This window comes from Vreelandella sp. F11, assembly GCF_042466685.1.
In the GTDB taxonomy this organism is placed as follows: domain Bacteria; phylum Pseudomonadota; class Gammaproteobacteria; order Pseudomonadales; family Halomonadaceae; genus Vreelandella.
The window spans coordinates 511356-625623 of sequence record NZ_CP170448.1; the positions used below are offsets into that span (position 1 = coordinate 511356).

Sequence of the window (114268 nt, forward strand, 5' to 3'; positions counted from 1 at the left end):
ACGGTCGCCGATTGTGTCTCCCTGGGCGGTAGCCCCGCTAACCGCGCGGTGGTCAATCAAGGTTTAAAACTGATCAATCGTATGGATGCGGCGTGCTGGCGGGCGATGGCTACCCGCCTGGGGGCTGACAGCGTGCCGTTTAATGCTGAAACGCTAGCATTTCAGATGGGGCCGCGTATTAACGCGCGTTCGCGGCTGGACGACCCCTACGCGGCGCTCCACTTTATGCTCGCGGAGAACGATGGCGTCGCCAATCGCCAGCTCGACGTGCTGGATCAGGATAACCAGTCCCGCAAAGCCATTGAGGCCGATATGGCCGCCGAGGCGCGCACTCTTGCCACAGCGGCGCTGGACGCCGATGAGCCCGCCGTGGTGGTGCTGCTTGAAGATGGCCACCCTGGCGTACAGGGCATTGTCGCCTCGCGGTTGGTACAGGCTTATGGACGCCCAGCGTTGGTGCTTACCCAGGCGTCGGCGCCAGGGATGCTCACCGGTTCTGGCCGCTCCATTGACGGGCTGCACCTGCGTGATGCCTTACAGCGTACTTTCGAGCTCGCTCCCCAGGCGTTGCCACGCTTTGGCGGCCATAGTGGCGCGGCCGGGGTCGGCGTTCCAAAGGATCAGCTTGAGGCCTTTAAAGCGGCCTTCCTGCAGGCAGTAGGCGAGCAGTTGGCGGGGCGAGCGCTCTATCCGCGACTCTGGACGGATGGTGAACTCTCTACGGCGCAGCTTTCGCTGACCACCTTGCAGGAGATCGAAACCCTTGGCCCCTACGGACGTGAATTCGACCCACCGCTGTTTGAGGGGCGTTTTATCGTTGAAGCGCTGCGCCCGGTGGGCGCCGAAGGTTCCCACCTGATGTTGGAGCTCTCCACCGGCCCGGTAACCTGCAAAGCGATCTGGTTTCGCGCCCTAACGCCGGGGGAGCTGCCTGGGTTTAACGTCGGCGATACGTTGCACTGTGCTTACAAGCTTAACCGCAACCGCTGGCGTGGCCGGGAGACGCTGCAGTTAATGGTCGAGCACGCCAGCGCCATTTAAGCCTAATAACTATCAAGTAAGGACGCCCCATGCGCGTGGAAGATTTTCCCCAGGATCCGCATCGCCCCTATGAAGATTTGATGGCGATGCTGCTGGGCACCTTCTTTGTTGCCCTGGGGGTGACCTTTTATACCCATGCGGTACTATTGACGGGCAGCACGGCGGGCTTAGCGCTGCTGTTGAGCTATATGACCAGCAGCATTACCGGCTGGGGCTTTGGGGTGTACTTTTTTGCCATTAACCTACCGTTTTACTATTTGGCTGTGAAGCGCATGGGCTGGAGTTTTACCCTGCGTACCTTCGCCGCCATCGGCTTGGTGTCACTGTTTTCCGAGCTCACCCAAGGCTGGGTGCAATTTGCTAACGTGCCTTCGCTCTACGCCGCCTTGATGGGCGGCGCGCTGATGGGCATCGGCATGCTGATGCTGTTTCGCCACCGCACCAGCCTGGGCGGTATCAATATCCTCGCGCTCTATCTGCAGGATAAACACGGCCTGCGTGCAGGCTACGTTCAACTGGCTATCGACGGCGTCATCCTGCTGATTGCACTTACGCAACTGCCGCTGGATCGCGTGGGCTACTCAGTGCTGGGAGCCCTGACCCTCAACCTGATTATCGCCCTGAACCATAAGCCAGGGCGTTATATTGGGGTGAGCTAAAAACGTTTAGCTAAGCCAGAACCACCACACAATCAGCCCGATAAGCCCAAGCCCCGCCAAGTTGATCAGTAAACTCATGAGGATTCCTCCTGGCTGGCTTTCCATAGCCGCAAGCGGTTGGCGTTACTCACCACGGTGATGGAGGAGAGCGACATGGCGGCTCCGGCAATCATTGGTGAAAGCAGCGTGCCGGTTATTGGGTAGAGCACACCTGCGGCAATGGGAATACACAGCACGTTATAACCAAAGGCGCCCACCAGGTTCTGTTTGATGTTGCGCAGGGTGGCGCGGCTGATCTCAATGGCGGACGCTACTCCGTGCAACGAGCCGCGCATTAGCGTGATGCCCGCGCTCTCAATGGCCACATCGGTGCCCTGGCCAATGGCAAAGCCCACATTCGCGCGAGCGAGCGCGGGGGCATCATTGATGCCATCGCCTACCATACCAACGATCTCCCCCGCCTGCTGACGGCGCTCAATCTCGGCGTGCTTATCCTCGGGTAACAGTCCCGCTCGGAACTCATCAATGCCCACTTCCTGGGCAATGGCCCTGGCGGTGTGCTCGTTATCACCGGTTAACATAACGATGGTTAAACCATCTTTTTGCAGGCGCTTGATCGCGGCCACGGTGTCGTGACGCAGCGGGTCGCTGATGCCAAATAGCGCGGCCAGCTTGCCCTCCACCGCCAGGTACACCAGCGTGCGCGCCTGCGCCTCAAGCGCTTGGGCCTGGGCGTCACCTGCCGTGAGATCCACGCCTGCCTCTTTAAGCAGGCGCGCATTGCCCAGCAGCAGCGCTTTACCGTCGGCGGTTTTGGCTTTCACCCCGCCGCCGGTCACGCTATCGAAATCATGAATCTCGGCAGGGTGGGCGTTGTGTTCCTCCGCGTAGGTCATTAACGCCGCCGCCAGTGGGTGCTCGGAGCCGCGCTCCAGCGCGTTGACTAGCGCCAGTGCGGTGGATTGCTCCATGCCAAACAGCTGTGCATCGGTGACGCTGGGTTTGCCCTGGGTGAGGGTGCCGGTCTTATCGACCACCAGCGTGGTCAGCTTGCTGGCGGTCTGCAGCGCTTCGCCGCTGCGAACTAACACCCCATGCTCTGCCGCTTTACCGACGCCGATCATGGTCGAGATTGGGGTTGCCAGACCCAACGCGCAGGGGCAGGCAATAATCAGCACGGTGGTCGCCGTGACCAGCATATAAATCACTTCCGGCGCAGGCCCAAAGTTGAACCACACCAGGGCAGTCAATATGGCAATAACCATGACGGAAGGAACAAAAACACTGGAGACCTGGTCGGCCAGCTCGCCAATCGGTGGGCGCGAGTTCTGGGCACTCGCTACCTGTTCGGTAATCTGCCCCAAACGCGTGTCGCTGCCCACCCGGGTGGCGTGATAGATCAGCCCGCCACGGCCATTCACGGTGCCCGCACTGACCTCATCCCCCGCGCTCTTGGCAACGGGTAACGGCTCGCCGGTAAGCATTGACTCATCAATATGGCTCTGGCCCTCAATAACGTCGCCATCTACCGGCAAGCGCTCGCCGGGGCGTACTCGAATCTGGTCTCCAGTGCGTACGGCATCAATCTCGATCTCCTGCTCATGGCCGTCGCGGATGACCCGCGCCGTGCGGCTTTGCAGATCAAGGAGTCGCTTTAATGCATCGCTGGTGCGCCCTCGGGCGCGAAGCTCCATGGCATTGCCGAGCAGAATCAGCCCAATCACCATGGCCGAAGCTTCAAAATAGATGCCCTGGGCGACCTCGGGAAGCCAGGGTGCAAACAGCACCACCGCCATTGAGTACAACCAAGCGGTGCCTGTACCCAGTGCCACTAGCGTATCCATATTGGCTTGGTGGTGCTTGAACTGCTTCCAGGCATTGACGAAAAAGTGTCGACCCGGAAAGGCCATAATGCCTAGCGTGAGCAGGCCAATCCCCAGCCAGTAGAGACGCCCCAGCCCCATCGGATGGGGGTGGAAAAAGAGCATGCTGAGCATCAGCGGAATGGCCAGTGCCAGTGAAATGGTGCTGCCACGCAGCCGTTTCTGGTAAGTCTTGGCATCCTGCTCGGCACGAGTGCGTTCCGCTTCCCGCATATCCACAATGGGTTCGGCACCGTAGCCGGCTGACTCAACCGCGGCGATTAACGCTTGGGCCGTTGCACTGCCAAACACCTGGGCGGAGTGGGTGCCAAAATTGACGCTGGCGGTGTCGACTCCCTCAGTTCTCTCTAGCGCTTTCTGCACGCTCTTAACGCAGCTGGCGCAGGTCATCCCGCTAATTGCCAGGCGCTGCTTTGTGCCTTGCCCTGTTTGGTAATGGGCTTGAGCACTTGCGGTTTTTTCAGCTTCAGCGGATGACACTGTTTCTGGCTGCTTATCGGCCGCGTCCGGAGCTGCCTCATCCAGAGCTGCTTGGGCTGGCGGATAGCCCGCCTCGGTCAAGCGTTGATCAAGCTCGGCGTCGGTTAGCGATGAAACAATCTCAAGGCGTTTTTCGCTAGGCGTGCCGGTGACGTCTGCTTCAGGGTCACCACTTTGAATCGCTTCGCGCATGCGCTTGACGCAGCCCTGGCAATTCATGCCAGGAATGATCCGGGTGGTGACTCCATTGGCAGGGCTTTCACTTGAGGCTGCTTCGGTAAAGGCGTCGCTCATGGGGTCTCCTTGATAGGCGTGGCGTCAGGAAAGCTCTCAATCAGGCGGCACACGCTGTGGCCGTCGGGGGATCCGTCGGGCATTTTCTGCCAGCTCTCCATTGCCTGCTCCATGCGCTCGGCCAGTGCTTCCAGTTCGGCAATGCGTGCGCGGATTTGCGGCAGGCGGGTGGCGAGTAAGTCGCGTACCAAAGGGCAGGGGGAGTCGCCTTGGTCAGCGTGAGTTAGGATGTCGCGAATCTCTGCCACGCTAAAACCGAGTTTTCGCGCCCGCTGAATAAAACGCAGCCGCTCTAAGTCGGTATCTGAAAATAGCTGATAGCCATTATCTGGGTGGCGCTGTGGGGCAAGTAACCGCTCACGAGCGTAGTGACGCACGGTCTCAGCGGTAACGCCGCCCCGTTTGGCAAGCTCATTAACTTTCATGGCCTGTTCTCCTGACCGGTTAAATAGTGTCTCTTGAGTGTAGAACCTATGGGTTACCCATAGGTCAAGGCCACCTTTGCTCCATACGCTGAAATGACTAAAACACTGATTTAAAACGGTCGTGCGACTAATGTATAAGGCAAAAATAAAATAAAACGAGCGTTTGCCCTTGAACCTTTGGCTCAGTTGCGAGAAAACAGTCATGTAAAAATAACGAGAGTGGATTGTCGGTATCCACTGGATCATCGGGAAGAGAGGCCTACTATGAAAAATAACTTTAATAAGCTCACCCTGGCCGCTGCTATCACAGCCGCTGCCTTCGCCAGTCAAGCACACGCGGGTGGGTATCAGATTAACGAACAAAGCGTGAGTGGGCAGGGGTATGGTCACGCTGGGCGCAGCTCTAATGTCCATGATGCCACGATCGTGTATGGTAACCCGGCGGGCATGTCGTTTCTTGACCGTGCTCAGGTCACGGTGGGTGCTACGTATCTAAATGTGAATACTGACATCTCTAATGTCGAAGCCTCTCGCTTTATCGACTCTGGGGTTGCGCTAGGTGGCGCGCCAAATGGCAACCAGATTCCCGTCGGAAGCATCCCGGGCGGTAACAATGGCGATATGGTGCCGGGTACCCCAATTCCCTTTGCGTTCTATGCGCAGCCCGTGACTGATCAACTTGCGTTCGGGTTTGGGGTGTATGCTCCTTTTGGCTCCAAAACCGACTACGAAGATGATTTCCAGGGTCGCTATTTTGGCGACTACACTGAAGTCAAAGTGGTGAGTGCGCAGCCGACGGTGTCTTATCGCTTTAACGATCAGTGGTCGGTTGGTGCGGGTATCACCTACAACCAAGTGGAAGGGGAACTGCGTCGCCAGCTTCCCTCTGAGGCTACGTTCAACCCCGCTAATGACATCGACTCACGCGTAGATGGCGACGATGAAGCATGGGGGTATAACCTTGGCGTTATCTATCGCCCAATGCCTGAAACCACGCTGGGCCTGACTTATCGCTCTAAGGTAGATTACACCCTGGAAGGGAATTTTAGTGCTACCGACCCGCTTGGTAATGTCGTTCGCTCGGATAGTGCGAACCTGGACTTAACCACCCCCGAGACGGTTAACTTCTCGGTGACGCAACAAATGAGTGACCGACTGAAGCTGATGTTTGGGGCGTCCTGGGTGCGTTGGAGCCAATTCGATCAAATTCTGGTTACCGGTAGCCAAGGCGATACGATTACCCAGGAAGTTCAGAACTACTCAAATGCCTGGGCGTTTGCCACCGGCGGCGAGTATCAGTTAACGAAGACACTAGCACTGCGTGCTGGGGTTACGTTGGACTTTACACCCACCAATGATGAAGATCGTAGCGTACGTATCCCTTCCGATGATCGGCGCATTTTCTCACTCGGGGCTGGATGGAGCCCAACGCCTGACTTAACTGTCGACGTGGCGTACTCCTATCTCTCAGAGCGTGGCACCTTTGTTGAACAGGATCGTAACGACCTGCTCCAAGGTGTAGGCGGTGCCTCCTACTCAGCCGACTACAAAAACGAAGCCCACGGTTTTGGCGCGCAGTTAACCTATCGCTTTTAAGCCTTAGCGAGCCAAACCCCAATGAAACCCGGCCCACGCCGGGTTTTTTATTGAGCGGCATAACGCTCTCAAGCGTTAAAATGAAAGCTTAAGAACTTAGGCTGCAGGGTTTTCCAGGAAAGCGGCGCGCATCAATTCACTGGTGTAGGTTTGGCGTGGGGTGTTAAACAGCGATTGGGTATCGTTTTGCTCAATGATTTCGCCTTCGCGCATGACGATCACCTCGTCTGCCAACGCACGTACCACGGCAAGGTCATGGCTAATAAACAGGTAGGTCAGTTGGTGACGCTGTTGTAAGTCGCGTAATAGATCGATGATGGTCATTTGAACTGAGCGGTCTAGCGCAGATGTAGGCTCGTCAAGCAACAGAAACTCGGGCTTGACGACGAGTGCTCGGGCAATCGCAATTCTTTGCCGCTGCCCGCCTGAAAATTCATGCGGGTAACGATGCCGATGGGCAGGATCCAGCGCGACTTCTTCGAGAGATTGAATGACCTGTGTATCGCGTTCAGCTCTGGTCAGCAAGGGGTGATGGACGCGCAGCCCCTCACCAATGATTTCTCCCACCGTCATGCGTGGGGAAAGTGAACCAAAGGGATCTTGGAAGACAACTTGCATACGCGCCCGTATCGGTTGCATCCCCGCACGGTCAAGTTGGGCAACGTCGATATCATCGAAACGTATCTTACCGTGACTTTTCACCAGACGAAGCAGTGCACGGCCCAGGGTGGTTTTGCCAGAACCTGATTCGCCTACAATGCCTAAGGTTTGGCCTTTGCGTAGCGTCAGGTTGATGTTTTTCACTGCTTCAAAATAGCGGTTAGGGCCAAAGAGCTGCTTTTTAATCGCAAAACGCACGCTGAGGTTGCTGGCTGTAAGCAAAACGGGGGCCGTGTCGGGAACGGGCGCCTTTTGGCCGCTTGGATTGGCGGCGATTAGCATCTGCGTATAAGGGTGCTGTGGTGACTGGAACAGGGTGTTGGTTGCCCCCGATTCTACGATTTCTCCGTGCTGCATAACGCATACGCGATCGGCTAAGTGACGAACAACCCCCAGGTCGTGGGTGATAAACAAAATAGCCATGCCGTAGCGGGCCTGGAGATCTTTCAGAAGCGCGAGTATCTGAGCTTGCACGGTCACATCAAGGGCCGTGGTTGGTTCATCGGCAATCAGCAGTTTAGGCTCGCAAGCCAGCGCCATAGCAATCATCACTCGTTGACGCTGGCCGCCGGAAAGTTCATGCGGGTAACTGTCGACTCGGCGTTCAGGCTCAGGAATACCCACTTGCTCAAGCAGTTCTAGCACGCGTAGATGTGAGTCGCGACCACGTAGTTTTGTGTGTTTATGCAATACTTCACGGATCTGCTTACCAATGCGGTGCAGTGGGTTGAGCGAGGTCATTGGCTCTTGAAAGATCATGGATATTTCATTGCCACGGATGGCCCGCAGACGCTGACGGCTAACCGTTAGCAAGTCTTCATCACCTGCGCCGTCATGCCAGTGAATGCTGCCCGTGGCGTTAGCTAGCTCGGGCAGAAGCCCCATCGCGGCAGTCGAGGTAATCGACTTGCCAGAGCCCGACTCTCCCACAAGCGCCATTGTCTCGCCTTGATTAAGCGTAAAGCTAACGTTTTTAACTGCAGTAACGGTGCCATTGGGGAGTTCGAAGTCTACGCGCAGGTGATCAAATTCCAGCAGTGGTTGTGGCATATCGCCTCCTTGCCTTTATTAACGCGTCTTTTATTAACGTGTTTTGGGATCAAGGGCGTCGCGCAGACCGTCCCCCAGAAAGTTTAAGCACAGCAGGGTGGTGGCGAGAAATGCTGAGGGAACCATCAGCATCCAAGGCGCCGTTTCCATCATGTCTTTGCCTTCACTGATCAGAACGCCCCAACTGGTTAAGGGTTCTTGAACGCCAAGCCCCAGAAAAGACAAAAAACTTTCCAGTAAAATCACTTTAGGTACGGTGAGAGTGACGTAAATGATCACCGGGCCAAGTGCATTGGGAATCAGGTGGCGGGTGACGATCTTAAAGCTGCTCACGCCAAGCGCATGGGCGGCTTCTACGAATTCACGGCGCTTTAATGCCAGTACTTGGCCGCGCACGATACGCGACATATCAAGCCATTCGACGGCACCGATGGCGGCGTAGATGAGCAGGATATTGCGTCCGAAAACCACCATCAGCAAGATGACCATAAACATAAACGGTAGTGAGTACATGATGTCGACAAAGCGCATCATCAGGTTGTCGATCCGCCCACCGAAATAGCCAGCGATGGCGCCATACAATACACCTATCACCAGGGAAACAAGGGTGGCGACGATGGCAACAGAGAGCGAGATTTGCCCGCCGTGGAAGACTCGCGTCAAGAGGTCACGCCCATTGGCATCGGTGCCGGCCAAGTGACCACTTTCCATGTTGGGCGGTGCTAAAAAGGCATTCCAATCCACTTCATCGAGTGCCCAGGGTGTTAGCCAGGGGCCGACGAGGCAAACGAGGGTAATCAGCGCGATGAGTACGAGGCTGGCCAAAGCCGCTTTGTTTTGGCGTAGCCGTCGCCAAGCTTCGCCGCCCAGGCTATGGCCAGCGATCGGCGGGGACGATACGGTATTAGTCATTGTCATAACGAATCTGCGGATCCAGTGCCGAGTAGAGTAAATCGACCAAAAGGTTGAGTAGCACGATCAGGGCGCTATAAAACACCACCGTGCCCATTACCAGGGTGTAGTCACGATTAAGCGCAGCTTGGACAAAATAGCGGCCAATCCCGGGGATGCCGAAAATTTGTTCAATCACGACTGACCCAGTGATAATGCCGGCAATGGCAGGGCCCAAGTAGGAAATAACCGGTAGCATTGAAGGGCGCAGGGCGTGGCGCAGAATCACTTCACTCTCGTTGAGTCCTTTGGCCCGCGCGGTGCGGATGAAGTGGCTGCCTAACACTTCAATCATGCTGGCTCGCGTCATGCGGGCAATATAGGCAATCTGTTGAAGGGAGAGGGCGACAATAGGAAGCACCATATTTCGCCAATGCCCATCGTTCCAGCCGCCGACCGGTAGCCAGGCCAAAAAAACACCGAACACCAGCGCCAATAGCGGGGCAACCACAAAGTTGGGAATGGCCACCCCAGCAAGCGCTGTGCCCATCACCATATAGTCAATCGTGGAGTTGCGTTTAAGTGCCGCAATAACCCCCATGGGAATACCGACCAGAAGCGCGAGGCTGATTGCCCATAGGCCGAGTTCCAGGCTGACAGGGAAGCCTTGAGCGACAAGCTCGGTAACCGAAAAATCCTTGTATTTGAATGAGGGGCCAAGGTCGCCTTGAAGCAGGTTTCCCATGTAGGTGATATATTGCTCCCAGACGGGTTTGTCCAGGCCGTACGAAGCCATGAGATTGGCCTCTATCTCAGGCGGTAGTTGTCGTTCACCGTCGAAGGGGCCGCCGGGGGCCAAGTGCATTAAAAAGAACGACAGGGTAATCACAATCCATAGCGTCGGGATCGCCTGAAGTAAGCGTCTTAAGGTGTAGTTGAGCATTATCGGGCCTCGCTCCTCAGGCCAAAGGCCTGAGGGGGGTAGCGGTAGTCAGTTGTGATAAAAAACGAACTACAGGGAATCAATCGTCGAAGTGAACCCAGCGTGAGCGATGGATATCTTCAATATTGGTTTCCCAGCCGGAAATGTCGGGGCTAACAAGATTGCGCGAGACGTAGTAGTAGATCGGTAGCGTAGCGCTGTTTTCCAGGGCGAGGGTCTCTGCTTCGGCCATGATGTCGGCTCGCTTATCCAGATCCTGAGTATTCGCGGCTCCGCTCATCAGAGCATCAAACTCCGGCGAGCTGTAGGCACCGTAATTATTAGATACGTTACTCTCCAACAGGCTCAGAAAGTTTTGGGCGTCGTTGTAGTCACCGATCCAGCCGGCCCTGGCAACATCGAAGTCGCCCTGACGAATATCCGCGTAGTGAACGGCTACCTCCGAGTTATACAGCTCTACCTCAACGCCCAGGGGTTTCCACATGGCTGCAATGGCGATGGCGACTTTGCGATGATCCTCGCTGGTGTTATAGCGCAGCATGAGTTCCAGCGGATTATCAGGGCCATAGCCTGCTTCCTGGAGCAACTCTCGGGCGCGCTCCAAGCGCTCATCCTGGGATAGTTCGGCGAAGCTGGCGGTGGGCGCTTCATAGTGACTGACATTGGGCGGAACGAAACTGTACGCAGGCACTTCGCCAGTGCCAAGTATTTGATCGGTAATGACTTCGCGACGAACGGCCAAACTAAGCGCTTCACGGACACGCGGGTCAGTGGTCGCATGGCCATCACGAGCATTGAAAACGTAGTAATAAATGCCGAGGTAGGGGGCTACCTGAACGGCTTCAGGCAGGTTATCCATCAGCCAGTCATACTGCTGGGTGGGAAACTCCCGAGCGATATCAATCTCTCCTGCCCGGAAACGGTTGAGCGCTGTGTTGCGCTCTTCAATAGGGAAGTAAACGATTTCGTCCAGTGCTACCTGATCAGCATCGTGAAAATTGGGGTTGCGGGTGGCTGTGATACGCGTTTGCGACTGCCAATCCTCTAGCTGAAAAGCACCATTGGAGACCATATTGCCGGGTCTGGACCACTCATTGCCATGTGCTTCCACCGTGTGACGTGGCAGCGGATAGGCGGTGTAGTGGGAGAGCTGATCTAAAAAATAAGGTGTTGAACGCTCTAGGGTGATTTGCAGTGTCGACGCGTCGATGGCTTGCACGCCGAGGGTGCTTGTATCGGCCTCACCTGCATAGACAGCTTCAGCATTTTTAATTGGATATAGCAGATAGGCGTAATTTGCGGCGGTGGCTGGTGATAAAATGCGCTGAAAGGCGAACACAAAATCATCAGCAGTGACAGGTTCACCGTCCGACCATTTTGCATCGTCTCTCAGTGTGAAAGTGTATACCGTACCGTCATCGGAGATTTCCCAGGATTCTGCAACGCCGGGAATACGCGACCCATCGGCTGCTTCAGTGACAAGGCCTTCAAAAAGGTCGCCCACCACATCGTTTTCCCAGACGCCGCTAATTTTGTGCGGATCTAGAGAGGCGGGCTCACCCAGAATGGCTAAACGCAGTGTATCCGCCTGGAGAGGTGTGGCGCAGCTTAGGGCCAACGCCATTGAGCCCATGAGAGTGCGAGTTTTTAGCATTCTGATCCCTCCAATATTATTTTAATACGATTGTTTGACTGTTTGAGTACTAGTTAAGTACTAGCATCGGGGAAAAGTAGGCGTCTATAAGAAATTAAACATGTGGCTATGCGCAATTTCGATACTACGGGCGTTATGTGCGACAAGCCTGCATGGTTGTTGGCAGCCAATTTCGCTACACTATGCGCTTTTCTGATCGATACACCTCTGTACGATCCGAGTAGACCAAGCTAGGGCGATCCCATGTTGGAAACCAATCCGATCCACAACCAGCTTAAGGACCTGTCTGAGCGGACAGACGTTCTTAGGGGGTATCTTTGACTATGCCGAGAAGAAAGATCGGCTAGAAGAGGTCACCCGCGAACTGGAAGATCCCAATGTCTGGAACGATCCAGACTACGCGCAGAAGTTAGGCAAAGAGCGCGCCTCCCTCGAAGCCATAGTGGCCACCATTGATGAACTTGAGCAGGGCCTTGGCGATAGCCGGGATCTGCTGGAGCTTGCCGAAATGGAAGAGGATGAAGGCACCGTCGAAGAAGTGTGCAAAGAGCTGAAGAGCATGCAGGCGGCGTTAGAAAAGCTGGAATTTCGGCGCATGTTCTCTGGTGAAATGGATCAGAACAACGCCTACCTGGAAATTCAGTCCGGCTCTGGTGGCACCGAAGCCCAGGATTGGGCCAATATTTTACTGCGCATGTACCTACGCTGGGCGGAGAGCCACGGCTTCAAAGCCGATATCACCGAAATCTCTGCTGGCGAAGTGGCGGGCATTAAGTCGGCCACGGTGCATATCCAGGGCGATTACGCTTTCGGCTGGCTGCGTACTGAAACCGGCGTGCACCGCTTAGTGCGTAAAAGCCCGTTTGATTCCGGTGGCCGTCGGCATACCTCCTTTGCTTCTGTATTCCTTTCCCCGGAAATTGACGACAGCTTCGAGGTAGAGATTAATCCCTCGGACTTGCGCGTCGATACCTACCGCTCCAGCGGCGCGGGCGGTCAGCACGTAAACACCACCGATTCGGCCGTGCGGATTACCCACGAGCCGACCGGTATCGTCGTGGCCTGTCAGGGGCAACGCAGCCAGCACGCCAACCGCGATTTTGCCATGAAGCAGTTGAAAGCGCGGCTGTGGGAACACGAGATGCAGAAGCGCAACGCCGCCAAGCAGGAGGCCGAGGACTCCAAGGCTGACATCGGTTGGGGCAGCCAGATTCGCTCTTACGTGCTGGATGATCAGCGCATCAAGGATTTGCGCACCAGCGTGCAGTCCAGTAACTGCGATAAAGTGCTCGACGGGGATATTGATCAATTTATCGTCGCCAGCTTGAAGCAAGGTTTGTAATCTTTTTAGCGTTTGAACATGAACAGGGTGCCCCATGGCTAACCAAGACGCGTCTCCTGCAGACAACGAAAACCACCTGATCGCCGAGCGCCGTGCCAAGCTGACTGCTCGCCGTGAGCGCGCCGCTGAGCAGGGAAAGAGTGCGTTTCCCAATGACTTTCGCCGCGACAGCTTAACCGTCGAGCTGCAAAATGCCTTCGGCGATAAAGACAAGGCCGAGCTTGAAGCGCTGGATCACCACGCCGCTGTGGCTGGTCGTGTGATGCGTCAACGTGGCCCCTTCATCGTCATTCAGGACGTGGCCGGGCAGATCCAGCTCTACGTCGATAAAAAGGGCCTGCCTGCCGAGGTACTGGAAGACGTTAAAAGCTGGGACATCGGTGACATCGTCGCTGCCCACGGGCCGGTGCATAAATCCGGCAAGGGCGACCTGTACGTGATGATGAAAGAGGCGCAACTGCTCACCAAGAGCCTGCGCCCGCTGCCGGATAAGTTTCACGGCCTCACCGATATGGAAGCCCGCTATCGCCAGCGCTATGTGGATCTGATCATGAACCCGCAGTCGCGCAAGGTGTTTGAAACCCGCGCCGCGGTGATCAGCTCCATGCGCCGCTTCTTTGAAGCGCGCGGTTTTATGGAAGTAGAGACGCCGATGCTCCAGCCGATCCCCGGCGGCGCGGCGGCACGGCCGTTCATTACCCACCACAATGCGCTGGATATCGACATGTATCTGCGTATTGCGCCAGAGCTTTACCTCAAGCGTCTGGTGGTGGGCGGTTTTGAAAAAGTGTTCGAGATTAACCGCAACTTCCGCAACGAAGGGTTATCAACGCGCCACAACCCAGAATTCACCATGGTGGAGTTCTACTGGGCCTATGCGGATTACCGCGACCTGCTCGATATGACCGAAGCGATGCTGCGCACAGCCGCTGAAGAAGTGCTCGGTAACGCAGTGATTGAGTATCAGGGGGCAAGCTACGATTTCGGCAAACCTTTTGCCCGCTTAACGCTGCGTCAGGCGATTCTTGATCACGGTGACGGCATTGCCGACAGCGACTTGGATTCGTTGGAGGCGGCGCGGGCAACCGCTGAAAAGCTCGGCATCAAGGTCAAAGAGAGCTGGGGTCTGGGTAAGGTGCAAACGGAGATATTTGAAGAGGTTGCCGAGCACAAGCTCGACCAGCCGACCTTTATCACCGAATACCCGGCGGAAGTGAGTCCGCTGGCGCGGCGTAATGACGCTAATCCCTTCGTCACCGACCGCTTTGAGTTCTTTGTAGGGGGGCGCGAAATCGCCAACGGCTTCTCGGAGCTTAACGACGCCGAAGATCAGGCGGATCGCTTCCGTGCCCAGTCCGCGGAAAAAGATGCCGGTGACCTGGAAGCGATGTACTACGATGCAGATTACGTGCGTGCGTTGGAGTACGGCATGCCGCCCACCGCGGGCGAAGGCATCGGTATCGACCGCTTGGTGATGCTGTTCACCGACAGCGCCTCGATTCGCGATGTACTGCTGTTCCCGGCGATGCGCCCTGAAGTGGACTAACACGCTACGATAACGGATGAAAAGTTGGTAAGGGCGCGTTATAGCGCCCATAATGGTCAACGTTTCGACGGCGAGGAGAATCCCATGAAACTGCTTAACCGCTCCGCACTGAGCGTCAGGCCGACCCAGCCCTTTGTGGACTGGATCAACGCGCTGGAACCCACCATGGGAGACGACGACCTGACCCTGGACGACGTCGAACGTGAAAGTACCATTTACCTGATTCCAGAGATGGATACCCCGGAAGCGCTGGAAACCTTTGTGCGCGACCGCTACGTGGAAATTCTCGAGACTGAGCTGCGCGCTTGGGAAGAGGATGAACGTCAGTGGCCGGATAAGCTCGACTGGGCGCTGTTCCAGGCGTTTGTGCGCGTCGAGCACAGCTACCTGGCGATCGACCTGGATGACGAAACGGCGTTAGAGATTTCTGAAGTGGATGATGCGCTGCTGCTCGACAGTGAGCAGGACTAGCTATTAGCGTGCTAAGATTGGGCTCTGCCTTGAGCTTGCTAGCTGACTTTTCAAGTAACACCTAGAACCGGCTTAGGCCGGTTTTCTGCTTTTAGCTGTTTCGTTTAGGAACGCCACCCATGCGACTGTTTGAAACCCGTCCGGGAGATGATGGTTTACCCGGCCCTGAGCGCGCCCTTGCAGTGCTGGCGCTGGTGACCGGCACTTTAATGGCCGTGGTCGATACCACCATGATCAACCTGGCGCTGCCCACTATTGCCGCTGATTTGAGTGTGTCGGCATCTCGGGCAGTATGGATCACCAACCTGTTTCAGGTCGTGTGTGCGGCTTTTTTGCTGGTGTTTGCGGGCGTTAGTGAATTGATCACACGCCGCAGGCTCTATCTGTTTGGGCTGGCCACCTTTGTCGCTGCTGCGCTGGGGGCGGCGCTGTCGCGTAACCTGGAAACGCTGCTGGTGTTTCGTGCCTTTCAGGGGTTGGGTGCCGCCGCCACGCTGTCGATTGGCCCGTCGCTCTATCGGGCTATTTTTCCCTCGCGGCTCTTGGGCAGCGCCCTTGGCTTGAGTGCCTTGGTGGTGGCCGGTGGCTACGCGGCAGGGCCCACGCTAAGCGGGGTAATCCTCTCCTTTGCCGACTGGCCCTGGCTGTTTGCGCTAAATGTGCCGCTGGGTCTTTGCTCGCTATGGCTCGCCAAGCGTGCATTACCCCATGAAGAGCCACGCAAAGGCAGTTTTGATGTGGCTGGGGCGCTGCTCTCCATCGTTATGCTGGCCAGCTTCTTTATCGCCATGGACGCCGTAAGCCACGCCGCCCCGCTGTGGCAGAGCGGGGGTTGGGCACTGCTGGCGGTGCTGGCCTGCGTCGGGTTTATTGCTCGTCAGCGCCGCGCGCCTTATCCGCTACTGCCGCTTAGCGTCTTTGCTGAGCCGCGTTTTACACTGGCCGTCTCTGCCTCTGGGCTTGCTTTTATCGGCCAGGGGCTTACATTTGTGGCGCTGTCGTTTTTCTATCAGGAGCAGATGGGTTTTTCACCGCTGGAAACCGCCTGGCTATTCACCCCCTGGCCGCTGGCCATTATGCTTGTTGGCCCCATCGCAGGCCGCTTGGCCGACCATATTAACCCGAGCATCCTCTCCAGCGCCGGGCTTGGGCTACTCATTATTGGCCTGATAGCGCTGGCGCTAGTGGATGAAACGACCGGTGTCGCGGGAAGTTTATGGCGCACTGCGCTATGCGGTATTGGTTTTGGCCTGTTCCAGCCTCCCAACAACCGCGAAATGATGGGCAGCCTGCCGCCGGAGCGCAGTTCCAACGTCTCTGGCGTGATGAGCACCACACGAACCGTGGGGCAGTCATTTGGCGTGGCTCTGGTGGGGGCTGCTCTAGCGCTAGGCTGGCCGGTGCAAGTAACGCTCTGGCTGGGGGCGGCGACCACGCTACTGGCGCTCTTGGCCAGCGTGGCGCGTATGCCGCTGGCAAGGCGTGCGTTACATGCTCGGCGGGCATCGTCTGCGGGTCAGTAAGCGCGTACAATAAAACGGTTTATGATCTCTCAAGGAGAACCTTATGGCGCTGCAGACACAGATTGAGCAGAAGTTAGCGGCACTCGCGCCGGACGTGCTGCAGGTTGAAAACGAAAGCCACATGCACAATGTGCCCGCGAACTCGGAAACCCACTTCAAAGTGACGCTGGTAAGCGATAGCTTTGACGGTCTGATGCCGGTCAAACGCCATCAGAAAATTTATGCATTGTTGGCTGATGAGCTATCAGGCCCGGTGCATGCCTTGGCGCTGCATCTGTATACCCCCAGCGAGTGGCAGGCGCGGGGCGGTGAGCGTCCGGATTCACCTAACTGTCGCGGCGGCGGGCAGTGAACCAGGAAGTTACTCGGCGCCACTATCTGGACGCCATGGGCATTACTGCCTGGGCCGCTAAATACCAGTTGCCTAATGCGCTGCCCACAGAGGCCTGCGAATGGGAGGAGTCGACGCCTACCCCGGCACCCCCCCGTGAAAGGCTGCAGGCATTGCTGGATGACGCCCCTGCGCCCAGGCGACAAGCGCCCACCCACCAAGCGCCCGAGCCCCAAGCTCCAGGCGAGGCCATTTCCTCACCTTCCGCGGTGAAGGCACTGTTAGGCCAAGACAAGCAGCAGGGCAAGCCGGATCAAAGTAAGTCGGCGGTGGCCACACCGGAGGTAGCGACTTCGAGCGGGCCAGCCGCGCCTGCTCAACCCCTTAAGTTCGAGCTCTCCTGTGTGTGCCTTGAGGGGCGCTGGCTCGTGCTGAAGGCAGGGGGTATGCCTTCGCTTGAGCAGCAGCTACTGGCTAACCTGCTCCAGGCAGCGGGCATTCAGCGTGGGGTGTTGCCGGCAATCAGTCACTTCACCTGGCCGCAAATGGCCAACGCCTTTGCGGTGGAGGATCCTCTGGATGAAGCCCGCGAGGGCTTGGCGGCGTTTATTGACGGCAGCGCGAGCCGACAGGGGTGGCGGTTAGAGCGGCTGCTCTGGTGGGGTGAGTTAGACGCCGAGCCTGATGCCGAATCAGGGGCTGAGCAAGCGCCGCTGAAGCGTATATTGAATGTGATTGATGGCCAAAGCCAAACGCTTTCGTTGCCCCTCTGGCAGGGGCCTTCACTTGGGGCGCTCCTCGATGGTAGCCATAGTAAGCGCGACCTCTGGCCAGCGCTGCAAGCGCTAGGCCAGCTATGGGGGGCTGGCGCTAAGCAGATGGCTGATGATCACTGAACTCAACGTTGAACATCTGGCCCCGCTGATTGCGCTTGAACAGCGGGCGAAGAGCGGCACCTCCGAGACGCAAATGCTCGAGGCCCTGGGCAGTCAGGACACCTATGTATTGGGCTGGTGGCAGGATGAGCAGCTGTTAGGGTACGCCATTGTGGCGCGACTGCCGTTTGAAGCGGAGCTGCAGGCCATCGGGGTTTCACCTGAGTATCGCCGAAGCGGCGCTGGTCTGGCGTTGATGGATGCCGTGCTGGCCGTAGCAAAAGGCTGGCTCAGTGAGCGACTGCTGCTCGAAGTGCGGATGGGTAATCTTAGCGCTATACGGCTCTATCAACGCTGCGGATTTAGCGAAGATGGCTGCCGACGGGGCTACTACCCAGCGGCAACAGGGGCCGCCGGGCGTGAGGATGCGCTGCTGATGTCGCTGGTACTTTAGGCAGCAGCGTATCTATCAGGCGCTTAGGAGGTGCTGGAGGTGTCGAGACTGTCGAATTTGCTGAGCAGACTGTTGAGGCGGCGCTCCCACTCTTCACGCTCCTCTTTCAGTTTGGCGTTTTCGCCGCGCAGCTCTTCATTTTCCAGCTTCATCATCTCCAGTGCGTCAACGGTATCGGTGACTTTCTGTTCAAGCTGATTAAATAGCTCCAGACTCATTTATCTCTCCCTAGCGTAAAAACGAAAACCCAAAACAGGTCATAAAAAGCCACCCAAAAAAACAAGCGCAGCGCTTGTCAGTAGGGACGAATGAGGCGAGCGTAACGCCACCGTCGCTTGGCGGCAAGCGCTGTTTACGGTGCTTGACGTTGATAAAGCCTTGCCGTGCTTTCACCCGCCTGGGTTTCCCGGTGCAACAACCAGTTGGCGGGCACATTGGGTACCAGCACTGTCTCGGTTTCCAGGTAAATCATTGCCTCGTTATCCAGCCAGCCGTTATTTTCCAATGATGAGCAGCAGGGCGCGGCCAACTGCTGATGGAAAGGTGGGTCGAGAAAGACCAGCGTATAGGGCTTGGCGGGGCGAGCCAGATAAGCCTGAACATCGTTAACATGCACTGTGCTTGCGGTAATATTGAGCGATGCCAGATTGGTCGACAGCTGTGCCGCTACCCGCGGGTCGCGCTCGACAAAATCGACCCACGCCGCGCCGCGAGACACCGCCTCAATGCCTAGCGCACCGGTGCCTGCGAATAGGTCGAGTACCTGCTGGCCGTAAAGCTGCTGCCCGAGCCAGTTGAACAGCGTTTCACGCACGCGGTCTGGGGTTGGGCGCAGGCCTGGGCTATCCAGTACCGGCAACTGGCGACGTCGGAATTCGCCGCCGATAATACGTAGTTTTCCATGTGGCTTACCAAGCGGGTTGCCACGTTGTTTACCACCCCGCTGAGCAGGCGTTTGGCGGGGCTTGGAGGATCGAGGGGGGCGTTGTCGTGTCATGCAGCGGATTGTAGCGGGCTGTTTATCCAAAGTCTTGGGTTACGGTGTTAGCATAACCCTAATGTTCACACTTTATGTCGGGTAACACTCATGTTTGGTTTTTTTAAACGTAAGAATAAGCAAGATCCGCAAGAGGCGCCTCGAGACAAGCAGGCGCAGGAGGAGCAGTTAAAGGATCAGCCTCAAGAGCACGCCGATGAGCTGGACATTGCGACGCCCGAGACTTCCGCTGAGGCTGTTGAAGAGACCTCAAAGGCGCCGGAAACTGTGCCAGAGCCAGAGCCAGAGCCAGAGCCAGAGCCAGAGCCAGAGCCAGAGCCAGAGCCAGAGCCAGAGCCAGAGCCAGAGCCAGAGCCAGAGCCAGAGCCAGAGCCAGAGCCAACGCCCGCGCCCGCCCGTGAGGCAACGCCGCCACCCGCCTTGCAAGAGAAACCGGTGGCTGCCAAAAGCGACCAGAAAGGTTGGTTTGCGCGTATCAAGTCAGGCCTGGGGAAAACCCGTGTCAATTTAACCGACGGCATCGCCGACCTGTTTTTAGGTAAAAAGCAGATCGATGACGAGCTGCTGGAAGATCTGGAAACGCAGCTGTTAATGGCCGACGTGGGCATTGAAGCAACGACCGAGATTATTGGCCGCCTGGAAGCGCGCGTCTCGCGCAAAGAGTTGAATAACCCCGAAGCGCTTTACCGTGGCCTGCAAGAAGAGCTCTCCTCCATGTTGGCGCCGGTCGCCAAGCCGCTTGTGCTTGAGAAGGCGGGCAAGGGGCCTTTTGTTATTTTAGTGGTCGGCGTTAACGGCGTGGGCAAAACCACCACTATCGGCAAGCTCACCCAGCGCTTTCAGCAGGAAGGCAAAAGCGTCATGCTGGCAGCGGGCGATACCTTCCGTGCCGCCGCTGTTGAGCAGCTCAAAGTCTGGGGCGAGCGCAACAAGGTGCCGGTCATCGCCCAGCACACCGGCGCGGACAGCGCCTCGGTTATTTATGACGCGGTCGCGGCCGCCACGGCGCGGGGGGTCGATGTATTGATCGCCGATACCGCCGGTCGACTGCATAACAAAGGCCACCTGATGGAAGAGCTGAAAAAAGTCCACCGGGTGATGCAGAAGCTCGATGACACCGCTCCCCACGAAGTGATGTTGGTGCTTGACGCGGGCACCGGGCAAAACGCGATCTCCCAGGCCAGCACCTTTAACGACGCCGTGCCGGTCAGTGGGATCACGCTCACCAAGCTGGACGGCACCGCTAAAGGTGGGATTATTTTTGCGCTGGCGAAGCAACTGGAAACGCCGATTCGCTTTATTGGCGTGGGGGAGGGCATCGACGATCTGCGCCCCTTCGAGGCCAATGACTTTGTCCAAGCGCTGTTTGACCGCCAAGGGGATGATACCAGCGCATGATCGCTTTTGAGCATGTGGGCAAACGCTATGGCGGTCGCTTTGAAGCGCTGGCGCACCTGAACTTTCGGGTTGCCCGGGGCGAGATGGTGTTTCTAACCGGCCACTCCGGGGCGGGGAAAAGCTCGCTACTACGCTTGGTGATGCGTCTTGAGAAACCTAGTCGTGGGCGCGTCGTGGTGGCAGGGCACGACATTGCCCAGATGCATGCCAGCCAAGTACCGTTTTATCGGCGCCAAATCGGCGTGGTTTTCCAGGATCACCAACTACTCTTTGACCGCAGCATTTTCCACAATGTCTCTCTACCGTTGGAAATTCAGGGTGTTGAGCCCCGTGAGGCTGCCCGTCGCGTACGCGCTGCGTTAGATAAAGTGGGGCTGTTACATCGTGAAAAAGCGCTGCCTATCGAGCTGTCGGGCGGCGAGCAGCAGCGTGTGGGCATTGCCCGGGCGGTGGTCAATAAGCCCGCGCTGCTACTGGCCGATGAGCCCACGGGCAATCTGGATCCTCAGCTCTCGGCGGATATTATGGCGCTGTTTGAGGACTTTAATCGAATTGGCACCACGGTGATGATCGCCAGCCACGACCTGGCCCTGATTGCCCGACTGCGTCACCGCATCCTGCGCTTAAGCGACGGCAGGCTGGTAGCCGATGAGGGGGCGGTATGAAGTTATCCGCGACACCCAAGCGTCGTCAGGGAGCAGCACTGAAAACGCCGCGCAAATCCGCTGTTAAACCCGCGGTCGATAAAGCGCCCCAGCGAGGCGCCAGGTCGCAGCAAACGCGCTTTTCCAGCCGCCTGCGGGCATGGGGTCGCCACCACCGCAGCATGGCGTGGGATAGCTTTCAACGTCTAGTACGCTATCCGCTGGGTAATCTCCTGACCATGCTGGCGATTGCTATCGCGCTGGTGCTACCTGCGGCGCTTTGGCTAACTCTGGACAGTGCCCGGTTGCTGGATGCAGAGCTTGATGAGAGTGCCACCCTAACGGTCTACCTGGAGTTGAGTGCCGATGATGCCCAGTCGCTGCGTATAGAAGAGGCGGTCAACGCGGAACCGGACGTGCTCGAAACCCAACTGATCAGCGCCGAGCAGGGGATGGCGGAGTTCCAACAGTCGCTGGGGCTCGATGATGCCTTGGCAGGACTGGAGAGTAACCCGCTGCCTATCAGCATGGTGGTGCGCCCTGAAAGCGTTGATCCGGTTGCCATGCAGCAATTGGCCGCCCGCCTGGAAGCGCTCTCTGGTGTTGATGAGGTGCGCCTTGACCTGGCCTGGGTGGAGCGGCTGAGAAACCTTGCCGAGCTAGGCCGACGAGTGGCGCTGGCGCTAGGGGCGCTGTTTGGTTTAGGCGTGCTGCTGGTGGTGGGGAATACCATTCGCCTCTCGGTAGAGAGCCGCCGCCGGGAAATTGAAGTCGTGATGCTGATTGGCGCCACGCATGCTTTTGTCAGGCGGCCTTTCCTGTATAGCGGCGCCTGGTACGGCTTGGGCGGTGGGCTGTTAGCGCTGGGGTTGTTAGGTCTGGGCAATCACTGGCTTTCCCTACCGGTATCGGCTCTGGCGGCCAGTTACGGGGCGAGCTTCTCTTTACCCCAACTCGACGTGACAGGCTCTACAATTCTGCTATCTTGCAGTACACTACTAGGCTGGTTGGGGGCTTGGTTAGCGGTGACTCGTCACCTTTCAAGCATTCGGCCAAGATAATGGATGGATTTTAGGCAGTTAATGCGATACTGCTGATAATGCTTAACCTGCGAACTTTATGCTTGGGTTAAGGTCTCAGTTTCGCAGACATTCGTATGAATGAGTGTGTATGATTGAATTGGTATCACGGTTTTGTCATAGGTTATCGATAACGTGCTACGTCAACCACGATGGGTTACAGGGGAGACCACCTGCACATGAGCACTAGTCTTCTACCGGTGGGGCAGCTTTCGCCCGGCGGCGATCTGGGCGGCTACATCCGCGCGGTCAATGGAATTTCGGTATTAACAGCCGATGAAGAGCGCGAACTCGCTTATCGCCTCTATGATGAAGGCGATCTGGAAGCCGCTCGTCGTTTGGTGTTGTCGCATTTGCGCTTTGTGGTGCATATCGCGCGTAGCTATTCGGGCTATGGGTTGCCTCAGGCGGATCTGATTCAAGAGGGTAACGTTGGCTTGATGAAAGCCGTCAAGCGCTTCGATCCGAACCAGGGCGTTCGTCTGGTCTCTTTTGCCGTGCACTGGATTAAAGCGGAAATTCACGAATTTGTGCTGCGTAACTGGCGAATCGTCAAAATCGCCACGACCAAAGCCCAGCGTAAGCTGTTTTTCAACCTTCGCGGTGCGAAGAAGCGCTTGGCATGGTTGAATAACGACGAAGTTGATGCCATCGCCAAAGATCTCGACGTTAAGCCTGAGGTCGTGCGCGATATGGAAGGGCGCTTGTCGTCTTATGATGCAGGCTATGACGCCCCGGCAGGCGATGATGAAGAGAGCACCTATCAAGCGCCGGTGCACTTCTTGGACGATGCTGCTTCAGACCCTGCTACGCAGCTCGAAGACAGCAATTTCGAGGAAGACTCGACGCGCCGTTTACAGCTTGCCCTGGAAGGCCTTGATGAGCGTTCGCGGGATATCCTCCAGCGCCGCTGGCTGGCCGATAGCAAAGAGACGCTGCATGACTTGGCCGATGTTTACGGGGTCAGTGCAGAGCGTATCCGTCAGCTTGAAAAAAACGCCATGAAAAAGCTGCGTCAGAAAATGGGCGAGGCGATGGTCGCCTAATAGCGTGCTTGCTTTGCGGTTCGAAGCTTTTCAGCAGCAAAAAACCGGCACCTGTATAGGGAGCCGGTTTTTTTGTGCCGCTATCACGCCAGCCTAAGCGGGTTGAGTGGTGGCGCGCAGTAAATGGGCGGACAGGAGCGACCACTGATCTTCCCAGTGCTCAGTGGGCAGGCGTTTAAAGTCGCTACGTACATACTGTGAAATGCGCCCCTCCGCCTGGGCCGCCAACAAATTGGCAGCGGCAGAGGCGGGGATCGTAGGGCGTAGCCCTTCACGCAGTTCGGCTTCGCGCAGAATCTGCTTAAGCTGCATCTCCAGGCGCTCGAACAGCTGATTAACTCGCTGGCGTAGCCGGGCTGTTTCGCCAGTCAGTACGTCGCCTCCCATTACCCGCGCCAAACCAGGATTTTTTTCAGCGAAGCCCAGCAGTAGCGCCAGTATGGTGCCGCAGCGGGAGGTGGCGTCAGGAACGTCTTCTAAAATACGCGTAATGCGGGCAAAGATGCTCTCTTCAATAAAGTCGATCAGCCCCTCAAACATTCGCGCTTTGCTGGGGAAGTGGCGGTAGAGCGCCGCTTCTGAAACGCCTACCTGGCGAGCGAGGGCGGCTGTGGTAATGCGCTTGCCGCTATCTTCCTCAAGCATCAGTGCCAGGGCTTGGAGAATCTGCTCGCGGCGGCGAGGTTTTTGATCTTCGCTCATAATGTGGCCTCCGTCGCGGTTAGCTCGCGTCCTTGATTTGAGTACCGACCCCAGCGTTGGTGAAAATTTCCAACAACACCGCGTGGGGGACTCGGCCATCAATAATGTGCGAGCTGTTCACACCGCCCTTCACCGCATCCAGTGCACAGCGGATTTTAGGCAACATACCACCATAAATCGTGCCATCGGCGATGAGGTCATCCACCTGAGCGGTGCTTAAGCCGGTGAGGACTTCGCCTTCAGTGTTCATTAAACCGGCCACATTGGTGAGCAGCATCAGCTTCTCTGCATTGAGCGCTTCGGCAATCTTACCGGCCACCAGATCTGCATTGATATTGTAGCTGTGGCCTGCGGCGTCGACACCAATGGGGGCAATCACCGGGATAAAATCACGCGCCGCCAGCATCTCGATAAGCTCGGTTGAGATCGACTCCACTTCGCCCACGTGGCCAATATCGATAATCTCGGGAGCCGTCATTTCGGGGCTCTGGTGCTCGACCTTGAGCTGCCGGGCACGAATCTGTGAGCCATCTTTGCCGGTCAGCCCAATCGCTTTGCCGCCGCTTTGATTGATCAGGTTGACGATGCTTTTGTTGACCAGGCCACCTAGCACCATCTCGACGACGTCCATGGTTTGCGAGTCAGTGACCCGCATGCCGTTGACGAAGCGTGACTCGATGTTGAGCTTTTTGAGTAGATCACCGATCTGTGGTCCGCCGCCATGCACAACCACTGGATTGATACCGACTTCCTTCATGAGCACGATATCGCGGGCAAAGGAGTCGATCAGGGTGCTTTCGGTCATGGCGTTACCGCCGTATTTGACCACCACGGTTTTGCCGGAGAACTGCTGGATATACGGGAGGGCTTCGGAAAGCACCTCCACAACGACCTTGGGGTCGCGACTGGCTGAACTCATGAGGTTGTCCCTTGCGAACGTTTATTGTGCTGCTAACGTTTATGTTGATTAAGTGATGAGGGTCACGCTTTCTAGGTGGTCGCGATCCCTTCAGCGCCGAACTGTTTGGCGAGCTACCTACTGGGTTCCCGCGTCAGCTGGGTAGCTCGATGTCTGGCGCGACGTGCCGAAGCGCGTCGTTAAAAACGGTCTTAATGCGTGCTAGCGCGGCATCGTCTTTACCTTCAAAACGCATCACCAGTGTAGGCGTGGTGTTGGAGGCGCGACACAGCCCCCAGCCATCCTGGTAGTCAACGCGGATACCGTCCAAAGTCGTTTTTATACCTTCGCCGAAGTCGCCCTCGCGAGCAAGCTTATCCATCAGAGAAAATTTGTTATCGTCGCTAACCGCAATATTAATTTCCGGGGTCGCAACGTCCTGGGGGAAGTGGGCAAAAAACGTATCGGCGTCGGCGGCTTGGTTGGCGAGAATCTCTACCAGCCGAGCAGCGGCATAAAGGCCATCGTCAAAACCGTACCAGCGCTCTTTGAAGAACACGTGCCCGCTCATCTCTCCCCCAAGTTGAGCGCCGGTTTCCTGCATACGCGCCTTGATCATCGAGTGCCCGGTACGCCACATTTCGGGTTCGCCACCGGCCTCGCTGATCACTTTGACCAGATTGCCGGTGCACTTGATGTCAAAAATGACCTTGGCTCCGGGCTGGCGCGCGAGCATATCGGTGGCAAACACCATTAGCAGGTGGTCGGGATAGATCAACTTGCCTGAGGGCGTCACCACGCCCAGGCGGTCGCCATCTCCATCGAAGGCAAGGCCAATATCGGCCCCAGTTTCATGAACGGTGCGGATCAGATCCTGCATATTTTCCGGCTTGCCAGGATCGGGGTGGTGATGGGGGAAATGGCCGTCTATTTCCGCAAACAGCGGGATGGTCTCGATACCTAATCGTGCCAGCAACTGGGGGCCCAGCTCTCCGGCAACGCCATTACCACAGTCGACCACGGCTTTAATTGGTCGAGTGATCTTAACGTCGTCCAGAATGCGCGTTAGATACGTTTCACGGATATCTTGCTGAGTAATTCGGCCTTGGCCATTGGTCAGGTGGCCCGATTGAATACGCTCGAAAAGCGCCGTAATCGCATCACCGGAGAGCGTTTCGCCGCCCAGCACGATTTTAAAGCCGTTATAGTCGGGCGGGTTATGGCTACCGGTGACCATCACGCCCGATTGGGTGCCATCCAGTATATGAGTGGCGAAATAGAGCACCGGGGTGGGCACCATGCCGATGTCGATTACGTCGCGCCCAGCGGCAGTCAGGCCCCGCATCAGTGCCGCTTGCAGCCGGGCGCCGGAAAGGCGGCCATCGCGGGCGACCACCACGCTGGATTCGCCCCGCTCTGCGGCTTCAGAGCCCACCGCGCGCCCGATCATTTCTACCGCCTGTTCAGTAAGCGTGTCGTCAACGATACCGCGAATATCGTAGGCGCGAAAAATCGACGCGGGTACAGAGTGTGCGTTCATAGGGCTTCCCAGCTAAACAGACGTTGCCTTAACAAGGCTTCCTAAATAGGCGTGCTCATTGGTTACTGACTGCCAGTGCTGCCAAACCCGCCGCTACCCCGGGAGGAGTCTTCAAAAGCGTCCACCAGGGAGAGTTCGGCTTGTACCACTGGCATGAGCACGTACTGTGCCAGTCGATCGAAAGGGGCTAGCGTAAACGTACTTTGACCACGGTTCCAGACCGAAATCATCAGCTCACCCTGGTAATCAGAGTCGATTAATCCGACTAAATTGCCCAGCACGATGCCATGTTTATGCCCTAAGCCGGAGCGCGGCAGGATCATTCCCGCCAAACCCGGATCTTCAATATAGATGGCAATGCCGGTGCGTACGAGCTGACAATCACCGGGGGCCAAGAGTAATGGCTCATCCAGCAGGGCGCGCAGATCCATTCCCGCCGAGCCGTCGGTGGCATAGTGCGGCATGTAATCGTGCAAACGCTCATCTAATACTTTGCACTGCAGGCGGGGACGGGCACTCATGAGGACTCTCCAGGTGTTTGCATAGGGGCTTTGGTGGATAGCAGCGCTAGGGCTTGACGGATAATGGTGGTGGCCAGTTGGGGCTTTGGCTGCGCTGCTTCTACACGGCTCTCGACGCCTTGAGGGGTGCGCCAGAGTAGCCAGGCAGCATTCTGGTCGCTGCCAAAGCCCAGGCCGGCCTGAGACACGTCGTTGGCGACAATCATGTCCAGCCCTTTGCGCTGTAATTTATCCCGCGCGTAGCGCTCAATTTCCTGGGTTTCGGCGGCGAAGCCGACCACCAGCGGACGCTGTTTTGCGGGTAGTGCGGAAACGCTGGCGATGATATCGGGATTTTTAATCAGGGTCAGCGTGAGCGTATCGCTATCATCCTGCTTTTTGAGCTTATGCTCGGCAGGGGCTGCCGCGCGATAGTCGGCCACGGCTGCGCAGCCGATAAACAGCGCTGACTGGGGCGCTAGTCGCTGCGCTTGTGTGTACATCTGCTCGGCTGACTCAACGTCAATCCGCGTAACGCCTTGAGGAGTGGGTAGGTTAACCGGCCCGCTGATCAGCGTTACTTTGGCTCCTTCAGCCACTGCCGCGGCGGCCAGGGCAAAGCCCATTTTTCCAGAGCTGTGGTTGGAAATGTAGCGCACGGGATCCAGCGGTTCCCGGGTGGGGCCAGCGGTAATCACTACATGGGGGGCATGGCTGTGCGGCGCCACAAACAGCGCCGATACCGCGCTAAAGATCTCTTCAGGTTCGCTCATGCGGCCTGGCCCCACGTCGCCGCAGGCCTGGTCGCCAGCGGCGGGGCCAATCAACTGCCAATCGTCGTCGGCAAGCTGCTGCACGTTGCGCTGGGTAGCCGGGTGACGCCACATCGCTTGGTTCATCGCCGGGGCAATCAGCTTGGGCGCTTCTGAGGCCAAGCAGAGCGTGGTGAGCAGGTCGTTGGCCATGCCGTGCACCAGACGGGCGATAAGGTCGGCAGTGGCCGGAGCGATCAGCACCAGATCCGCCCAGCGGGCCAATTCAATATGCCCCATACCCGCTTCAGCTTCGGGGTCGAGCAAAGAGGTGCGCACGGGCTCACCAGAGAGTGCCTGAAGCGTGAGCGGGGTAATAAAGGCCTGAGCTCCATCGGTCATCACAACACGCACCTCGCAGCCCGCCTGCTTGAGCAGACGCACAACCAACGCGCTTTTATAGGCAGCGATACCCGCACTGACGCCGAGCAGTATGCGTTTGCCTGCCAGCGTCGAAGCGCTTGTCGAGTTAACAGCAGCAGCCATGGTCAGCAATCCCTATCCACGTTCGTAAGGAGGCTTACCATACCACTGGCACTAACAATTTGGCATATTGGGCGCAAACAAGGTTAAGCTAGGTTTAATGAGCCACGTGGCTGTGAGCTAAGCGTAGTGAGGCTGGGCTGGATCAACACAGATGGGCAGCGAAGGTAAGGTGCGATGGGAATCAATCACTGGCCGGAAGGTGAGCGGCCCCGGGAAAAGTTGCTTAACGTTGGCGCCCAGGCGCTCTCTGACGCTGAGTTACTGGCGATTTTTTTGCGCGTTGGCGTGCAGGGGCGTTCGGCAGTCGATTTAGCGCGTGATCTACTCAGCAGTTTCGGTGGTTTGCGCCAACTGCTGGAGGCCGATCAGGAAAGCTTTTGTGCTGCCCGTGGGTTAGGTAGCGCTAAGTATGCCCAGCTTCAGGCGACACTGGAGTTATCGCGACGCCATTTAGCCAGCCAATTGGCGCGAGGCAATGCGTTGACATCGCCTGCCTTGGTACGCCACTACCTGAGTTCGCAGCTGCGCCATTTAGGGCATGAGGAGTTCGCGGTACTTTTTTTGGATACCCAGCACCGAATTATTCGCTATGAATCGCTGTTTCGCGGTACCCTAGACAGCGCATCTGTATACCCCCGCGAAGTTGCCAAGCGTGCGTTAGAACTTAGCGCAGGCGCCGTTATTCTGGCTCACAACCACCCTTCAGGTGTGGCAGAGCCAAGCGATGCTGATCAACGTATTACTGCACGCTTAAAAGATGCGTTGGCCCTTTTTGACGTGCGCGTGCTGGATCATTTCGTGGTGGGGGATGGAGAGGTGGTTTCTTTTGCCGAGCGCGGCTGGCTATAAGCAGCATCAATAGATTCTGCTCTACGCCGTATTGACTAAGTCGAATGAGCGAAAAAGTGCTTTTTCAGCCTTTTTTGGGGGTTTTGCTTGCTGCAAGTCGGGCGCTCTGGTATAAAGTGCCACCTTTAAACTTGGGTTGAATAACGGATTTGGATAAAGCTTGGCGGTTAACGGCGCCGATACCTTCCCTGCTCCGGTTTGCCCGACAGTTTTGAACACTCAGGTAATTATATCCTGGCCAAGCAGTTGGAGGCTCTAATGTCCAAAGTATGTCAGGTTACCGGCAAGCGTCCGGTAACTGGAAATAACGTTTCACACTCCCAGCGTAAGACACGTCGTCGTTTCTTGCCAAACCTGCACACTCACCGTTTTTGGGTTGAGTCTGAAAACCGCTTCGTCAAGCTGCGCGTTTCCACTAAAGGAATGCGCATCATCGACAAGAAAGGTATCGACACAGTTTTGGTTGAAATTCGTAAGCGCGGCGACGCTATCTAAGCCAGCTTTTTATACTAAGCCCTTTGGGCCAGGTATTTTGGGCCAAGCATTTCGGCCAAGCATTTTGGGAGAGTTTAACCATGCGCGATAAAATCAAGTTGGTGTCTAGCGCCGGTACGGGCCACTTCTACACCACTGATAAAAACAAGCGGAACACGCCTGATAAGTTCGAATTCAAGAAATTCGATCCGGTCATCCGCAAGCACGTGATCTACAAGGAAGCCAAGATCAAGTAATCGCTTCCGCGATAATGATCGGCTTCCACTGCAGGTTAGCGCCTGTTCAAAAACCCGGCCCCAAGCCGGGTTTTTGCATGCATGCATTTCCCATGTCGCAGCTTTGCTAGACCCCTTCACAAGGCTGTCATTACAAGCCGGTACGATGCCTCAATATGCCCGAACTGCCTGAAGTTGAAACTACCCGCCGCGGAATTGCTCCCTATATTGAAGGCCAGGAAGTTACCGAAGTGCTGGTTCGTCAGCCGCGGCTGCGTGTACCTGTGCCTGATGATCTGGCCGAGCGGTTGGTGGGCGCGCGCATAGGGGTATTGAAGCGGCGGGCAAAATACCTGCAGATTCCTGTCCAGCCTGCTAACGGGGGCAAAGGTGACGTTGACGCGACACTGCTATGGCACTTGGGTATGTCAGGTAGCCTGCGGATTGCCCGGGTGGGGGATTTGCCGAAAAAGCATGACCACGTGGATGTAGTCACTGCCAACGGCTACGTGCTGCGCTATCACGACCCACGCCGGTTTGGCTTTGTGGATTGGCAGGCCGAAGACGAAACACAGGATAAGCGGCTTGCGCACTTGGGGCCCGAGCCGTTGTCTGATGCGTTTAACGGCAAATGGCTCTACACGCTCTCACGCAATAAGCGTGTGGCAGTAAAACCGTTTCTGATGGATAACCAAGTGGTGGTCGGCGCCGGGAATATCTACGCGGCGGAAGCGCTGTTTATGGCCGGTATTGACCCGCGCCGCGCGGCGGGTAGGGTTTCCCGTGCGCGTTACGACGCCTTGGCCCTAGCTGTGAAAGAGGTGCTGGCGGCGGCGATTATCCAAGGGGGTACCACGCTGAGGGACTTTGTCAGTGGCCAGGGTGAGCCCGGCTACTTTGCCCAGCGTTTGAATGTTTACGGCCGCCACGGCCAGCCCTGTTTGCGCTGTGGCGTTGAGCTTCGCCGCATTACGCTTGGCCAGCGCGCCAGCGTGTTTTGCCCTGGCTGCCAGCGCTGATGGCGACCTATAAGTGCTATTGTTTTATTTAAGTATTGCTTTGCTTACGTTTTTTTGGAGATTGCTGTGACCCAACGCCTGCGCCTGAATAAAAATGCTGACCGCCGCCTGAAAGCGGGCCATCTCTGGATCTACTCCAATGAAGTGGATATCAAAGAGACGCCGCTGAAAAACTTTGCGGCAGGCGAACCCGCACTGGTCGAAGCCTCCAATGGCAAAGTGATGGCTGTTGCATATGTGAACCCCCATTCGTTAATTGCTGCCCGGGTCATGTCCCGCGACCCTGAAATGCGCTTGGATCGCTCGCTGTTTGTGCACCGTTTTAATCAAGCGCTGGCACTGCGCCAGCGCCTCTATGCCCAGCCGTTCTATCGCTTGATCCACGGCGAAGGCGATCTGCTGCCAGGCTTGGTGATTGATCGCTTTGGCGATGTCCTCGTCGTGCAGCTCAACACTGCGGGTATGCAGGCGCTGGCGGATGAGATTGTCGACGCGCTGGAAAAAGTCATTAAGCCGGAAGTGATTGTTTTCCGAAACGATACGGGTGGTCGTCGTCAGGAAGGTCTTGAGGCCCACGTGGAGGTCGTCAAAGGCACACTGCCTGACGAGGTGGTGCTCGAAGAGAACGGCACCCGCTTTGTGGTGCCGGTGCTTAATGGGCAGAAGACCGGCTGGTTCTTTGATCACCGGGTTAATCGCGAATGGATCAATCGCAATGTGGAAGGTAAGCGCGTGCTGGACGTCTTCAGCTACGTAGGCGGTTGGGGCGTACAGGCGGCTGTTCATGGCGCGAAAGAGGTGATGTGCCTTGACTCTTCAGGCCCGGCGCTGGAGCAAGTCGCCCGCAACGCTGCGCTCAATGGCGTGCAGGAGAAGGTAGCGGTGAGCGAGGGAGATGCGTTTGAAGCGTTAGCGGCGCTGAAGGCGGAGGGTGAGGAGTTCGATGTGGTTATTCTTGATCCTCCCGCATTCATCAAAAAGCGCAAGGATATCCCCAACGGCGAGCGTGCCTATGCCCGCTTGAACCGTGAAGCCATGCGTCTGCTGGGTCGCGATGGCCTGCTCATGTCTGCCTCCTGCTCCATGCACTTGGCGCCCGAGCGTTTAATGGACGTAGTGCGTGGTGCGGTTCGCCACCAGGATCGTCACGGGCAGGTGATTTTCCAAGGTCACCAAGGGCCAGATCACCCGGTGCACCCGGCTATCCCGGAAACGTCTTACCTGAAGGCGCTGGGTGTGCGGGTGTTCCGTGACTAACCACGTTTTTAGCCATCAGTGGAGGAGTCAACGCAATGGAGTGGGCGCTACCTGAGCCTTTTGTGATGGATATTCGCGTAGCTGATGAGGCGATTGATGCCTATCAGCACGTCAATAACAGCGAATACCTGCGCTGGGTTGAGCAGATTAGCTGGGCGCACTCCGAGGCGCTTGGCCTTTCTCTCGAGCGTTACCGAGAGCTTGATCGCGCCATGGTGGTTCACCGCCATGAGTTGGATTACCTGGCGCCTGCCTTTGCCGGCGATGCGTTACAGCTTGCGACCTGGATTGTCGATTGTGACGAGCGCTTCAGTCTGACCCGTCGTTTTCAGTTGGTGCGCGCCGAAGACGCTAAAACGCTGCTGAATGCCCGCACCCGCTTCGCCTGCGTGGCACTCTCAACGGGGCGGCCCAAGCGTTTACCAGAGGAGTATCGGCGTATTTACGGCGGCGCAGTTATTGTGGAGTGACGAAGAATAAAGTGGATTTTTTCGTGTAGAACTGGCAATCGCTAGATTTTTCTCCTAAAAAACGCCTTAACCGGCGTTTTTTTTGTTTTGTATTTCTGGGGTGGTGGTCAACGTTAGCTGTGCTGTAATTTGCTTATCAACACGAATGATCTTTACAAGCACAGGAAAAATCCAATGAAAATCGCCGTCCCTAAAGAGATCAAAAATCACGAATATCGCGTGGCCTTAACGCCGACTGGCGCCCGGGAGTTAACCAGACGCGGCCATCAGGTGAGCATTCAAAGCAGTGCCGGCGAAGGCGCAGGCTTTACGGATACCGATTACCAGGCTGCCGGCGCACAAATAGAAGCAGATGTGGATGCTTTATGGCGCAACGCTGAGCTGATCCTCAAGGTGAAAGAGCCGCAACCGGATGAGGTGGCGAGACTCACCCCACAACATACGCTGTTCACCTACCTGCACCTGGCCGCCGAAGAGCCCCTTACCCGTGGGCTGATGGAGAGCGGTGCTACCTGTATCGCCTATGAAACCATTACCGATGCCCGTGGAGGTTTGCCGCTTCTGGCCCCTATGAGCACTGTGGCCGGGCGAATGGCGGTGCAAGCAGGGGCTCATAGCCTGGAGAAGGCGCAGGGCGGTGCAGGCGTGCTGCTGCCGGGTGTGCCGGGTGTGGCGCCGGGTAAGGTTACCGTGATCGGTGGTGGTGTGGTGGGCGAAAACGCTGCCCGTATGGCGCTGGGGTTAGGCGCAGAGGTCACTATTCTGGATAAGTCGTTAGCGCGATTGGAAGTGCTGGATGACCGCTATCAGGGCCGCATTAAAACGGTTTACTCCACCGCAGACGCCCTGGAAACGGCCACCCGTGAGTCTGACATGATCATTGGTGCGGTGCTGGTGCCCGGCGCCGCAGCGCCAAAATTGATTACGCGCAGTATGCTGGCCGATATGAAACCCGGCAGCGTACTGGTCGATGTGGCCATCGACCAGGGCGGCTGTTTTGAAACCAGCAAGCCCACCACCCATGCCGAGCCGACCTATATCGTCGATGGGGTGGTGCACTACTGCGTCGCCAATATGCCCGGCGCGGTAGCGCGTACGTCCACCCAGGGGCTGACCAACGCCACGCTGCCCTTTGTGCTCGCTCTAGCGGATAAGGGCTGGCAGCAGGCGCTAAGAGACGACCCGCACTTCCTGCCGGGCCTGAACGTGCATGCGGGTCAAGTCACTTACCAGGCCGTGGCAGACGCCTTCGGACTGGAGAGCAGCGATCCTGCGAGCGTTGTTGGACGCTAACTAAGCTATCGGAAGCTAGTGGCTGGCGGCTAATCAATTAGTCGCATCGTGGGCTATCGATCAAGGCTTCTGTTAGTTCAGTAGTGGGGCGGCACATCATCCTCGGGGCGCTGACCGCCCTGGGGTTCGCTTGCCTGGAGTGCCTGGTGCTGCTCACGTAGGCGTTCGCGCATCAGGCCGCTGAGCTGCTCCAGTTTTTCCAGGCGTCGCTCCTGCTGAACCACGGCTTGATCCAGGGTGTCCAGCCAGTGCTCTTGGTGGGCGAGTCGGCTCTCTAAAGATTCAAGGCGTTGAGCCAGGTCAGCAGGCGATAATTCGTGGGTCATGATATCATTGCAACCTTATGTAGTAGTATGCCAGTGCTATTGGGAATGGGCCTGATAGTGCCGGTATTGTCCTTCGTCTGTTACCCATACAACAAGAGAGCTTTTTTTTTCTATGAACCCAAAAGTTGTGTTTCGCTGTTTCTTAATCAGTGTATTACTTGCCGCCCCCACGCCACTTTTGCTGGCGGGGATTGTTCATTTAACCGATAGTGCCCTCGCCGAGCTGTGGATGGCCGAGCTGGCAATCAGTGGAGTTAGCGGTGTCTATATTGCCGTTGCTATAGGTAGTTTTATTGTTCTGTGGATTGGCACATTAGCGTCTGCCGCTTTTGCGCCCTCGATTGTGGTGGCGCCGGTGGCTCATGCTAAGCCAACATCACGCCAGCCCCAGGCAGCCGCTCCGTTGGACGATGATGAGGAAGAAGATATCATCGATCCTAACGATGGCCGTGAAGAGGGTGAAGTGAAGTGGTTCAATACCAACAAAGGCTACGGTTTTATTACCCGCGATAATGGCGAGGACGTGTTTGTGCACTTCCGGGCCATTCGGGGCCGTGGGCCGCGTATGCTGGCAGAAGGCCAAATCGTGCGTTATCACGTGATTAAAAATGAGCGTGGTTTGCAGGCCGACGATGTCAGTATTATTGAGTGAGCCTTACGGCTAGCTAAATGGTTAGTTGGATAGCAAACGACCCCGCCTTGGCGGGGTCGTTGTCGTTAAAGCGCCCGATTAACGCCCTGAGTCGGGCCACTCTATTGCACCCTCTTTACCGCCGGGCAGCACTTGCCAGAAACGGTCAGGGTCATCGCCGGGGTGCCAGCCGCCTAGAGAGCAGCGCACCTCTGTTTGCAACGCTTCCGCGGCCTGTTGGGCACACTCCTGGTCGGTCATCCAGGGGGTGTGGTTGCTATCAAACCAGAGACTGGCAAACCCATCAGCGGCTTTATCGACCAACAATACCGGCACGCAGTCGCCCTGGTATTGGCCGCGGGTTTGCCATTTGCCTTTACCCGCTGGGCTAAGCGGTGGTGCGATCAGTGTACTTTTCAGCCACTCATTGAGCGCATCGAGCGACACGCTGGCCAGGTAAATCTCTATATCGGGGTAGCGCTCCATCATAGGTTTGCCTCGCCGGAGCAGAGCAGCGCTTGCAGCGTTGCTTCGTAAATCCGGCTTAAATCGTCCAGGTCACTGGCGCGAACGCGCTCATTGACCTTGTGGATAGTGTCGTTGAGCGGGCCCAATTCAACCACTTGGGCGCCCAGGGTGGCAATAAAGCGGCCATCCGAGGTGCCGCCGCTGGTGGAGAGCGCCGGGCGCTTGCCGGTCACCGCTTCGACGCCTTTGATGGCGGCATCAACCAGGGCGCCTTCTGCGGTTAAAAATGGCTCGCCGTTGAGTGTCCAGTCTACCTGATACTCTAGGCCATGCCGGTCTAGAATGGCCTCTGCGCGTGCTTTGAGCTCATCAGAGGTCACCTCCGTAGAGAAGCGAAAGTTAAATACCACTTCTACATCGCCAGGAATGACGTTGGTGGCGCCGGTGCCTGCGCGCAGATTGGAGATCTGAAAGCTGGTGGCAGGGAAAAAGTCGTTGCCCGCATCCCAGTGTTCGTTGACCAATGCATCCAGCGCAGGCATCGCCTGATGAATAGGGTTGCGCGCTAAATGTGGGTAGGCAACGTGACCTTGAATACCTTTGATGTGTAAGACACCGCCCAGCGAGCCCCGTCGACCGTTTTTAATCGCATCGCCAAGGTAGGTGGTCGAGGAGGGTTCGCCGACAATGCAGTAGTCGAGGCGTTCATTACGTTCGCGTAGATGCTCGACGACCGCGCGGGTGCCGTCCACTGCCGGGCCTTCCTCATCGGAGGTGATCAAAAAGGCAATACGGCCATCGTGATCCGGGTGGTTGGCCACAAAGCGCTCAACGGCGGTCAGCATTGAGGCCAGGCTGCCCTTCATGTCCGCCGCGCCGCGTCCGCACAGCATGCCCTCATCATCGATACAGGGCTCAAACGGTGGGTACTGCCAGTTGGTATAGGGGCCGGTAGGCACTACGTCGGTGTGACCGGCAAAGGCCACCACCGGGCCGTGATGGCCGCGAACCGCCCAGAAATTTTTCACGTCGCCAAACGGCAGCCGCTCAATATGAAAATCGAGCGCCGCTAAGCGCTCGATCATGAGTTCCTGGCAGCCTTCGTCGTCCGGCGTTACCGAGGCCCGGCTGAGCAGCTCAAAGGCGAGCGTGAGCGTCGGCGACACTCCTTCAGGCTCAGTTGTGGGCATGCAGTGCCTCGTTCAGGGCGATGGCACTTTTATTGGTCAGGCACTCAATGCGGCCACTCTGGGAGTTGCGGCGCCACAGCTGGTCGTCTTGGCCGGCCAGTTCGCGTGCAGCGACGGTCTTCACTACTTGGCCTTGATCATCCAGCAGCGCGACCTTGGAGCCTGCGGTGATGTAGAGCCCTGCTTCCACCGTGCAGCGATCACCCAGGGGAATGCCGATGCCGGCATTGGCGCCGATCAGGCAGCCTTCGCCCACTTTGATCACGATATTGCCACCACCTGAGAGGGTGCCCATGGTGGAGCAGCCGCCGCCCAAGTCTGAACCTTTGCCGACCACTACGCCGGCCGAGATGCGGCCTTCGATCATGCCGGGGCCTTCGGCGCCCGCATTGAAGTTGACGAAGCCTTCGTGCATCACGGTCGTGCCCTCACCCAGGTAAGCACCCAGGCGTACGCGGGCGGTGTCGGCAATGCGGATGCCGGTGGGTACCACGTAGTCAGTCATTTTGGGGAATTTATCGACACAGTCGACAGACAGCGCGCGGCCCGCCATGCGGGCTTTCAGGCGGCGTGTAGGCAGCTCTTCGATGTCGATGGCGCCTTCGTTGGTCCAGGCAATATTGCGCAGCAGGCCAAACATACCGGTGAGATCAAGGCCGTGAGGTTTGACCAGTCGGTGGGAAAGCAGGTGCAGTTTTAGATACACCTCAGGCGCGGTTTGTGGCGCTTCATCGCTCTCCAGGAACATGGCGACCAGCGGGCGCTGGCTGGCCGAAAGCGCTTCGGCGAGCTCTGCCTGGGCGAAGTGCCCGGCAGCTTCTAACGCTTTAGCCAGGCGTGTGCAGTCTTCGGGTAAAAAGCTGATGGCGGCGTTGCCTTGGGGGGCATCCAGGGCCTGTTTAGCGGCTTCCACTAGGCTTGCGGGTGGGTTGAGCAGCGGCGCCGGGTAGTAGATCTCCAGCCAGTCGCCCTGGGTGTTTTGGGTGCCGATTCCAAGCGCAAAGCTCAGCATAAGAAGTTGTCCTGTCGTGTTGGGAAGTGAAGGTTAGAAAAAAGAGCCTGATTGCCTAGGGCCTTGTAACGTTAGCCGCTTAGCTTGTCGTAATCGCCGTCGCGGTAGCCGACTAAGATGGTGCCATCGTCTTTTTCCAGCAGCGGTCGCTTAAGCAGCGTAGGGTATTTCATCAGTAGCTGGCGGGCGGAATTGGCGTCGTAATCTTTCTCTTCATCAGAGAGTTCGCGCCAGGTTTTGCTGCGCTTGTTAATGACTTCCACAAGCGGTACGCGATGTAAAATATGCTCCAGCAGTGCAGCGGAGAGACCATCTTTACGCAGATCGTGGGTTTTATACAGCAGCGCTTTTTCATCCAAGGCTTTACGCGCTTTGCGGCAGGTATCGCAGTTATCGATGATATACAGCGTCAGCATATGGCCTCCCTAGCATGTTGAAATAGCATGTTGAAACAGAGTGTTGGATCAGTTAACCGCGCTCTACGAGATGTCGAATGCGTTGGGCGGCTTCCAGCGTGGGGGCCAGCTCAGCCACCAGCGCAAGGCGTAAACGGCCCGCACCGGGGTTGACGCCGTTTGTACCCGTGCGGCCCATTAGGCTGCCGGGCAGTACGCTAACGTGCTGCTCGGCAAACAGTCGCTGGGTGAAGGCGATATCGTCGCCACCCGGTACGGCGGGCCATAGGTAAAAGCTAGCTTGCGGCGCGGGAAAATCCATTACCGGGGCAAGTACATCGGCCACCGCGCTAAATTTTTCCCGGTAGGCGTTGCGGTTGGCGTGCACGTGCTGCTCATCCTGCCAGGCGGCGATAGAGGCGTGCTGCAGCGGTAGTGACATGGCGCAGCCGTGGTAGGTGCGGTAGCGCTTAAACGGCGTGAGCAGCGCCGCATCCCCCGCGACAAAGCCTGAGCGCAGCCCCGGTAGATTGGAGCGTTTGGAGAGCGAGTGAAACACCACGCAGCGCCGGTAGTCATCACGCCCCAGCTCGGCACAGGCTTGCAGTAGCCCTGGTGGTGGGGCAGCTTCGTCGAGGTAGAGCTCCGAGTAACACTCGTCCGAAGCGATAATAAAGTCGTGTTCATCGGCCAGTGCAATGAGCTGCTTAAACTCCTCGGCCGGGGTAACGGCACCGGTCGGGTTGCCCGGCGAGCAGATAAACACGATCTGTACGTCGCGCCAGGTTGCGGCGGGCACGGCGCTAACATCAGGGCGAAAATTATTCTCAGCGGTACACTCTAAATAGAGCGGCTCGCCGCCTGCCAGCAGCGTGGCACCTTCGTAGATTTGATAAAACGGATTGGGCACCGCCACTTTCGCCGGGCGGCTGCGATCCAGCGCGGCCTGCACAAAGGCAAAAATGGCTTCACGCGTACCGTTCACTGGAACGACATGCTGCTCGCTGTCGAGTTCGCGCAGTTGAAAGCGCTTAGCTGCCCAATTAGTAATGGCTTGGCGCAGCGCAGGCAAGCCATTGGTTGCCGGATAACGGGCCATTTCCAGCTGGTGCGTCACCATCGCTTCAAGCGCCGCTGGGTAGGGCGCGTGCTGCGGTTCGCCAATGGTCAGCGGGATATGCGTCAAGTCAGCCGGGGGTGTTAGTTCGGCTTTCAGCGCGGCCAGCTTTTCAAACGGGTAGGGATGCAGGGCGTCGAGGTCGGCGTTCATGATGTGTCCGTTGATGGCTGGCGGCATAAACCGTCGATTATAGGCAAGCACCGGTGCAGGCTCAAACCTAACCGGGCGATCATCGTTCGTGAGCAGGCTTGTCGGTGCCGAGGGCAGGTTTCCGCGAGGGCGCTGTGAACCCGTCCGTGGGCGCTACTTTCGACATCTGACCGCCATGGATGGCGGAAATGCCGGAATTGTCGGGAACAATTTCCGGCCATGTCGAAATGCCCTCGCTCCAACCTGCCCTCGGCGCCTAGTTACCTGCACGCTTAACAACAGTTGTTTCTTAAACCCCTAGCACCTCAATCAGGCGTTCGCGCAGCTGCTGCTGGCGCTCGGGGTCGGTCAGTGGTTCGCCTGCCTTGGTGGTGATGAAAAAGACGTCTTCTACCCGCTCGCCGAGGGTGGCGATTTTGGCCGCGGACAGCGAGATGTCCTGCTCCATAAAGATGCGTCCTACCCGGGCCAGCAGGCCGGGGCGGTCGGGTGCCGTTAGTTCCAGCAACGTGCGCTCGTTGGCCGGATCCTGCTCAATCAGCACCTCCGTGGGCACCTTGAAGTGCTTGAGCTGGCGCGGCGTATGGCGGGTGACGATATCCGGGTAGTCGTCCGGGTCATCGAGCTCTTCCACCAGGTGCTGGCGCATCTCTTCGATATGGCCCGGGTCACGTATGGGCTGGCCGTGATTGTCGAGCACAATAAAGGTGTTTAGCGTCCAGTCGTTGTGGGAGGTCGCAATGCGCGCATCGTGAATCGAGAGGCCCAACTGCTCCATGGCTGCGGCGGTGGCGGCGAAGAGATCATCCACCGAGCGGGTGTGAATAAATACCTTGGTGCCGCCTTCGGACATGTCCGCAGTCGGCGCGCTGATCAGTACCAACGGCAGCGGCGACTGGTTGTGATTGAGAATGCCCTGGGTCTGCCAAACGATTTCGCTGGGCGCGTACTGTAGAAAGTAGTCCTCTCCAAGCGATTCCCAAAGATGATCGATTTGCTCACGATTAACGCCGATGGTTTGTAGCAAAGAGCGTGCTTCGGTGCGCGTTTCCCGCACCCAGTCGTCGCGGTCGGGCGGATTGTTCAGGCCGCGGCGCAGGGCGCGTTTGGTTTCGGCGTGCAGTTGACGCAGTAGCGACGCTCGCCAGCCGTTCCACAGCGTGGGGTTGGTGGCATTGATATCGGCCACGGTGAGCACGTACAGGTAATCCAGCCGGGTTTCGTTACGCACGATCAGGGCAAAATCACGAATCACATCGGGGTCGCTGATATCGCGCTTTTGCGCGGTCATCGACATCAGTAGATGGTGCTCCACCAGCCAACTGACCAAGTTGGTATCGTGAGCAGAGATATTATGGCGCTGGCAGAACTGCTCAACGTCCCTGGCGCCAATCTCCGAGTGATCGCCGCCGCGTCCCTTGCCGATATCGTGAAACAGGCCAGCAATCCAGAGCAGATCTAGCTTGGGCAGTTGCTGCATTAGCGCTGCCGCCACCGGGAAGTCATCTTTGGCCTCCGGTTTGCGGAAATTGTGCAAAAATTTGAGCAGTAGCAGGGTATGGGCGTCGACCGTATAAATGTGAAACAGATCGTGCTGCATCAGGCCTACCGCGCGGCCAAACTCAGGCAGGTACTTGCCCAGAATGCCGTAGCGGTTCATGCGCCGAAGCTGGCGGGGAACATTGCCAGGGGCGCGCATAATTGCCATAAAGAGTCGCTGGTGGCGCGGGTCTTCCCGGTAGTGGTCATCGATCTGGTGGCGGTGGTCGCGAATCAGTCGGATAGTGTCGGCGCGCACCCCTTCGATTTCGGGGTGTTTGGCCATCAGCAGAAACAGCTCTAGCATCGCCGCAGGGCGCTCGCGAAATAAATTTCGCGAACGTACCTGAATGTAGCCGCCCTTGGTTTCAAAGCGTTCATTCAGTTTAACAGTGGTCAGTGTTTCCTTGCCGCGCAGGATCACTTCATCGAAATGTTGCAGCAGCATATCGTTAAGGCCGGCGAGCGCGGTGACATGGCGGTAGTAGCGCTTCATAAACTGCTCGACCGCTAGGCGCTCCGGCGTATCGCGAAAGCCAAACATCTCGGCGATGGTGCGCTGATGGTCAAACAGCAGGCGATCTTCGGCGCGGTCGGTGAGCATATGCAGGGCGTAGCGCACCTGCCACAGAAACGCCTGACCCTGGCTTAGAATGCGCAGTTCGGCATCGTTCATAAAGCCGTTGGCGACGATGTCGGTGTACTGCTCGGTGCCAAAGTGGCGCTTGGCCACCCAGCCGATCATCTGGATATCACGCAGCCCGCCAGGGGAGCTTTTAAGGTTCGGCTCCAAGTGGTACTCAGAGTTGTTGTAGCGGTAGTGGCGCGAAATCTGCTCCTGCCACTTAGCTTCGAAGAAGCGGTCGGCGGGCCAAATGTGCTCGGCGCTGAGGCGTTCGCGCATCGCTTCTCGCAGGCTTTCTGGCCCCGCAATCAGGCGAGATTCGAGCAGGTTGGTAATCACTGTGACGTCCGCTTCGGCTTCCCGCTCGCAGTCGCTAAGCGAGCGCACGCTATGGCCAATCTCCAGGCCAATATCCCATAAAAAGGTGATAAAAGCGGTGAGTGGTTCCCGGTAGGCGGTGTCATCGTCCTGCTCCAGCAGTAGTAGCAGATCGATATCCGAGTGGGGGTGTAGCTCACCACGGCCATAGCCGCCGACCGCCACCAGCGCAATACCCTCATCGGGCCACTCATGCTGCGCCCAGGCAATCGCCAGCAGTTGATCCAGGTACCAGGCGCGGCCGCGCACAAGGTCGCGGATGTCCGCACCGGCGCGGAACTGGTCGTCCAGGCGCGCCTGTAGCTCGCGCAGCGCGGCCTTAAAGGGCGCTACCGGCGAACGTGAACCGGCAAGCTCGGTGCGGAACAGATCCAGGTCGTAAAGCGTGGTGTCCGGTTCAAACCGGTGGTGGTGAAGGAGCATCAGTTGGTCAGAAAACTAAAGTCTTCATCGCCACGCGCGGTCAGCACTTCAACGCCGTCTTCAGTCACCAGCAGCGTGTGCTCCCATTGGGCCGAGAGGCTACGATCCTTGGTGACGGCGGTCCAGCCATCGCGCAGCACCTTAGTTTTATACCCGCCGACGTTAATCATCGGCTCGATGGTAAAGCACATGCCTGCGGCGAGCTTAATGTCGGCATCCGGTGCGTAGCCATCATAGTGAAGAAACTGCGGCTCCTCGTGGAATTCGGCGCCGATGCCGTGGCCGCAGAAGTCGCGAACGACGGAGTAGCCGTTGCTTTCGGCATGTTTTTGGATCACACGGGCGAGTTCAGAGAGGCGGACGCCAGGCTTCACCAGCTCGATACTTTTATACAGGCACTCCTGAGTAATGCGGCACAGTCGTTCACCCTGGATCGTCTCACCCACCACGAACATCACGCTGGAGTCGCCGTGGTAGCCGTCGCTGGTTTTGACGGTGATATCCAGGTTCATGATATCGCCATTTTTAAGCTTCTTGGCGTCGTCGGGGATGCCGTGGCACACCACATGGTTGATCGACGTACAGGTCGCTTTGGGAAAACCGTGGTAGTTCAGCGGTGCCGGGGCTGAACCCAGCTCGTTAACAATATACTCATGACAGAGACGGTCGATTTCACCCGTGCTGATACCCGCTTGGATATGGGGGGTGATCATTTCTATCACGCTAGCCGCTTGGCGCCCGGCTTCGCGCATGTGTTCGATTTCAGAAGGCGTCTTGATAGGAACGTTCATGAATGCTCGATATGAATGCAGAGTGGAAAATTGAATGGCGCAATTTAAGACCGTCAAACGGGGTGCGACTTCATCTTGGCAATGATCTATGGTATAAAGCCGCGCGCTTTCCTGCAATCGTGATTCCGAGCTTCTTAGCTGGGAAGGACGCAGTAGGGCAGGGCGATGAATCCGCATTATGCCTCTCAAGAGACACAATGCTCACTATCAAGCCTTAAAAACACACATGCACCGGCACATGGTCCCGGGTGCCGCTGGCAACGTCTAACGTGGTCAACGGTCGGATCCATGGGGTGCGTGGAGGCCTAACCCGAGTTTTAGGAGTTCTACCATGTCTCACGTTAATATGCGTGACCTGCTTAAAGCAGGTGCTCACTTCGGCCACCAGACCAAGTACTGGAACCCGAAGATGAGCAAATTTATCTTCGGCGCGCGCAACAAGATTCACATCATCAACCTTGAGCACACCCTTCCGGCGCTGAACGAAGCGATCGATGTGGTCGAGAAGATGGCGGCATCCAACAACAAGATTTTGTTTGTTGGCACCAAGCGCAGCGCTAGCAAGGTGATTAAAGAAGAAGCTAACCGTGCTGGTCAGCCCTTCGTCAACCATCGCTGGTTGGGCGGCATGTTGACTAACTTCAAGACCATCCGTCAGTCCATTAAGCGTCTGCGTGATCTTGAAACCATGCGCGAAGACGGCACGTTCGAGAAGCTGACCAAGAAAGAAGTCTTGATGGCGACTCGCGAGCAGGACAAGCTTGAGCGTTCTATCGGTGGTATCAAGAACATGGGCGGCCTACCGGACGCACTGTTCGTGATCGACGTTGACCACGAGCGCATCGCGATCAACGAAGCCAACAAGCTGGGCATCCCGGTTATCGGCGTGGTGGATACTAACTCCAACCCCGATGGCGTTGACTACGTAATCCCCGGCAACGATGACTCTATCCGCGCTATCCAGATCTACGTAAAAGCGATTGCGGATGCGTGTGGTCGTGCTAAAGAAGCCAACGCTGAAGAGTTCGTTGAAGTGACCGAAGAGGCCGCTGCAGCTGAAGACAACACTGCCGCTGAGTAAGTGCAGCAGTGGGTGCGGCGAGAAAGTGTGCCGCATCGTGATGAAGGGGGCTATGCCCCCTTTATTCCCGCTAGAGGTTTCATACTGTCTATTTCTGCTGCAGTTGAAACGTCTAGGCGGAACGAATTTGCCGGCGCCTGAATGCCGGCCCCGCAATACAGAGAGACATAGGGCAGCGTGATACATGATGGTCATTTATCATGCCTATACTCTGTGTTGCGTCTAACTCTCATAGAACCATTTCAGAGGTGAATTCTCATGGCAGCTATCAGCGCCTCTCAGGTCAAGGAACTTCGCGAACGTACCGGTCTCGGCATGATGGAGTGTAAAAAAGCACTCACCGAAGCCGACGGTGATATCGAAGTTGCGATTGAAAACCTGCGCAAAAGCTCCGGCCTAAAAGCGGCGAAGAAAGCCGATCGTATCGCCGCAGAAGGTGTAGTGGTTACGCGTGTAGCGGAAGATGGCAGCTACGGCGTAATGGTTGAAATCAACTCCGAGACTGACTTTGTTGCTCGTGATGACAACTTCATCGCCTTTGCCGACAAAATCGCCGCGGCTTTCTTTGCTGCCAAAAGTGAAGATGTTGCTGCCGTGATGGCTGGCGAACTGGAAACTGCCCGCGAGCAGCTAGTTCAGAAAATCGGCGAGAACATCGGTGTGCGTCGTGCCATCGTTGTGAACGCAGCTGACGGTGGCCTGGTTGGCGAATACGTCCACGGCGGCCGCATTGGCGTTTTGACCGTGCTGACCGGTGGCACGTCGGAAGTGGCGAAAGATGTGGCCATGCACGTGGCCGCGATTAACCCCTCCGTTGCCCATCCGGAAAACATGCCCCAGGAAGAGCTGGACGCTGAAAAAGCGATTATCCTGGCGCAGCCGGATATGGCCGGTAAGCCGGAGCAGATCGCTGAGAAAATGGTTCAGGGCCGCTTGAAAAAGTACCTGGCAGAAAACAGCCTGACCGAGCAGCCGTTTGTAAAAGATCCCAACCAGACAGTTGCTGAGTTCGTCAAAGCGGCGGGCGGCGAAGTGGTTGGCTTTACGCGCTTTGAAGTTGGCGAAGGCATCGAGAAAGAAGAAGTCGACTTTGCTAAAGAAGTAATGGAACAGGCTGGCCGTCGCTGAGGTCAGAGGTTTCAGAAAGAAGATGGCGTGCGCGTGAGCGCACGCCTTCGCGTATCCGGCCCCTGTATAATGAATGCTAGTATAATCAGCCCAGATATAGCTGGTTTTATACACTGGTTCTATACCAAGGGGCTGCCCCGCCTGCCTGTTTACAGGTCTGCCTCAGGAGAGATGCCATGTCGAGTGATGTTCAAGAGCCTACCGCCCATGTAGCACCCAGCAAAGTCGCGGGCACCAAGTCAAAATACAAACGTATTTTGCTCAAACTGTCTGGCGAAGCGTTAATGGGGGAGCACGATTTTGGTATTGACCCTAAGGTGCTTGACCGCATGGCGCTGGAGATTGGCCAGCTCGTCGGCATTGGGGTACAGGTGGGCATCGTGATTGGCGGTGGTAACTTGTTCCGTGGCGCGGCGCTCAATGAAGCAGGTATGGATCGCGTCACCGGTGACCATATGGGTATGCTGGCTACCGTAATGAATGCGTTGGCAATGCGCGATGCCTTAGAGCGCTCCAACATCCGCTCGCGAGTGATGTCGGCTATCCCCATGAGCGGCGTAGTCGAGCACTATGACCGGCGTACCGCCATTCGCTATTTAACCTCAGGGGACGTAGTGCTGTTCTCTGCAGGCACAGGTAACCCCTTCTTTACCACCGACTCTGCTGCCTGTTTACGCGGTATTGAGGTAGACGCCGATGTCGTGATCAAAGCGACCAAAGTCGATGGCGTCTACAATAAAGACCCGGTAAAACATTCGGATGCAGTGAAGTACGACCAGCTCTCTTATGATGACGCTCTGGATCAAAAGTTGGGCGTTATGGATTTGACCGCAATCTGCCTGGTACGTGACCATAATATGCCGGTGCGGGTATTTGATATGAATAAGCCTGGTGCCCTACTGAACATGGTGGTAGGGGGCAAGGAAGGCACGCTGATATACAGAGGGTAATGACGTGATCAACGATATTAAGAAAGATGCCGAATCGCGCATGAAGAAAAGCGTTGAGGCACTGCATAGCAACTTCAATAAAATTCGCACCGGTCGTGCTCACCCGAGCATTTTAGACGCGGTGACTGTGGACTATTACGGCAGCCAGGTACCGCTTAGCCAAGTGGCATCAGTCAACGTTGAAGACGCTCGTACGCTGACGATTGCACCATGGGAGCAGGGTATGGTGCAGAAAATCGAAAAGGCCATCATGACCTCTGATCTGGGTTTGAACCCGGCCAGTGCAGGCAACGTTATTCGTGTACCGATGCCCATGCTTACCGAAGAGACCCGCAAAGGCTACATCAAGCAGGCCCGCAGCGAAGCTGAAAACGCTCGCGTTGCCGTGCGTAACGTACGCCGCGACGCAAACGGTGATTTCAAGTCGTTGCTAAAAGATAAAGAGATCACCGAAGACGATCAGCGTGAAGGCGAAGACGCGATTCAAAAGCTGACCGACAAGTATATTGCTGAAATTGATAAGGCGCTGACTGCAAAAGAGCAGGATCTCATGCAGGTATAAACCTGTGCTTTATTCAGCCGCGGGCAGCTTAGGCTGCCCGTTTTGCCACACTCTGGCTGGTTTTTTTATGACTGATCTTTGGTGCGAGAATCCATGACGTCACCGCAGCTTCCTGAAAAACAGCCGGACGATGCCAGTGCGTCTTCGCTGGCCGGGGAGGCCCCGCCGTCTCATGTTGCCATCATTATGGATGGTAATAATCGCTGGGCGCGCGCGCGCGGGCTTTCGGGGGTGCGCGGGCACCGGGCCGGAGTAGAAACCGTGCGTGCGGTGATTCAGCGGGCCGCCGAGCGCGAAGTGCAAACGCTCAGCCTGTTTGCGTTTTCCAGTGAAAATTGGAAGCGCCCAGCCGCAGAGGTTAACGCCTTGATGGAGCTTTTTTTGATGGCGCTAAAGCGTGAAGTCAAAAAGCTCAACGAGCGTAATGTGCGCCTCTCGATCATTGGTGAACAGCGGGGCTTTTCCCACGCCATCCAGAAGCATATACAGCGCGCTGAAGCGTTAACCGCGGGCAACACGGGTATGCATTTGGTGATTGCCGCCAACTATGGGGGGCAGTGGGATATAGCGCGTGCGGCGCGCGCACTTGCAGAACAGGTGGCGGCTGGCGAGTTGTCGCCTGAGGAGATTGACGAGGCATGTTTTGACACCGTGATGGGCGTTGCAGACGTACCGCCAGTGGATCTGTGTATACGTACCAGCGGTGAGCAGCGACTATCCAACTTTATGCTTTGGCAGTTGGCCTATGCCGAGCTGCACTTTTCCCCGCTGCTATGGCCCGACTTCGGCGCGGAAGCGTTTGACGCGGCATTAAACGACTTCTGTCAGCGCCGTCGTCGCTTTGGCATGACGGACGAACAAATAGAGGCGCAGGGTGCTTAAACAGCGGATTATCACCGCAGCCTGGCTAGCACCCCTGGTGCTGGCTGGCCTGTTTGGTTTAGACGGCGGCGCATTCGCGCTATTTACGGCGTTGATGGTGCTACTCGCCACCTGGGAGTGGGCTAATCTGGCGGGCGTTACCCGCACGGTGCAGCGTGCCCAACTAGTGGCCGTGATGGCCGTACTGATGCTGGCGATGTGGCTGACCGGCGCTGCCACGGCGATATGGCCGCTTTGGCTGGCCGCCGCTGGTTGGCTGGTGAATCTCTATTGGGTCACCCGCTACCCTGCTGCAGGAACGCAATGGCAGGCTCCCCTTCGGCGCCTGGCGATGGGGCTGTGGGTACTATTGCCCTGCTGGGTAGGGTTTAACGTTCTGCGCGACATTGGTATGGCTTGGCTGCTGTTCGTGCTGCTGCTGGTGTGGTGCGCGGATATTGGCGCCTACTTTGTAGGACGACTCTGGGGTAAGCGCAAATTGGCGCCCCACGTGAGTCCTGGCAAATCGTGGGAGGGGGTATTCGGTGGTTTGGCGGCGACTGCTATCCTGGCCATCCTTTTCGCGCTGTGGCTGCAGTTGGGCCTGGCTGGCAGCATTACCCTGATACTCATCACCGCCGTGGTCACCTTGGCCTCAGTGCTAGGGGATCTACTGGAAAGTATGCTCAAGCGCCACCGCAACATCAAAGATTCAAGCCAGTTGCTCCCCGGCCACGGTGGGGTGATGGATCGCATTGATAGTCTCACCGCAGCGATTCCGCTATTTGCGCTGTTCTATGTGGAAGTCCTTGTTGAGGTGTTTGCTCAGGTACCACCACTATGAGTCAGTGCGCTAATCAACCAACGGCTATGCAGCGCGTAACGGTACTTGGATCGACTGGCTCTGTGGGCACCAGCACGCTGGATGTGATTGGTCGCCACCCTGACCGTTATAGCGTCCATGCCCTGACCGCACACACTTCCAAAGAGGCCCTGCTAGCGCAGTGTCTAGCGCACCGCCCCGCGGTGGCTGTATTAGATGATGAAGCCGATGCCGCTTGGCTGCGCGAGGAGCTTAAGCGAGCGGGCCAACCCACCGAAGTGAGTGCAGGCCCGCAGGCGCTGTGTGATGTTGCCCGCGATGTGAGCGTCGACTGCGTAATGGCCGCTATTGTGGGCGCCGCGGGTTTGCTGCCGGCACTCGCCGCCGCGGAAGCAGGCAAACGCGTGCTACTGGCCAATAAAGAGGCGCTGGTGATGAGCGGCGCACTGTTTATGGAGGCTGTTTCCCGTTCGGGGGCGACACTGCTGCCGATTGATTCCGAACATAATGCCATTTATCAGTGTCTACCTGCGGAGCATCGCGGTGGGCTTGCCAAACACGGCGTTCGCCAACTGCTGCTAACGGCCTCTGGGGGGCCGTTTCGTACCTGGAGCCAGGCTGATATTAACAATGTCACTCCTGAGCAGGCCTGTGCTCACCCGAACTGGTCGATGGGGCGTAAGATATCGGTGGATAGTGCCACGTTGATGAACAAAGGGTTGGAACTGATCGAAGCGTGCTGGTTATTTGACGCCACTCCTGAGCAGATCCAAGTGGTAGTCCACCCCCAAAGCGTGATTCACTCCATGGCGGCGTATCACGATGGCTCGGTGATTGCCCAGCTGGGTAATCCAGATATGCGTACACCCATTGCCTATGGGCTGGCTTGGCCGGAGCGCATTGACGCTGGCGTTGAAACCCTCGATCTTTTTCAGGTGGCACGGCTCGATTTTGAAGCCCCCGATGAAGTCCGTTTCCCCTGTCTGGGGCTTGCTCGCGACGCGATGCGACAGGGCGGTATGGCACCTGTTGTGCTCAACGCCGTTAATGAAATCGCTGTAGATGCCTTTCTGCAGCGCCGGATCGGCTTTACGGCGATTGGGCAATTGGTGGCCGACGTACTTTCACGCCCCTATCAGGGCCGTGTTGATAGCCTTGAAAGCGTATTGGCAACTGATCAATGGGCGCGCCAGCAGGCGCTGGAACTGGTAACAAGGTGGTCCGCTTAAGCATTCGATGAGTTGGTCGTTAGTGCAGGGCGTTAAGGAGTGAATGTGGGCCTAATACAGAATATTTTAGCGGTCATCGTGGTGTTGGGCCTGTTAGTGACCTTTCACGAGTTTGGCCACTTTTGGGTGGCAAGGCGCTGTGGTGTCAAAGTGCTGCGTTTTTCGGTGGGCTTTGGCAAGCCACTATGGTCGCGGATTGATCGCCAGGGTACCGAATTTGCCATAGCCGCCATTCCATTGGGTGGCTATGTCAAAATGCTCGATGAGCGTGAGGCACCGGTGCCGGAAGAGCAGCTCGACCAGGCGTTTAACCGCAAGACCGTTTGGCAGCGCATTGCGATTGTGGCGGCAGGGCCTATTGCTAACTTTTTACTGGCGATCGTGGCTTATTGGGTGCTGTTCGTGGCGGGAACCACGGTGGTATCGCCAATGGTGGGCAGCGTTGCGCCTGACTCCCCGGCTGCCGAGGCCGGGCTCTCCAATGGCGATGAAATTGTCGCCATTCAGGGCGATGAGATGCGCTCTTGGGAGGATGTTAACCTCAAGCTGGTGTCGATTATTGGCTTCAGCGGAGAGTTGGATATCGACGCTCGCCCCGACGGCGCGAGCGACCCACAGCGCTTTGGGTTGTCGGTGACTGATTATTTAGTGCGCCAGGATCCGCCTCAGCCGTTGCAAACACTGGGTATTACCCCATGGCAGCCGGAGTTCCCGGCTGTTTTAGGCCAGGTAGTCAGTGGGGAAGCCGCAGACCAAGCAGGGCTGGAAGCTGGTGATCGGATGGTGGCGGTTAATGGCGAAACAGTCGATGATTGGATGCACTTCGTTAATATGGTTCGAAGTAGTCCCGGCGAAACGCTGCAACTCACCTATGAGCGAAATGGGGAGCAGTCGAGTGTTGACTTAACCCCCGGGCGTAACCGTTTGGACACCGGGGTTGAGATTGGTTATATCGGCGCAGGCGCTGAACAGGTCGAGTGGCCAGCAGAGTTCCAGCGTGAAATCCGTTACGGCCCTATCGAAGCGGTAGGCCAGGCTGTTTCGCGCACTGGAGCGATGACGCTTCTGACCTTAGATGCCATACGCAAAATGTTTGTGGGGCTGATCTCGCCTTCCAATTTGTCCGGACCAATCACCATTGCCCAGGTCTCAGGTGATTCAGCCCGTGCGGGTATGGAAGCGTTTATTGGTTTTCTAGCGTATCTTTCTATCAGCCTTGGGGTGCTTAACTTACTACCCATCCCGGTGCTCGATGGTGGCCACTTGCTTTATTATTTTATGGAGGTCGTGCGTGGACGGCCAGTATCGGAAAAAACCCAAGCTGTAGGATTGCGCATTGGGCTTGCCATGGTAGGCACCCTAATGTTGATGGCTCTCTATTTTGATCTGATGCGCCTGTGGTAATGACGCGTGTAGCGCGCAGGATGCCTTGTCATCTGCCTGCACAAATGTATATGGTGCCTTTCTGGAATGAACGGCAGACCAACGCGAGCGAATTGACTGCATGAAAATCAAGACCCTTGGAATGGCGGCACTCTTGCTGGCAGGCGCCAGCGGCGCCCAAGCACAATCCTTTGATGTTTCAGACATTCGAGTGGAAGGACTGCAGCGGGTATCCGCCGCCTCGGTCTTCAATGCATTTCCGGTCAGTGCCAATGACCGCGTCAGTGAGCAGCAACTGGCTGCCGCTGCTCGTGATCTATTTGCAACGGGACTGTTTGACGATGTTTCGTTAGCACGCGAGGGCGATGTGCTGGTTATTCAGGTCGTCGAGCGGCCGACCATTGCGCGGCTTCAGATCAGCGGCAACGACCAGATCTCCGAAGAGGACTTGCGCAATGGTTTGCGTGAATCAGGGCTCTCGGAAGGCCAGGTGCTGGAGCTCTCTACGCTTGAAGAGATACAGCGCGAGCTGGAAGGTGTCTATCAGTCTCAAGGCCGCTACAGTGCCAGCATCGATACCGAAGTGGAAGAGGTTGATGAGGGCCGGGTGCAGGTCAATATCAATATCAACGAAGGTGAAGTGGCCAAGATTCGCCAAATCAATATCGTTGGTAACGAAGCGTTTGATGATGAAACGCTGCGTGGTGTGTTTGAGTTAAATGATCGCCCAGGACGCTTTTTCGGCTGGTTCTCTAGCGACGAGTACTCCCGTGAAGCGCTTTCGGGTGATATCGAGCGGCTGCGATCATTTTATCTGGATCGCGGCTACGTCAACTTCGATGTTACCTCGACTCAGGTATCGATTGGCCCTGAAAAATCAGAAATCTTTATTACTCTCAACGTTGATGAGGGTGCCCAGTACCGGGTTGGCAACATCCGTTTCGCAGGTGATCTACAGATCAGCGAAAATGAAGCCCGCCAACTACTCACCGTCAAAGAGGGAGAGATTTTTTCCCGTGGTGATGTAAATGCCTCTACGGAAGCCCTTCGCCAACGTTTAGGCGCCGAGGGCTTCGCCTTTGCTGATATTCAGGGCGTGCCTGAAATGGCTGAGGACGGTGAAACGGTCGACCTGGTGATTGCCGTCAATCCCGGTGAGCGCGCCTACGTACGCCGTATCGAGTTTTATGGAAATACCACCACTCAGGATGAAGTACTGCGGCGTGAGATGATTCAGTTGGAGGGCGCGCCCGCTTCCACCGAAGCCATTACCCAATCGCGTCAGCGTCTTGAACGACTGGGCTTCTTTAGCCAAGTAGAAGTGGATACTGAGTCAGTGCCTGGCGAACCGGATTTGCTCGATGTGACTTATAACGTCGAAGAGCAGCCCTCGGGCTCAGTCTCGGCAAGCGTTGGCTTCTCCCAGAGCGCCGGGGTTATTTACGGTGTTGGACTATCCCAGAACAACTTCCTGGGTACCGGTAATCGCGTCAACGTAGGCGCTCAGCGCAGTGATACGTTTACCAGCGTTAACTTTGGGTTCACCGACCCCTACTGGACGCTGGATGGCATTTCTCGCGGCTACAATGTGTTCTATCGTGAAACCGATTACGCCGATTCGGATATTTCAACCTTCTCGACGGATGCCTACGGTGCTGGCATCAACTTTGGTTACCCCATTAGCGAACTGTCGCGTCTTAACTTCGGTGCCAGCGTTGAAGACCTAACGGTGAAAACCTACTTCGACACGGCCTCTGAAATACGCCGCTATGTAGAAGATCAGGGCGAAGACGCACAAAGCCTGAAGCTGACTGCCAGTTGGACACGCAACAACCTCAACCGCGGTATCATGCCCACCGATGGCAGCTATCAGCGCTTATCATTGGAAACCGGCGCACCAGGCAGCGATTCTGAGTACTACAAGCTGCGTGCACGGGCGCAACAGCTCTTCCCGATTAACGATGATGAGACCTGGGCATTCAAGTTTACCGGCAATGTTGGCTATGCCGATACGCTGGGAGGCAATGACCCGTTCCCCTTCTATGAAAACTTCTACGCGGGCGGTCTTGGTTCGGTGCGTGGCTTCACGTCGAATACGCTGGGCCAGCGCACCACGCCAGCAACCGAAGGTGGCCGTGACCGTACTCTGGGCGGTAACGTTTCAATAGAAGGTAGCGCCGAGATCATTTTCCCGCTGCCCTTTGTTGAAAATCAGCGCGCGCTGCAAACATCGTTGTTCCTGGATGGTGGTAATACCTTCCTGACCTCTTGCTACGATGTGCTTGCAGAAGACGCAGGGCGCCAGCAGTGTAACTCCGGCGTTGATATGGGCGATTTGCGCTACAGTGCCGGTATCGGCCTTTCGTGGCTAACGCCGGTGGGCCCGCTAACCTTCAGCGTTGCCGAGCCATTGAACGATAAGAGTGGCGATGATACCCAGTTCTTCCAGTTCTCACTTGGCCAATCGTTCTAATTTTGCTAGACCGCGTGCCATGGTGGCGAGCGGCTGGCGTGACATTAAGGAGATAATAGGATGCGTAGACTAACAGCGGTGGTATGTCTGTTGGGCGCGATGATTTTGCCCGCTCACGCCGCAGAAGTCGCGGTGTTGGACTGGCGAGCAGCATTGATGAATACCCAGTCCGCACAGGCCTCAATGAGCAGCCTGGAAGGCCAGATCGGTAACCAGCAGCGTGAAGCGCAGAACCTGGGTAATGAGCTACAGCAATTACAGCAGCGTTTGCAGAACGAAGGCGAAACCATGGCCCAGTCTCAACGTGAGTCGCTAATTAGCGAGCTACAAGAGAAGGGTGGCCGTTTTGAGCAGCTTCGCCGTGAAGTCATGCAGGCTCAGCAGCGCTCCGAACAGCAGTTTTTGGAAAGCGCTGAACCAAAGTTGGAGCAAGCCGTCGCGCAGGTACTGGAACGTCACGGTATTGATGTACTGGTTGAGCCTCAGGGCGTCCTGCACTCAGGTGTGGATCTGCCCAATGTAACTGACGAAGTCACGCAGATTTTTGATACCTTGAACTAAATTTAAACGATGACTGGTGTGGCCAAGCCACACCAAAGCTTCCCTGGGCTCCCATGACGCACGCTTCTCATCACCTAACCCTCGCAGACATTGCGCGCCAACTGGGCGTTACCGTTAGCGGCAACGCCCAGCAGCCGATACGTGGCTTGGCGACGCTAAAAGAAGCGCAGCCGGATCAGGTCGCTTTTCTGGCCAACCGTGCCTATCTGAAAGATTTGGCGACGACCAAGGCGGCAGCGGTATTACTGCACCCGGAGCATGGCAAACACTGCCCGGTAGCGCGTCTGGAAATCGATAACCCGTACTTGGGCTATGCCAAGCTATCGCAGCTGTTTGATCCGCTGCCCGCCCGCGATATCGTCGGTATTCACCCCACGGCGGTCGTAGCGGAAGATGCCCAGATAGGCAGCGGTGTCTGCATTCAAGCGAACGCTGTGATTGAAGCGGGTGCAGTGTTGGGCGACCGGGTAGTGATTGGTGCAGGGAGCGTGGTTGGGGCCGATAGCATTATCGGTGAAGCAACGCGACTGCACGCCAATGTCACTGTTTGCCATGGTGTAGTGGTAGGTAAGCGAGTCATCCTGCAAAGCGGTTGTGTCATCGGCGGTGACGGATTTGGTTTCGCCCATGACGGCGCTGGGTGGCATAAAATTACCCAGTTGGGGGGCGTGGTGCTAGGCGATGATGTTGAGGTGGGGAGCTGCTCCAGCATTGATCGAGGCGCGTTGGGCGATACAGTGATTGGTGATGACGTCAAAATCGACAGTCAGGTGCAAATCGCCCATAACGTTATCATTGGTGACCACAGCGCCTTAGCGGGCTGTGTCGGTATCGCTGGCTCAACCAAGGTCGGTAAGCACTGTATGCTGGGCGGTGGCGTTGGTTTGTCCGGCCATCTAACGATTTGTGACGGCGTACAGGTGACGGGAATGAGCTTGGTGACAAACTCAATCCATGAGCCGGGAGTCTACTCCTCTGGGACTGGCGCCATGGCCAATACTCAGTGGCGTAAAAACGCAGTGCGTTTTAAACAGCTCGATGATATCGCTAAGCGCCTAGCAAGATTGGAAAAAAAGCAGCGTGAATAGTAATGACTGATTGAATTTTACCTGCTGCTGTTTTGAGGCTAGATGGCCGCGGGGTATAATCGCAGTCTTTTAATCAGCGGATGTGCTGGTATTTGCCTGAGGCTCTTCAGGAGTACATCAGGCGTTTTGTTATTTTAGAGGTCGCTACGATGGTTATGGATATCAATGAAATTCGCGAGTACTTGCCCCACCGCTACCCTTTTTTGCTGGTGGATCGAGTAACGGAACTAGCTATCGGTGAATCCATCGTTGCGTACAAGAATGTCAGCATCAATGAGCCGTTCTTCAACGGCCATTTTCCCCATCACCCGATTATGCCCGGCGTGCTGGTGATTGAAGCCTTGGCCCAAGTCTGCGGCATTCTCGGCTTTAAAACGGTCAATAAACTGCCCGCCGATGGCTATGTATACTACCTAGTAGGCAGTGACAAAGTGCGCTTTAAGCGCCCGGTAATGCCGGGCGACAAGCTCACCTTAGAGGCCGACGTGATTAAAGGTAAACGCGGTATTTGGAAATTTGCATGTCGTGCCACGGTTGACGGTGAGCTGGCCTGCGAAGCGGAAATTATTTGTGCCGAGAGGAAGGTGGCTTGATACATCCTACTGCACTGGTCGACCCGACGGCGCGCCTTGCCGACGACGTTGAGGTAGGCCCTTTTAGCATTATCGGCCCCGGCGTCACTATCGGCGCGGGCTCGGTGATTGGCCCCCATGTGGTGGTTAAAGGCCCCACCACGCTGGGTGAGCGCACGCGTATTTTTCAGTTTGCCTCAGTAGGCGAAGATTGCCAGGATAAAAAGTACGCAGGTGAGCCTACACGGTTAGTGATGGGGGACGATAATGTGATCCGCGAAGGTGCTACGCTTCACCGTGGCACTGTACAGGATCGCGGTGAAACCACCATTGGTTCGCGCAATCTGTTTATGGCCTACGTGCATGTCGGCCATGACTGTGTGATTGGTAACGACTGTATTTTGGCCAATCAGGTTACCCTGGCGGGCCATGTCACCGTCGGTGATCATGCTATTTTGGGTGGTCTGGCGGCAGTTCATCAATTCTGCCACTTTGGCGATCACGCCATGGCCGGTGGTGGCTCGATCATTACCAAAGACACGCCTGCCTATATCATGATTAATGGCAACCCGGCGGAAGCGCGGGGCCTTAATCTGGTGGGGTTAAAGCGCCGAGGCTTTAGCCGCGATGCGATTAGTGCTTTAACCGCCGCTTATAAAATGGTCTACCGACAAGGACTAACCACTGAGCAGGCACTAGCCGAAATGCGTAGCCGTTTTGATCTGCCTGAAATTGAGCATTTTGCCGCCTCTATTGAGCGTTCGACCCGCGGTATTACCCGCTAATCCATGCTGACTCTCCTATGACCCTGCAACGCGTCTATCTCGTGGCCGGAGAGCTCTCCGGCGATATTCTTGGCGCTGGTCTGATGCGCGAGCTTAAAGCACGCCACCCTGGCGTCGAGTTCCGCGGCATTGGCGGCCCGCGCATGCAGGCAGAGGGCATGGAGAGCCGTTTTCCTTTAGAGACCCTCGCGGTGATGGGGCTGGTTGAAGTACTTAAGCACCTCCCCGAACTGATCCGTGTACGGCGCACCCTAAAAGCTGAAGCGTTAGCTTGGCAGCCCGATATCATGCTCGGCATCGATGCGCCTGACTTCAATCTAGGCCTTGAGCGCCAGCTTCGCGAAGCGGGCATTACCACCGCTCACTACGTGAGTCCTTCCGTATGGGCGTGGCGCCAGGGGCGGGTAAAAGGCATCGCCAAATCGGTAGACGGCATGCTCACGCTGCTGCCCTTTGAGGCCGCCTTCTATCGTGAACACCGTGTCCCCGTCGCCTTTGTGGGCCATCCCCTGGCCGACGAAATGGCACTGGAGAATGATCGGGTTGCCACCCGGCAGGCGCTGGAACTGGCGCCAGATAGCCAGGTGTTGGCGCTGCTGCCGGGCTCCCGGGCCAATGAAATTCGTTTTCTAGGCGACACCTTTCTTGCCGCCGCTGAAAAGCTCTGTCAGCGCCACCCTGCGCTGCAGGTAGTGATCCCTGCGGCCACCGCTGATCGCCGCCGGGAAATCAGCGCCCTGCTGGCTAATTACTCCCTGCTGGCAGAGCGTACTGCGCTGCTGGATGGTCAGGCCCGTGAGGCGATGGTGGCGAGCGATGTGGTACTGCTGGCCTCGGGCACCGCCGCGCTGGAAGCCATGCTGTGTCATCGCACCATGCTAGTGGCCTATAAAATGGCGCCGATGACTCACTGGCTGGCCAAGCGAATGGTCAAAACCCAGTGGGTATCACTGCCCAATTTGATCGCCCAGGAGACGCTGGTGCCTGAGCTGATTCAGGACGCGGCCTCGCCTGAAGCCATTGCTGACCAGCTCAGCGCCATGCTGGCGGACGAGTTGAGCCGCCACGCCTTGGAAACACGCTTTGCCGAGATGCACGCTACCCTTCAGCGCAACGCCAGCCGTCGCGCCGCTGAGGCCATTGGCCTTCTCGCCGCAGGTCAGCCGCTGGAGCGTGTTGATGGCGAATAAGGCGATGGCAACCGCGCGCTGGCTGATTGAGCACAAGGATTTTCCACCGCTAGAGATTGCCTATCATGGGGAGCGGCTAGCGGGGGTGGACGAAGTGGGGCGCGGGCCGTTGATTGGCAGCGTGGTGGCCGCTGCCGTCATTCTTGATCCCGCTCAACCGATTGCCGGCCTCACTGACTCGAAAAAGTTGACGGCGCGCAGGCGTGAAGGATTGGATCGCCAGATTCGCGAACGAGCGTTAGCCTTTGCCGTAGCAGAGGCCAGCGCGGCGGAAGTGGATGCGTTGAATATTTACCACGCCACCCACTTGGCCATGCGTCGTGCCATTGATGCGCTGGCACCGGCGGCAGAGTATCTACTCGTCGATGGCAACAAATTACCTGGCCATCTGCTGCCCGGCCAGGCCGTGGTAAAGGGCGATTCACGCCACTGTGCCATTGCCGCGGCGTCGATTTTAGCTAAGGTCGCTCGCGACGCGCAGATGGTTGCCTTGGATGAGTGCTATCCTGAGTATGGATTTGCGCGCCATAAAGGCTACCCGACCAAAGAGCATCTGGCGGCGCTTGCCGCCCACGGGCCACTGGCCGAACATCGGCGTAGCTTCGCGCCGGTGCAGCGTCAGTTGGCGCTGCTTTAACGTATTTTTTTCTTCACCTAGTTTGCCTAGCGTTTTGTTGAGAGTCCCATGACACTTCCGTTCGTTCATTTACGTTTGCACAGTGAATACTCCCTGGTCGATGGCTTAGTGAAGCTAAAGTCGCTGGTCAGCACCACGGCTGAACGGGCGATGCCAGCGCTGGCCTTGACCGATGAAGCTAATCTCTTTGGTCTGGTGAAATTTTACAAAGCCGCCCAGGGGGCGGGGCTAAAGCCAATCATTGGCAGCGATTTATGGCTGCACAACCCCCACGACGAGTCGCACCCTTATCGGCTAACGCTGTTGGCGATGAATGACGTTGGCTACCGCAACCTGACCGAGCTGATCTCGAAAGGTTGGACCCATGGCCAGCGCCAGGGGCGCGCGATTCTCGATAAACAGTGGGTGCTGGAGCAGAGCGAGGGCTTGATTGCACTCTCCGGTGCCCGGGAGGGCGAGATTGGCCGTCACCTGCTGTCTGATCACGAACAGGAGGCGCGGGTACTACTTGAAGAGTGGCAGGCGGCATTTCCAGACCGGTTTTATCTGGAGCTGGTTCGCACCGGGCGAGCGTTGGAAGAGGCCTGCGTTCACGCCAGCGTCAAGCTGGCCATTGAGACAGGCACGCCAGTGGTGGCGACCAACGATGTGCGCTTTCTTGAGCGTGACGATTATTGGGCGCACGAAACCCGCGTCGCCATCGGTGAAGGTAAAGCGCTGGACGACCCGCGCCGCGAACGCCGCTATACCGAAGAGCAGTACCTAAAAAGCCCCGACGAGATGGCGGCGCTGTTTGCCGATATCCCCGAAGCGCTGGAAAACAGCGTGATGATCGCCGAGCGCTGCAGCGTGGATGTGCGCCTGGGCGAGATTTTCCTGCCCGAGTTCGGCATTCCCGAAGGCATGACTCAGGACGAGTTCTTTCGTAAGGTCTCCCATGACGGTTTAACCGAGCGGTTGGATTTTCTGTTTCCCGCTGAGCGCTACCCTCGCGACAGTGAAGAGTACCGGGCAATCGACCAGCGCTACCGCGACCGGCTAGAGTTTGAGCTCAACGTTATTATCCAGATGGGCTTTCCTGGCTACTTCCTGATCGTAATGGACTTTATCCAGTGGGCTAAAGATAACGGTGTGCCGGTTGGTCCCGGGCGGGGGTCTGGTGCTGGTTCGCTGGTGGCCTACGCACAGAAGATCACGGATTTAGACCCGATTGGTTACGACCTGCTGTTCGAGCGCTTTTTGAACCCTGAACGTGTCTCGATGCCCGACTTTGACGTCGACTTCTGCATGGAGAAACGCGACAAAGTGATTGAGTACGTGGCCGAGCGCTACGGACGTAACGCGGTTTCTCAGATTGTCACTTTTGGCACCATGGCGGCCAAGGCAGTGGTGCGTGACGTGGCCCGTGCCCAGGGGCGCCCCTACTCGTTGGGTGACAAACTCTCCAAACTGATTCCCTTTGAAGTGGGCATGACCCTGGCCAAAGCGATTGAGCAGGAACCCGCGCTCAAAGAGTTTGTCGGCAACGACGACGAAGCCGAAGAGATCTGGGAGATGGCGCTCAAGCTTGAGGGCACCACCCGGGGTACCGGCAAGCACGCTGGGGGCGTGGTTATCGCCCCCACCAAACTGACTGACTTCTCCCCGCTGCTCTGCGATGAAGATGGCTCGGGTTTAGTTGTACAGTTCGATAAAAACGATATTGAAGAGGCCGGGCTGGTCAAGTTTGACTTCCTGGGCCTACGCACGCTGACGATTATCGACTGGGCGCTGGAGATGGTCGATAAAGTGCGCAGTGTTAATGGTCAGGGGCCGCTCAATATCGACAGCATCCCGCTGGACGACTCGCCGACCTTCGAGATGCTCAAGCGCGCTGAGACCACCGCGGTCTTCCAGCTTGAATCCCGCGGCATGAAGGAACTGATCAAGCGCCTGCTGCCCGACTCCCTGGACGACATGATCGCCCTGGTGGCGTTGTTCCGCCCAGGCCCCTTGCAGTCGGGCATGGTCGATGACTTTATCAACCGTAAGCACGGGCGGGCCGAAGTCTCTTATCCACACCCGGATTACCAGCACGAGCTGTTGAAACCTGTCTTGGCGCCCACCTACGGCATCATTCTCTACCAAGAGCAGGTCATGCAGATCGCTCAGGTAATGGCGGGTTACAGCCTCGGCCAAGCCGATATGCTGCGCCGTGCCATGGGTAAGAAAAAGCCTGAGGAGATGGCCAAGCAGCGCGATGGCTTTATGGAGGGCTGTGCCGCCAACGGTATCGATAAAGACCTGGCCGGTAATATCTTTGACCTGGTAGAGAAATTCGCCGGTTACGGCTTTAACAAATCGCACTCGGCTGCCTACGCGCTGGTCTCTTACCAAACCGCGTGGCTGAAAGCTCACTATCCAGGGCCCTTTATGGCCGCCGTTATGTCCACGGAAATGGACAACCTGGATAAAGTGGTACCGCTGATTGAGGAGTGCCGCAACCTCCGCCTCACCGTGACGCCGCCGAACGTCAACGTGGGTGGCTACAAGTTCACCGTCGATACCGATGCTCGGGTGGTCTATGGGCTAGGCGCCATTCGCGGCGTCGGTGAGGGCCCCATTGGCGCTATTGTCGAAGCCCGAGAGGCAGATGGCCCTTTCAAAGATATCTTTGATTTCTGCCGTCGCATTGATCCCAAGCGGATGAATAAGCGTACCCTGGAAGCGCTGATTCGCTCTGGCGCGCTGGATACCTTAGGCCCCAATCGTGCGGTGCTGTTTGCGGCAATGGAAGACGCGCTTAAAGCCGCCGCGCAGAACCATACCAATCAGAACCTGGGCATACTGGACATGTTTGGGGATGCGTTCGCCGTTGACGATGAAAGCGACGGTGACAGTAACGTTTATGCCGAGTATATCAACGCCCGTGAGTGGACGGATCGCGAACGACTTTCAGGGGAGAAAGACACCCTGGGACTCTACCTCACGGGGCACCCAATTGATGAGTACGAGCGTGAGTTAAAGCGCTTTGTGTCTACCCGGATCAGCGATCTGAAACCCTCCCGCGATCCCCAGCGCGTGGCTGGACTCGTGGTCGGCGTGCGCACCATGAAGTCCAAGCGTGGCGATACCATGGCATTTATCACCCTGGATGATCGCACCGGGCGTATTGAAGCCTCCCTGTTTGGCGAGCTATTTGAGCAACTGCGCGGTCAGATTGAGGCAGACCAGGTGTTAATCGTTGAGGGCGAGGTCTCCAGCGATGAATTCTCTGGTGGTCTACGCCTGCGCGGTAAAGATGTCACGCCGATGGTGGCGGCGCGCATTCGCTATGGCCAGGCAGTGGAACTAGCGCTGGACGCGGGGCAGATCAATGGTCGTTTAATTGAAACCCTGCGCGACAGCCTGACGCCGTATCGCGATCAAGAGGGCTTGCCGGTGCGGCTGCACTATCGCCACCCGGAGGCAGTGGCTTGGCTGGAACTCGCCGATGAGTGGAAAGTGGCACCGAGCGACGACTTACTGCTGGCGCTGCAGGATGTCCAGGGCCAGGCAGGCGTTCAGCTACGCTATCGATAAAGTGTGACAGAAGGGCGCTTACCTTGCGTGGCAGGGTCAGGGTGCGATAATACATATTTTGATCAGGCTTGTTTTTGACAGGCAGCTTACAGGCAGAGCCGATGAATCCTAATTATCTCGATTTTGAACAGCCGATTGCCGAACTACAGGCAAAAATAGAGGAGCTGCGTTTAGTTAGCTCCGATAGCCAAGTAAACCTTTCCGACGAGATTGCTCGGCTGGAAGAGAAGAGCCGCAAGCTGACGGAATCGATCTTCAAGGATTTGACTCCTTGGCAGGTTTCGCAGATCTCACGGCACCCCCAGCGCCCCTACACGCTGGACTATCTCGAACACATCTTCACCGACTTTGATGAGCTGCACGGCGATCGCAACTTCGCCGATGATGCGGCGCTGGTCGGTGGCATCGCACGCTTGAACGATGCCCCGGTGATGGTGATTGGTCATCAAAAAGGCCGCGATGTAAAAGAGAAGGTGCGCCGCAACTTCGGTATGCCGCGGCCAGAAGGCTATCGCAAAGCGTGCCGCCTGATGGAAATGGCCGAGCGCTTTAAAATGCCGGTGCTGACCTTTATCGACACCCCAGGCGCCTACCCAGGCATTGACGCAGAAGAGCGCGGTCAGTCCGAGGCTATCGCCTATAACCTGGCCGTGATGTCGCGTCTGAAAACGCCGATTATTTCCACCGTGGTGGGCGAAGGTGGTTCCGGCGGCGCGCTGGCCATTGGTGTCTGCGATGAGCTGCAGATGCTGCAGTACTCTACTTACTCGGTTATTTCACCGGAAGGCTGCGCCTCAATTTTGTGGAAAAGCGCTGAAAAAGCCTCTGAAGCGGCCCAAGCCATGGGAATTACCGCCGAACGCTTAAAAGAGCTGGGCTTTGTCGATTCACTGATCAAAGAGCCCCTCGGCGGCTCCCATCGCCACCCGCTGACCACCGCGGAGCGGGTCAAAGAGGCGCTGACCGCCAGCTTGGAGCGTCTGCAGGTGATGGACACCGACGCACTGCTGGAGCGTCGCTATAAGCGTTTAATGAGCTATGGCGCCCCAGCTGCTTAATAAACTGCAAGGCCTGCTCAACGACGCCCTGGCGGAAACCCCGCCGGGGCGCTCTATTTGGGTGGCCCTCTCGGGCGGCTTGGACTCCTGTCTGCTGCTCGCCTTAGCTGCGCAGGTCTGTACACAAGCAGGCCATCCTTTGCGGGCTATCCACATTAATCACGGCTTACAGGCGGCGGCAGAGACCTTCCAAGCGCACGCTCAAACTCTCTGCGACCGCTTGAACTTGCCGCTAACGGTGGTCAATGTGGCGGTAGATGCACAAGGAGAAGGTATCGAAGGCGCCGCCCGCACTGCCCGCTATAAGGCGTTTTCTGCCACCCTTGCCGCGGGCGATACCCTCTGGCTGGCCCAGCACCAGGATGACCAGGCGGAAACCTTTCTGCTCGCCGCCCTACGTGGCAGCGGACTGCCTGGCCTGGCGAGCATGCCATTTCGGCGCGACGCCCAGGGCATTACCGTGGTGCGCCCATGGCTCAGCGTGCGCCAGGCTGAACTGAAAGCTGCAGCAGCGTTGCTCGATTTGAGCTGGTGTGAAGATCCCACCAATCAGGATGTTCGCTTTGATCGCAACCGCCTGCGTCACCGGCTAATGCCCGCGTTACGTGAGCGCTGGCCAACGGCCGACACAGCCCTGGCGAACAGTGCTGCCCATGTTGGCGAAGCGGATCTGTTGCTGCGCGAATACGCCCAAGAAGAGTTGCACCGCTTACGGCTCGATAGCCCATACCTTGGTTCCTGCCTCGACGCGACTGCATTGGGCGAGCGCCCCCGGGCACGCCAGCGACTGCTGGTACGCACGCTATGCCAGCGGCAAGGCTTGCCGACACCGCCCCAGAAGCGCCTAAAGAGCCTTCTTGAGCAGCTATCAGCCAAAGCGGATGCAGCGGTTTGCGTTGCGTGGCCGGGCGCCCAGGCGCGCTTGTGGCGCCAGCGGCTCTATCTGTTGGCACCGCTTGCACCGCTCCCGGCTTGGGAAGCTCACTGGGATGGTCAAACGCCACTGGAAACGCCCCTTGGGCCGTTAGGCTGGCAGGTGGTCGTGCTAAAACAGCCGCCTCAGCCCCAGGTCTTGAAAGCGACCTGGCGGCAGGGTGGGGAGGTGATTCAACTGCCCAAGCGAGGACGGCGGGATCTAAAGCGGTTACTGCAAGAGACGGACATTCCCCCCTGGGAACGCGAACGGCTAGTGGTCATCATGCAGGCCGGGGCTTGTATTGGCGTCATACGTCCCCCTGCGCAGCTGTTATGGCAGGCAGAGGGTGCTCGCTTTACGTCTCTTAATGTGCCTGTTTAATCAACAGTTTAAAACCGGCAGCTTCCATAAAGGCCTGCTCCTGCTCTAAATCAGTGCTCAGCAGGGTGGGTTCATCATTGGCGGGCAGAGTGATCGTCAGGCTATCGCTGTCGGCGCTTATCTTTGGCAGTGAGGGAGCGGTTTCCGGGCGTGAATGGTTAAGCAGCACCGCTAAACGCAGCAGTCGGGCAAGTTTTTGGGTAGTCGCCTGCTGCGCCTCGGGCAGGGCCTGCCACTCCTTGAGCGGAAATTTGCGCCGGTGGGCGCGCACCAGAAACGCCAGTTGGCGCTGTTCAGGTCGTGAAAAGCCAGCGAGATCGGAATGCTCCAACAGGTAGGCACCGTGGCGATGAAACTGGCTATGTGAGATCGCCAGGCCGATTTCATGCACATGGCAGGCCCACTGCAAGTAGCGTCCTTGCTCTGGGCTGAGTGACCAGGCGTGGCGAACCTGGTTAAACAGGCGCGTGGCGGTATCAGCAACGTTCAGCCCTTGGCGGCTATCCACGTCGTAGGTACGCTTCAGCGATTCGAGGCTCTTGGAGCGTGAATCCTCTGCCGTGTTGCGCCCGGCCATGTCGTAGAGCACGCCTTCACGCAGGGCGCCATCCGCATAGCGCATCTGGGTTAAATCAAAGGCCTCAAAAATCGCTCCAAGAATGGCAATACCTGCCGGGAAGACTTTGGCGCGGTCGGCTTTAAGCCCATCCAGCACGACTTTATCCAGCTGTTTGCACTTCAGTAGTCGTTCGCGCAGCTTCTGCAAACCGTCGCGGGTGATAACGCCCTCATGGGGCGTATCGCCGTAGGCATGCAGTACGCTGGCGGCAGCCTTGATGGTGCCGCTGGAGCCGACCGGGTCGTCCCAGCCCAGGCGTTGGTAGGGGCGCTGAATATTAGCGAGCTCGGAAAGGGCGGCGAGCTCAGCGCGGCGCATGCGTTTTTCATTTAATTCGCCGTCGGGGAAGAAGCGCCGGGAAAAGGTGACGCAGCCCATGCGCAGGCTTTCCAACGCTTTGGGCTCAAAGGCTTCGCCGATAATAAATTCGGTCGAACCACCACCAATATCGACGATTAAGCGGCGGCCATTTTCGGCCAGGGCGTGGGCGGCGCCTAAATAAATTAGCCGCGCTTCCTCGCGGCCGGCAATAATTTCAATGGCGTGACCTAGCTGCGCCTCGGCGCGCTCGATAAACGCTTGGCTATTATCGGCATCACGCAGCGCGTTAGTGCCGACAATGCGCAAATTGGCATCGGTAATATCGTTTAAGAACGGTGCGAAGCGGCCCAGGCAGTCCAATGCGCGCTGCATCGCCTCTTCGCTAAGCAGACCATCATCATCTAAGCCCGCGGCAAGCTGAACCTTTTCACCCAAGCGAGCGACCACCTGGAGGCGCTCGTGCTGGTAGTTAGCCACCAGTAGGTGAAAGCTGTTGGAGCCCAGGTCGATAGCGGCGAAGCGCTGCGGCGCACCGCTGTCTACCTCAGCGGCAGAGGGGGCAATGGGGAGCGTAATGTCCTTGGGCATGAGCTTTCCTTGATGTTGGCTGTGCCAAGGTTGCGGCGACCTTTATCTATTGTCAATTGCCAAAGGCTTGCGTTTATCGCGGCGCTTGACTAACATCGAACTACTGGCCTGATCTGACCTGGTTAGTTAGTATGCCCGCAAGCACGTCGCTGTTGAGATGAAGAGTTAAGATTGAGCAAAAGTGTAGCTAAATTGCTTCGGTAATAAATTGCTTAGCTAAATAGTCTTGCATGCGTCGTTCAAGTACGGCATCTTGGTCGCCCCAGACGTTATTCACTGTTTATCCCGTTAGCGTCAGCCAGAATTCCAAGTCGTCAGATAGCCCATTGGTTCAGCCACTCTCCTGTGGGAACCAGATTAAACAAGTGTTAGCACCCTCGAGTTGAGTCTTAATAACAACAGGCAGCAGCGTTGTTAGTTAGGTTCAACGCCGTTCCTTTCATCTTCGAGCGCGTGTCTTTACCGGGGTCTGAACGCATCACACGGCGTCACTTTCACGCCTCCTGTCTTACTCCCGGCGCCTGGCGCCCAGCTTCCATGAGCAACTTTCTAACACACCGATGAATCTCACTGAACTCAAGCAAAAAACCGTTCCCGAGCTCCTCGATATCGCCCGTGAAATGGGTATTGATAACTTGGCCCGTTCGCGCAAGCAGGACATCATTTTCGCCATCCTCAAGAAACACGCCAAGAGTGGTGAGGATATCTATGGCGATGGTGTGCTGGAAATTCTTCAGGATGGCTTCGGCTTCCTGCGTAGCGCTGACAGCTCCTATCTCGCCGGTCCCGACGATATTTATATATCGCCTTCGCAGATCCGCCGTTTCAATCTGCGTAAGGGTGACTCCATTTCCGGCAAAATCCGTCCGCCGAAGGAGGGTGAGCGCTATTTCGCCCTGCTGAAGGTCAGTCAAATCAACTTTGACCGTCCGGAAAATGCCAAGCATAAGATCCTGTTTGAGAACTTAACGCCGCTGTTCCCAAACGATCGCATGCGTATGGAGATCGGTAACGGCTCTACGGAAGACCTTACCGCGCGGATCATCGATCTAACCGCGCCGATTGGTAAAGGCCAACGTGGTTTGCTGGTGTCGCCGCCGAAGGCGGGTAAAACGCTGATGTTGCAAAACATCGCGACCTCCATCACGCGCAACAATCCAGAGTGTCATTTGATCGTACTGCTGATCGATGAGCGCCCTGAGGAAGTGACCGAAATGTCGCGCACTGTGCGCGGCGAAGTAGTCGCCTCGACCTTCGATGAGCCGCCTGCGCGTCACGTGCAAGTGGCGGAAATGGTCATCGAAAAAGCCAAGCGCTTGGTTGAGCACAAGAAAGACGTGGTCATTCTGCTCGACTCGATTACTCGCTTAGCGCGTGCTTACAACACCGTGGTACCGAGCTCCGGCAAAGTGCTCACCGGTGGTGTCGATGCCCACGCCCTGGAAAAGCCGAAGCGCTTCTTTGGTGCGGCGCGTAACATCGAAGAGGGCGGAAGCCTGACGATTATCGCCACGGCGCTGGTGGATACTGGCTCCAAGATGGACGAAGTCATCTTCGAAGAGTTCAAGGGTACCGGCAACATGGAAGCCCATCTGGACCGCAAACTGGCAGAGCGTCGCGTATTCCCGGCGATCAATATCCGCCGCAGTGGCACCCGTCGTGAAGACCTGCTGGCCTCTGAGGATGAAATGCAGCGCATGTGGATTCTGCGTAAGCTGCTTAATCCGATGGAAGATACCGCCGCTACGGAATTCCTGATTGACCGTCTGAAAGATACCAAGACCAATCTAGAGTTCTTTGAAGCGATGAAGCGCCGCTAAGTGAGAGCGCAAGTGCGACGCTAGCGTGTAGTTATGAACCGCCGCTATGATCAACGCCGCTAATGCCATCTAGCGGCGCATTCGCCAGCCAGGGAGCGTGCCTTGAAGTATAAAGACCTGCGTGAGTTCATCGCGGCGCTTGAAGCCCAGGGTGAACTCAAACGTATCCACGTCGAAGTCGATCCTTACCTGGAAATTACCGAAATTTGTGACCGCACGCTGCGTGCCGGTGGTCCGGCGTTGCTGTTTGAAAACGTTAAAGGCCACGACATGCCGCTGTTGGGCAATCTGTTTGGTACTCCCAAACGGGTAGCGCTGGGAATGGGGCAGGAGTCGGTAGAAGCGCTCAGAGAAGTGGGCAAGCTGTTGGCGTTTCTAAAGGAGCCTGATCCGCCCAAAGGCTTGAAAGACGCCTGGGATAAGCTGCCGATCTTCAAGCAAGTGCTCAGCATGGGACCCAAAAACGTCAAGCATGCGCCGGTGCAAGAGGTGGTGTATGAAGATGACGAGGTCGACCTTGGCCTGCTGCCCATTCAGCACTGCTGGCCCGGCGATGCAGCGCCGCTGGTTACCTGGCCACTGGTGATTACCAAAGGGCCACACAAGAAGCGCCAGAATCTAGGTATTTACCGTCAGCAGAAGATTGGCAAAAACCGGCTAATCATGCGTTGGCTCTCCCACCGCGGCGGCGCGCTGGATTTTCTGGAGTTTCAAAAGGCCCACCCCGGCGAGCCCTTTCCAGTGGCTGTGGCGCTTGGCGCCGACCCAGCGACGATTCTGGGCGCTGTGACCCCAGTGCCGGATTCACTGTCCGAGTATGCTTTTGCGGGCCTGCTGCGCGGTTCGCGCACCGAGTTGGTCAAGTGCGGCCACGCCGATCTGGATGTACCCGCATCCAGCGAGATTATCCTCGAAGGCTTTATCTACCCGGATGATATGGCGGCGGAAGGCCCCTTTGGTGACCACACCGGTTACTACAATGAGGTCGACCACTTCCCGGTGTTTACCATCACGCGGATGACCATGCGCCGTGATGCTATCTACCACTCGACCTATACGGGGCGTCCGCCGGATGAGCCGGCGATTCTGGGCGTGGCGCTCAACGAAGTCTTCGTGCCCATTCTGTGTAAGCAGTTTCCCGAAATTGTCGACTTCTACCTGCCGCCGGAAGGCTGTTCATACCGCATGGCGGTGGTCACCATGAAGAAGCAGTACCCCGGCCACGCCAAACGCGTGATGATGGGGGTGTGGAGCTTTCTGCGTCAGTTTATGTACACCAAATTTGTGATTGTGCTGGATGACGACGTGGACGCACGCAATTGGGAAGACGTGATCTGGGCGATTACCACCCGGATGGACCCCGCACGCGACACCGTGATGGTCGAAAATACCCCGATTGATTATCTCGATTTCGCCTCGCCAGTCTCAGGCCTGGGCTCGAAAATGGGGCTTGATGCCACCAATAAGTGGCCAGGCGAAACGGATCGTGAATGGGGCACCCCGATTGTGATGGACGATGCCATTAAAGCGCGCGTGGATGAACGTTGGGAAGCACTGGGGATTGGCCTTGAGCTACCGCCCTCTCGCCTTTGATGCAGTTAATTCAGTAGTGGATCATGCAGCGTATCGCTGACCGAATTTGTTAAAAGAGGCTTTCATGAGTGCAAGGACGTTGACGTGCCAGGTCACCGAGGTTGAGAACTTAAGCCCCGATGTGTTTGGTGTGACGCTCGCCGGGCGCGCCGAAGCCATGCAGCATGCGCCGGGGCAATATTTAGAGCTTAAACTGGACGATGCCACCTGGGTGCCGTTTTCGATCGCCAGTGCCGATCGCAGCGATGGTGTTATCGAGCTGCATATTCAGCATTGGCCGGAGCGGGATAACTCAGCGCGGCTGCGTGAACTGCTGCAGGTAGCCAACCAGCTTACGCTGCGTTTGCCCGGCGGTGAGTGTGTGCTGGATCGCGACAGCGAAAGGCCGCTGTTGCTGATTGCAGCGGGAACCGGTTTTTCCCAGATGAAAGCCATTGTCGAAGCGGTACTGCATGAACAGCCCGAACGAAAAGTGTCGCTGTGGTGGGCCGCCCGTGAACACCGCGACCTCTATTTGGAGCAGTTGGCCAGCCAGTGGGCGCAAACCCACGGCAATGTCTACTTTCATGCGGTAACCGAATCGCCTTTGGAAGAGCCGTTAGCAGCAGGTGAGCGGATCACCCATCACCTTGGGCGTATTGACCAGGTGTTGAAAACGGCTGATATCACGCCGGACACCCACGACGTCTATATCTCAGGCTCGCCCAACATGGTCTACGCCTGCCTGGATGTGCTCGACATGAAAGGCATGAAGCTTGAACGGGTGTTTTCGGATGTATTTGCCTACGCACCGCGTTCTACTTAATATGACCGCAGCGTTGTAACGCTCCCCTGATATAGCGTTGATAAAAAAGGAGGCTAACATGGCCCATCACGACGAAAACTTTAAAGACGATTCTGGTTTCCTGGCCATCTTTCTAGGCGTGGTTGTGCTGGTAAGTATGAGCGCGCTGCCCGCGACCATTGGTTGGGTACAAGCTTTTAGTGGTTGAGTGTTGCCATTTGCAGCGCTTGCAGGCAGGATAAAACCTCAATGCCATGACGGCAGCCCTACCAGACGATTTACTTGGGCTAGCTATTCAGTGGAACTAACAGAATCTAACGGAATATGGGCATGCAGCGACTAACCAACCCACATACAGTGAACTCGCAGCCAGAATTGGCTGGCGGCTTCGCGTTTTATGGGTATTGGTTTAGCCACGGTGTGCCGCTGGCCGACGCCTAACGTCGCGCCAACAGGCACACCACCCGGTTGCCTGCCGCAAGCACAGAAGCCCCGGTCGGTAACCCCGCCGGGGCTTCTGGCGTTTTGGGGCTAACTATTTTCAGACATGGCTATTGTTGGATTTAAAGAGTTTTCATTACTATTTCATCAAGGAGCAGCATCATGATCTATCGCGCACTGACTAACGCTTACGCTACCGGCTTTATGGGTTACGGCTATAGCTGGCGATTTAGCGACGCGCGGTCGGTACTAGCTGCCACCTCCGACCGTGTTCAATTGGGTGGTCACACAGCCATACGATGTCACACGATTGCGGAGAATTAATCATGAATGCGCCTGTCAGCCCTGCTATTAACAAAACCATTGTATCCACTGCCCATGCGACTGCTCGACTAACACCGTCAGCGCCCGAGTCCACTGCACACCGATTGCCAACCCCTGCCGAGCTGCGCCAACGTATCGCGTTAAGCGACCCGCTAACGGAACAAATTGCCCGTCAGCGCCATGCCGTACAGCAAATTTTGAGTGGTCACGATAATCGTTTACTGGTTGTGGTGGGTCCGTGCTCCGTTCATGACCCGGACTCAGCGCTTGAGTACGCCGACCGCTTGGCCGCGTTAAGTGAAGAGGTCAGCGAGCACATTTTGCCGGTGATGCGCGTTTACGTGGAGAAACCGCGTACCACCGTGGGCTGGAAAGGGCTGGCCTACGACCCTGGCTTGGATGGCAGCGGCGATATGCCCCGCGGTTTGGCGCTCTCTCGTGAACTAATGCATGCGGTCGCCGCCCGCGGCCTGCCGGTGGCCACCGAGCTTTTGCAGCCGATGCTGGCGCCTTACTTGGATGATTTGCTGAGCTGGGTAGCGATTGGCGCACGCACCACCGAATCGCAGTTGCACCGTGAACTGGCCAGTGATTTGCTAGCAGCGGTGGGCTTCAAAAATGCCACCAGCGGCGATGTGCAAGTGGCGATTGATGCCATGAGTGCGGCGGCCCATCCGCAACAGCGTTTTGCAGTGGATGCTCACGGTCATCCGGTCGTTCAGCAAACCGTGGGTAACCCGCACACCCACGTGGTGCTACGTGGCGGTCACGGCGAGCCTAACTATCAGGCCCAACACGTACGTGCGGCGACCACCGCACTGCGTAATGCCGGGCAAAACCCACGGCTAATGGTGGATTGCAGCCATGCCAATGCGCGTAAAGATCACCGCCGTCAGAGTGAAGTAATGCTGGATGTATTGGCGCAGCGTCAGGCGGGCGAAGCCAACCTGGTAGCGCTGATGCTGGAGAGCCACCTGTTCGAAGGCAAGCAGCCGCTCAAGCCGAATGCCCTGCGTTACGGCGTCTCGGTCACCGATGCCTGCGTCGGTTGGGAAACCACCGAACATCTGCTCAAAACAGCGGCAGAGCGCTTGGCTTAAGTGACTTACTAACGCTATTACTTGTTTGCCCTGGTCAGCCCCGTATCATAGGGCATTTGCAGCGATAATGAGGCTGGCCATGGTATTTACCTTAGAACATCACGATCCCGAGACCTACCGCCGCAAGGCCCGCATGATTAGCTTTGCCATGGCGGGGCAACTGATTATTTTTGGCCTCCTGTTCTCAATGCTTCTTACCTCCACCTTTGGCAGCAGCCTATGGCTCAATGCCTTAGGCGTGCTGCTTGGGCTATTGGCCACCAGTGCGCTATTTGCCGTGCTGCGCGAGCGCCCATGGATGACGGAGGTGCGCTACGTCTGGCAACTCAAACATCATTTGTCGCAAGTCAGTGGCTATCTTTCACAACTGCGTAAAGCGGTGGAAGAGAACAACCGCACGGCGCTGGATCTGCTTACTTTTTATCATCAGGGCATGGCGCAGTTGGCGGAGCTTAATGGGCGCACCACCGATGACGACGCCGAACGGTTAGCGGAAAAAATGCAGGTTAAAATCAAACGCGAAGAGCTAGGGTTGCCCCCGCAGGTGGAAAGTATCGATACGCACGATCTGCAGGCGTTCAAACGCGGGTAAGGCGTTCAGCAATCAATAGAGTGAGTTATACAGGGAGCATGACCTATGAATACGTTAAAAGCATGGGGTGGGGCCATCGCCGCTGTCGGTGTGATGGTGGTACTCGGAGGGTGTGCAGCCACCCCCTCAGCAGAAACGACAGCCGCTAACCAAGCAACGCTGGATAACCGGGCGCCCTTTCTGCCTTCGGCGCTTTTTCCTGGTTCTGCGCAGCGTTTTGAGGCGTGGCACTGCGAGCCTGCACAGCAGCACTTAGTCACTGCCACCAATGCCAACGATTTGCGCCTATGGTCGCTGCACGGCGCATGGCGGCTGCCCCAAGCCGTCGTAGCTAGCGGCGCACGCTACCAAGATGGTGAGATTAGCTTCTGGAACCGGGGGGACAAGGCGTTAGTGGAAACGCCAAGAGGGCAACTGCAGTGCTCGTTGGCCGAGCAGCGTGATGCCTTAATCCGTGCGGAGAAGCCCGGTGTGATGCTCTTTGGTCAGGGTAACGAGCCGGGTTGGACGGTGGCGCTCGCTAATGACACGCCCACGCTGACGCTGGAGACGAACTACGGGGAAGAGCGCCTTCAACTACCTTATATGGTGAGTGTGATGGACAATGAAGCGGGTCGAGTTGTGATTGAGAACGCTGATGTGGAGCCCTTTTTTCGTGTGCGTATCGACGCTGGGGCCTGTTTCGATAACATGAGCGGCAAGCCTTTCCCCGCCCGCGTTACGCTGACCTATGGCGGGGAGCAATATAGTGGCTGTGGCCAGGGTATTGCCCCCTAGCCGAATCTAATACAGAGCTAGCTCAGCAACGATAGACGATACGCTCGGCCCGCCACTCTGGCGGCACAAAGTCGCTGGCGCAAAGGGCTGAGGTGTTGCCAGTGGCGCGAGAGGCAAGTCGCGATAGGGTTTCCAACTGAATACCGCGGGTACTCTCTACTTGCTCGCTCACCGCCAGCGGGTGCCAGCGATCACCTTCAAGGGTTGCCAGGGTAAAGCTAAACGGATGAAAGCCAGGGAAGCCGAGCCGAATATCGGTGGCGATCAGCGTCTCTTTCCCGTCCAGAAGTCGTGTTTCATAGCGCAGAAAAGGGCCCGTAAACCACGTTAAGCGCTGCCCTTGCTGGCTAGCCAGGGCATACTCCGCCAATTCTGGGTTACTAACCAGCGGCTCAAGACGCGGTTGCCAGTCGCTGTCAAACACGCTCACCAGACTTTCATAATAACGCTCCTCGCCCATGACCGTGGCACGCCATAGCACAATGTTAAACGGCGTTGGTTGTATCAGTAGGGGAGCTTCCTCCAGCCCCTGCTCCGCCAGCGCCGGGGCAAGGCGTTGCTCCACCGTTAACTTAGCCCCAGCGGCCATCACAAGGTAAACACAAGTGATCGCTAATCCCCAAGCGCACGCCTTCATTACTCGCTGTGATATCAGTGCAATCCCAAGCGCAATCAGTAATGGAAGGGTGTAGAGCGGGTCGATTATAAAAATAATCGGCCATGCCGCTGGGGAGAGGTCAAGCGGCCAAAGCAGCTGCGTGCCGTACGTGGTGAGCGCGTCGAGCAGTGGATGGGTGATCAGTATTAGTGTAAAGAAGCACCACCAGCGGAGCAGGCTGATATCTTTTGCGGGAGCAAAGCGTGCGCACAGCAGTGCCAGTAGGGTAGCTAAACCAGTAAGCACAAAAAGCGAATGGCTAAAGCCACGATGCTCGGTAACATTGGCCACCGCATCGCCATAGTCCAACACGACATCAAGGTCGGGCAGGGTGCCCAGTACGGCGCCGATAAGGATGGCCTTGCGCCCTAATCGCTTGCCCAATACGGCACCGCCAATGGCTGCGCCAAGCGCGGCTTGAGTGACTGAATCCACAGGTTTCTCCGACAGGTAAACCCAGCTAAGATAAAGGGTATTATTTAATTATACAGCGTTGCCGCGATTTATTTTCGCTGTCACGTTTTTGTAAAGTATGACTAGGGTGTTTTTTTCTCTCAGGAGTCGATATGCAATATCTACATACCATGGTGCGTGTCAGTGACCTGGATGCTTCACTGCGTTTTTACTGCGATCTGCTGGGGCTTAAAGAAGTGCGCCGTAAAGAGAATGAGAAAGGGCGCTTTACGCTGGTCTTCCTGGCCGCGCCAGCAGATGAACCGCGCTCGGAGCGGCTGACCGCACCAGAATTAGAACTGACCTATAACTGGGATCCTGAAGAGTACACTGGCGGGCGCAATTTTGGCCACCTAGCTTACCGGGTGGACGACATTTATGCGCTTTGCCAGCACCTTCAGGACAACGGTGTAACGATTAATCGCCCGCCCCGGGATGGTCATATGGCGTTTATTAAATCACCGGACGGAATCTCTGTGGAGCTGCTGCAGAAAGGCGATGCCCTGGCGCCACAAGAGCCATGGGCCTCCATGGAAAACAGCGGCAGCTGGTAGTTACTCCACAAAGAGTTATTCCACACAGAGCTATTCCACAAAGACGACGACACAAAGACTATGACACAAGGAAAGTTCACCATGACCATGAAAGGTTGGCGTTTACTGCCACTACTGGTTTCCGCTGCGTTACTGTTAAGTGCGTGTAGCAGTTCGCCAGGGCCAAGCACTGCGCCGCAATCAGTGCCGAGTGGCTCCTCGCTTTCTGGCGCGATCGTCGATCAGCGTTGGAATTTATTGCTGTTAGGCACCGATGAGCGGCTCTCCATGCCGGAAACGCCATTTTTCCAGATTTCAAAAGAGGGCAAGGTTAGCGGCCACGACGGCTGTAACCGCTTTACTGGTGAAGTCACACTCGGTGAAAACCAGCGCATAGAATTTAGCCAACTGGCCACCACCCGTATGGCATGCCCGCAAATGGCCGATGCCAAACGGGTCACGGGTATGTTGGAAACCGCCTATCGGTATTTGATTGACCATGATCGGCTGGTCTTCTTTGGCCCTGATAGTCGCGTGCTAGGCGGCTGGCGCGAAGGCAACTAATACAGTCGGTTAGCTCTCAAAAGGCGGATTGAAGCGGGCGATAAAGCGCGCATCAATCCGCTTCTTCCATTGCCATACCCACTTGCCGGATACCCCGAAACCACCGCGGCTGGCAATGGCGCGGCCATCACCGGTGCCAATCAGTGCCAACACCCGTTCGGGTGGCTGCCAGGGGAGTAACGGTTCGCTGTGGCAGGCACGGCGGAGGTTGTCTGCTAAGTGGGGGCCCATACGCACTGCATATACACCTGCATTGGGTAGCGCTGGGGTCAATGCTGCACAGTCGCCCGCGGCGAAAATAGCCGGCTGGCCGGAGACCTCCAAGGTGTTTTCTACCTGAATAAAGTGGTGTTTATCCAGTGGTAGCGAGGTGTTTGCAAGCCAAGAGTGGCCGACAGCCCCGGTTGCCCAGAGCACAATGTCCGCATCAATGCGAGTACCGTCCTGGGTGGTTACCCCACCTTCCACCAAGGCTTCGCCGCGTTGCCCAACGTGAACGGTAATGCCTGCCTTTGAGAGCGCGCGTCGGGTAAGCCAGCGTGGCAAGCGCCCAGCTTCGGGCAAGAGTGCATTAGCAGCAGTGAGTAAGTGCCCCTGCCAAACAATATCCGGGCGCTGCTTGCGCAGCTGGGTCAGTACACTCATCAATGTTTCGCAGCCTGCTGCACCGCCCCCAACGCCTAGAACTCGTTGGTCACCGCCGCTGGGTAAGTGGCTAAGCTCATTTTTCACTACTTGCCAGCGCTGGTGTAGGCTGCTTAGTGGTCGCATGGCGAGTAGCTTGGGGAGGTTATCCCCATGCTGCTGGGGGCGCACCAGGGTCGAGCCGATATTTAAGGAGACCACGTCAAAATTAACGCGCTCGCCATTCGCCAGCGCTACGTAACGCGCCTGGGTATTGATGCTACTCGCTGGGGAAAGAATCAATCGAGCGTTGGCCCGTTGGCATAACGCCGCCACGTCGATTTGCGTCTCCCGCAGCGTGCACTCTCCCGCTAGCCATGCGGGCACACTGCCGGAGTAAGCGGCCAAGGGGCTGTCACTCACTACAGTAATGGCAATATCTGAAGCAGGCTGCTGGGCAAAGGCTTCAAGGACAAAGGCGTGGGCATGGCCCGCACCAATCAGTAATAATTGCTGCATGGGCATCGCCTATAGAGAAGCAAGGTGATATGGAATGTTTAGCAGACAAAGACTTGGTTTTTACCCGCCATTTTGGCCAGATACATGCCTTGATCCGCCCGCTCAAATAGCTGTCGAGGCTGGTCGCCGGGCTTTAATCGGGTCAGGCCGATACTCACCGTTAACTGATCGGCGATGGAGAAGGTGTGTTGCTCCACACAGCGGCAGAGCCGGTTAGCCAGCTTCAAGCTGGCGTCTTGGTCAAGCTCTTTGGATATGACGACGAACTCTTCGCCTCCCCAGCGACCAAGGTGATCATCAGCTCTCAGCGTCTCCTGCACTAACTGCGCTATATCACACAAGATATCATCCCCGATGGCGTGGCCATAGGTATCGTTAATATTTTTAAAATCATCAATATCAAACATCAACATGGCAAAACTGACCGACGAATGGATCAAATCCTCAATCACTAGCTCTGTATAGTAGCGGTTCCAGCATTTTGTTAAGGGGTCGGTATGGGCCAGACCCTCAAGGCGTTGATTAGTTTTGGTTAACTGGCGATTGAGGTGAACGACCTCCTGGGCTGTTATGGTCACAGCTAAATCGTCGGCCAGCTCGATGATCATTGAGGCTTCCTGAGGCAGCCAATAGCTCAAGACGTCTTGAAGCGTTGCATCAGCCACCAGCGCAGGGAGGAGCGGCTGTTGGCGAAATAGCAGCAACCAGCCTAGTGGGGCATGCGCGACACTAAGAGGGGCAGCCAAACCGCCTTGGCAACTGCCATGCAGCTCGATAATTTCGTCATGGGTGTTTTGCTGATTCAACTGCTGTAATTGATGAAACAGCTGGTGCTTGGAGGGGCATTCGCCAAAGCAGTGAAGATCGCCCTGATAAGCCAGCGCAATGCCTTCGGCCTGAAAAATATCGCACCAGCTGGCGCCGTGGTGCTGCAAAATATCGTCAATAGAAGTAAGTCGTTTAATATCCCGGGAGAGCAGCCTGCGGAGAGACTTTAAACCTGAGTGGCGAGCAGCTATACGCTCTGCTTTTAACAGGAGTAAGCGCTGGGATGCAATGTCGACAAGTAGCTGGATCCACTTGTCAGGCCCAGCGTGAACCGCAGGAGGATGCCCAATATACCCCCATACCTCATGTTCGCCTTTTAGCTCATAAAGTTGCAGGTCTGAGGTCGCCAGATCCTCATAGCAACGAATAGCGAGCAGCGCATGATGGGAGGCCAGCGTACTTTCCAGCGGATAGCAGTATGCCAAACGAAGGTTGCCTGTGCTTAAGCGGCGATAAAGTACCACGGGTTGACCCTGGGTAAGCGAGTGGAGCGTTTTAGCCAGCAGTTCAAAAAGCTCCAGAGGCGTTGCCGAGCCGCATAGTAGCGCTAGCTTTTGGCACAGGTTGTCGAGATTTTGCACCGATGGAGATAGTGTGCCACTCATCAAGAATGACTCCTCAAGCGCCGTGTTTCAGCGCTTAGCATAGCTACTCGCCTAATACTGCTAAGCGAAAACTCGAAATTGAATTAATGATTCAATCAAAAGGTGAACCGTTATTCAACTATTATTGAACAATCGCTTCACATTGGCGGCATGAATGAAAAAATCATGTTCGCTGAGCGTCTGAAATCAGCACTCGAAGCCGCCGGTTACGAAGCGCGGCCATCGGTGCTTGAGCGGGAATTTAACCTGCGCTACTGGGGAAAGCCGATTACATTTCAGGCCGTAAGGCGGTGGCTGCGAGGTGACTCAATCCCCAGTCAGGACAAGCTTCAGGTATTAGCACGCTGGCTACTAGTGGATCCGCACCAATTGCGTTATGGCGACAGCGCTTATAATAGTGTCAGTGAGCCAACGCCAAACTGGGAGGTTTCATCTTCAAGTGACGAGTGGCAGGTTCTTTTACTCTATCGGGGGTTGCCTGCCGCGCAGAAAAAAGTCGTGCGCGACATCATCGAAACATTTGCTAAAGCACATCCACCGAAAGACGGCCGTTAATCTTTATCACCGCGCCGCCAATTGAAGTAGCGCTTCAATAGTGCCAGTACCCGCTCGGGCTTATGAGCGTTTTTCCATACACCCGCCGTGGCTTTGGCTGCCTCGCCCAGCGTTGGGTAGGGGTGAATGGTGCCCAGCAGCTTGTTGAGACCCAGGCCGTGCTTCATGGCGATGGTAAATTCGCCTAGCCACTCGCCAGCGTTTTCGGCAACGATGGTGGCGCCCAGGATTTTGTCTTTGCCAGGCACGGTAAGCACCTTGATAAAGCCCTGAGTCGCGCCTTCGGCAATGGCGCGGTCACTTTCGCTCATGGCGTAGCGGGTGATCTCAAAGGCAACACCTTGTGCCTTGGCCTCTTGTTCGTTTAACCCAACCCTGGCCACTTCCGGCTGCGTATAGGTAACCGCGGGCATATAGCGGTAGTCCACCGCAAAGCTTTTTAGTTCGCCGAACAGGGCATTGACTGCCGCGTGCCACGCCTGGTGCGCGGCGGCGTGGGTAAGCTGATAAGGCCCGGCTAAATCACCACAGGCCCAGATATTGGGTAGGCGGGTTTGCAGCCGCTCATTCAGTTCAAGGGTGCCTGCTTGGGTGGTCGTGATCCCCAGCGCTTCCAGCCCTAAGCCCTCAACATTGGCCTGGCGACCCACGCTGACCAGCAAATAGTCAAAGGGGAGCAATTTGCGCTCGCCATGATGCTCCACTGCGAGCTGATGGCCTGTCTCGCCCTGGATTACTTCCAGCGCCTTAGCCTCGGTCATTACTGTCACGCCTTCGTTAACCAGCGTGCTTTCAATCAGCTCACCGACCTCGTGATCTTCACGGCCCAACAGCTGGGAAACCCCTTCCACCAGGGTGACTTGGCTACCCAAACGGGCGAAGCTCTGACTTAGCTCGCAGCCAATGGCACCGCCGCCTAGAACCACTAAACGCTTGGGCAATTCAGTGAGCGACCAGAGGTTCTCGGAGGTTAAAACAGGGGCGCTCTCAATACCAGGCAGCGAGGGCAACCGGGGTCTTGCGCCGGTGGCCAGCACAATATGGCGAGCGGTCAGGGTTTTATCGCCGACCTGGACTTCCCAGGGCGAGATCAGTTTAGCGTGCTCCTGGTAGACCTCAACGCCCAAGCCACGATAGCGCTCCACGCTGTCGTGGGGTTCGATATCGCTAATCGCCTGTTTGACGTGGCCCATTACCTTGGCAAAGTCGATCTCTGGCTCGCTGGTGGTCACCCCGAAGCGGTGGGCGGTGCGTATTTCATGGGCGGCACGGGCAGCACGAATCAACGCTTTGGAGGGCACGCAACCGGTGTTCAGGCAGTCGCCGCCCATTTTATGTTTTTCCACCAGCGCCACCTTGGCGTTGACCGCACTAGCGATATAGCTGGTGACCAGCCCCGCCGAACCGCCGCCGATGACCACAATGTCGTAGTCAAAGTGTGCGGGTTGGGTAAAACCTTTATATGTCTTGCGCTGCTGCACCAGCAGCACAATGCGCCGGGCGATCCAGGGGAAGATGGCCAGCAGCAAAAATGAGGCGATAAGCGTGGGTGAGAGGATGCCTCCCAAACTCTCCAAGTCACCCAACTGCCCGCCCGCATTTACATAAATAGCGGTGCCGGGCAGCATGGCGACCTGGCTGACCCAGTAAAAGGTGACGGTCTTGATCCGCGTCAGGCCCATGACCAGGTTGATCATGAAAAATGGGAACACCGGCACCAAACGCAGGGTGAAGAGGTAAAGGGCGCCATCTCGCTCAACACCGCGGTTCACGGCGGCGAACTGGCGGGGAAATCGCTTTTCGATAGGGTTACGGAACAGAAAGCGCGAGAGTAAAAAAGCCAGGGTGGCACCCATGGTGCTGGCGAAGGAGATAATCAGCAGTCCCCAGCCAAGCCCAAACAGCGCGCCACCCAGCAGGGTTAATAGTGTGGCGCCAGGCAGTGAAAGGGCCGTCATCACGACATAAACGGCAAAGAAGGCGCCCGCCACCTGCCATGGGTATTGGTTAAACGCTGTTTGAAAGTCGCTCTGGTACGTCTTGAGGGTTTCCAGGGTGAACCATTGGTGGGCGCCGCTGAGGAAAAACACACCAATGGCAGTGATCAATAGCGCTGCCATCATCAAACGTTGTCGGGTCACAATAAAAACTCCAGCGCTAATAAGGTCAGTATCGGTGGTTACTCTGTGTGAGGGTCGCCCGTTTCCTTACACGGGTACGGGAGCACTTTTCCAGCGCTGCCAGTCTTCCGGGCGATCCACATCCCAAATGGTTGTCGGGTAGGCGGCGCTCAACCCCAGTTGTCTAATGCGCTGCTTAGTGGTGGTCAGTACGCTTTTAGTACCCCATGGAATATCTTCAAACAGTGCAGGGTAGTCTTGCCGGGTGCCCACAAAGCCGTAGCCGCCATCTTCTGCGGGTAATAGCACCACATCAAAACGGGCCAGTTGCTGCGCGCAGGTGGTGATCAGTGTGCTGGTGATGCTCGGGCAGTCGCTGCCCATCAGCATGGCGGGCCCTGGCGTACTGTTCAGGGCATAGCGAACCCGTGCGCCCAAGTCGCCCTCTGGCTGAGCGCACAGCGCCACACCAAAGGCTTCGCGAAGCTCGGTAAACAGCGGGTGTACGTGATCCAGCGCCGTCCATAGCGTGACGTTTTCAGCAGGCAGCGCTTTGCAGGCGCTGGCGACGCAGTGACGAACCAGCTCCGCGTGGGCGTTGGCAGCCCCTTCTAAACCTAGCAGGGGCGCCAAGCGCGTTTTGGCCTGCCCCGCCAGCGGGGCTTTGGCGAGCAGGTGCAGGTGGGGCGTTTCAGCGGGCATCGCGATACTCCTTGGCGAGTTGGGTTGCGCTCACGCCGCGCCAGTAGCGATAGCGCAGTCGCCACATCAGGCGGATGGTTTTCCAAGCGCCGAACTCATCCCAGCGCCTGCCCGAGCTTATCACTTTCGCCGTTAGGCAGGCGGGGCGCGATACCTGTTTGAGTCGTTTGGAGAGCGCAATGTCTTCCATCAGCGGCTGTTCGGGAAAGCCCTCGATTGCCTTGAAGCTAGCGGTGTTTACAAACATGCCCTGGTCGCCGGTGGCAATGCCGGTTAACCGCGAGCGCTGATTCATCATCCAACTCACCACGGGCAGCCAGCGGCTACGACCTGAAAGCGCAATATCAAAGCGTCCCCAAGCGTGGTGGATGAGTGCATAGGTTATCTGCTCAACGGCGCCCTCGGGCAGTAGGGTATCCGCGTGCAGGAACAGCAGCGCGGGCGCACTGGCGTGCTTTGCACCCAGGTTCATTTGCAGTGCTCGCCCTGCTGGGCTGCTGAGCACTCGGTCAGCCAGCGGTTTGGCGATGCGAACGCTGTCATCGGCACTACCGCCATCGACCACGACCACTTCGACCCCTGCTGCAAGGTGCTGGGCGCGCAGAGATTGCAGCGGCACCAGGGCCGCTTCAATACTGTTGGCCTCGTTGAGCATGGGAATAATAATGCTTAATCGAGGCGCTGGGTCAGCCGAGCTCAATGACCGGCCCTCCCGCCGCCTTGGCATCCGCGTGGTCGTGGGTGACCAGCAGTGCAGGCAGGCCTGCTTCATGCAGTTGGCTAAACACCAGCGACCGCATCTCCTGGCGCAGCGCTGTATCCAGCTTGGAAAACGGTTCGTCCAGCAACACCGCTTTGGGTTTGGAGAGCAGCAGGCGCATTAGTGCCACGCGTGCTTGCTGGCCACCGGAAAGGGTGGCCGGGTCGCGGGCTTCAAAGCCTGCCAGGCCCACTTGCTCAAGGGCCTGGCTAACCTGCTGGTGCTTCTCTTTGCTGTGGCGAGGTAGCCCGAAACGCAAGTTGCCGCCCACGTTGAGGTGAGGAAATAGCAGCGGATCCTGAAACAGTAGCCCAATACCACGCTTCTCGGCGGGCAGACCGAGCAAATCACGCTCGCCCAGCCATACGCCGCCGCTGGCGGTAAAATCGCGGTCAAGAAAACCTGCAATATAGGCCAACAAGGTGGATTTGCCCGACCCTGAAGGCCCCATTACCGTGAGCACCTCACCCGGGGCAATAGCGGCATCCACGGCCAGTAACTCTCGGCCTGCCAGGGCGATGCTAATGTGCTCAAGGCGTAGTGTTTGCTCAGGGCTGAGCGGCGCACATAAAGAAGTCGTCACAATGCCTCTCTTAGGTAGCTAGATCACGGCGGTGGGTAGCCAATAAACGGGGCAGCCCTAGCGCAAGCATAAAGCCAATCAACGGCAGGCCCGCCTGCACTAATGCCCAAACACCGATTAAGCGCCGATTGCTGCCAGAGGCAAGCGCTACGGCCTCTGTGGTCACGGTGGTCACACGGCCCGCACCGAGTAACTGGGTGGGTAAGTATTGGCCAATACTCACCGCCAGACCCACCGCAAAGGCCGTTAACAGCGGTGCGAGTAACAGCGGCAGTCGAACCCGCCAAAACGCGGCGCTACGTGATACTCCCAGTGAACGTGCCACCTTTAACCAGCGGGGATCCAGGCGGCGGTAGGTTTCAGCCAGGGAGAGGTACACATAGGGCAGCACAAAGAGCAGGTGTCCCGCGATTACCAAGCCAAGCTGAGGGCGAATGCCCAGGCTTTCCGCCACCACGACCAGTCCAAAGAGGAAGGCGATTTGCGGCACTAGTAGGGGTAAATAGAGTAGCCATAACGCGCGCTTGGGTTGAATATGCTGGCGGTGCTCATTTTCCAGCGTTGCCAGCACCAGTGCTGTGGCGATCGTGGTGGAAATCAGCCCAATCAGCGCGGTATTGATAAGCGGTGTGACCAGCATAGGGCCGCTGCGTTGCCAGTGATCCAGCGTAAGCATTTGCGGCAGCAGCTCTGGAAAACGCCAAAAACCGGCCAGTGAAAATAGCCCCAGGCCAAGCAGTGACGCCATCGCGGTGATACTAGAAAGCAGTAACGCCGAGCGGCCAAACACGCGCAGGGCGATTTCACCCTGTCGGCGGCTGCCATTGGTCAGCCAGCGCCGTGTCAGCACGCGGACTAGTTGCTCCAGCAGCCACCAGCAGAGCAGTGCAGCGAGGGTGACGCCCAACTGCAGCACCGCTCCCGCTGAGGCCATAAAGCGTTGGCTAATATCCGGGTCGTTGAACCAACTCAAGATAGACACGCTCAGCGTGGGGGGCAGCTTCGGGCCTAGAATCAGCGCCATATCGACCACCGAGGTAGCGTAGGCGATCACCGCATACACCGGCAGGCGAATCAGTGGATAGAGCGAAGGCAGTACCGTTTTTAACCAGCCAATAGTGGGCGAGTATCCCAGCGAGCGCGCCAGCATCAGGCGCTTCTCGGGCGCTAATTGAGGCAGTACCGCCAGGCTCATCAACAGCAGAAAGGGCACCTCTTTTAGCACCAGTCCCGCCATCAGTGAGAGCCCCCAGGGATCGTTGATGATCAGCGCATCCGGGGGGCGCTCCCAGCCAGTTAGCGATGGCGATATCAACCGTGCCATCAGACCTGATGGAGCAATCAAAAAGGCAAACCCAAAGGCGAGAGCCGCATGAGGAATAGCGAGCAGGGGGGATACCAACCGCCGAATAGCTCGGTCTAACCAGGTGCCACGGCTGGCGGCCAAAAACAGCACCACAATCGCCAGCGCCACGGCCGAACTCACCAACCCGCTGGCAAAGCTCACCGCCACCGAACGGCCTAGCCCCGGCTGGGCGAACAGCATCTGCCAAGGGGCGAAGCTGGCGCTATACCCGCCTAACGCAGGCAAATAGCCAAACGCGGGCAGCAGCACCATTAGCAGCCCTGCGCCGACCGGCAGTACGAGCAGGGCAACGATCAGCGCCGGGGCCAGACGCAGCATCGCCTAGTTAACGCCGTAACGCTCAAGCCAAGCGTCTTGGAGCGCGGTCATCCAGCTGGGGTGCGGTTCAGGCAGGGTGTTAGATAGCGCGTCCGCCGGTAGCTCGGAGGGATGGCGATCCCCCTGTTCGAACAGCGACTGGTTCTCGGCGTCGAGCTGCTCAATATCAAGTACGCTGCGGTCGCCCCACATCGCTAGCGACTGCTTTTGTGCCTGAGCTTGCGGGGAGAGCAGGAAGTTGGCAAGCACCATGGCCCCGGCTTTATGAGGTGAGTTGTAGGGAATCGCCACAAAGTGGACGTTACCCAGGGTACCGCCCTCCAGCACATAGCTGCGCACGCTGTCGGGCAGTTCATACTCCATCACCGCGACGGCAGCGTCGGTGGGGTAGAAAGAAAACGCCAGACTTAACTCGCCGTCGCTCATCAAGGTGCGCAGGTTGGGGCCCGAGTCGGGAAAGGCGCGCCCGCTGCGCCACAGGTGCGGGTGCAGCGCATCCAAATAGGCCCACAGTGGCTCGGTCACAGCCTCGAAATCGCTTTCTGAAACCGGCTGGTAAAGTGCCTCGTCCTGTTCGGTAAGCTCGATCAGCGCCTGCTTTAAAAAGGTGCTACCGGTGAAGTCGGGAATACGCGGATAGCTGAACTGGCCGGGATTCTCTCTAGCCCAGGCGAGGAGTGCTTGCATATCCCGAGGTGGTGTCTCGGTTTGAGCGCTGTCGTAATAAAAGGTGATCTGTGCCTTACCCCATGGAGATTCATAGCCCTCAGTGGGAAGCGTAAAGTCAGTCACCACCTCGGGGTTCTCGTCGGGGTTGGTGAGTGCGAAATTGGGTAGCGCTTCGGCGAAAGGGCCGAACAGTAGATCATTTTCGCGCATGGCAGCAAAGTTCTCGCCATTGATCCAGATTAGATCGATGCTGCCCTCGTCGTGATTACCCGCCTGTTTTTCGGCCAACACCCGCGCCACTGCACTGCCGGTATCGTCCAGTTTGACGTGCTCCACGTCGACGCCGTACTGCGCCTGCAGTTGCTCTGCTACCCAGTCGATATAGCGATTGGTGCGTGTATCGCCCCCCCAGGCGTTCCAGTAAACGGTTTGGCCTTCGGCTTCTGCTAAAACGCCTTGCCAATCATCAGCGGCAGGGTTAGCCATAGTAGGCAACGCAAGCGCTAACATCGCTGTGGCGAGCGTTAGGCGTAAAGGGAGATGTTGAATGGGCATCGCATTTCTCTTTTAGGAATTCAAACGTTATAGAGAGGCTTGCAAGCACTGCAGTTCGCTATGAACGTGATCAATTATCGGCAGCGAGAGGTAGTGCTCAACACGGTCTCGCACGTGGTCAATCACGTTGGGGTCGGTGAGCTCTGCCGACCAGTCTTCACCGCGCTGCTGGCCATCTTTGGCGTTCAAGTGCTGGGCGCGCCACTTGGCACACCAGGTTAATGACCAGAGCCAGGTGGCGCGACGGCAGGCAACCAGGGTGTCGGTGTCGGGCGACGCTTCCATATCGGCTTGCCAGCGACGGTAGAAATTAATCACGTCATTCAGCGATAGTACCGCCCGGCTGTTTACATCCCAGGTAGTGGAGGTGTAGAGGCTGGTGTGGGCGAGATCAATCCCCGGCAGGCCGTAGCGACACTTCTCTAAATCCACCAGCACCGCGCGGCCATCGTCGCGGATCAAGAAGTTGCCAGGGTGGGTGTCAAAGCTAATCAGTGTCGGCGTTGCATCGCTTAAACGGGGGGGAAGTAGATCCAGCTCCTGTTTAATGCGCTGAGTGACTTTGCTCGAAAGCTGCGCATCGGCTAACCAGTTCGCTTGCTGGCGAACTTCTTCTATCATCGCCTGCCACGGGTCTTCAGGGGCAAGCAGTGGCGCCTGCTTCGCGGCGCTGGGCAGGGGTTGGCTATGCAGGCTGGCTAGAGCATCCGCAATGGCGGGAAGATCTTCTGGCAGTTGCGCCAAGCGGCCGCGGATCGCTTCGACCAGCAGCCCGCCCCTTGGCAGCGCCTCGTTCGGCGGTAGCGTACTATACAGCTTCGGCGTATGCCCGCCAGGGCTAGAGCGTTGATAACAGGCGGTTTGGTAAGCCAGGTTCTCTTCAGGCGGCAGGTTCATCTGGCTCTGCTTGGGCAGTCGCGCTACCCAGTCATCGCCCTCAATGCGGTGAATCCACACATGATCATGGGCCAGCCCGGTATCCGCCATCGGCGTAAGCTCGTGGTAAACAATCCCGGCCCGCTTTAATTCACTTGCCAGCGCCTGTAAACGCGCTTCAGTCGGTATCGGCATAGAGCAGTCCGTGTTGTTGCTGAATCAGCGATGCCACTTAGTGGCCGTTGTTGTACCAACCTTACACGTTTTGTAAGAAAATGTGGTTAAGTGGGGTGACAGTGGGCCAACAGGTCGCATCAGCTTTCCAGGGACGCAGGAAGAGATGGTTGGATCTTCAGCGCTGTTACACTCCTATTTATCATCGTCTTGGCTTGATTGCTGTATGCAGGAAAATCATGAGTGATGTAAAAATCAGACTATTAACTCTGCAAGATTGGCGGCTCTATAAGTCGATTCGGTTGACCTCTCTTGAAGATTCGCCTGACTCTTTTGGCTCAACGTACGAGCACGAAGCTGCGCTTTCAGACGCTGAGTGGCTGGCGCGTTTGGATCTGGAGTTTCGGGGGTTGGAGGCTCTGCCCTTAGTCGCTGAACTGGCGGGCCATGCGGTTGGGCTCGCTTGGGGGGTAATACATGAGCCGGCTAGTAAGACTGCCCACATCTACCAAATGTGGGTTTCGCCTACGCAGAGAGGAAAAGGCATAGCAAACTCCTTGCTGAGTGAAATCACGGCCTGGGCTTTCCATAAAGGCTGTGAGCGCATAGCTCTTGCGGTAACGGCAAGCAACGAAGCTGCAGTGAGGATGTATCACTCATCTGGATATCTTCCAACGGGATCGCTTGAGGAGTTGAGAAGTGGTTCCGCGCTTATGGTTCAGCCAATGGTTAAGCGGTTGGATAATACGAAATAACACTTAGTCTGAGCGAATCGACATAGTAGCCGACAGTTTTAGCCATGATGTTTCGGATAAATGGGCTAATAGAAGCGATGTGAATAATAGCGGGTTTTGGGGCTTAGGGCTTTACAAGCCAAATGAACCGAAGAGAGCGGGGTGTCTAGAAAAGATCGCTATGAGAGCCGATTCTTGCGAGTTGCAGATTTTCATTTGCCACTCTGTAGATGAGTACGAGATCTGGTTTGATATGGCAATCGCGGAACCCATGCCAGTTTCCTGTTAGCGCGTGGTCTACATGCTTAGGATGTAATGGCTCGCCGCGCTGAAGCTGGGAAATAATGTTTCCGACTTCGAGAATGTCAGCAATGGGCATTTTGGTGACTTTTTTGAAGTCTTTCTTGAACTGCGTTGAGTATTCGAGGCTATACATTGCTTACGTTGGCTTCGGTTAATTCATCCATCATCGTGTTAACCGAAGCGGCTTTGTGCCCTTTACCCTGGATGAGCTCATCAATAGCGGCTGAGGTTGTTTCATTGGGCTGTCGAGCTTTCAGCTCGAAGGGGATGCCGCCATGGTTGATGACTGCACGTGCAAATAGCTTGAGCGCTTGAGAGGGACTAAGGCCAACCTCATCGCAGATAGTAGTGAAGGCAACTTTTGTATCATGATCAATACGTGTGCTGAGCATTTCGCTTTTCATCTTTACGCTCCGTTTGTGTCGCTATGTATTACATAGTAGCACATCGTTTGACGTTTAAGCAGCCCAAAGCTTCTCGGGTTGCCGCTTCTCGCCATAGGCGAATCCTCTATGGCCCTCATCCTGGCCCACTTACTCATATTCGTCAGCGCCTCTAACTCAAGACGGCACCTATGAGGTGCCGTCTTGGGTTGAACTATTTTAACTAATCACTCTTACAAAGCCTCAATCTTCGCCTTCTGCTCTTCCAGCAGTTGCTTGGTGGCTTGGAATTCAGCCAGCTTGCCGCGCTCTTTATCCACCACGGAGACGGGGGCTTTAGCGATAAAGCCGTCGTTGCCGAGCTTCTTCTCGATGCCGCCGATGAGCTTGTCCTGCTTCTCGATCTCTTTGCTAAGACGGGCGATTTCAGCGTCCTTGTCGATCAGATCGGCCATCGGTACCAGCACTTCCATATCGCCCACCAACTGCGTTGCTGAGAGCGGGGCATCATCAGGGTTTTCAAGCCAGGTAACGCTCTCCAGCTTGGCGAGTTTAGACAGGAAGCGACGGTTGCTCTCGAGGCGCTCGGCGTCTTCGGGCTTGCCTTTGGTCAGCAGCACGTCGAGCGGTTTGCCAGGGGCGATGTTCATCTCGGCGCGGATATTACGCACGGCGATGATCACCCCTTTCAGCCATTCGATATCCAGGCTGGCCTGGTCGTCGATTTTGCTCTCATCGGTTTCCGGCCAGGACTGCAGCATGATCGTCGCGCCCTCACCCATATACACGCCTGCCAGCGGAGCAACACGCTGCCAAATCTCCTCAGAGATATACGGCATCATCGGGTGGGCGAGACGCAGAATAGTTTCCAGCACGCGTACCAATGTGCGACGGGTGCCCCGCTTGGCTTCTGCCGTGGCATTTTCGTCCCATAAAACAGGCTTGGAGAGCTCCAAGTACCAGTCACAATACTCGTTCCAAACGAACTCATACAGCGCCTGGGAGGCGTGGTCGAAGCGATACTCCTCCATCGCCTTGGTGACCTGGGCTTCGGTTTTCTGCAGTTGGGAGATAACCCAGCGGTCGGCCAGGGAGAGCTCTACGTCGCTGCCATCTGTACCGCAATCTTCGCCTTCGGCATTCATCAGCACGTAGCGTGAGGCGTTCCACAGTTTGTTACAGAAATTGCGGTAACCGTCCAGGCGGTTCATATCAAACTTGATATCGCGCCCGGTAGTGGCTTGGGAGAGGAAGGTAAAGCGCAGTGCATCGGTGCCGTGGGCTTCAATGCCGTCTTTAAATTCATCCTTGGTGGCTTTGGCAATCGCCTTGGCCTGTTTTGGCTGCATCATATTGCCGGTGCGCTTTTCGAGCAGTTCCTCCAGCGTGATGCCGTCAATCAGGTCGATGGGGTCGAGTACGTTGCCCTTGGATTTGGACATCTTCTGACCCTGACCGTCGCGCACCAAACCGTGCACGTAAACCGTCTTGAACGGCACCTGCTTGGTGAACTTCAGGGTCATCATGATCATCCGGGCGACCCAGAAGAAGATGATATCAAAACCGGTGACCAGCACACTGGTGGGGTGGAAGGTTTCCAACTCCGGCGTCTGCTCTGGCCAGCCGAGGGTGCCGAATGTCCACAGGCCCGAGCTAAACCAGGTATCCAGTACGTCTTCGTCCTGAGTAAGCAGCACCTCGGGGTCGATGGCATGCTTCTCCCGGGCTTCTTCTTCGCTGCGGGCGACGTAGACGTTGCCTTCGGGGTCATACCACGCTGGGATACGGTGACCCCACCAGAGCTGGCGTGAAATGCACCAGTCCTGCAGGTCGCGCATCCAGGCGAAGTACATATTCTCGTAGTTCTTGGGCACGAACTGGATATCGCCACTCTCCACCGCTTCAATAGCGGGCTTGGCGAGAGACTCCACCGCTACAAACCACTGGTCGGTGAGCAGCGGCTCGATCACGTCACCGGAGCGGTCGCCGTAGGGCAAGGTGTTGTTAACCGCTTCGACTTGCTCCAGCAGGCCCAGGGCATCCATATCGGCAACGATCTGCTTGCGCGCTTCAAAGCGATCAAGCCCCGCGTACTTAGCGGGCAGACTGGCATCTTCGTCCGGCTGGGGCTGGCCTTTAAGATCAAAAATTTCGGCCTGCTCAAGAATCGTCGCGTCTTTGGAGAAGACATTGATCAGCAGATGGTTCTGGCGCTTGCCGACTTCGTAGTCGTTGAAGTCATGGGCGGGAGTGATCTTCACACAGCCGGAGCCCTTTTCCATATCAGCGTGCTCGTCGGCGACCACCGGGATGCGGCGTCCCACCAACGGCAGCTCGATAAATTTGCCGACCAGGGAGGCATAGCGCTCGTCTTCGGGATTAACCGCTACACCGGTATCGCCCAGCAGGGTTTCCGGGCGGGTGGTGGCCACGACCAGGTAATCCTTGCCGTCAGTGGTTTTGACACCATCTGCGAGCGGGTAGCGGAAGTGCCAGAAGCTGCCCTGCTGCTCTTTGTTTTCCACTTCCAGATCGGAAATGGCGGTGTGCAGCGTCGGATCCCAGTTGACCAAACGCTTGCCACGATAGATCAGCTTCTCTTCGTGCAGACGCACAAACACTTCCTGAACCGCTTTGTAGAAGCCGTCGTCCATGGTGAAACGTTCGCGAGACCAGTCGACGCTGGCGCCCATGCGGCGTAGCTGGCGAGTAATATGGCCGCCGGATTCATGCTTCCACTCCCAGACCTTATCGATAAATGCGTCACGGCCGAGGTCATGGCGAGTTTTGCCCTCTTCAGCGGCGATTTTACGCTCTACCAGCATTTGGGTGGCGATACCGGCGTGGTCGGTGCCTACCTGCCACAGGGTGTTGTTACCCTGCATCCGCTTCCAGCGCGTCAGGGTATCCATAATGGTGTCCTGGAACGCGTGCCCCATATGCAAGCTGCCGGTCACATTGGGTGGTGGAATCATGATCGAAAAAGGCGTGCCCTGGCCGGTGGGGGCGAAACGGTTGTCGGCTTCCCAGCGCTCGTACCAGCGGGTTTCGATCTGTTCGGGTTGGTAGGTCTTTTCCATGGGGAGTTGGCTCACGGCTGGCGAGAAATGTGCAAAAGAGAAAAATGTATAGCGCAAGAGTATACCGCGTGAGCGGCGTGGCCGTCAGGTGCTACTCACCCTCGATTATTGATCGCTATGGTATGGGCAGAGAACCCGCGCATGGCGAGTAGTCCAAGAATAGGCCCAGGCAGCAGCCACCAGATCACCGCCAATGACTGGCTCGACCACAGCGCGGTGACCAGGGCGATGGAGGGGATGGTCAAGCCAAAGCCTATCGCGTTCATCATCGCCAGCGCCGCCCCTAGCCGCTCGGGCGGGGCGGTGGCGCTGGCCAGCGCAGAGAACTGCGCGGAATCGGCAATCACGCTAATGCCCCATACGCCGAGAAGTGCCAGCAGTAGCCAGGACGATAAACTGCCCAACAGGGGGTAAACCAGACATAGCGCACCAGAGGTTGCCAAGGCGGCACACGCGACTCGATCACTGCCAATATGACGACTCCATTTGCCTGCTAGCACGCAGCCGGGCAGCCCCAGCGCGATGACCGTAAAGCTTAGCCACGGCTGGGCGCCGTTGCTGGCACCCAACCGTTCCAGCTCACGGGCAACCAGAAACGGCACCAGCGCCCACAGCGCGTACAGCTCCCAGCAGTGGCCAAAATAGCCCAGCGCGGCGGCGCGAAAGCGCGGCTGCTTGAACGCGACTAACCCTGCCCAGGGGCGGCCGCTTTTGGCAGTGGCAGGCAAGTGCGGGCCAACGCCTAGCTTGAAAATCATTAGCGCCGCAACCAGCGCCAGCAGTGAAGCCAGCAGCAGTGGCCACTGCCAGGGTAAATGTAGCGTTAAACCGCGCAGCAGGTGCGGTGAGGCAATGCCCAGGGTCAGCATGCCCACCAGCCAACCCAGCGCGGCGCCTGCGTGGCTGGGCGTCCAGCTCACCACCAGCTTCATGCCCAGCGGATAGATACCCGCCAGGCAGAGCCCTGTGGCAAAGCGCGCCACAGCGGCGAGCGTCACGCTCTCGGCCAAGCCAATAAAAGCGGCATTGATCAGCGCACCGAGAACAGCCGATACCGCAAACAGGTGGCTGGCGCGCACGCGGTCGGCCAAACCCGTGGTGGCAATGGCTAGCGTTCCGCTAATAAACCCGGCCTGAACGGCGATGGTGAGCAGGCCCAAATCGCTTTCGCTAAGTCCCACGGCCTCCTGCAGCGCCAAGCCAACGCCATTAACGCTAAACCATAGCGAAGTGCCAAACAGTTGGGCGATGACAATAACGGCCAGAGGGGTGCGGGCTAAAAAAGCGTGGGACAGCATTGGCGCTCTCGTCCTTTGAGTTATTTTTTGTTAAAAGGCGATTGTTCCACCGCCTATTGGATCACTTCAGCGTTTGGCTAGGTTTCGGCAAAGGTGCTGATCAAGTCTTTGTTTTATTATTTTTTACCCACTGCTTACCGGCAGTCGTTAAGCGGTATTTCTGCAAGCGGCTATTGGGCTTATCCGGAATCGTCTGCTCAATCAAGCCTGCGTTCAGGGCCGGTCGCAAGTACGCGTTTCGGAAGTGAGGCAGATGTTTGAGACCCAAAATATCCTGTAGCTCTGCCCTTGTCATTTCGCCCTCCAAGGATTCAAGCAGGCGAGCTACTTCCGGGCTGACTTGGTCGGTGACTTGGTCGGTGACTTGGTCGGTGACTTGGTCGGTGACTGGTGGGGTAGCGCCCAGCCATTCTGCCTCCGGCCTCCAGACGATGACGCTGAATTGATTGCCCGAGGGATCATCCACCAAATCGGTTCGAGGCCATGCCTCAAGCGCTCGTGGAATACCACTGCCCATACCGCGATAGGGTAAGATATGGCTGGCATGTTCGGTGAGCGTAGGATTACGGCGGATGGTCTTACCCCGGCTAATATCCTCAGGGCTCAGGCTGTCCGGTAGGTGCCCAGGACTGACGATCTCCACGCGGTCGGCAAAGACCATCAAGCGGACGGAGGCGCTGGTGAAATAGTCCCAGTGGATCAGGGCATTGACCAGCAACTCTTCTAGCGCTGTTTCGGGAATTTCCAGCTCGCCCAGGGTGTTGAAACTCCGACCATGCTGTACATGGTGCAGGTTGCGTTTGATAAACGCGAAAGCGCCCCGAAACTGCTCCAGTAGCGAGCCCTTGATATCTTCGCTATCCAGGTAGCGAGTATCGTGCAGCGCTGTGCCGGGGAAGGCCACCGCCTTCACCTCAAAGGCGGGGCGCCAGCGCTGGGGGTTGCGACCAAACAGCATCATCCCCGTCAGATTCAGCTCCTGGCCATCGCCCAGGCCTAAGTTCTGCAGCAACTGCTCCCGTGTCAGACCGGTGAACTCGCTGCTCCCGCCGTAGCGGCGATTGAAGTAGCCAGTAAACGCCTTGTCATCGATATCCTGCACCGAGGTACCCGCTACTGGTACTACATCAGCGTAAACCAGCCCGGAGCGCTGGAACATGCGCTGCAGTTCTTCGCGGGAGGTCACATGCCGTTTGTCTGACCCCTGCTTGACCCAGATGCGACCTTGATTATCGAGATACGGTTTGGCCAACCCATCGGGCACTTCTATCACGACTACAATGCCCTGATTTGTCGGCACATTCTCGGTCAGTGGATGCACAGGTGGTCGCACATGCTGGGAAGCGGCGTTGCCAAGCAACTGGTTCAATCGCCGAACCGCCGCGCCATCCAGTCCTGCAATCGAGCCGTCATCATTGACGCCCAGAAACAACCAGCCACCGCCACTGTTGGCAAACGCGGCCAGCTCAGCGGCAAGGCTGTCCGCGTTGGTTGCGTCGCGTTTGAACTGGTGGCGGCTGTCTTCGCCGCATGCAACCATCTCAAGAAGTTCACTTGTCGTCATGGCTTACTTCGCTTCAGCTCGCGAGAGAGGTGTACATTTAAGCGTCCGGCTAAGCCCCTCCGCATTGGATGCATTGCGCTTACCCCAATTTATGCGGCACAACCTCATGGCCCATTTCTTTATAGCGCTGCCAGCAGGCGCGTTTGGCGACCAGCATTTGTTGGTGCTGGTTAATGATCTCGGCAATTCGCGCGTAGTTTTCTACGCCGTCGGGAATATCGGGGTGCAGGTTGAGTAGGGCGGTCTCTTCCGTGGGCACCGGTAACTGCTGCCAGCCTAGTGTGATGGGTACGCTGGCGGCCATTTCGCTATCTTCCAGGGCGTGGGGTAAATAGGCGTCCGGGCGGAAATTCCATAGCGCGTCGTCAGCTTGCTCGGCCAGGACTCTGTCTTCGCAGTGCAGATGCAGGCGGTAGCCTTTACGCCAGATGGTCTCGGCCAGTTTGCAGGCAAACTGCAAGCGCGCTTCCAGGGTGGTATCGGGCAGAATGTAGAAATCAATGCGCGCCATAACGGTTCCAGGTAAAACGATTGCAGATACGTCGATTACAAACAGCACCGCCGCATGAGTGCGGCGGTGCTGAAAAGATAAGCGTTGGTTTTAAAACCGCTTAAACCAGCTGGGTGAGCCAGCCGTACTTATCTTCGCTGCGGCCGTACTGCAGGTCGAGCAGCTTGGTACGAATGCGCATGGCGATCTCATTGTTGCCACTGGCGGCTAGCTTGATACGCTCATTTTCGGAAACCAGTTCGCCCACCGGGGTGATCACTGCGGCGGTACCGCAGGCAAACACCTCGGTGATCTCGCCGGAGGCCGCACCTTCACGCCACTCGTCAATGCTGATCGGGCGCTCTTCAGGCGTTAGGCCTTCATCTTTGGCCAGGGTGAGTACCGAGTTGCGGGTCACACCTTCCAGAATAGTGTCGGTCAGGCGCGGGGTGACCAAGCGGCCATCTTTGAAGACGAAGAACAGGTTCATGCCGCCCAGCTCTTCCACCCACTTGTTTTCAGCGGCATCCAGGAACGCGACCTGACCACACTGGTGGGCTTCGGCCTCTTTCTGCGCGGCCAATGAAGCGGCGTAGTTGCCGCCACACTTGGCAAAGCCGGTGCCGCCGGGGGCCGCACGCTTGTAGTTAGACGAGAGCCAGATCGATACCGGGGCAATGCCGCCTTTAAAGTACGCCGCCGCGGGGGAAGCGATCACGTAGTAGTCGACTTCGTGGGCGGGGCGAACGCCCAAGAAGGCTTCTGAAGCGATCATAAACGGGCGCAGATAGAGGCTGCACTCATCAGAAGCGCTGGTGGGTGTCGGCACCCAGGCTTGGTCTTGTGCTAGCAGCGCTTTTAGCGAGCCGATAAAGTCTTCGTCGGATAGCTCAGGCAGTGCCAAACGACGGGCACTGCGGCGGAAGCGCTCGGCGTTTTTCTCCGGGCGGAACGTCCAGATTGAACCGTCGGCGTGACGATAAGCTTTGATGCCCTCAAAAATCTCCTGGCCGTAATGCAGCACAGAAGCAGCCGGGTCGAGGGTTAGCGGGCCGTAGGGACGCACCTGATGGCCGTGCCAGTCGGCGTCTACGGTCCAGCGCACATGGGCCATGTGATCGGTAAAGTGTTTGCCAAAGCCGGGGTTTTTGAGAATGCTGTCACGGATCTCATCGGCTATCGGCTGGTTGGATGGCAAAATCTCAAAGTTAGTGGGCACGGCATGTTCTCTCTACTTGATCCAAGCCCTGAAGGGCAAATATAGGCGTCGTAATGTAAGCGTTAAAGTGGGCGTAGCGTGTGCCTTGAGATAAGGCACACGCTAATGTGTTTAGGTGTAACGGTTGCGTCAAATAAAGGCAACCGTTGATTGCCTGATTGTGTTGTTAGACGTCGCTATTTTCTACTTGGGCGTCTGCTTCACGGTCAAGCAGATACTGGGTTAACAGCCCAACGGGGCGTCCGGTAGCGCCTTTTTGCTTGCCGGAGTGCCAGGCGGTGCCGGCGATATCCAGGTGCGCCCAGGGGAAGTGGTCGGCAAAGCGGGATAAGAAACAGGCGGCGGTGATAGTACCTGCCGGGCGGCCGCCAATATTGGCCAGATCGGCAAAGTTGGATTCCAACTGCTCCTGGTACTCATCCCATAGCGGCAGGTGCCAAGCGCGATCCCAAGCCCCTTCACCTGCGTCTAATAGATCAAGCGCTAGGTCATCGTCGTTAGAGAGCAGGCCGGTGGCGTGGTGGCCCAGGCCGACAATGACTGCGCCGGTGAGGGTGGCAATATCGACGACGCTGGCTGGGGTAAAGCGCTCGGCGTAGGTCAACGCATCACACAGCACCAGGCGGCCCTCTGCGTCGGTATTCAGCACTTCGACGGTGAGGCCTTTCAGGGTTTTGATGATATCGCCGGGCTTGGTGGCGTGGCCGTCGGGCATGTTTTCCGCCGCGGCGACGATAAATACCAGGTTGAGTTTGGGTTTGATCGCCAGTAAGGCTTTAACGGTGCCGAAGACGCTGGCCGCGCCGCACATGTCGAACTTCATTTCGTCCATGCCTTCGCCGGGCTTGAGCGAAATACCGCCGGTATCGAAGGTAATGCCTTTGCCGACCAGCACATGGGGCGCTTCGTCGGCGTTTTCGGCGCCCTGGTACTTCATTACGATCAGGCGTGTCGGCTCGTTGCTGCCGCGGCCTACGGATAGTAGCGAGCCTGCGCCCAGGGCTTCCAGTGCTTCTTCATCAAGAATATCAACCTCTAACGCGCCTGCTGAGTCGCGCCCCAACTGCTGCGCCTGCTCGGCTAAGTAGCGGGGGGTGCAGATATTGGCGGGCAGGTTACCCAGGGTGCGGGTGTAGTTAACTCCCTGACCAATGGCGTTGCCCACTAATGCGCCTTGCTTGACCTGCGGAACCGCGTCAGCATCGCTGATAATTAATGTCAGCTTGGTAAGGCTGGGCGCTGGCGCAGGTGACGATTTGAACTGATCGAAGCGATAAATAGCTCGCTCAACGGCTTCCATCACCTTGCGCGCTTTCCAGGCCGCGTCGCGATCGGCCAATGGGATATCACCAAACACCACGCTGGCTTCGTCGATCGGCAGTTTCACCAACGCGGTCATGGCCGCATCCAGCGCCTTGATGAAGGCCGCTTCCTGACATTTTTCGCGCTCACCCAAGCCCACCAGTAAGATACGTTCGGCGCCCAGGCCCGGTGCAAAGGGTACCATTTGCACGTTGCCCAGCGCGGCGTCAAAGTCGCCGCGTTCCAGCAACTGACCGATTAGGCGTTCACTGGCGTCGTCCAGTTTGGCGACAGTGGGCAGTAGGTCGCCCCCTTTAAAAACCGGCACCAGCAGACAAGGTGTTTCAGCTTTGGCTGGGTTTGCGGTCTGAACGGAAAATTCCATGACGGCTCCAACAAGACAAGCATCGAGGGATTCGGGATAATGCCCCGTTGCTTTTGATTTTGAAAAGGGACTGTGAACAGTTTGATTAGTGTACCCAAGCCATCCGCTTATTGCATGGCATCCTGCACGTCTAGCCGGAGAGCGCGTTGATTTTATTTCGGTATCTAACTCGCGAAGTGTTACTCACCATGTCAGCGGTTGCTGGCATTCTGCTGCTGGTGATCATGGGGAGCCGCTTTATCCGCTATTTTTCGGACGCAGCGGAAGGCGATATCCCTGTCACCATGTTGGGCAGCCTGATGATGTTTCACCTGCCTGGCTTTATGGAACTGATCCTACCGCTGTCGTTTTTTCTGGGCATCCTGCTCGCTTACGGGCAGCTCTATATGAACAGTGAGATCACCGTAATGGTTGCTTGCGGGATGAGCCCCACCCGGCTGCTGAAAGTGACCCTGCTGCCCGCCAGCGTGGTGGCCGTGCTGGTAGGCATCTGCAGCCTGTGGTTGACGCCTTTGGGGGCGCTGCAAACCGAAACTGCGCTGGAAGAGCAGCGCAGTCGTCTGGATGTTTCGGTACTGGCCCCAGGGCGCTTTCAAGAGTTCGGCGGTGGCCGTACCGCCTATATAGGCAGCTTCTCCAGCGATGGCAGGGAAATGCAGGACGTGCTGGTACACGAACAGAACCAGCCCGGCGACGAAGGTACCCACGACTATGTGACCCGCGCGGCATCGGGTTATCAAGAAACCCGGCTCGAAACCGGCAGCCGTTTTCTGGTGCTGGATGATGGCGAACGTTATGGGGTGACGCCAGGCCAACAGAACGCCGAACGCCTTACCTTTGAGCGCTATACGTTGCGACTGGGGCTGAATCGCGATCGGCAGGAACTCGACTCCTTGGAGTATGCCACCACTCCTGCACTATGGAGCGACCCCAACCCCCGTGCCCAGGCTCAATGGCAGTGGCGTGCGGGTCTGCCATTAATGGTGTTTGTGCTGGCCTTGATGGCGCAGCCGCTCTCCCGGGTTAATCCACGCCAGGGGCGCTTTGGCAAATTGCTCCCCGCCGTCTTTTTATACGTCGCCTATCTCAGCCTGCTGCTGGCAGTGGTCGATGCCATTGGCAGCGGTACCTGGCCGACTACGTTGGGTGTGTGGCCGGTACACGGACTGTTCTTAGGATTGGGCCTGCTAATGCTGTGGCGCTCGCAACGTAAGGGGATGCGCTGATGGTGCTTGATCGTCTTGATCGTTACATTGCCCGCAACGTACTGGCGGCCATTGTCGTCGTTCAGTGTGTGCTGCTGGGGCTGGATATTACCATCGCCTATATCGATGATTTAGGCGATGTTCAGGCGGGCTATACCGCCTTTGATGCGCTCCTTTATCTGCTAATGCGCACGCCTTGGCGTTTCTATCAGTACGCACCGGTGGCGGTGTTGATCGGTGCACTCATTGGCTTGGGCAGCATGGCCTCTAGCAATGAGCTCACCGTTATGCGCGGCGCTGGCCGCTCCCTGGCACGCATAGTGTGGGGCGTGATGAAGCCAGTGCTGGTGGTCGTTGTTGTGGTACTGCTGGTCGCTGAGTATGTCAGCCCGCGCACCGAGCAGTATGCCGAGGCGTGGCGATTGGAAAAGCTTCAGGGCGAAGGCGCTATGCTGACCAGTCGCAGCGGCTGGCAGATCGAGGGTGACAGCGTCTACCGTTTCGGGGCGATTCGTGCCGATGATGTGGTGCTCGATTTAACCCGCTATCGCTTTGATGACCGCCAGCTTGTCGAAGCCACCTACGCCCAGCGAGCACGTTGGGAAGGCGATGCCTGGCGGCTGGAGAATGTGGCGACCACACGTATTTATGCCGACCACACCGAGTCCGAACAGACGGCAAGCATGGGCTGGGAAACGTCCTTTACCCCCACCCAGTTAGAGCGGCTGCTGCGCGATATCGAGAGTCAGGCACCCAGCGAACTGTGGGCCTATGCCCAGTTCCTTGAAGCGCAAAACCTGCAGAATGACCAGGCGCTGCTCTATTTTTGGCAGAAGATGCTGATGCCGCTCACTATGGGTTCACTGGTATTGATTGCCGCTTCTTTCGTGTTTGGCCCGCTGCGCACGGTGGCAGCAGGCACCCGGGTGTTTTATGGCGTTGTCACCGGGCTGAGCTTTAAGTACGTTCAAGATCTGCTAGCACCCGCCTCGACGATTTTTGGCTTCTCGCCCGTCTGGGCGGTGCTGGTGCCGACACTGGCGTGCGCGGGGGTCGGGATCTACTTTCTACGTCGCAACGGTTAATGCCGCATCGGCAGCGCTGCTACTTATCGCTTAAAAACCGCTAAAAACCAGCCAGGAGCTGAGCAAGAATGAGGGAAACACGACGCTTTACTCAGTTGGACAGCGTATGGCCAGCGGGCCTAGGTCGCCGTTTAGGCGCCATGCTGTACGATGGCTTTTTGGTCACCGCGATTTGGATCGCGGTGACGGTCGTTCATATGCTGTTTTTCCGCTATGTGCTGGGTCAGCAGCCCGAAGAGATTGGCACCACGGCCAGTGATATTTGGAGCCTGCGCCTTATGCTGGTGTTTTTTGTCACGCTGTTTTTTGTTTTTTCCTGGTCGCGCGGGGGGATGACCTTGGGTATGCAGGCGTGGCGGCTGAGGGTGCAAACGGCAGAAGGCCGTTCGCTGAATCTGAAGCAGTGTCTAATCCGCTGCGCGGTGGCGTGGCTCTCACTACTGGCATTTGGTTTGGGCTACTTATGGGTGCTGTTTGATCAACAGCGGCGTAGCTGGCCGGATATTGCTTCCAACACGCAAACGGTGGTTTTGCCGAAAAAATAATTGCATCGGGCATCGGCCATTTTTTTGGAAAAAGCGTCGCTTCGACAATATCTTATCGCGCTCCCTATATTTTCTAAGACGAATGGCTAGCAAAAAGCAGTAATTTCTACTTGATAAGATGTATGCGAATCATTTACATTCATCTCATGATTTCCATGAGGTGTCGCCATGTACGTTTGCGTGTGCAAGGGAGTAACCGACCATCAGATTCGCCAGCACGTTAGCGACGGAGCGCGCAGCTGGCGAGAAGTACGCGAGGCAACCGGCTGCGCAACGCAGTGTGGTAAGTGCGCGTGCTACGCTAAAACGATTACCCGCGATGCCGTTCAGGAAGCGCGTCAGGAAGCCAATATGGGGCTCGCTTACGCCGTGTGACGCGAATCACTATTGTTAGGGTTATCTTTAGCAAATAACTGATTTACTTGAACTTTTAATCATCTTATCTATACTCTCAGAAACGCTGGGGGTATAGCTATGTGCGTCTATACTCTTCTCCAAACGTAACTGCTTGATCGTATTGTCTAAACTAGATTAAACATCAGCATTACAGTAGAAAAGGTGACGTTATGAAAGGTGATACGAAAGTTATTGAGCATCTTAATAAGGCGCTCGGCAACGAACTGGTTGCGATCAATCAGTACTTTTTGCACGCCAAAATGTATAAAGATTGGGGTCTTAAAGCCCTCGCCAAATGGGAATACGATGAGTCCATCGAAGAGATGCAGCACGCTGACAAGATCATCGAGCGCATCCTGTTCCTTGAAGGCATCCCTAATCTGCAGGATCTGGGCAAGCTGCACATCGGTGAAAACGTCAAAGAGATGCTCGAAAGCGATCTAAAAATCGAGCACGATGGCCGCAACGACTACATCGAAGCGATCACCTATTGCGAGAGCGTTAAAGACTACGTTACCCGCGATATGCTGCGTGACCTGCTCGCCGACGAAGAAGATCATATCGACCACATCGAGACGGAACTTGGTTTGATCGACAAGGTGGGCATCCAGAACTATATGCAGCGCCAAATGCAGATGGCAGGCGACGAGTAAGTCACTTGCTGTTGCTCGCTTAATAAAAGCTAGCCACCCACACTAGATAGTAAGAAGCCAGTCAGTACTCACTGACTGGCTTTTTTTATTCTCAGACATTCCAATCCTCAAAGCGCTTTCGGCTTCCCAGCTCTACCCCCTCTTTCTGTGAAGACCTGAGTTCGAATGTCATAAGCCTGACACGGTCATGCTGTTTGATAGTCCAGTTGATGCTGCACGTTTAATAACTTAACCAGATGTTTCTTCGGCTTAGGCAAGGACTCAACCCTCATCATGACATTGACACGTACACCCTCACTGTTGGCGCTCGCTATTACGCTGGCTGCTTCACATTCGGTCAGCGCGGCGGATAAGCACTTCAACCGCATTGCCAGCTTCGCTATCCCCAGTAACATGACGGAAGGCGAAGATCGTAGCCGGGAAACCTCGGCGGAAATTATCGCTGCCTCAGGCGATGGTATGACGCTGGTTTACTCGGACAGCCCGCTGGGCGTGATCGGGCGCATCGATATTAGCGACCCTGCTAATCCGCAGCCGCTGGGCAATATTGATGTCGGTGGCGAGCCCACCGCAGTGACGGTGCTCGGCAATATTGTCTATGCCGGGGTGAATACCTCGGTCTCTTACAGCGAGCCTTCCGGGCAACTGCTCACCATCGATATCGATAGCGGTGAAATACTGGCCTCCTGCCCCTTGAATGGTCAGCCCGACAGTGTGGCCGCCGCATCAGCGCCCGAGGGGCGTTTCGTTGCCGTCGCTATTGAGAACGAACGCGATGAGGACGCTGGCGACGGTCGAGTGCCGCAGATGCCCGGCGGGTCTGTTGCCCTGGTGGAGATCAACGATGCAGGGGAGGTTAACTGTAACAGCCTACTCTATGCCGATGTGACCGGGCTTGCCGAGATCGCCCCCGAGGATCCTGAGCCGGAGTTTGTTGATATTAATGCCTTAGGTGAGATTGCGGTCACCCTGCAAGAGAATAACCACCTGACGGTGATCGACCATACTGGCAAAGTGGTGTCGCACTTCAGCGCCGGGTCGGTGGATCTGGACGGGATTGATGCCAGCGATGATGGTGCGCTGATCTTTAATGAGCAGCAGGCTCAGCGCTTGCGTGAGCCGGATGCGCTGCAGTGGATTGATAGCGACCACTTTGCCATTGCCAATGAGGGCGATATGGATGGCGGCTCCCGAGGCTGGAGTATCTTCCATAAAAGCGGCCGCTTAGTGTATGAGTCTGGGGCGGATTTCGAGCACGCCGTGATTGAGGTTGGCCACTACCCCGATAAGCGCTCGGATGCCAAGGGCAGCGAGCCGGAAGGGATGGAGTTTGCGGTGTTCGATGGCACACCCTATGTATTCTTGCTCTCTGAGCGGGGTTCGCTGGTGGGTGTTTACGACGTTAGCAATCCTGCCGAGCCGCAGCTCACCCAGCTACTTCCCTCGGGGCTTTCCCCGGAAGGCGCGGTGGCGATTCCTAGCCGCGGCCTGCTGGCTACCGCCAACGAGACGGATCTGGGTGAAGAGGGCGGCCCGCGCTCCCATGTCATGATCTACCAGTATCAAGACTCGCCAGCGGTCTACCCCACGCTCACCTCGGCGGGCAGCGACGAGCTGATCGGCTGGGGGGCGCTCTCTGGCATGGTCGCCGCTGATGGCGTGCTCTATGCGGTCAACGACAGCTTCTACAGCGCTCAGCCGCGGATTTTTACCATTGATCCTTCCACATCGCCCGCGCGGATTACCGCTGCGTTGGATGTGACCCGTGATGGTGAGCCTGCGCTGGGGCTTGATATGGAAGGTATTACCACCGATGGCGAGGGGGGCTTCTGGATCGCTTCCGAAGGCAATGACAAAGGGCTTGCCAACACCCTCTATCATGTTGGTGCTGACGGTGAGATTGATCAGGGTATTGCGCTACCCGAGGTGCTTGCCCAGCAGGCCCTCAAGTGGGGATTGGAGGGCGTTACCCGGATCGATCGTCAGCTCTGGTTGGCGGTACAGCGACCTTGGCAGAATGACCCTAAAGGGTTGGCGAAACTGTTGCGCTACGATCTCGACAGCGGCGAGTGGGGCGCTGTCCACTACCCGCTGGAGCGTGTCGATGAAGGGTGGGTCGGCCTGTCTGAGATTACCGCGTACCAAGGCAACCTCTATCTGATCGAGCGCGACAACCACATCGGCGCAGATGCTCAAATTAAGCAAGTGACCCGGGTCGCTTTGGACGGCCTGGTGCCAGCGCCACTAGGCGGTGAGCTACCGGTGGCTGAGAAACACCTCGTGCGTGATCTGATTCCCGATCTGGCCAGCTACAATGGTTTTGTAGTGGACAAGATCGAAGGGATGGCCATCAATGAGCAGGGCCATGCTTGGCTGGTCAGCGACAACGATGGTGTCGATGATAGTTCCGGCGAGACCTACTTCTGGTCGATACCGCTGTAGTAGTTACTTGCCTGAATTAATCTATACCGCAGCAGCATGGAAGCAATACACACATGAGGAGTAGGAGAGTAAAGGTAGGATAAAAGATTGGAGAAAAATCGAGGGCACGCATCAAGCACGATTATGTGGCTGATGTGTGCCCTTTTTTTATGACGTGGCTCTTGTGTGAATAGCGTCCTGTGACGATAGTGGCGGTAACGTTATGGAGCGTTTAATTATTTAGCTGCAATCGCCTCACCGTTGTCTCCAAACTGGCTCGGTACCGGCTCATCAACGGCAAAGGTCGCCCGGCTTAGGCGGCGTACACGCTTCATAAACAGTGCAATGCAGATCAGTGTGCCCAGTGCCGCCACCACATAGCTTAGCTGGAGTGGCAGACCAAAACCGATCGGCGCATAGGCTAAGTAGGTGAACGTGGCCATGGTCATAAAGGTGGCCGGGATCGAGGTAATCCAGTGAGGCTTGCGCGACAGCACCAGGTACATGGTACCTACCCACAGCGCAATCACGGCGGTGGTTTGGTTCGCCCAGGAGAAGTAGCGCCACAGCAGCGTGAAGTCCATATGCGTTAAGGCGTAGGAGACCACAAACAGCGGCAGGGCAACCATGACACGCTTCACAATCGGCTTTTGATCGATCTTGATGTAGTCGGCAATGATCATCCGTGCGCTACGAAAAGCGGTATCGCCCGAGGTGATCGGCAGCACGATAACGCCGAGTACCGCCAGGGTGCCACCGATCGCGCCGAGCATGGTGGTCGACACTTCGCTGACCACCGCGGCAGGGCCACCAGCAGCCAATACATCAGAGAGTGACTGGTCGCCGTAGAACAGGCTCATGGCGGCAGCCGCCCAGATCATCGCGATAATACCTTCGGTGATCATCATGCCGTAGAAGATTTTGCGCCCGTTGGTTTCGTTTTGCGTGGTGCGCGAAATAATGGGGGTTTGAGTGGCATGGAAGCCGGAAAGTGCGCCACAGGAGATGGTTAAAAACAGCAGCGGGAAGATCGGCGCGGCGTCGGGGTGCATGTTCTGGAACGAGAGCTCGGGAATCGGAGCGCCGGTGACAACCAGACCAATACCGATACCTGCAGCGCTGAACAGCAGCAGAGCACCAAAGTAGGGGTAGATACGGCCGATCACCTTATCAATCGGCAGCAGCGTGGCGATCAGGTAGTAAATAAAGATGGCGACAACGATCAGCGTCAGCGACAGCGAGGTCATATTGGCCAGCAGCGCTGCGGGGGAGGTCACAAAGACCGTACCCACCAGCAGAAGCAGCAGAATCGCGAAGCCATTGACGACGTGCTTCATCGCTTTACCCAGGAACTTGCCGGCCAGCTGCGGTAAATGGGCGCCGTGGTTCCGGATCGAGATCATGCCGGTCAGGTAATCATGCACGGCGCCAGCAAAGATGCAGCCAATTACAATCCACACAAAGGCCACAGGGCCATACAGCGCGCCGAGGATCGGGCCAAAAATAGGGCCAACGCCGGCAATGTTTAATAACTGGATAAGCGAGTTGCGCGTCGTGTTCATCGGCACATAGTCGATGTTATCGCGCATGCTGAAGGCGGGCGTCTGGCGTTTACGGTTAGTCACAAACACGCGTTCAACGAACTTCCCATAGGTAAAGTAGCCCGCTATTAGCAGCAGGATCGATACAATAAAGGTGATCATCTAAGGTACCTAGAGCAGTAAGGGGATGGGCTAGCATGCTAATGAGCACACAAGCAGGCACTTCTTTAGCAGGGCTGAATTTACAGATAAGTGCTATAAAATCACAGTTAGACTTTAGTGGGCCGAAAACAAAAACGGACAGCCAGGGCTGCCCGTTTTCTCTTATCAGCGGCGTCTGACGTTGCGACCCCGTTTTTACCAATGAACTTTTTTTAAGTCTCACTCATTAAGATTCAACGACGCCGCAGGCCATCCGTGTGCCGCCGCCGCCCAGGTGGGGCTCATCTGTGTAGGTGTCGCCACCTTCATGAATCATGAGGCTGCGACCCGGCATATCTTCCATGCTCAAGCGTGGCGCCAAGACAGGAAGATTGGCCTCGCCCTCTTCATTAACGGTTAGTACAGGAAGGTCGCCCAAATGACCTTCGCCATAGGGGCCCTGGTGGGTGCCGGTCTCTTCGGGGTCATAGTGGCCACCTGCTGAAAGTGCAGCCGTCATTTCGCCACTATCATTCTCGGCAGGATCACAGCTGGCGTTTTGGTGAACGTGAAAACCGTAAACGCCGGACTCAAGATCCTTCAGCGAAGGCGTTAGCAATAAACCGTGATCCGTATGTTTAAGCGATACGGTGCCAATCGACTCTTCAACCCCTTCGGCGCTGACCTTATGCATCTCAACATCAAGCGTTTCATTGGCTTGTGCTGCTGCACTGACAAGCAGTAGCGAAGCGGCAAGAGCGGTAAGTGGTGTCGTATAGCGCATGTTGATCTCCTTCCAAATCCATGGAAACGCTGTGGTAGCGTTGCTTATTCAAGGTAGCTGGCAAGCCGTTACTTTGCCACCCGCCTAGCGAAGATCTGCTGAGATATGGTGTAAATTCAGTAAAGTAGCCGTCAGTGCTTGCGTCCGTGGCACCAGCGTATCGAGTAAGCAGTACTCCTCATCAGTATGCATCTTCGCCCCCACCGGGCCGAGGCCACACAGCGTGGGAATGCCCAAGCTGGCCGTCCAGCCCGCATCGGAACAGCCGCCGGTGAATTCACCATCAACAGCAAAACCAACGTTTTTAGCCTGAGATTGGTAAAGAGCAAACAGTTCGCTGCTCATACGCTCTTCGAGAGGGTAGAACTCCGATGTCTGCTCGATGGTGGCTAGCGTGCCGGGAATATCAGGTTCGGCGATTATCGCCTCAATGGCTTGATAAAGCTGGTCACGCTGGGCGGTGGTGACAAAGCGGGTATCCAGCTGTGCAGACGCAGAAGGCGCGACGGTGTTGCGTGATACCCCGCCGGTGATGGTGCCCACATTGGTGGTAATGCCTGCCTCGTAATCGGTCAACGCATGCAGTTTGATGATTTTATGGGCGAGCGCTTCGATGGCGCTGGCGCCATCAGCATGGCTAACGCCGGAGTGGGCGGCTTTGCCGGTGACGTTGATTAAAAAACCAGCGCCCCCTTTTCGGCCAGTGACCACATTGCCGCTGACGCGCCCAGGCTCGACGTTCAATACGGCACGTGCCCCCTGGGCGGTGGCTTCGATGAACGCCCGACCATCTGGCGAGCCAATCTCCTCATCGGCGGTAAATAGGGCGCGAACGGGCAGCGGGCAGTGGGGCAGGCGGCTTAACGCGCGTAGCACAAAGCAGTTCATCACCAGGCCGCTTTTCATATCGGCAACGCCAGGGCCAAAGCCAAGGTTCTCTTTTTGCGTATAGCCTCGGCTTGCCACGGTGCCGGTAGGAAAAACCGTATCCCGGTGGCCCATAAGTAGTGCATGACCTTGGCCAGCCTCACCCAGTTGAACCTCTAAAATATCGCCTGAGTCTGGGCGTTGATGGCGTATCACCGTGATGCCATCCTGCTCAAGCCACTGGGTAATCAGGTCAGCCACCTCATCGTTACCGGCTTTGTCGTAGCTATTGGAGTCGATATTGACCAGGGCCGCTAAGCAGTCAACCATTGCCTGCTGCTGCCCCTCCAGCCAATCACACGCTTGTTGTATTAGTGGCTCTTGCATGACGCTCGCTCCTTATGAATCTCTGCACCTTGGGCACTCAAATCCCAGAATAGACCTGCCATTAATATAAGCGCTTCTGAGGCAATGCTTCCCAACAGGTGTTCATCGGGGGCGTGTTGCGAACAGGAGGGGTAGGAGTGGGGAACCCATAGTGTGGGTAAGCCCAGCGTCTCGGCAAATACATCGTTGGGTAACGAGCCGCCCAGGTTAGGCAGTAGCGTGGGCGTTTTATGGGTCGATAGCTGCATCGAGGTTAACGCCCAGCTCACCCAGGGGTCTTCAGGATCAAGCCGAGTTGCATTCATCTGTGACATGCGCGCCGCGCTCACTTCAATATCGTGATAGCCGTGTTGATCCAGATGATGGCGTAAATGGGCTAGAAAGTTATCCTGGTCGCTGCCCACCACATAACGCAGCTGGCAGTGGGCGTAGGCGTGGGGTGGAATCGCATTGGCCGGGGCGTCCGGGTTGCCTGCCTTCATGGCGAGCACTTCTAGCGTGTTCCAGCCAAACAAGCGCTCTGCGGGGGATAGCCCTGGCTCCCCCCAGTCGGTATTGATGGCGGGGGCATTGTCACCGACGCCCACCTCGAGCAAGGCAAGCGCTTGGCGCACGGCGTCGGGGATTGGCGCTGGGCGTAACCCTTCAATCTGGATCACCCCATTGGCGTCTACCAAGGTGGCAATCGCATTGGTTAACCGCACGGCAGGGTTTTTGAGCACGCCGCCCCAGTTACCCGAGTGGTGTGCGCCTTCACGGGCCTGCAGCTTAAGGTCAAAATTGAAGGAGCCCCGTGAGCCTAAAAACAGGGTGGGGGCGTCAGCGTTCAAACGGGGGCCATCCGAACCAATAAACACATCGGCCGCTAACTGCTCTCGATAACGGTGGCAGACCTCTTTTAGCCCCGGTGAACCGGTCTCTTCACCCATCTCCAGCACCAGCTTCACGTTATAGCCCAGACGCCCGTCGTTGGCTTTTAGCACACAGCCCAGGGCGGCCAGATTAATCGTGTGCTGGCCTTTGTTATCGGCGGTGCCGCGCCCGTACCAGCGATCCCCCCGCTGGGTGATTTTCCAAGGTGACATCCCTTCGGCCCACTGGTCGTCATAGCCGCGTATCACATCGCCATGGCCGTAGGTTAATACGCTGAAGGCGGCCTCTGGCTCAACTCTTTGTGCGATTAGAAAGGGCCCAAAACCTTCCACTGGGTTATCGACAATCTCCCATGTGAAACCGAGCTGCTCAATGTCCGGAATAATCTGTTCAGTCAGGTAGCCATGCAGTTCCTCCTGCCTATTCGATTCCTGGCTTTCACTGCGGATGGCAATACGTGGGGCAAGCTGGTGATAAAACTCACCGCTATCAAAGTAGGCTTTGGCATTTTCCAGGGCGTGTTGACGCGACATAAGTACTCCTTTTTAACGTTAGGGATTCGTTAGCCGTCTTTAGGCACAATGGCAGGCGACACGTGCCGAGTGATCTTGATAAATGCCTTGATAAGTATCTTGAGAAGTACCTTGAGATGTATCTGGCGCACTGCTCTGAGCAATTGCACTCAGGGCGGGCGCCTGCTGGGCACACTCTGGCTGAGCCATTGGGCATCGGGGATGAAAGGCGCAGCCTGAAGGTGGCTGAGTGGGGTCGGGCTGGCCTGCACCAAGGCCGATATCAGGAACACCTAAGCCAGGTTCTGGGGTAAGCGCAGAGGCCAGCAGCGCTTGGGTGTAAGGGTGGCGGGGCGCAGTGAAGATTTGTTCCCGGGTGCCCTCTTCAACAATTTGCCCCAGGTACATCACCGCCAGCCGATCCGCCAAATGTTCCACCACGGCAAGGTCGTGACTAATAAACAGGTAGGTAAGGCCAAATTCATCTTTAAGGTCGAGCAGGAGATTGAGAATCTGGGCCTGAACCGACACGTCCAGTGCGGAAGTGGGTTCGTCACAAATCACCAGGTCAGGGCGCATAATCAGCGCTCTGGCAATCGCCACCCGCTGGCGCTGCCCGCCGGACATTTGCCCTGGGTATTGCTGGGCCGCGCGTTTGGGCAGCCCGACCATATCGAGCATCTCCTCGACCTTTACTGCCTGCTCCCTGAGGGTGCCAATGGCATGGATGCGCAGCGGCAGACCAACGATCTGGGCAATCCGCTGGCGGGGGTTAAGTGACGAGTAAGGATCCTGGAAAATCGGCTGTATACGCCGGGCCAGTGCCTTTTGGTTAGCGTTAACAATCGCTTTGCCATTGATCAGCACATCGCCTGCGCTAGGGGGCGTCAGCCCAAGCAGCATTTTGGCCAGGGTGCTTTTACCGCAGCCTGATTCGCCCACCAGCCCCATCACCTGACCGCGGGGAACGCGCAGCGATACATCGTTGACGGCTTTTAAGGTTTGGCTTTTATGCAGCATGCCGCCGCCCAGTTTGAATGTTTTGGACAGCGCGCAGAGCTCCAGGGCAAGCGGGTCAAGATGGTTTGCGGCACTGCTCATAGCGTTACCTCCTGAGCGTTTATCGCTGCCGGGTTGGCTAACTGATGGGCAAAGTGGCAGCGCGATAGGTGTCCGTCGGCGACGGTTTGTAAGGGTGGAGTGGAGTGACAACGCTCATCCGCTTGGTCGCAGCGATTACAGAAGGCGCAGCCCTCGACCTTGTCTACCAAGCTGGGTACCACCCCCGGAATGGCCTGCAGGCGGCTGCCCGGCAACGTTTTACCGGGTGTCGGTATACAGCGCAGTAACCCTTGGGTATAGGGGTGGCTGGGAGTGTGAAAAAGCGCCTGGGCAGAGGCGGTTTCAATCACTTCACCGGCATACATTACAGCGACCCGATCGGCGATGCGCGCCACAACACCCAGGTCGTGAGTGATGAAGATAACCGCGGTACCAAACTCCTGCTGCAAGTCGCGTAGCAGGTGCAGAATTTGTGCTTGAATGGTGACGTCGAGTGCCGTGGTAGGCTCATCGGCGATGATCAGGTCGGGTTCACACATCAGCGCCATGGCGATCATCACCCGCTGTCGCAGCCCGCCCGAAAGTTGGTGAGGGTATTGGTGCATACGCTCTTCGGCGGCGCTGATACCCACCCGCTTGAGTAAATAGAGCGCACGGTCGTGGGCCGCTTTACGCGATACCCGCTGATGACGGCGCAACGCTTCGCAGAGTTGATTGCCCAGGGTGTAGGCGGGATTGAGAGCCGTCATCGGCTCTTGGAAAATCATCGCCATGCGCGCACCGCGCAGGTTGCTGCGTTCGTGCTCAGACACCGTGAGCAGATCAACGCCGTCAAAGTTGAGGCACTCGGCATTCACCTGCGCCTTATGTGGCAGCAGGCCCATTAATGCCAACGAGGTCATGGATTTACCACACCCAGACTCGCCTACCAGGCAGAGCATTTCGCCGCGCTCAACGTGAAAATCGATGCCCCGCACGGCGTGAAGCGTGCCTTTGGCTACCGGTAAGTCGACACTTAGCTGTTTTACGCTGAGTAGCGGTGGGGCTGGCGCTGTTGAACGCTCAACGGATGATTGATTACTCATTGCGGCCTCCTGGCGCGCTTAGGTCGCGCAGCCCATCACCTAGCAGGTTAATTGCCAGCACCAGCACAAACAGGGCGCTGCCGGGAATCGTAATGACCCAGGGCTGAAAGAACATATAGGCTTTGCCTTCGGCGATCATCAGCCCCCAAGAGGGCGAGGGTGGCTGCACACCCATGCCCAGAAACGACAGCGTCGCTTCGAGCAAAATGGCGTTGGCGACTTCCAGGGTGGCCACCACAATGAGGGCGCCGGCAATATTGGGCAGCACTTCGCGCAGCAGAATGTAGTGCAGGGGGCAGCCCAATGCCTGGGCGGCTTGGACGTACTCGGCGTCACGCAGTTGCTGGGTGGCTGAGCGGGCAACGACGGCGAAGCGATCCCAAAGCAGTAGGCCGAGCAGTAGGGTGACGGTCAGCATTGAGCCGCCTATTAACGAGGCCATGGCCAGTGCCACTAACACCACCGGCATGGCCAGACGGGTGGTGAGCAGATAACTCACGACCGCATCAACGCGGCCACCAAAGTAGCCCGCCAACACGCCCAAGGTGGTACCAATCAACCCTGAAATCAGCGCGACCACTATGCCGATAAAGAGTGAAATGCGGGTGCCATAAATCAGTCGGCTGAGGTAGTCGCGGCCGAGGCGATCAGTGCCTAACGGGTGTGTCCAACTCCCCGTTTCGTGCCAAAAAGGGGGCACCATGCGGTTTGCGGTGTTCTGTAAATAAGGATCATGAGGGGCCAGCCAAGGTGCCAGGAGCGCAACGATCCCCAAGGACGTAATGATCAATAATCCGATCGCCAAGCTGCGGTTGTTGAGCGTGCTGTGAAGCAGGCGTGACGGCCAGTTAGCGGCCAACGGTTGTTGTGCGACCACCTGTGATGAAAGGATATTTGCCATGGTGTTCTCCGTTAGCGCGCGCGCAGGCGGGGGTCGAGGACGGCGTTGAGAATGTCGGCCAGCAGCGTCAATACGATATAAAACAGCGCAATGATCAGAACGATGGCCTGCACCACTGGATAGTCGTTGCGGGAAATAGCGTTCCAGGCCAGTTGTCCTAGTCCGCGCAGCGAAAAGACGGTCTCGATAACCACCGAACCGCCGAGCATAAATCCCAGCTCCACGGCGGCCAGCGCTACCACCGGAATCACCGCATTACGTAGCGCGTGTTTGAAAATCACCGTGCCGGTGCGCAGCCCCTTGGCGCGGGCGGTGCGAATGTAGTCTGCTTCCAGCACTTCCAGCATGCCGCTGCGGGTTAGTCGCATCATGGCGGGGGTGGCGTAGTAGCCCAGCGCAACGGCGGGCAGCACAAAGCCTTGCCAGCTATCGCTACCTGCGGCAGGAAACCACTGCAGTTTGACGGCAAACAGGATGATCAGCGTTAAGCCAAACCAGAAGTTGGGCATTGCCTGGCCGGTGACCGCAATCGCCATGGCCATGCGGTCTATCCAGCTGCCACGTTTGAGCGCGGCCACTACACCGAGTGGAATAGACACGAAAAGGGCGATCGCCAAGGACATCACTCCCAGGGTCATGGTCACCGGTAAGCGCTCGACCACCAGATCCATCACATCGCTCTGGTAGTAGTAAGAGCGCCCAAAGTCGAGCTGCACCGCTCCCCATAGCCATGTCGTAAATTGCTCGATTACCGGGCGATCCAGACCATAATCCGTTCTGATTTGCTCAACCTGCTCTGCGGTAGCTTCGGGGCCGCCAATGGAGAGCGCCAAGTCCCCCGAGAGCTGCAGCAGACTAAAGCAGAGCACCGAAATGGTGAACGCGACGCTAAGGGCTATCAGCGTCCGCTTGAAAACAAATGCCCACATAAAGCATCACTCCCGCGCTGTGGTAAGCGAGCCGTGGGAAGAACCACGGCTGCCACTAGTTCAAACGTCACGCCGTTACTTCCAGCTTGCTTCGTAGAAACGGGGAAGTTCGTCTGGGTAGGCGGTGAAATCGAGATCAGCGGTGTGAGCGTAATAGGTGGAGTAGGAGAATAGCGGCGCCCAGTACGCTTGCTCGGAGATGCGGGCGAGCGCTTTTTGGTAGTGCTCTAAGCGCACATCAGGATCTACCGAAGTATCGGCGGTCTGAAGCCACTCTTGCACCTGGCTGTCTTGCCAGAGATCGTCAATACCGCCTGTGAAATAGACGCTGACGAAGGCCGAGACATCGTTAATAGAGAATGAGCCCCAAGCTTTAAACGACATATCGGTTTGACCGTTGCGCTGAAGCTCCAGTAGCGCGGGGGAGGTCATAAAGCGCAGATTGGCATTAATGCCCACTGCACGCAGGTCGCCAATCATCGCTTCGGCGTAATCGCGTTCCCGGTAGGCGTGAAGGTCAATATCAAAGCCATCGGCGTAACCCGCTTCGGCGAGCAGTTCACGGGCTTTTTCAGGGTCATACTCATACTCAATGACGTCTTGTGTTTCACAGCCGAACTGAGTGGGAAAGCAGGGGGCGTAGAGGGCCTGGCTGCCGCCGCGTACTAGATCATTAGCGAGGCCTTCCCGGTTCATGGCGTGGTTAATGGCTTGGCGCACGCGAATATCATGTAACGGCGACTCTTCTCGGCTCGCTGAGTCCAGGCCGATATAGCCTACGCGCATGGTTTCACCGCCTAACACACTTAGCTGTGGCATAGCGCTTAACGACTCAGCTTGATCCGACGGTACGCGCCAGATCCAATCCACTTGACCGGACATTAACTGCGCCATACGTGAGTCCGCATCGGCAATCGCCTTGAACTCGATATTGGCGATCTCCGGCTGACCAATGGGGCTATCGGCAAAGTAGTTATCAAAGCGCGTTAGGCTGACGCCATCCCCAGGGCGGACGTTGGTAATCCGGTAAGGGCCGGTGCCCACTGGCTCACGGCTAAAGCCCTCTATACCGACTTCCTGGAAATACTCATCGGGATAAATCGGCATTGGGCCGGAAAGGTACTCAAGGGCGGCGGGGAAAGGCTCTTTTAGGTGAATGCGGACTTGATAATCATCAAGCTTTTCAACGCTTTCGATCCAATCCACATTTTGACGTGTCACCACCCGTGATTCGGGGGAGACTGCATAGTTGAAGGTGAATGCTACATCGTCGGCATTGAAGGTCTCGCCATTGTGAAAGGTCACGCCTTCGCGCAGCACAAGATCCAGGCTTTTATCATCGGCCCACTCCCATTCGGTTGCCAGGCGCGGTTCGTACTCGTTGGTTTGCGGGTTGCGATAGATCAACGTGTCCCAGGCCAAATGGGCAAGAATAACCCCTTCACGCAGATTGTTGTGGTAGGGGCTGACGTTTTCAGGTTCGCTGTCAGATGCATAAACCAGGGTATCGTTGGCCTTATCAGCTATTGCGGGTGTCGCGATGCTGAGTAAAGCAAGTGACGTAACGCTGTAGAGAGTTCTAGGTGTTTGCATGCCA

The 114268-nt window shown here is 56.9% G+C and carries 106 protein-coding genes (1 of these 106 running past the window's edge); 57 read left to right on the forward strand and 49 right to left on the reverse strand.

Annotated elements, in window-relative coordinates:
* On the forward strand, positions 1-1041 hold the 3' portion of the coding sequence (locus ACFIOZ_RS02350) for a single-stranded-DNA-specific exonuclease RecJ (protein WP_386083979.1). 771 nt of this gene lie to the left of the window's left edge; 1041 of the gene's 1812 nt are visible here — the last part of the coding sequence; the start codon falls outside the window, past its left edge; it ends in the stop codon at positions 1039-1041.
* A gap of 29 nt (positions 1042-1070) precedes the next feature.
* A complete protein-coding gene (locus ACFIOZ_RS02355; RefSeq protein WP_308320704.1) occupies positions 1071-1700 on the forward strand; it encodes a YitT family protein in 630 nt (209 codons plus the stop codon).
* A gap of 74 nt (positions 1701-1774) precedes the next feature.
* On the opposite strand, the gene ACFIOZ_RS02360 is transcribed toward ACFIOZ_RS02355, so the two are convergent.
* Both ACFIOZ_RS02360 and ACFIOZ_RS02365 read right to left on the reverse strand, forming a co-directional pair.
* Positions 1775-4282, reverse strand: coding sequence for a heavy metal translocating P-type ATPase (locus ACFIOZ_RS02360; protein WP_386083981.1), 2508 nt, complete (start codon positions 4280-4282; stop codon positions 1775-1777).
* A gap of 71 nt (positions 4283-4353) precedes the next feature.
* A complete protein-coding gene (locus ACFIOZ_RS02365) occupies positions 4354-4782 on the reverse strand; it encodes a MerR family transcriptional regulator (protein ID WP_386081993.1) in 429 nt (142 codons plus the stop codon).
* Positions 4783-5046: 264 nt separating this feature from the next.
* On the opposite strand from ACFIOZ_RS02365, the gene ACFIOZ_RS02370 reads away from it, so the two are divergent.
* Positions 5047-6378 carry an OmpP1/FadL family transporter gene (locus ACFIOZ_RS02370; RefSeq protein WP_386081994.1) on the forward strand — a complete coding sequence of 444 codons (1332 nt, stop codon included), beginning with the start codon at positions 5047-5049 and terminating at the stop codon, positions 6376-6378.
* A 96-nt stretch (positions 6379-6474) separates the two neighbouring features.
* Here the strand turns inward: ACFIOZ_RS02370 and ACFIOZ_RS02375 are convergent, their stop codons facing one another.
* The 4 genes from ACFIOZ_RS02375 to ACFIOZ_RS02390 form a co-directional block, all read right to left on the reverse strand.
* Complete coding sequence (locus ACFIOZ_RS02375) at positions 6475-8088, reverse strand: ABC transporter ATP-binding protein (RefSeq protein ID WP_386081996.1); 1614 nt, start codon at positions 8086-8088, stop codon at positions 6475-6477.
* Positions 8089-8121: 33 nt separating this feature from the next.
* Positions 8122-9006, reverse strand: a complete 885-nt coding sequence (locus ACFIOZ_RS02380; protein ID WP_249325724.1) for an ABC transporter permease subunit — start codon at positions 9004-9006, stop codon at positions 8122-8124.
* The gene (gene oppB / locus ACFIOZ_RS02385; protein WP_088698760.1) at positions 8993-9922 is read right to left on the reverse strand and encodes an oligopeptide ABC transporter permease OppB; all 930 of its coding nucleotides are present in this window, start codon (positions 9920-9922) and stop codon (positions 8993-8995) included. Before oppB ends, ACFIOZ_RS02380 begins: the two co-directional genes overlap by 14 nt.
* Before the next feature lie 79 nt (positions 9923-10001).
* The gene (locus ACFIOZ_RS02390; RefSeq protein ID WP_386081998.1) at positions 10002-11576 is read right to left on the reverse strand and encodes a peptide ABC transporter substrate-binding protein; all 1575 of its coding nucleotides are present in this window, start codon (positions 11574-11576) and stop codon (positions 10002-10004) included.
* A gap of 243 nt (positions 11577-11819) precedes the next feature.
* Between ACFIOZ_RS02390 and prfB the strand changes: the two genes are divergently transcribed.
* From prfB to rimI, 7 genes are all read left to right on the forward strand, one after another.
* Positions 11820-12918 (forward strand): peptide chain release factor 2 gene (prfB, locus tag ACFIOZ_RS02395; protein ID WP_386082000.1). Its coding sequence is split into 2 segments (ribosomal slippage): positions 11820-11894 and positions 11896-12918, totalling 1098 coding nucleotides; the frame shifts between segments, so codons are not numbered across the junction.
* Between the two features lie 34 nt (positions 12919-12952).
* On the forward strand, positions 12953-14464 hold the full coding sequence (lysS, locus tag ACFIOZ_RS02400; protein ID WP_386082003.1) for a lysine--tRNA ligase: 1512 nt from the start codon (positions 12953-12955) through the stop codon (positions 14462-14464).
* 84 nt (positions 14465-14548) lie between these two features.
* A complete protein-coding gene (locus ACFIOZ_RS02405; RefSeq protein WP_386082005.1) occupies positions 14549-14935 on the forward strand; it encodes a hypothetical protein in 387 nt (128 codons plus the stop codon).
* A gap of 119 nt (positions 14936-15054) precedes the next feature.
* Positions 15055-16458, forward strand: a complete 1404-nt coding sequence (locus ACFIOZ_RS02410; RefSeq protein ID WP_386082007.1) for an MFS transporter — start codon at positions 15055-15057, stop codon at positions 16456-16458.
* A gap of 43 nt (positions 16459-16501) precedes the next feature.
* Positions 16502-16810 (forward strand): BolA family protein, encoded by a 309-nt coding sequence (locus ACFIOZ_RS02415; RefSeq protein ID WP_386082008.1) that lies wholly within the window; start codon positions 16502-16504, stop codon positions 16808-16810.
* Positions 16807-17685 (forward strand): hypothetical protein, encoded by an 879-nt coding sequence (locus ACFIOZ_RS02420; protein WP_386082009.1) that lies wholly within the window; start codon positions 16807-16809, stop codon positions 17683-17685. The genes ACFIOZ_RS02415 and ACFIOZ_RS02420 overlap by 4 nt, the downstream gene beginning before the upstream one ends.
* Positions 17675-18118, forward strand: a complete 444-nt coding sequence (rimI, locus tag ACFIOZ_RS02425; protein WP_386082010.1) for a ribosomal protein S18-alanine N-acetyltransferase — start codon at positions 17675-17677, stop codon at positions 18116-18118. The genes ACFIOZ_RS02420 and rimI overlap by 11 nt, the downstream gene beginning before the upstream one ends.
* A gap of 23 nt (positions 18119-18141) precedes the next feature.
* Here the strand turns inward: rimI and zapB are convergent, their stop codons facing one another.
* Entirely contained in the window at positions 18142-18336 is a 195-nt protein-coding gene (zapB, locus tag ACFIOZ_RS02430; protein WP_088698767.1) for a cell division protein ZapB, read from the reverse strand.
* A 134-nt stretch (positions 18337-18470) separates the two neighbouring features.
* Positions 18471-19115, reverse strand: a complete 645-nt coding sequence (gene rsmD / locus ACFIOZ_RS02435; protein WP_386082012.1) for a 16S rRNA (guanine(966)-N(2))-methyltransferase RsmD — start codon at positions 19113-19115, stop codon at positions 18471-18473.
* A 90-nt stretch (positions 19116-19205) separates the two neighbouring features.
* On the opposite strand from rsmD, the gene ftsY reads away from it, so the two are divergent.
* The 4 genes from ftsY to rpoH all read left to right on the forward strand — a co-directional run bounded on the left by ftsY (position 19206) and on the right by rpoH (position 23282).
* Positions 19206-20513 (forward strand): signal recognition particle-docking protein FtsY, encoded by a 1308-nt coding sequence (ftsY, locus tag ACFIOZ_RS02440; RefSeq protein ID WP_386082014.1) that lies wholly within the window; start codon positions 19206-19208, stop codon positions 20511-20513.
* Positions 20510-21178 (forward strand): cell division ATP-binding protein FtsE, encoded by a 669-nt coding sequence (gene ftsE, locus ACFIOZ_RS02445; RefSeq protein WP_386082016.1) that lies wholly within the window; start codon positions 20510-20512, stop codon positions 21176-21178. The genes ftsY and ftsE overlap by 4 nt, the downstream gene beginning before the upstream one ends.
* The gene (gene ftsX / locus ACFIOZ_RS02450; protein ID WP_386082018.1) at positions 21175-22218 is read left to right on the forward strand and encodes a permease-like cell division protein FtsX; all 1044 of its coding nucleotides are present in this window, start codon (positions 21175-21177) and stop codon (positions 22216-22218) included. Before ftsE ends, ftsX begins: the two co-directional genes overlap by 4 nt.
* A 197-nt stretch (positions 22219-22415) precedes the next feature.
* Entirely contained in the window at positions 22416-23282 is an 867-nt protein-coding gene (gene rpoH, locus ACFIOZ_RS02455) for an RNA polymerase sigma factor RpoH (protein ID WP_211596592.1), read from the forward strand.
* A gap of 93 nt (positions 23283-23375) precedes the next feature.
* Here the strand turns inward: rpoH and slmA are convergent, their stop codons facing one another.
* From slmA to coaBC, 5 genes are all read right to left on the reverse strand, one after another.
* Positions 23376-23984 carry a nucleoid occlusion factor SlmA gene (slmA, locus tag ACFIOZ_RS02460; protein ID WP_226250089.1) on the reverse strand — a complete coding sequence of 203 codons (609 nt, stop codon included), beginning with the start codon at positions 23982-23984 and terminating at the stop codon, positions 23376-23378.
* A 19-nt stretch (positions 23985-24003) separates the two neighbouring features.
* On the reverse strand, positions 24004-24903 hold the full coding sequence (gene argB / locus ACFIOZ_RS02465; RefSeq protein ID WP_088700067.1) for an acetylglutamate kinase: 900 nt from the start codon (positions 24901-24903) through the stop codon (positions 24004-24006).
* Between the two features lie 133 nt (positions 24904-25036).
* Positions 25037-26422: a phosphomannomutase/phosphoglucomutase gene (locus ACFIOZ_RS02470; protein WP_386082019.1), complete on the reverse strand. Its 1386-nt coding sequence runs from the start codon at positions 26420-26422 to the stop codon at positions 25037-25039.
* 62 nt (positions 26423-26484) lie between these two features.
* Positions 26485-26943: a dUTP diphosphatase gene (gene dut / locus ACFIOZ_RS02475; protein ID WP_386082021.1), complete on the reverse strand. Its 459-nt coding sequence runs from the start codon at positions 26941-26943 to the stop codon at positions 26485-26487.
* Positions 26940-28220, reverse strand: a complete 1281-nt coding sequence (gene coaBC / locus ACFIOZ_RS02480) for a bifunctional phosphopantothenoylcysteine decarboxylase/phosphopantothenate--cysteine ligase CoaBC (protein WP_386082023.1) — start codon at positions 28218-28220, stop codon at positions 26940-26942. Before coaBC ends, dut begins: the two co-directional genes overlap by 4 nt.
* 174 nt (positions 28221-28394) lie before the next feature.
* On the opposite strand from coaBC, the gene radC reads away from it, so the two are divergent.
* The 7 genes from radC (at position 28395) to ald (ending at position 33818) form a co-directional block, all read left to right on the forward strand.
* Entirely contained in the window at positions 28395-29069 is a 675-nt protein-coding gene (radC, locus tag ACFIOZ_RS02485; RefSeq protein ID WP_386082024.1) for a RadC family protein, read from the forward strand.
* A gap of 258 nt (positions 29070-29327) precedes the next feature.
* Positions 29328-29564, forward strand: a complete 237-nt coding sequence (gene rpmB / locus ACFIOZ_RS02490; protein WP_064236003.1) for a 50S ribosomal protein L28 — start codon at positions 29328-29330, stop codon at positions 29562-29564.
* An 80-nt stretch (positions 29565-29644) separates the two neighbouring features.
* Positions 29645-29800: a 50S ribosomal protein L33 gene (rpmG, locus tag ACFIOZ_RS02495; RefSeq protein ID WP_022520204.1), complete on the forward strand. Its 156-nt coding sequence runs from the start codon at positions 29645-29647 to the stop codon at positions 29798-29800.
* 155 nt (positions 29801-29955) lie between these two features.
* A complete protein-coding gene (gene mutM, locus ACFIOZ_RS02500) occupies positions 29956-30798 on the forward strand; it encodes a bifunctional DNA-formamidopyrimidine glycosylase/DNA-(apurinic or apyrimidinic site) lyase (protein ID WP_386082028.1) in 843 nt (280 codons plus the stop codon).
* A 66-nt stretch (positions 30799-30864) separates the two neighbouring features.
* Entirely contained in the window at positions 30865-32055 is a 1191-nt protein-coding gene (locus ACFIOZ_RS02505) for a class I SAM-dependent rRNA methyltransferase (RefSeq protein WP_386082029.1), read from the forward strand.
* A gap of 35 nt (positions 32056-32090) precedes the next feature.
* On the forward strand, positions 32091-32525 hold the full coding sequence (locus ACFIOZ_RS02510) for an acyl-CoA thioesterase (protein ID WP_211596393.1): 435 nt from the start codon (positions 32091-32093) through the stop codon (positions 32523-32525).
* Between the two features lie 174 nt (positions 32526-32699).
* Positions 32700-33818: an alanine dehydrogenase gene (ald, locus tag ACFIOZ_RS02515; protein WP_386082031.1), complete on the forward strand. Its 1119-nt coding sequence runs from the start codon at positions 32700-32702 to the stop codon at positions 33816-33818.
* Between the two features lie 77 nt (positions 33819-33895).
* On the opposite strand, the gene ACFIOZ_RS02520 is transcribed toward ald, so the two are convergent.
* Positions 33896-34144: a SlyX family protein gene (locus tag ACFIOZ_RS02520; RefSeq protein ID WP_386082033.1), complete on the reverse strand. Its 249-nt coding sequence runs from the start codon at positions 34142-34144 to the stop codon at positions 33896-33898.
* Between the two features lie 112 nt (positions 34145-34256).
* On the opposite strand from ACFIOZ_RS02520, the gene ACFIOZ_RS02525 reads away from it, so the two are divergent.
* A complete protein-coding gene (locus ACFIOZ_RS02525) occupies positions 34257-34796 on the forward strand; it encodes a cold-shock protein (RefSeq protein ID WP_088699680.1) in 540 nt (179 codons plus the stop codon).
* A 78-nt stretch (positions 34797-34874) separates the two neighbouring features.
* Here ACFIOZ_RS02525 and ACFIOZ_RS02530 read toward each other — a convergent pair whose 3' ends face one another.
* From ACFIOZ_RS02530 to map, 7 genes are all read right to left on the reverse strand, one after another.
* Positions 34875-35264, reverse strand: coding sequence for a hypothetical protein (locus ACFIOZ_RS02530; protein WP_088699679.1), 390 nt, complete (start codon positions 35262-35264; stop codon positions 34875-34877).
* A complete protein-coding gene (gene dapE, locus ACFIOZ_RS02535) occupies positions 35261-36433 on the reverse strand; it encodes a succinyl-diaminopimelate desuccinylase (RefSeq protein WP_386082035.1) in 1173 nt (390 codons plus the stop codon). The genes ACFIOZ_RS02530 and dapE overlap by 4 nt, the downstream gene beginning before the upstream one ends.
* Positions 36420-37445 (reverse strand): 2,3,4,5-tetrahydropyridine-2,6-dicarboxylate N-succinyltransferase, encoded by a 1026-nt coding sequence (gene dapD, locus ACFIOZ_RS02540; protein ID WP_386082036.1) that lies wholly within the window; start codon positions 37443-37445, stop codon positions 36420-36422. The genes dapE and dapD overlap by 14 nt, the downstream gene beginning before the upstream one ends.
* Positions 37446-37516: 71 nt before the next feature.
* Positions 37517-37861 carry a Spx/MgsR family RNA polymerase-binding regulatory protein gene (locus tag ACFIOZ_RS02545; RefSeq protein ID WP_386082038.1) on the reverse strand — a complete coding sequence of 115 codons (345 nt, stop codon included), beginning with the start codon at positions 37859-37861 and terminating at the stop codon, positions 37517-37519.
* 52 nt (positions 37862-37913) lie between these two features.
* Complete coding sequence (gene dapC, locus ACFIOZ_RS02550) at positions 37914-39110, reverse strand: succinyldiaminopimelate transaminase (RefSeq protein WP_386082039.1); 1197 nt, start codon at positions 39108-39110, stop codon at positions 37914-37916.
* Positions 39111-39399: 289 nt separating this feature from the next.
* Positions 39400-42075 (reverse strand): [protein-PII] uridylyltransferase, encoded by a 2676-nt coding sequence (locus tag ACFIOZ_RS02555; RefSeq protein WP_386082040.1) that lies wholly within the window; start codon positions 42073-42075, stop codon positions 39400-39402.
* Positions 42075-42866 (reverse strand): type I methionyl aminopeptidase, encoded by a 792-nt coding sequence (gene map / locus ACFIOZ_RS02560; RefSeq protein ID WP_386082042.1) that lies wholly within the window; start codon positions 42864-42866, stop codon positions 42075-42077. Before map ends, ACFIOZ_RS02555 begins: the two co-directional genes overlap by 1 nt.
* 331 nt (positions 42867-43197) lie before the next feature.
* Between map and rpsB the strand changes: the two genes are divergently transcribed.
* The 18 genes from rpsB to tilS all read left to right on the forward strand — a co-directional run bounded on the left by rpsB (position 43198) and on the right by tilS (position 64105).
* Complete coding sequence (gene rpsB, locus ACFIOZ_RS02565) at positions 43198-43947, forward strand: 30S ribosomal protein S2 (RefSeq protein WP_088698829.1); 750 nt, start codon at positions 43198-43200, stop codon at positions 43945-43947.
* A gap of 258 nt (positions 43948-44205) precedes the next feature.
* Positions 44206-45075: a translation elongation factor Ts gene (gene tsf, locus ACFIOZ_RS02570; protein WP_386082044.1), complete on the forward strand. Its 870-nt coding sequence runs from the start codon at positions 44206-44208 to the stop codon at positions 45073-45075.
* A 176-nt stretch (positions 45076-45251) separates the two neighbouring features.
* Positions 45252-46025 carry a UMP kinase gene (pyrH, locus tag ACFIOZ_RS02575; protein WP_386082046.1) on the forward strand — a complete coding sequence of 258 codons (774 nt, stop codon included), beginning with the start codon at positions 45252-45254 and terminating at the stop codon, positions 46023-46025.
* A 4-nt stretch (positions 46026-46029) separates the two neighbouring features.
* The gene (gene frr, locus ACFIOZ_RS02580; protein WP_088698826.1) at positions 46030-46587 is read left to right on the forward strand and encodes a ribosome recycling factor; all 558 of its coding nucleotides are present in this window, start codon (positions 46030-46032) and stop codon (positions 46585-46587) included.
* Positions 46588-46680: 93 nt separating this feature from the next.
* Entirely contained in the window at positions 46681-47469 is a 789-nt protein-coding gene (gene uppS / locus ACFIOZ_RS02585) for a polyprenyl diphosphate synthase (protein WP_386082047.1), read from the forward strand.
* Positions 47462-48292, forward strand: coding sequence for a phosphatidate cytidylyltransferase (locus ACFIOZ_RS02590; protein ID WP_386082049.1), 831 nt, complete (start codon positions 47462-47464; stop codon positions 48290-48292). Before uppS ends, ACFIOZ_RS02590 begins: the two co-directional genes overlap by 8 nt.
* Positions 48289-49500, forward strand: coding sequence for a 1-deoxy-D-xylulose-5-phosphate reductoisomerase (gene ispC, locus ACFIOZ_RS02595; protein WP_386082051.1), 1212 nt, complete (start codon positions 48289-48291; stop codon positions 49498-49500). The genes ACFIOZ_RS02590 and ispC overlap by 4 nt, the downstream gene beginning before the upstream one ends.
* A 45-nt stretch (positions 49501-49545) precedes the next feature.
* Positions 49546-50904: an RIP metalloprotease RseP gene (gene rseP, locus ACFIOZ_RS02600; RefSeq protein WP_386082053.1), complete on the forward strand. Its 1359-nt coding sequence runs from the start codon at positions 49546-49548 to the stop codon at positions 50902-50904.
* Between the two features lie 100 nt (positions 50905-51004).
* The gene (gene bamA / locus ACFIOZ_RS02605; RefSeq protein WP_386082054.1) at positions 51005-53356 is read left to right on the forward strand and encodes an outer membrane protein assembly factor BamA; all 2352 of its coding nucleotides are present in this window, start codon (positions 51005-51007) and stop codon (positions 53354-53356) included.
* Between the two features lie 60 nt (positions 53357-53416).
* Positions 53417-53917, forward strand: coding sequence for an OmpH family outer membrane protein (locus ACFIOZ_RS02610; protein WP_088698821.1), 501 nt, complete (start codon positions 53417-53419; stop codon positions 53915-53917).
* A 53-nt stretch (positions 53918-53970) separates the two neighbouring features.
* Positions 53971-55005, forward strand: a complete 1035-nt coding sequence (gene lpxD, locus ACFIOZ_RS02615) for a UDP-3-O-(3-hydroxymyristoyl)glucosamine N-acyltransferase (protein WP_386082056.1) — start codon at positions 53971-53973, stop codon at positions 55003-55005.
* A 149-nt stretch (positions 55006-55154) separates the two neighbouring features.
* On the forward strand, positions 55155-55598 hold the full coding sequence (fabZ, locus tag ACFIOZ_RS02620) for a 3-hydroxyacyl-ACP dehydratase FabZ (protein ID WP_007111709.1): 444 nt from the start codon (positions 55155-55157) through the stop codon (positions 55596-55598).
* Positions 55595-56362 carry an acyl-ACP--UDP-N-acetylglucosamine O-acyltransferase gene (gene lpxA, locus ACFIOZ_RS02625; RefSeq protein WP_386082058.1) on the forward strand — a complete coding sequence of 256 codons (768 nt, stop codon included), beginning with the start codon at positions 55595-55597 and terminating at the stop codon, positions 56360-56362. The genes fabZ and lpxA overlap by 4 nt, the downstream gene beginning before the upstream one ends.
* Before the next feature lie 17 nt (positions 56363-56379).
* The gene (lpxB, locus tag ACFIOZ_RS02630) at positions 56380-57552 is read left to right on the forward strand and encodes a lipid-A-disaccharide synthase (RefSeq protein ID WP_386082060.1); all 1173 of its coding nucleotides are present in this window, start codon (positions 56380-56382) and stop codon (positions 57550-57552) included.
* A complete protein-coding gene (rnhB, locus tag ACFIOZ_RS02635; RefSeq protein WP_386082062.1) occupies positions 57542-58189 on the forward strand; it encodes a ribonuclease HII in 648 nt (215 codons plus the stop codon). Before lpxB ends, rnhB begins: the two co-directional genes overlap by 11 nt.
* Before the next feature lie 48 nt (positions 58190-58237).
* A complete protein-coding gene (gene dnaE / locus ACFIOZ_RS02640) occupies positions 58238-61750 on the forward strand; it encodes a DNA polymerase III subunit alpha (protein WP_386082063.1) in 3513 nt (1170 codons plus the stop codon).
* Between the two features lie 101 nt (positions 61751-61851).
* A complete protein-coding gene (gene accA, locus ACFIOZ_RS02645; protein ID WP_386082065.1) occupies positions 61852-62808 on the forward strand; it encodes an acetyl-CoA carboxylase carboxyl transferase subunit alpha in 957 nt (318 codons plus the stop codon).
* Positions 62789-64105, forward strand: coding sequence for a tRNA lysidine(34) synthetase TilS (gene tilS, locus ACFIOZ_RS02650; RefSeq protein ID WP_386082066.1), 1317 nt, complete (start codon positions 62789-62791; stop codon positions 64103-64105). Before accA ends, tilS begins: the two co-directional genes overlap by 20 nt.
* On the opposite strand, the gene ppx is transcribed toward tilS, so the two are convergent.
* Positions 64089-65633 (reverse strand): exopolyphosphatase, encoded by a 1545-nt coding sequence (gene ppx, locus ACFIOZ_RS02655; protein WP_386082068.1) that lies wholly within the window; start codon positions 65631-65633, stop codon positions 64089-64091. The two genes, tilS and ppx, sit on opposite strands and share 17 nt — an antisense overlap.
* Before the next feature lie 560 nt (positions 65634-66193).
* Here ppx and rho point away from each other — a divergent pair.
* The 7 genes from rho (at position 66194) to ACFIOZ_RS02690 (ending at position 73064) form a co-directional block, all read left to right on the forward strand.
* Positions 66194-67453, forward strand: coding sequence for a transcription termination factor Rho (rho, locus tag ACFIOZ_RS02660; protein WP_386082071.1), 1260 nt, complete (start codon positions 66194-66196; stop codon positions 67451-67453).
* 102 nt (positions 67454-67555) lie between these two features.
* Positions 67556-69046 carry a 4-hydroxy-3-polyprenylbenzoate decarboxylase gene (gene ubiD, locus ACFIOZ_RS02665; protein WP_386082073.1) on the forward strand — a complete coding sequence of 497 codons (1491 nt, stop codon included), beginning with the start codon at positions 67556-67558 and terminating at the stop codon, positions 69044-69046.
* 64 nt (positions 69047-69110) lie between these two features.
* A complete protein-coding gene (locus ACFIOZ_RS02670; protein WP_386082075.1) occupies positions 69111-69851 on the forward strand; it encodes an FAD-binding oxidoreductase in 741 nt (246 codons plus the stop codon).
* A gap of 58 nt (positions 69852-69909) precedes the next feature.
* Positions 69910-70038, forward strand: coding sequence for a hypothetical protein (locus ACFIOZ_RS02675; protein ID WP_386082077.1), 129 nt, complete (start codon positions 69910-69912; stop codon positions 70036-70038).
* A 559-nt stretch (positions 70039-70597) separates the two neighbouring features.
* Complete coding sequence (locus ACFIOZ_RS02680) at positions 70598-71695, forward strand: 3-deoxy-7-phosphoheptulonate synthase (RefSeq protein ID WP_386082078.1); 1098 nt, start codon at positions 70598-70600, stop codon at positions 71693-71695.
* 79 nt (positions 71696-71774) lie between these two features.
* Positions 71775-72287: a DUF3087 family protein gene (locus ACFIOZ_RS02685; RefSeq protein ID WP_064236090.1), complete on the forward strand. Its 513-nt coding sequence runs from the start codon at positions 71775-71777 to the stop codon at positions 72285-72287.
* Between the two features lie 45 nt (positions 72288-72332).
* A complete protein-coding gene (locus ACFIOZ_RS02690) occupies positions 72333-73064 on the forward strand; it encodes an MliC family protein (protein ID WP_386082080.1) in 732 nt (243 codons plus the stop codon).
* Positions 73065-73086: 22 nt separating this feature from the next.
* Here the strand turns inward: ACFIOZ_RS02690 and ACFIOZ_RS02695 are convergent, their stop codons facing one another.
* Complete coding sequence (locus ACFIOZ_RS02695) at positions 73087-74157, reverse strand: metal-dependent hydrolase (protein WP_386082081.1); 1071 nt, start codon at positions 74155-74157, stop codon at positions 73087-73089.
* A 131-nt stretch (positions 74158-74288) separates the two neighbouring features.
* Between ACFIOZ_RS02695 and gloA the strand changes: the two genes are divergently transcribed.
* Both gloA and ACFIOZ_RS02705 read left to right on the forward strand, forming a co-directional pair.
* The gene (gene gloA / locus ACFIOZ_RS02700; RefSeq protein WP_386082082.1) at positions 74289-74729 is read left to right on the forward strand and encodes a lactoylglutathione lyase; all 441 of its coding nucleotides are present in this window, start codon (positions 74289-74291) and stop codon (positions 74727-74729) included.
* An 81-nt stretch (positions 74730-74810) separates the two neighbouring features.
* Complete coding sequence (locus ACFIOZ_RS02705) at positions 74811-75272, forward strand: META domain-containing protein (RefSeq protein ID WP_386082084.1); 462 nt, start codon at positions 74811-74813, stop codon at positions 75270-75272.
* 9 nt (positions 75273-75281) lie between these two features.
* Here the strand turns inward: ACFIOZ_RS02705 and ACFIOZ_RS02710 are convergent, their stop codons facing one another.
* Together ACFIOZ_RS02710 and ACFIOZ_RS02715 are read right to left on the reverse strand one after the other, a co-directional pair.
* Positions 75282-76421 carry an FAD-dependent oxidoreductase gene (locus ACFIOZ_RS02710; protein ID WP_386082085.1) on the reverse strand — a complete coding sequence of 380 codons (1140 nt, stop codon included), beginning with the start codon at positions 76419-76421 and terminating at the stop codon, positions 75282-75284.
* A gap of 32 nt (positions 76422-76453) precedes the next feature.
* Complete coding sequence (locus ACFIOZ_RS02715) at positions 76454-77848, reverse strand: GGDEF domain-containing protein (RefSeq protein WP_386082087.1); 1395 nt, start codon at positions 77846-77848, stop codon at positions 76454-76456.
* Between the two features lie 102 nt (positions 77849-77950).
* On the opposite strand from ACFIOZ_RS02715, the gene ACFIOZ_RS02720 reads away from it, so the two are divergent.
* A complete protein-coding gene (locus tag ACFIOZ_RS02720) occupies positions 77951-78403 on the forward strand; it encodes a transcriptional regulator (RefSeq protein WP_276206544.1) in 453 nt (150 codons plus the stop codon).
* Here ACFIOZ_RS02720 and ACFIOZ_RS02725 read toward each other — a convergent pair.
* The 7 genes from ACFIOZ_RS02725 to ACFIOZ_RS02755 form a co-directional block, all read right to left on the reverse strand.
* Positions 78400-80544 carry an FAD-dependent oxidoreductase gene (locus ACFIOZ_RS02725; protein ID WP_386082089.1) on the reverse strand — a complete coding sequence of 715 codons (2145 nt, stop codon included), beginning with the start codon at positions 80542-80544 and terminating at the stop codon, positions 78400-78402. The two genes, ACFIOZ_RS02720 and ACFIOZ_RS02725, sit on opposite strands and share 4 nt — an antisense overlap.
* A 66-nt stretch (positions 80545-80610) precedes the next feature.
* Positions 80611-81225, reverse strand: a complete 615-nt coding sequence (locus ACFIOZ_RS02730; RefSeq protein ID WP_386082091.1) for a TIGR04282 family arsenosugar biosynthesis glycosyltransferase — start codon at positions 81223-81225, stop codon at positions 80611-80613.
* A complete protein-coding gene (locus tag ACFIOZ_RS02735) occupies positions 81215-81925 on the reverse strand; it encodes a TIGR04283 family arsenosugar biosynthesis glycosyltransferase (RefSeq protein WP_386082092.1) in 711 nt (236 codons plus the stop codon). Before ACFIOZ_RS02735 ends, ACFIOZ_RS02730 begins: the two co-directional genes overlap by 11 nt.
* Entirely contained in the window at positions 81912-82568 is a 657-nt protein-coding gene (locus tag ACFIOZ_RS02740) for an ATP-binding cassette domain-containing protein (protein ID WP_386082093.1), read from the reverse strand. Before ACFIOZ_RS02740 ends, ACFIOZ_RS02735 begins: the two co-directional genes overlap by 14 nt.
* Positions 82569-82578: 10 nt before the next feature.
* Positions 82579-84252 (reverse strand): ABC transporter permease, encoded by a 1674-nt coding sequence (locus ACFIOZ_RS02745; RefSeq protein ID WP_386082095.1) that lies wholly within the window; start codon positions 84250-84252, stop codon positions 82579-82581.
* A 3-nt stretch (positions 84253-84255) separates the two neighbouring features.
* Complete coding sequence (locus tag ACFIOZ_RS02750; protein ID WP_386082097.1) at positions 84256-85476, reverse strand: ABC transporter substrate-binding protein; 1221 nt, start codon at positions 85474-85476, stop codon at positions 84256-84258.
* A gap of 27 nt (positions 85477-85503) precedes the next feature.
* Complete coding sequence (locus ACFIOZ_RS02755; RefSeq protein ID WP_386082098.1) at positions 85504-86547, reverse strand: aminoglycoside phosphotransferase family protein; 1044 nt, start codon at positions 86545-86547, stop codon at positions 85504-85506.
* Between the two features lie 218 nt (positions 86548-86765).
* Here ACFIOZ_RS02755 and ACFIOZ_RS02760 point away from each other — a divergent pair, with 218 nt between their 5' ends.
* Entirely contained in the window at positions 86766-87281 is a 516-nt protein-coding gene (locus ACFIOZ_RS02760) for a GNAT family N-acetyltransferase (protein ID WP_386082100.1), read from the forward strand.
* A 145-nt stretch (positions 87282-87426) separates the two neighbouring features.
* On the opposite strand, the gene ACFIOZ_RS02765 is transcribed toward ACFIOZ_RS02760, so the two are convergent.
* From ACFIOZ_RS02765 to ACFIOZ_RS02800, 8 genes are all read right to left on the reverse strand, one after another.
* Positions 87427-87696, reverse strand: coding sequence for a type II toxin-antitoxin system YafQ family toxin (locus ACFIOZ_RS02765; RefSeq protein ID WP_386082101.1), 270 nt, complete (start codon positions 87694-87696; stop codon positions 87427-87429).
* The gene (locus tag ACFIOZ_RS02770; protein WP_226250139.1) at positions 87689-87967 is read right to left on the reverse strand and encodes a type II toxin-antitoxin system RelB/DinJ family antitoxin; all 279 of its coding nucleotides are present in this window, start codon (positions 87965-87967) and stop codon (positions 87689-87691) included. The genes ACFIOZ_RS02765 and ACFIOZ_RS02770 overlap by 8 nt, the downstream gene beginning before the upstream one ends.
* 212 nt (positions 87968-88179) lie before the next feature.
* Positions 88180-91026, reverse strand: a complete 2847-nt coding sequence (locus ACFIOZ_RS02775; protein WP_386082102.1) for a valine--tRNA ligase — start codon at positions 91024-91026, stop codon at positions 88180-88182.
* 95 nt (positions 91027-91121) lie between these two features.
* Positions 91122-92324 (reverse strand): MFS transporter, encoded by a 1203-nt coding sequence (locus tag ACFIOZ_RS02780; RefSeq protein WP_386082104.1) that lies wholly within the window; start codon positions 92322-92324, stop codon positions 91122-91124.
* A gap of 100 nt (positions 92325-92424) precedes the next feature.
* Positions 92425-93888 (reverse strand): Fic family protein, encoded by a 1464-nt coding sequence (locus ACFIOZ_RS02785; protein WP_386082106.1) that lies wholly within the window; start codon positions 93886-93888, stop codon positions 92425-92427.
* A gap of 79 nt (positions 93889-93967) precedes the next feature.
* Positions 93968-94399 carry a DNA polymerase III subunit chi gene (locus tag ACFIOZ_RS02790; protein WP_386082108.1) on the reverse strand — a complete coding sequence of 144 codons (432 nt, stop codon included), beginning with the start codon at positions 94397-94399 and terminating at the stop codon, positions 93968-93970.
* A gap of 100 nt (positions 94400-94499) precedes the next feature.
* Positions 94500-95597, reverse strand: coding sequence for a branched-chain amino acid aminotransferase (locus ACFIOZ_RS02795; RefSeq protein ID WP_386082109.1), 1098 nt, complete (start codon positions 95595-95597; stop codon positions 94500-94502).
* A 166-nt stretch (positions 95598-95763) separates the two neighbouring features.
* On the reverse strand, positions 95764-97284 hold the full coding sequence (locus ACFIOZ_RS02800) for a leucyl aminopeptidase (RefSeq protein WP_386082111.1): 1521 nt from the start codon (positions 97282-97284) through the stop codon (positions 95764-95766).
* Between the two features lie 146 nt (positions 97285-97430).
* On the opposite strand from ACFIOZ_RS02800, the gene lptF reads away from it, so the two are divergent.
* The 6 genes from lptF to ACFIOZ_RS02830 all read left to right on the forward strand — a co-directional run bounded on the left by lptF (position 97431) and on the right by ACFIOZ_RS02830 (position 103610).
* Positions 97431-98510: an LPS export ABC transporter permease LptF gene (gene lptF, locus ACFIOZ_RS02805; protein ID WP_386082113.1), complete on the forward strand. Its 1080-nt coding sequence runs from the start codon at positions 97431-97433 to the stop codon at positions 98508-98510.
* A complete protein-coding gene (gene lptG, locus ACFIOZ_RS02810) occupies positions 98510-99574 on the forward strand; it encodes an LPS export ABC transporter permease LptG (RefSeq protein WP_386082115.1) in 1065 nt (354 codons plus the stop codon). The genes lptF and lptG overlap by 1 nt, the downstream gene beginning before the upstream one ends.
* 68 nt (positions 99575-99642) lie before the next feature.
* Positions 99643-100119 carry an RDD family protein gene (locus ACFIOZ_RS02815; RefSeq protein WP_386082116.1) on the forward strand — a complete coding sequence of 159 codons (477 nt, stop codon included), beginning with the start codon at positions 99643-99645 and terminating at the stop codon, positions 100117-100119.
* Between the two features lie 168 nt (positions 100120-100287).
* Positions 100288-100494, forward strand: coding sequence for a (2Fe-2S)-binding protein (locus ACFIOZ_RS02820; protein ID WP_386082118.1), 207 nt, complete (start codon positions 100288-100290; stop codon positions 100492-100494).
* 191 nt (positions 100495-100685) lie between these two features.
* Entirely contained in the window at positions 100686-101168 is a 483-nt protein-coding gene (gene bfr, locus ACFIOZ_RS02825) for a bacterioferritin (protein ID WP_009288515.1), read from the forward strand.
* A gap of 273 nt (positions 101169-101441) precedes the next feature.
* Positions 101442-103610: an esterase-like activity of phytase family protein gene (locus ACFIOZ_RS02830; RefSeq protein ID WP_386082120.1), complete on the forward strand. Its 2169-nt coding sequence runs from the start codon at positions 101442-101444 to the stop codon at positions 103608-103610.
* A 215-nt stretch (positions 103611-103825) separates the two neighbouring features.
* Here the strand turns inward: ACFIOZ_RS02830 and ACFIOZ_RS02835 are convergent, their stop codons facing one another.
* From ACFIOZ_RS02835 to ACFIOZ_RS02875, 9 genes are all read right to left on the reverse strand, one after another.
* Positions 103826-105292 carry a carbon starvation protein A gene (locus ACFIOZ_RS02835; RefSeq protein ID WP_386082122.1) on the reverse strand — a complete coding sequence of 489 codons (1467 nt, stop codon included), beginning with the start codon at positions 105290-105292 and terminating at the stop codon, positions 103826-103828.
* Between the two features lie 226 nt (positions 105293-105518).
* Complete coding sequence (gene sodC / locus ACFIOZ_RS02840) at positions 105519-106055, reverse strand: superoxide dismutase [Cu-Zn] SodC (protein ID WP_386082123.1); 537 nt, start codon at positions 106053-106055, stop codon at positions 105519-105521.
* 84 nt (positions 106056-106139) lie between these two features.
* Positions 106140-107309 (reverse strand): M20 family metallopeptidase, encoded by a 1170-nt coding sequence (locus ACFIOZ_RS02845; protein ID WP_386082125.1) that lies wholly within the window; start codon positions 107307-107309, stop codon positions 106140-106142.
* Positions 107294-108715: a M20 family metallopeptidase gene (locus ACFIOZ_RS02850; RefSeq protein ID WP_386082126.1), complete on the reverse strand. Its 1422-nt coding sequence runs from the start codon at positions 108713-108715 to the stop codon at positions 107294-107296. Before ACFIOZ_RS02850 ends, ACFIOZ_RS02845 begins: the two co-directional genes overlap by 16 nt.
* A gap of 39 nt (positions 108716-108754) precedes the next feature.
* Positions 108755-109795 carry an ABC transporter ATP-binding protein gene (locus tag ACFIOZ_RS02855; protein WP_386082127.1) on the reverse strand — a complete coding sequence of 347 codons (1041 nt, stop codon included), beginning with the start codon at positions 109793-109795 and terminating at the stop codon, positions 108755-108757.
* Entirely contained in the window at positions 109792-110841 is a 1050-nt protein-coding gene (locus ACFIOZ_RS02860) for an ABC transporter ATP-binding protein (RefSeq protein ID WP_386082129.1), read from the reverse strand. The genes ACFIOZ_RS02855 and ACFIOZ_RS02860 overlap by 4 nt, the downstream gene beginning before the upstream one ends.
* Positions 110834-111742, reverse strand: a complete 909-nt coding sequence (locus tag ACFIOZ_RS02865) for an ABC transporter permease (protein ID WP_386082130.1) — start codon at positions 111740-111742, stop codon at positions 110834-110836. Before ACFIOZ_RS02865 ends, ACFIOZ_RS02860 begins: the two co-directional genes overlap by 8 nt.
* Before the next feature lie 11 nt (positions 111743-111753).
* Positions 111754-112671: an ABC transporter permease gene (locus ACFIOZ_RS02870; protein ID WP_386082132.1), complete on the reverse strand. Its 918-nt coding sequence runs from the start codon at positions 112669-112671 to the stop codon at positions 111754-111756.
* Between the two features lie 75 nt (positions 112672-112746).
* Entirely contained in the window at positions 112747-114264 is a 1518-nt protein-coding gene (locus ACFIOZ_RS02875) for an ABC transporter substrate-binding protein (protein ID WP_386082134.1), read from the reverse strand.
* Positions 114265-114268 lie beyond the last annotated feature (4 nt).

Bases quoted from the DNA above. Each gene is read 5' to 3' on its own strand.
- ACFIOZ_RS02875 (WP_386082134.1), bottom strand. From the start codon at position 114,264: ATGCAAACACCTAGAACTCTCTACAGCGTTACGTCACTTGCTTTACTC.
- ACFIOZ_RS02710 (WP_386082085.1), bottom strand. From the start codon at position 76,421: ATGCCCATGCAGCAATTATTACTGATTGGTGCGGGCCATGCCCACGCC.
- rpsB (WP_088698829.1), top strand. From the start codon at position 43,198: ATGTCTCACGTTAATATGCGTGACCTGCTTAAAGCAGGTGCTCACTTC.
- ispC (WP_386082051.1), top strand. From the start codon at position 48,289: ATGAGTCAGTGCGCTAATCAACCAACGGCTATGCAGCGCGTAACGGTA.
- ACFIOZ_RS02820 (WP_386082118.1), top strand. From the start codon at position 100,288: ATGTACGTTTGCGTGTGCAAGGGAGTAACCGACCATCAGATTCGCCAG.
- lpxD (WP_386082056.1), top strand. From the start codon at position 53,971: ATGACGCACGCTTCTCATCACCTAACCCTCGCAGACATTGCGCGCCAA.
- gloA (WP_386082082.1), top strand. From the start codon at position 74,289: ATGCAATATCTACATACCATGGTGCGTGTCAGTGACCTGGATGCTTCA.
- dapC (WP_386082039.1), bottom strand. From the start codon at position 39,110: ATGAACGCCGACCTCGACGCCCTGCATCCCTACCCGTTTGAAAAGCTG.
- dapD (WP_386082036.1), bottom strand. From the start codon at position 37,445: ATGCTGAGCTTTGCGCTTGGAATCGGCACCCAAAACACCCAGGGCGAC.
- argB (WP_088700067.1), bottom strand. From the start codon at position 24,903: ATGAGTTCAGCCAGTCGCGACCCCAAGGTCGTTGTGGAGGTGCTTTCC.
- ACFIOZ_RS02530 (WP_088699679.1), bottom strand. From the start codon at position 35,264: ATGATGGAGCGCTACCCCGATATAGAGATTTACCTGGCCAGCGTGTCG.
- ACFIOZ_RS02855 (WP_386082127.1), bottom strand. From the start codon at position 109,795: ATGAGCAGTGCCGCAAACCATCTTGACCCGCTTGCCCTGGAGCTCTGC.
- ACFIOZ_RS02790 (WP_386082108.1), bottom strand. From the start codon at position 94,399: ATGGCGCGCATTGATTTCTACATTCTGCCCGATACCACCCTGGAAGCG.
- pyrH (WP_386082046.1), top strand. From the start codon at position 45,252: ATGTCGAGTGATGTTCAAGAGCCTACCGCCCATGTAGCACCCAGCAAA.
- ACFIOZ_RS02510 (WP_211596393.1), top strand. From the start codon at position 32,091: ATGGAGTGGGCGCTACCTGAGCCTTTTGTGATGGATATTCGCGTAGCT.
- oppB (WP_088698760.1), bottom strand. From the start codon at position 9,922: ATGCTCAACTACACCTTAAGACGCTTACTTCAGGCGATCCCGACGCTA.
- ACFIOZ_RS02705 (WP_386082084.1), top strand. From the start codon at position 74,811: ATGACCATGAAAGGTTGGCGTTTACTGCCACTACTGGTTTCCGCTGCG.
- tsf (WP_386082044.1), top strand. From the start codon at position 44,206: ATGGCAGCTATCAGCGCCTCTCAGGTCAAGGAACTTCGCGAACGTACC.
- ACFIOZ_RS02760 (WP_386082100.1), top strand. From the start codon at position 86,766: ATGAGTGATGTAAAAATCAGACTATTAACTCTGCAAGATTGGCGGCTC.
- ACFIOZ_RS02370 (WP_386081994.1), top strand. From the start codon at position 5,047: ATGAAAAATAACTTTAATAAGCTCACCCTGGCCGCTGCTATCACAGCC.
- ppx (WP_386082068.1), bottom strand. From the start codon at position 65,633: ATGCCCAAGGACATTACGCTCCCCATTGCCCCCTCTGCCGCTGAGGTA.
- rho (WP_386082071.1), top strand. From the start codon at position 66,194: ATGAATCTCACTGAACTCAAGCAAAAAACCGTTCCCGAGCTCCTCGAT.
- zapB (WP_088698767.1), bottom strand. From the start codon at position 18,336: ATGAGTCTGGAGCTATTTAATCAGCTTGAACAGAAAGTCACCGATACC.
- dut (WP_386082021.1), bottom strand. From the start codon at position 26,943: ATGAGTGCCCGTCCCCGCCTGCAGTGCAAAGTATTAGATGAGCGTTTG.
- slmA (WP_226250089.1), bottom strand. From the start codon at position 23,984: ATGAGCGAAGATCAAAAACCTCGCCGCCGCGAGCAGATTCTCCAAGCC.
- ftsX (WP_386082018.1), top strand. From the start codon at position 21,175: ATGAAGTTATCCGCGACACCCAAGCGTCGTCAGGGAGCAGCACTGAAA.
- dnaE (WP_386082063.1), top strand. From the start codon at position 58,238: ATGACACTTCCGTTCGTTCATTTACGTTTGCACAGTGAATACTCCCTG.
- ACFIOZ_RS02870 (WP_386082132.1), bottom strand. From the start codon at position 112,671: ATGTGGGCATTTGTTTTCAAGCGGACGCTGATAGCCCTTAGCGTCGCG.
- ACFIOZ_RS02355 (WP_308320704.1), top strand. From the start codon at position 1,071: ATGCGCGTGGAAGATTTTCCCCAGGATCCGCATCGCCCCTATGAAGAT.
- ACFIOZ_RS02800 (WP_386082111.1), bottom strand. From the start codon at position 97,284: ATGGAATTTTCCGTTCAGACCGCAAACCCAGCCAAAGCTGAAACACCT.
- ACFIOZ_RS02610 (WP_088698821.1), top strand. From the start codon at position 53,417: ATGCGTAGACTAACAGCGGTGGTATGTCTGTTGGGCGCGATGATTTTG.
- ACFIOZ_RS02415 (WP_386082008.1), top strand. From the start codon at position 16,502: ATGGCGCTGCAGACACAGATTGAGCAGAAGTTAGCGGCACTCGCGCCG.
- map (WP_386082042.1), bottom strand. From the start codon at position 42,866: ATGAACGTTCCTATCAAGACGCCTTCTGAAATCGAACACATGCGCGAA.
- ACFIOZ_RS02815 (WP_386082116.1), top strand. From the start codon at position 99,643: ATGAGGGAAACACGACGCTTTACTCAGTTGGACAGCGTATGGCCAGCG.
- ACFIOZ_RS02860 (WP_386082129.1), bottom strand. From the start codon at position 110,841: ATGAGTAATCAATCATCCGTTGAGCGTTCAACAGCGCCAGCCCCACCG.
- lpxB (WP_386082060.1), top strand. From the start codon at position 56,380: ATGACCCTGCAACGCGTCTATCTCGTGGCCGGAGAGCTCTCCGGCGAT.
- ACFIOZ_RS02360 (WP_386083981.1), bottom strand. From the start codon at position 4,282: ATGAATTGCCAGGGCTGCGTCAAGCGCATGCGCGAAGCGATTCAAAGT.
- ACFIOZ_RS02675 (WP_386082077.1), top strand. From the start codon at position 69,910: ATGGCCCATCACGACGAAAACTTTAAAGACGATTCTGGTTTCCTGGCC.
- ACFIOZ_RS02745 (WP_386082095.1), bottom strand. From the start codon at position 84,252: ATGCTGCGTCTGGCCCCGGCGCTGATCGTTGCCCTGCTCGTACTGCCG.
- ACFIOZ_RS02375 (WP_386081996.1), bottom strand. From the start codon at position 8,088: ATGCCACAACCACTGCTGGAATTTGATCACCTGCGCGTAGACTTCGAA.
- ACFIOZ_RS02715 (WP_386082087.1), bottom strand. From the start codon at position 77,848: ATGAGTGGCACACTATCTCCATCGGTGCAAAATCTCGACAACCTGTGC.
- ACFIOZ_RS02850 (WP_386082126.1), bottom strand. From the start codon at position 108,715: ATGTCGCGTCAACACGCCCTGGAAAATGCCAAAGCCTACTTTGATAGC.
- fabZ (WP_007111709.1), top strand. From the start codon at position 55,155: ATGGTTATGGATATCAATGAAATTCGCGAGTACTTGCCCCACCGCTAC.
- ACFIOZ_RS02730 (WP_386082091.1), bottom strand. From the start codon at position 81,225: ATGCCCGCTGAAACGCCCCACCTGCACCTGCTCGCCAAAGCCCCGCTG.
- radC (WP_386082024.1), top strand. From the start codon at position 28,395: ATGGGAATCAATCACTGGCCGGAAGGTGAGCGGCCCCGGGAAAAGTTG.
- rpoH (WP_211596592.1), top strand. From the start codon at position 22,416: ATGAGCACTAGTCTTCTACCGGTGGGGCAGCTTTCGCCCGGCGGCGAT.
- rsmD (WP_386082012.1), bottom strand. From the start codon at position 19,115: ATGACACGACAACGCCCCCCTCGATCCTCCAAGCCCCGCCAAACGCCT.
- ACFIOZ_RS02770 (WP_226250139.1), bottom strand. From the start codon at position 87,967: ATGAAAAGCGAAATGCTCAGCACACGTATTGATCATGATACAAAAGTT.
- ACFIOZ_RS02470 (WP_386082019.1), bottom strand. From the start codon at position 26,422: ATGAACGCACACTCTGTACCCGCGTCGATTTTTCGCGCCTACGATATT.
- ACFIOZ_RS02545 (WP_386082038.1), bottom strand. From the start codon at position 37,861: ATGCTGACGCTGTATATCATCGATAACTGCGATACCTGCCGCAAAGCG.
- bfr (WP_009288515.1), top strand. From the start codon at position 100,686: ATGAAAGGTGATACGAAAGTTATTGAGCATCTTAATAAGGCGCTCGGC.
- ACFIOZ_RS02410 (WP_386082007.1), top strand. From the start codon at position 15,055: ATGCGACTGTTTGAAACCCGTCCGGGAGATGATGGTTTACCCGGCCCT.
- ACFIOZ_RS02750 (WP_386082097.1), bottom strand. From the start codon at position 85,476: ATGCCCATTCAACATCTCCCTTTACGCCTAACGCTCGCCACAGCGATG.
- ACFIOZ_RS02845 (WP_386082125.1), bottom strand. From the start codon at position 107,309: ATGCAAGAGCCACTAATACAACAAGCGTGTGATTGGCTGGAGGGGCAG.
- rpmB (WP_064236003.1), top strand. From the start codon at position 29,328: ATGTCCAAAGTATGTCAGGTTACCGGCAAGCGTCCGGTAACTGGAAAT.
- uppS (WP_386082047.1), top strand. From the start codon at position 46,681: ATGACGTCACCGCAGCTTCCTGAAAAACAGCCGGACGATGCCAGTGCG.
- mutM (WP_386082028.1), top strand. From the start codon at position 29,956: ATGCCCGAACTGCCTGAAGTTGAAACTACCCGCCGCGGAATTGCTCCC.
- rimI (WP_386082010.1), top strand. From the start codon at position 17,675: ATGATCACTGAACTCAACGTTGAACATCTGGCCCCGCTGATTGCGCTT.
- accA (WP_386082065.1), top strand. From the start codon at position 61,852: ATGAATCCTAATTATCTCGATTTTGAACAGCCGATTGCCGAACTACAG.
- ACFIOZ_RS02780 (WP_386082104.1), bottom strand. From the start codon at position 92,324: ATGCTGTCCCACGCTTTTTTAGCCCGCACCCCTCTGGCCGTTATTGTC.
- sodC (WP_386082123.1), bottom strand. From the start codon at position 106,055: ATGCGCTATACGACACCACTTACCGCTCTTGCCGCTTCGCTACTGCTT.
- lysS (WP_386082003.1), top strand. From the start codon at position 12,953: ATGGCTAACCAAGACGCGTCTCCTGCAGACAACGAAAACCACCTGATC.
- ftsY (WP_386082014.1), top strand. From the start codon at position 19,206: ATGTTTGGTTTTTTTAAACGTAAGAATAAGCAAGATCCGCAAGAGGCG.
- ACFIOZ_RS02785 (WP_386082106.1), bottom strand. From the start codon at position 93,888: ATGACGACAAGTGAACTTCTTGAGATGGTTGCATGCGGCGAAGACAGC.
- ACFIOZ_RS02835 (WP_386082122.1), bottom strand. From the start codon at position 105,292: ATGATCACCTTTATTGTATCGATCCTGCTGCTAATAGCGGGCTACTTT.
- lptG (WP_386082115.1), top strand. From the start codon at position 98,510: ATGGTGCTTGATCGTCTTGATCGTTACATTGCCCGCAACGTACTGGCG.
- ftsE (WP_386082016.1), top strand. From the start codon at position 20,510: ATGATCGCTTTTGAGCATGTGGGCAAACGCTATGGCGGTCGCTTTGAA.
- tilS (WP_386082066.1), top strand. From the start codon at position 62,789: ATGGCGCCCCAGCTGCTTAATAAACTGCAAGGCCTGCTCAACGACGCC.
- ACFIOZ_RS02690 (WP_386082080.1), top strand. From the start codon at position 72,333: ATGAATACGTTAAAAGCATGGGGTGGGGCCATCGCCGCTGTCGGTGTG.
- ACFIOZ_RS02525 (WP_088699680.1), top strand. From the start codon at position 34,257: ATGAACCCAAAAGTTGTGTTTCGCTGTTTCTTAATCAGTGTATTACTT.
- ACFIOZ_RS02365 (WP_386081993.1), bottom strand. From the start codon at position 4,782: ATGAAAGTTAATGAGCTTGCCAAACGGGGCGGCGTTACCGCTGAGACC.
- ACFIOZ_RS02765 (WP_386082101.1), bottom strand. From the start codon at position 87,696: ATGTATAGCCTCGAATACTCAACGCAGTTCAAGAAAGACTTCAAAAAA.
- ACFIOZ_RS02670 (WP_386082075.1), top strand. From the start codon at position 69,111: ATGAGTGCAAGGACGTTGACGTGCCAGGTCACCGAGGTTGAGAACTTA.
- ACFIOZ_RS02755 (WP_386082098.1), bottom strand. From the start codon at position 86,547: ATGCCGATACCGACTGAAGCGCGTTTACAGGCGCTGGCAAGTGAATTA.
- ACFIOZ_RS02775 (WP_386082102.1), bottom strand. From the start codon at position 91,026: ATGGAAAAGACCTACCAACCCGAACAGATCGAAACCCGCTGGTACGAG.
- rpmG (WP_022520204.1), top strand. From the start codon at position 29,645: ATGCGCGATAAAATCAAGTTGGTGTCTAGCGCCGGTACGGGCCACTTC.
- coaBC (WP_386082023.1), bottom strand. From the start codon at position 28,220: ATGGCTGCTGCTGTTAACTCGACAAGCGCTTCGACGCTGGCAGGCAAA.
- ACFIOZ_RS02405 (WP_386082005.1), top strand. From the start codon at position 14,549: ATGAAACTGCTTAACCGCTCCGCACTGAGCGTCAGGCCGACCCAGCCC.
- dapE (WP_386082035.1), bottom strand. From the start codon at position 36,433: ATGCCCACAACTGAGCCTGAAGGAGTGTCGCCGACGCTCACGCTCGCC.
- ald (WP_386082031.1), top strand. From the start codon at position 32,700: ATGAAAATCGCCGTCCCTAAAGAGATCAAAAATCACGAATATCGCGTG.
- ACFIOZ_RS02390 (WP_386081998.1), bottom strand. From the start codon at position 11,576: ATGCTAAAAACTCGCACTCTCATGGGCTCAATGGCGTTGGCCCTAAGC.
- ACFIOZ_RS02865 (WP_386082130.1), bottom strand. From the start codon at position 111,742: ATGGCAAATATCCTTTCATCACAGGTGGTCGCACAACAACCGTTGGCC.
- rnhB (WP_386082062.1), top strand. From the start codon at position 57,542: ATGGCGAATAAGGCGATGGCAACCGCGCGCTGGCTGATTGAGCACAAG.
- ACFIOZ_RS02685 (WP_064236090.1), top strand. From the start codon at position 71,775: ATGGTATTTACCTTAGAACATCACGATCCCGAGACCTACCGCCGCAAG.
- ACFIOZ_RS02680 (WP_386082078.1), top strand. From the start codon at position 70,598: ATGAATGCGCCTGTCAGCCCTGCTATTAACAAAACCATTGTATCCACT.
- ACFIOZ_RS02555 (WP_386082040.1), bottom strand. From the start codon at position 42,075: ATGCTCCTTCACCACCACCGGTTTGAACCGGACACCACGCTTTACGAC.
- ACFIOZ_RS02520 (WP_386082033.1), bottom strand. From the start codon at position 34,144: ATGACCCACGAATTATCGCCTGCTGACCTGGCTCAACGCCTTGAATCT.
- ACFIOZ_RS02380 (WP_249325724.1), bottom strand. From the start codon at position 9,006: ATGACAATGACTAATACCGTATCGTCCCCGCCGATCGCTGGCCATAGC.
- ACFIOZ_RS02830 (WP_386082120.1), top strand. From the start codon at position 101,442: ATGACATTGACACGTACACCCTCACTGTTGGCGCTCGCTATTACGCTG.
- bamA (WP_386082054.1), top strand. From the start codon at position 51,005: ATGAAAATCAAGACCCTTGGAATGGCGGCACTCTTGCTGGCAGGCGCC.